We start from the raw sequence: 115,343 nt of genomic DNA, 5'->3' as shown, positions 1-115,343 counted from the left end.
AGTTGATTAATGTTGCAAATGTATTTTTCAAAGATGGGCATCTCTTGTCCATTCTTGCTTTCTTCTTTACCGATCTTGCTAAAATTACCCGGATTTTGCCTGCGAAATTCTGAAGGGCTTAGACCATAAAAGTTTTTAAATGCCCTGGTGAAAGACGAATTACTCGTAAAGCCGTACATCAACGAAAGTTCAGAAATGCTTATTTCTGGCTTATGCATTAAAACAGCTGCAGCTTTTTCTAAACGCCGTCTGTTTACATAAGAATTTAAAGTCTCATTGGTAATTGCTTTAAATATTCTGTGAAAATGGAACGGAGAAAAAAAGGCAACATTTGAGACCACTTCCAAAGATAGCGCTGTGTCAAGCCGCTCGTCAATAAATTGCAACGCCTTATTTACCCTGCCAATATAATCTGCCTTTATTTCGTTTTCTAAACCTGCCATTCGTAAGGTTATGGGTTAAATAGCGAAATTAACTCCTGCTGAAGTGAAATCAAAATTAGCAGAAGTGGTTGACCCCTATGGCGGCTCATTTGGGTTATGGGGCAAGTCATCTGATGGCTAGATTTGAACAAGAAGTAGAACTGTCAACTGGAAGAACAACACCAATGGGCGTTAAAGAATTATTGCTGGATAGAGCTAAAAATCAAGGCTGCCATGAAGAAGCTGTTGAAATTGCTCGTAAACTAAAAAAAGAAGGTTTGTCTGTTGAATTTATTGCTAAAACTGCTGGCCTTACTATAGAAGAAATAGAAGCGCTGTAGCTAAAAAAAGAAAGCAGGCACAACCCAGGAATGGATGCGCCTGCTTAAATTCCTTTTACTTCAGCAACCGATCAAACTGCGCTCTTAGTTTAGCATCAGAAGGCCTTTTTGCATCCCCATCCACAATCTTGCCTGCGGGGTCTATCAAAATAAACCGGGGAATAGAATTGATGTTGTATTTCTTGACAAAGTCGGCACTAAAATCCTTATCCGACATCAACTGTATCCCACCGAGTTTATTGTCCTTCACATAACTGACCCATTTCGCTTTATCCGACATACGGTCTACTGAAAGGCTTACAAAATGAATGTTTTTCCCTTCATAATCATGTTCAACTTTTTGCAAGAAGGGTATTTCGGCTTTGCATGGGGCACACCAGGTGGCCCATACATCAATATACACATACTTGCCCCTGAGCGACTTCAGTGAAACCAGTTTGCCATTTACATCTGCAAAATTAAATTCCGGCGACAGCGCATTTCCCTGCATCATCTTATAATTCGCAAAAATGCTTTCAATATCTTTTTTATACTCTGGGTTAGACGCTGTAGCCATAAAATTCCGATAGGTATTTTCCTTTGCAGCACTGTCCTTCACCATTTTCAGCACTTCTCCAGTCAGCTGATAGTTCAGGTAATTTTTAATAAAACCTGCAGGGACTTCCGCATTCACCACTTTCAATTTAACAAGCGGGGTACCAGCGTAGCCCAGGGTAGTGTCTGCCCTATACTTGCTGGTCCTTAAATACGTGATATAGTTGCTAATCCAGGAACGGTATGCAGCAGATCTTTTAAACAGGGCCTCATTGTCCAGCTCCGGGTTTTCGTAAACTCTACCCATCAGCCTTGTACGTTCTTCTGCAGGTAGTTTTTTTGCAAAGGCTTTGCTTTGTGCCTCCATCAGGTATTTTGTAAAATTCGGATCGCCCTTCTTTTCAACCAGAACTTTCTCCAGGCTTTTCATACCCACAGAGTCCATTCCATAAAGCGACACAAATTGTTTTAGCGCCTCACGGGCTGCAAAATCGACGTCCTTTTCCATTAGTGTTTTAAGTACCGGATCGCTTTGTTTATTCGTTTCAGATAGCATAGCCACTTTAGCAGCCTCAAGCTTTTGCTGCATTTCTTCTACCGGCATTATGTAAAACCTGTAAAAATACCCCTCTTTACCTATGGGCAGATATTTTGCCAGCGTTTTATTTTTGTCGGGAACCAGGTCATCTTTTAACATAGACGCATCCTTTTGTGCCCTGGCGGCAAAACTTAAAGTGATCAGCGTTATTAGGGTTACTATTGTTTTCATCTGTTATAAATATTTGATTTTACTTATGGTTCAGTTCCATACCAGGATTAAATGCGCTTACGCGTATTGGTATTTCAAAAGTATATTTAGGGCTATGTGGAGGCAATGACGCATCAACGGCCTGGGTAGTAGGGTTAATCCGTTTTATTTCGGGCATCCTGCCCTCACGGTCAAGACGCTTCATATCAAACCAGCGAAGACCACTGTAGGCCAGCTCTCTTCTCCGTTCAGCAAGCACCTTTACCAGGGCTTCCTCTGCTGACGTGGCCGACTGATCGGCATAACTGGCCGTTCTGATCCTGTTTTTCCGTATGGTATTCACTACAGCCATGGCCTCGTTAAATTTCCCTTCTCTGGCCAGCAGCTCTGCCCGGGTCAGGTACATTTCAGGATAAGTGATCCCGAAATTGTATACGCCCGAAAATCCGGCCCGCCCTAAACCATTGTTGTTGGTCACCGTCAAAAAACTATAGCGGATGTCTGTTGCATCAAAATAACTTTTCAGATCAGTTGAATAGAGCATAAAAGTTGGTGAACCACTAACCGCAGCACGCTGCCAGAGCACTTCCGGATTAAGGTCATACACAGGTACATTGGTATATGTAGCATAAGCATTATAGTTCAGCAAAGTATGTGGTCCCTGCAGGGCCAGGTCTGTGTATTTCTTTGTGTTCACGTAATCTCCCATGTACAGATAAATTCTCGACAGCAGTCCATATGCGGCATACTTTGTGGCCCGGTAGCGGTTTATGTTACTTACAGGCAAAGCCTCTGCTGCTAAAACCACATCGGCAATCATGGCATCAAGTGTAGCTTTTAATGACGATCTGCCTGGCACCTTGTCGTTCACATCGGTACTGCTTACCAGGGACAGCCCCGGGTCTGAACCGGCAGTAGCTGGGTCGTAAGCTTTGGCAAATACGGTAAGCAGATCCATATAACAACCCGCCCGTACCATCAGGGCTTCTGCGTATATGCTTTGTTTTTGGGCATCCGTGCCGTCTGTAGCCCCCTTTACACCGTTAATGATGACATTGGCCGAATAAATACAACGATACAATGGCCCCCAAACATCAGGATTGGCCTTTTCATTGATCGTTATCACCGGCCGCCAGTAATAGCCGTTAGCGGTTGGCGATTGTATGGTTGCCTCAAAAGTGTTGAAGTTGTCGTCCGTAAAATCAAGCAGGTTAATCGGGAAAGTTTTCGTCATGCTTGGCGCATTCAACAATCCTTCGTAATCTGCTACCTTTTCCGGCAAAATAATCCCTTTAGGTTTCACCTCTAGAAACTTCTTACAGGAAGTATTCACAACCACAATAAGGAACAGTAGGATATATGGATTTTTCATCTTGGTTGTTCTAAAAATTTGTAGAAAAAGTTAAACTGTATAGCGGCTGGATCTCCAGTCTACGCACGCCCGATACCCGGTCAATCGCATCCGGGTCAATGTCATTTCCGCTAAACGTATAGCGAAATGGATTTTGTGCCTGGAAACGCCGCTGTGTATTCCTCAGTCCCGCCCGATCCAGGAACTTTGCCTTTGCCCGGTAGGTCAGTACCACATCCCTCAGCCGGATGTAATCGGCTTTGCGTACAAACTGGGCAGCATACTGATAGCCATACAAAGCAGTGCTGGAGTAATAACCAGGAGCCAGACTGGATGCCCCCGTATATCCTGGAATGATGGTATTTTGCTCATCACCAGGTTTTCTCCAGAAATTGGCAGCACCCTGCAGTGGGAAGGCCGAAAAAGTAATATTATTTGGATTGGGTTGCTCCACCCGCATTACATGCCCACCATAATACATCAGCAAAAAGGACAGGTCAAAAGCACCCAGGCTAAACTGGTTGTTGAAACCCAGTACATATTTTGGCGTGGTAGTCCCGCTGTAAAACAGGTCGTCTTTGGTCACATCCACAATGCCCGAACCAAAACTGAACAGCGACAGTACTTTCTGGTTACCGGCTTTGTCCAGCACATAGGGTTGCCCCATTCTGTTCAGTCCGCCGTAATTATAACTGTACAATGCCCCTATCGGGAGCCCTTTTACGGGTGTAGTTGCACTTGCAATTTGCTGCGAATTGGCAAATTCTGTAGCTTTTACCGCCAATACCTTGTTGTAATTGAAAGAAGCTGTAAGCTGCGTACGCCATTCGAACTTGTTCCGCTTCAAATTGATGCTGTTTACCAACAGCTCCAGCCCCCGGTTTTCAATGGATGCCGTATTGGCATCGTACTGGTTAAAGCCAGTTGTAGGATCGGCATCAAATTTCCCGAACACGTCCTTTGTCCGCTTGATGTAATAATCAACCGACCCCGAGATCCGGTTTTTTATAAAACTGTAATCCAGACCAAAATTATAGTTCTGGGTGGTTTCCCATCTCAGTGATTGGTTTTCAGGAGTCAGTACTTCATTATAGGTTAGCGGGGTACTAAAAGTCGTATTTAATGCTGAATTCAGGATTAAAAAAGCACCATTGTTGCTGTTCGGGACATTTCCGTTAAAGCCTGTTGCAGCTCTTAATTGTAACTGGTCAATCCAGCTGTATTTTTTGATGAAGTCCTCCTCTCCCAAACGCCAATTCAATCCTGCAGACCATAATGGCTTGTTCCTGTATTTAGGATCTACACCAAACAGATTGGACTTGTCTATCCTGAAACTACCTGTAGCCACGTATTTCGATTTGTAGATATAAGTTCCCTGTCCGTAATAAGACATAAACCTCCGGTCGGTCGAAGTTTCGCCGAAATAGTTAGTGCTGCTAAACCTGGCACCCCCTGCCATCATGCCCACATTAAATGCAGGTGTAACCGTTGCATTCAGTGCCCCCATATTGATGGGCTTCACAATCAGGCTTTGTCCGTCATAACCAAAAAAAGATGTCGTGTAACCGTCGTTCATGGTCTTTTTCTGCTCCAGGCCCAGAATACCTGAAATGCTATGGTTCCCACCATCAAAATTATGGTTGAAATTCAGCTGCCCCCTCAGGGTATAATTGATCAGTTTCTGGGTATTCTTTCTCAAAATATTCCCTTTGGGCATATTGTTGAATAAGGCTTTTCCCGTTGCCAGATCTTTCAAAGCCATTGAATTGATCAGCAAACGTGCTGCAAAAGCGTCTTCTGTCTGAAGCCGGTCAGTCAGCATTTGCTGGTTCTCATAGTTTCCGCCCAGATCTGCATTCAGCCAGTCCGTAATTTTTGCATTCAGCCTTCCCTGAAGCTTTACGGCAGCGCTTTTAACAGTATTGCTGTTACTGGCCAGTTCCCGGTACGGATAATACAACAGATCATAGAGTCCGGTTGCCTTATTCGTTTCATTGGTAGCATTAAGAATGGCATTCGAAAGAAAATCGCGACCCGGCCCTAGCGTAACCGGTAATGCGTTGCCATTTTCATCTGTCAAACGCTCATAAGGAAAAAAATCGCCATAGCCCGGTGTATTTGCACTTTTATTGGTGCTGTTGGTATAGGTTCCCCTGAAATCAAAATTAAACCTTTTTGAGAATTTAATGGTGTTGGCCATGTTCAGGTTGAACTGCTTATTGTCCGATCCGCGATTCGCCAGGTTTTCCCCAATATAGTTCATCCCGATAAAATAAGTACTGATGTCATTGCCACCGCTCACATCCAGGTTGATGTTCTGCGTTTGCCTTTGCCGGTAAAACAGGCGTTCGTAGTCGGCAAGGTTATCATATGCTCCCAATGCGGTCAATTGCTGATCGACCTGCTGCTGGCTTAACACGGGATTGGCAACCCCGGTTCTTGGCCCTTTAAACAGGATTTCCTGAGCAGGGTTCATTTTATAATAACCCAGATCGTAAATAGAGGTAGATGGTTTGGAGATGTAAAAATTCTCACGCTGCAACTGTACAAATTCGTCGGCCCGGATGTATTTCAGATAACTGAAATCCGGCCTGGCCTGAAACGCAACCGAGCTGTTCAGGTTAAAAAGCGGCTTACCCGATTTTCCACGTCTGGTTTCTACAATGATTACCCCATTGGAAGCCCTTACCCCATAAATAGAAGCTGCCGCAGCATCCCGCAATACAGACACAGAAACGATATCATTAGGGTTTATTGTCCTTAAATCTATCTCCGTCGGGAAACCATCCAGAACAATCAAAGGTTGTTTAACAGCATCAAAAGTAGAAACCCCGCGGATAGTCAGTTCACCGGTCTGCCCGTTATATACCAATCCGGGCACCTTGCCTTCCAGGCTCTCCAGGAAATTTCCGGTTATGGCCTCGCGCTGCTTGTAGGTTTCTTCGTTTACTGTGGAAGCTGCTCCCGTTAACTGATCCTTCTTGATTTTTTGATAACCTGTGTTGACAACAATGCCGACCTCTTCGAGTTTACTGCTGATCCGTACCATGGTTATGGACCCCAGAACAGCACCTGCCCTAACCTCTTTTGCCTGGTATCCCAGGTAATTAATCACAAGTACTGCATTTTCATCAACTTTCGGAATATAGAATTCTCCTCTGTCGTTGGCAATGGTAAACCGCTTTGTTTCCTTTATTCTAACAATAGCACCAGCAAGGGCATCTCCTTTCTCGTCAATTACTCTTGCCCTTACGTCAATATCTTTAAAAGCAGCTATAAGTTTATCAATAAATGAAGGTGATTTTTCCCTGATCAATACAGTTTTGTTTCCAATGGTATATTCAAAGGGTTGATTTTCCAGTATTTTTTCCAGGGCTGTTTTCAATTCGGCATTTTTGATGTTAATGTTAACAGGTTTTGCATGCTTAAGCGTTTCGTCTGAAACGAAGAAATCGTAGCCGGTTTGTTTGCTGATCTGATCAAAAACGCTTACGAGCTTTGCATTTCTTTCAGATAAGGTAATACGTTGTGCATAAGAACCAGCACTTACCTGAAGAATAGCCATAAACAATATGATGGTGGTTAGCCTCATGATCAGAAATAGGTTAACAATGAAGCGCGGTGGCGCCCATAGTTTTTGTAGGTAAAAATTGTACATTTGTTTAGTTGGTTGCGGCATTTGTCTTTCTCATTTTCCAGATGGTTGAAGACGAAAGCCCTTATTTGATAGGATTAGTTTAATATTAAAAGAGCCAACTGCTAAGCAGGTACCGTCGCAATCGGTACCTGTTTTATTCTATTTGGCCGGTTATTTGTTAATTAGCTATTTTTCTCCGATAACCGTAACCCTCCTTCCCTCTATTTTAAATTTGACTGATGTGCCAAACTCCATTAATGCAAGCACCTCACTGATCTTCTTAAACCGGGAAATCCGTCCGGTAAATTTTCCCTGCGGCAAATCATGCGCGTAAACTACATCTATGTTATACCACCTCGATAATTTCCGCATAACGTCTTGTATACTTTCCTCATTGAATTTGAAATAGCCATTCTTCCAGGCCACAATCGCTTCCGTATCTGCATTGCCAATTTTTATTTTTTCACCTTTTAAAACAGCCTTCTGGTTTGGTTTGAGGATCACATTTTGCCTGCGCTCTCCTCCCCGCAGAGAACTGTTCTTTTGCGGCCCAGAGGAGCTTATTTTAACACTACCTTCCAATAAAGTAGTTTCTGTAACCGGCTCATCACTGTAGCTGTTTACATTAAAATGGGTGCCCAAAACCTCTATTTTTTGCCCTGCACTTTCTATGATGAAAGGATGCACTTTATCCTTCGCAACTTCGAAATAGGCTTCGCCATCCAATTTTACCCTGCGTTGCCCAGTTTGATACGCAACAGCAGTGTAGGTTAACTTTGATGCAGCATTAAGCCATACTTTTGTACCATCAGATAAAGTAATCTGATAGGTTCCTCCACGGGGGGTATTCAACGTCATCTCGAGGCTGCCGGGAACCGAGCCCTTCGCGAGCTCAGCGGAGTTATTCGAAATGACGGCAGTGTTATCGTTATAGCGTAAATCCTCCCCTACAACAACCCCATTTTTAGCATCGCTAAGTGTTATAGTCTTACCACCGGGGAGGGTCAATGTTGCGGTATTTTTACCCGGCGCAATGTCGTGCTTCGCCACGTTATCCTGTCCCGGACCTGATCCGGGATCTTTCAGGATCTCAGGGCCGCTATTATAAAACCAGATGCCGAAAACAATCGCTGCTACCGCAGCGGCCGCAATGGCTATCCGTGGCCAGAGTTTAACTGTTGCTCCCCCCCTATCAGGTTGTTCTGCCCAGAACTGCTTTAAGGAAGCTACTTCCATTTTTACAAGCTCTTTTTCCATACCAGGCCAACCTATTTCCTCCTTTTGAAAAGCTTCACAGGCGGCATTATAGCGGGCAAGCTCAGCCATGCTGGCTTTACCTTCTGCTACTTTGCTTGCCAATTGGCTGAGTTCCTCCTTAGTCATTTTTAGTGCTTTATAGTAGTAAGTAACTTTAGTAAGTCAATTATTTACAGGAAATGAAAAAAAATATTGTTTATATTTTTTAATGGCAGCTAGATAAAGAAACTTATCCAGAAATACATTTTACCAAGGCTGCCCCGTAATTTATCCAGAGCCCGCTTAATCTGTACAGCTACTGTTACTTCCGATATTCCCAGCTTAACTGCAATCTCCTTATTGCTCAATTGCTCTTCCCTGCTTAATCTGAAAATCTCTCCGCATTTATCGGGCAACTGTTGTATAAGGGTGTCTATTACTACCTTAAGTTCCTTTAACTCCAGGCTTTCCTCATTCAATGTGTGCGTTTCAACGCTTGCGGCAGACAGCACGTAATTTGCTCTTACCTTGCCTTTACGGATATAATTTGCCACCTGATATTTAACCGCCATGATCAGGTAACCCTTAATGCTCCGCATCTGATGCTGCTGCCTGTGTTCCCAAAACCAAACCAATACATCCTGCACCAAATCACTACAAACCTCCTTATCATCAACAATGTGGTAAGCATAGCGGATCAATTCAGTATAATACCGGTGATGTACCTCGTTAAAAGCAATATGGTCTTCTTCTTTTAACAAAGACAAAAGTTCCTGATCGGTATATGTGCTATAAGCGGCCATTGGTATCCCTCTATATATGAAATTACGAAATCTTAGCAGCAATTGTAATCAGAAAAATATATTGTCTGGCAAAGAATTTTAGAAATATTTTTCATCTTATGTAGTTTACACTTTATTGAACATCAGAAAAATACTACGTTAGCGAAGATATATAAATATAAGAGACTGCAGATAGTGTTAAAAAAAATACAGCGGCTATTATATCATGACATTACTTCTTCTAGATACCAACAGTGTAAGAAATCTTCCAGGTAATACGTGTGCATAAGATGCGGGATGGCTTCTTTTTAAGAAGTGAGAGCTTTTACAAGCTGGCATCCGAAATAGATCTAAGAGATTCAGACCCGGAAGGAGGAAGTCGCATTATCGACAACAAAAAGTGTTGGTTCATTGCTGCTCAAGTCGCATAACCGCAATTGCAGTTTCCAAATCAAAATTAAGCCGGTGGTAAACCAGCTCATCTTCGCTGTTATCAACAAATCGTTGTAGCTCATTTGCATAAATCCGGCCCAGGTAGCGGCCATTTTTACAAATGGCTACCGAACTCAGGTTGTCTGTCGACATCATTTTTAAAGCGGTAACTACCAAATAGTCGGGATGCAAACAAGGTTCATCCTTATTTAAGTCATCAACGTAAGAGCGGTCATCTGTGATAAACGACAGCATGTCCATTTTTATAAGGTTTATTATAATACTTCTCAAATCTACCTGCAAAGGGCAAGCCTTCAAATAAAGAATCGGTAGAAAGGCAGTAGCTGTCGATGAAAAGCTTTCGCGAGATTCCCTTCTATCTCTGTTTGAACAAAGTTTCACTTCAGCTACAACTGACCAGGAACTGGAGTAAATCCGAAATGGAACTGTAGCGAAACCAAAGTTGTAGACCTTACACATTAAGTATCTTAAAAAGATAGTATCTTAGTCAGCTAAATTACCCCTTTCCCTATGAACAACATTTGCCCTGTATGCAACACCAGCTACCCCGATGATGTAAAATTCTGCATCAATGATGGTACTGTACTCACAACCACACCAACCCCGCAACCAACAGAAAACCCATTGACAGTAAACAATCCTTTTGAGCCCAAACGCACAACCCATATGGGTTATGCCAAGGCTGATATGGGCAACAGGTTCCTGGCCGCTTTGTTGGATGGTTTAATTGTACTTGCCCTCGCAATTCCCGGTTGTATTTTCTTTTTCCTGGCTTTTATGGCCGCTTATGGAAGGGAAGATAGCCTTACCATATTATTTGGCCTGCTTGGCCTTTTGCTTATTCTGCTGCCCATTGCTTATCAGCTTTTAAAAGATGGATTCGGACAAGGCCAAAGCTATGGCAAAAGGGCTTTAAAACTTGTGGTGATAGACCTGGAGACCAACAAACCCATCAACAAATCAAAATCCCTGGTCAGGAACATTGTATCGTGTTTACTGGGCCTGGTACCCATAGTAGGCAACTTTATAGAACCCATTATGGTGCTGGCTACCGAAGACGGCCGGAAACTTGGCGACCGCGCCGCCAATACCATGGTAATTGACAAAATAGAGCCTTTCAACTAAAACACTACTATGAACTGCATAAAATGTAATGCTCCAAATCTACCTGAAGCAAAATTCTGCGGAAACTGCGGCGATGAGCTCGCCCCTCAAACCAAGCTGGCAGACAATTACGCCATCAAAGCACTGCTGATCATCATTGGAATAGAATACCTGAGCACCCTGGTTAGCCTGCTTATTCAAAAGGTGGCTATTCCCTACCTACTTGGCAATGACTCCATCAGCTATGTTTATAATATTTACGGATGGACATCTGACATTATCGCCATAGCAGCCCTTCTTGCCTTTATGATTACTGTTAAAAATAAGCAGGTAAAATCGGCATTGATCATATTCTTTGTGTTAAGAATTGCATTCCTGATTGGTTTCAGGTTCATCAATCTCCCGATGTAGCATTGCTGCTTAGTGCAGCATTTTAAACAGCAGCTCTTTTAGCAGTTCGCCATCGGTAGTATTGCCGGTGCTGTCTACCCCTTTGCTCTTCAGGTCATACTCCCTCAGCAAGCCAATGATCTCAAAAGTTTTCGGCAAATTGTAGCTGCGCGCTGCAGTTTCAAAATCTTTCACAAAATAAGGGTTCACGCCCAGTTCTTTGGCGGCGTCACCCTTATTTGGCAAATAGTGGTATTTCAGGATTTTGGTGAAATAAGCACTCAGGTTAGCCATTACCATCACCATTGGGTTGGCCTTAGGGTTATCGCCAAAGTAATTGATGATCTGGTTGCACTTCAATACATTTCTTACCGCCAGGGCCTTTTGCAGCTCAAATACATTGTACTCTTTGCTGATGCCGATGTTCTTCTGGACAATATCCGTATCAATGGTAGTGTCCTTACCAATGTTCAGCAATAGCTTTTCAACCTCATTCGCTATTTTAGACAGATCGGCGCCCAAATATTCGGCCATCAGGGCCGATGCCTGCGGCGCTATCTTATACCCCTTTTCTTTTACCAGTTCGTCTATCCATTGTGCCAGTTTATAGTCCCTGACCAGGTCCGACTGGAAAACCACCCCGTTCTTATCTATCGCCTTATAGATCTTTTTACGCTTGTCGAAATTGCCGTATTTATAGCCCAGCACCAAAATGGTACTTGGCAAAGGTTTTTCGAAATAACTCAATACAAACTCGGCCTGCTTACTGCTGCCTTCTGCTTCTTTGGCCCATTTTAAATCTTGCGCCTCTTTTACCACGATCAGCTGATAATCAGACATCATCGGGAAACGTTTGGCCGCATTCATGATGGTAGCCATATCGGTATCCTTCCCGTACAATACCGTCTGATTAAAACCCTTTTCCATATCGTTCAGAATATGCTCTTCCATATAATGGATGATCTGGTCTATGTAGTAAGGCTCCTCACCATGTAAAAGGTAAACAGGCTTAAACTTTCTTGCTTTGATGTCTTTTATTATGTCGGCGGCACTCATATAATGCTGTAAACTTAGATAAAAATTTTGTCTACTTTTGCACAAATGTCATTTATACCTACCCCGCTTAACCTGCCTGCTTATCCTTTTAAAATTACCTTAAAGGATGCCCGGCATTTTATTTTCGACGAAGTGCGGAAAAAGCACCTGGTACTCACACCGGAAGAATGGGTAAGGCAGCATTTTATCCAATACCTGATCCTCGAAAAAAAATTCCCAAAGTCGCTCATACAGATTGAAGGAGGGCTTAACCTCAACAAACTTCAAAAAAGAACCGACGTGGTGATCTTCAACACCCGTGGCGAAAGGATTATGGTCATCGAATGCAAGGCCCCTGCTGTAAAAATCACCCAAATGGTATTTGATCAGGCAGCAAGGTACAATTCTGTGCACAAGACCAAATGGCTGGTGGTAACAAATGGTTTGAAACATTGTTATGCCACCATAAACCACCAGGAGGGGCAGTTCGCATTTGTGCCTGAATTACCGGAATACAGTTCGCTATAGTTTTTAAAGATGTTTTTAGAAAAATAAGGCCGTTCTGCTCAGGGGCTGCATAATTCCCGGTGAAGAACCGGGAAAGACGCTATGCCCCTTCACAGAAGGCATATTTTTCTTTTGGCATGATGCTTAACACTACAGTATCACCTATTGTTCGGTCATTCAGGTAAAACGCGAACAGCTGAAAAAGACAATCCAATTTAATGGCCTGTACAATACAATTTTAATAGCCTTTATTTTATTAAATAGTCTGCATAACTAAACGTAATGTTAAGTAACATCAACGCATATAACTAAATGCATGGTTAACACATATAACGGAATGCTATTTAACACAGCATAACCGGACACCAGGCTAGTACCCCTGCTTAACAGAAAAATTACCTTCTCAGAAACGGCCTAGCGTCTTTTTAGTTTTTTCATCAAGAAAAAACTGAAATTATGCAGCCGTTGAAGAGAACGGTTATTTTTCACTACCTCCACCAAGCGAACGGTACAAAGCAATCACTGCCTGCCATTGCTGCAGCTTATCGTCAATATCTTCCATTTGCGCGGCCAGTAAGTTCTGCTCAGAAGTCAGTACATCCGTATAATTCGTTGCCGAGCTGTAACGCAATAGCTTCTTGGTAAAATCAACAGATTTTTCAAGAGCTGCCAGTTGTTTTACCCTGATCTCCTGTTGCCTTCCCGCAGTCTGGTAAGCAAACAGCGCGTTCGACACTTCTTCTCCGGCCTTCAGTAAAGACTGCTGAAAATTCAATGCTGCCTCCTGCTGCGCAGCCTGAGCTGTGGCCAGCCGGGCCTTGTTGGCACCCTTGTTAAAAATAGGCTGTGCAATTCCGGCAGCTATATTACCGAACAGTCCGTCAGGTGTCAGCCAGTCCTTAAGACTAAAACTGGTAAAACCGCCATTAGCCGTAAGCGTTATAGATGGGTAAAACAGTTTCCTGGCTACATTCGTTGCTTCAAAGGCTGCCATGAAAGCATATTCAGCCTGCTTCACATCCGGACGGTTTTGCAACAATTGTACAGGTATTCCCGTCTTCAGATCGGTCAGCAAACGCTGCTCATTTAAAGATGAACGCCTGACCGCCGATGAAGGCCTGGCCAGCAATACATTCAGCGAATTTTCCGTCTCCCGGATCTGTTTCTGCAAACGGGGGATGGCTACTTCAGCGGCATACTGGCTCGCTTCGCTCTGTACTTCGGCCGCGCCCGTTACTACATTGGCCGCTTTCAGCGCCTTCATGGTACGTACATCCGTTTTCCTGTTATTTACGGTCTGCTCCAAAACCTGCAACTGCTGGTCAAGCGCCAGTAAAGTAAAATACCGACCGGCGATATCGGCGATCAGCTGCGTTTGCACCGCCCTGCGGGCAGCTTCGCTTTGCAGCAAAGTAGCCAGTGCGCCTCGTTTGGCACTTTTCAATTTCCCCCAGATGTCCGCTTCCCAGGTTGCCCGCAGGCCCATATCGTACTGCGTAGAGGAACTGATGATGCCAAACCCTTGCGGGAAGGACAGTTTAGACTGCGTTACACTTGCCGTACCATTCAAATCGGGCAAAAAGGCAGCTTTGCTCTGACGGAAGTTAGCACCTGCAGCATTGATGCGCTGCAGGGCTATTTTCATGTCAATATTCTGGTTCAACCCTTCTGCAATTAATCCTGTAAGGATGGTATCTGCAAACAGCTTTTTCCAGTGTACGGAAGCCATACTGCTCGTATCGGTTCCCTCCGCATCCCTGTACAGCTTACTAGTATCGAACTCAGGTTGCTGGTAAGGTTTGGAGATCCTGCATGAAGCAAAACCTACCAATACCAGCATTAATCCTATATATCTTTTCATTTTTATTCAATTATCTGTTATTCAATTTCAGCAGTTTTTGGTCCGCCGCTGATCTTTTCCTGCAAAGCCTGGAACACCACAAACAATACCGGGATCACAAACACCCCGAACACTGTTCCGATCAGCATCCCACCTACAGCAGCAGTACCGATAGAACGGTTACTGATTGCTCCGGCGCCTGTTGCAATCATCAATGGAAGCAATCCGAAAATGAAAGCAAAGGAAGTCATCAGAATTGGTCTTAGCCTGGCTACGGCACCTGCTATGGCCGATTGTACCAGGTTCCTGCCGCTTAGCCTGTGCATCAGGGCAAACTCTACAATCAGGATCGCATTTTTGGCCAGCAAACCGATCAGCATGATCAGACTGATCTGCAGGAAGATATTATTGTCCAGCCCAAACAAACGGGCAAACAAAAAGGCCCCCGCCAGTCCAATAGGTAGCGACAGCAATACCGAAAAGGGCAGGATATAGCTCTTATATTGCGCGCTGAGCAGGAAATAAATGAACAGCAAGCTCAACATAAAGATCAGTAAGGTTTGGTTACCGCTCGAGATCTCTTCCAGTGTTAAGCCGGAGAACTCAAAAGTATAACCCTGCGGCAAAGTCTGCGCAGCAACTTCCTGTATTGCTTTAATTGCATCACCCGAGCTGTAACCCGGCTTTGGCGCTCCATTTACTGCCCCGGCAGTGAACAGGTTAAAACGACTGATAAACTCAGGCCCGTAAACTTTTTTCAAAGTAACAAATTCCGATATCGGCGCCATTACACCGCGCTCGTTCCTTACAAAGATCTTGTTGATGGCCTCCTTGTTGGTTCTTTGTTCTGCCTCTGCCTGGATCATCACCCGGTATTGTTTACCGAAACGGTTAAAATCAGAAGCATAAATTCCGCCCAGGTAGCCCTGTAAAGTACCCAGAACCGTATTCACGGCCACACCTGCCTCCTTGCATTTGGCTACGTTCACACTTACCTCGTACTGAGGGAAACTTGTATTGTAGGAAGTTGCCGCGTACATAATTTCCGGGCGCTGGTTCAGCGCTCCCATAAACTTACCGATCACCCCGTCAAAAGCCTTGTAGCTTCCGCCGGTCTTATCCTGCAGCTGGAACTCAAAACCATCGTTATTTCCAAAACCCTGCAAGGTCGGGGCTGCAAAAAATATAATATTTGCCCCCTTAATGCCCGAAGTTTTGGCAAAGAGCTGACCTACGATACTTTTAATATCCTGGCCCTCTTTTGTCCTTTGTTTCCAGGGTTTCAGGCGGATAAAAATAGCCGCGTAAGAACTCCCGGTCCCGCTCATCAGGTCCATACCTGCCAGTCGGGCCGACAACTCCACTTCCGGTATCGACCTTGCAATGCTGTCAATCTGGTTGGCAATTACTTCCGTACGTTCCAGCGAGGTAGCCGGCGGCAGGATCACGTTACCATAAATTGACCCGCTATCTTCATTCGGCACAAAGCCCGTTGGCGTGGTCTTTACCAAAAACCAGAACAGCACCGAAAACAAAGCAATTCCCGCAAAGGCAATCCACTTTTTGTTCACCAGGAACACAACCGATTTCTTGTACCGGTTGGTCATGGCCGTAAAGGAAGCATTAAATCCGGCATAAAAGCGCTGCATAAAGCCTTTTTTAGGCTCGTCATGCGCACTATGCGGTTTCAGCAACAAGGCACACAAGGCCGGACTCAAGGTCAGCGCGTTTACAGCCGATATAATGATGGCCACAGCCAGCGTTAAACCAAACTGCTTATAAAACACCCCGACCGATCCGGTAACAAAGGTTACCGGCACAAATACCGCAGCCATAATCAGTGTAATGGAGATAATCGCACTGCTGATCTCGCTCATGGCATGCATGGTCGCCTTCTTGGCAGATTTGGCACCATGATCCAGTTTGGCATGCACTGCCTCCACTACCACAATGGCATCATCCACTACAATACCTATGGCCAGTACCAACGCAAAAAGGGTTAGCAGGTTAATGGTAAAACCAAACAGTTTCAGAAAAAAGAATGTTCCAATAATCGCCACAGGCACCGCAATAGCAGGGATCAACGTGGAACGAAAATCCTGCAGGAAGATGAACACCACAATAAATACCAGGATAAAGGCCTCAACTATGGTATAGATCAGTTTAGAGATCGAAGCATCCAGGAACTCATTCGCGTTTGCAAACACACCAATTTTCACACCTTTAGGGAAACTCTTTTCCGCATCTTTCAGGATCTTTTCGGTCTGCTTGATGATGTCATGCGCATTTGAACCAGCAGTCTGGCTGATCGCCACATAGGGCGATTGCTGCCCCTGTGCCGTTAAGGTAGCCGAATAGGTAAACGAACCCAATTTCACATCAGCCACATCCTTCAATTTCAACACCTGGCCGTTGCCTACCGATTTCAGAATAATGTCTCCAAATTCTGAAGCTTTTTCCAGCCGGCCGGTATATTTCAATGTATACTGAAAGCTCTGGTTACTGTTTTCGCCTACTTTACCCGGTGCAGCCTCAATGTTCTGCTCTGCAAGGGCGTTTACAATATCGCTGGGCATCAGGCCATAAGCAGCCATGACATCAGGCTTTAGCCAGATCCGCATGCTGTAGTCCATACTACCATATACCATCGCGTCACCAATTCCCTGAATCCTTTTGATCTGTGGAACAATATTGATCTTCAGGTAGTTTTCCAGGAACTTCTGGTCGTATTTGCCGTCTTCGCTATACAATAAAAAGCCCATCACCTCACTGTTCAGCCTTTTGCTGGTAGTGATCCCCATTTTTATCACCTCTGCAGGCAATAAACTGGTGGCCTTGGTAATCCTGTTCTGTACGTTAATGGCGGCCATATCAGGGTCGGTGCCCTGCTTAAAGTTAACCGTAATGCTGGCACTGCCATCGTTACTGGCCTTAGAGGTCATGTAGGTCATGTTCTCTACCCCATTGATCTGTTCTTCCAGCGGGGTGATCACACTTTTCATCACCACATCGGCACTGGCACCCTGATAAGCAGTTGTTACCTCAACTGCAGGCGGCGCAATGTCGGGATATTGGGATATGGGCAGGGAGAACAGGCCCAGCAAACCCAGAATGACAATGATCACCGATATTACCGTAGATAATACCGGGTTGTCTATAAATTTCTTTAACATCGTTATTTAAATATTTTGTATCAAATCTATTTTTTGGCGGCAGTGGCGTTAACCGGGTTTACAGGCTTAATCTTTGTCCCGTCGGTTAAACCGCCCATACCTTCTGTCACTACCTGGTCGCCAGCCTTAAGGCCTTTTTTCACCACGTAGCTCTGGCCCGAAGGCAGGTCCAGTACCTCTATCTCCGTTACCTTAACCACTCCGTCTTTGCCTACCACTACGGCCATCAGCTTTTCCTGCATCTCGTAAGTGGCACTTGCCGGGATCAGCACTGCATCCTTTACCTTAACCGGAATCCGGATGGTAGCGCTTGCGCCGCTCCTGATCTGCCCCTCGGGGTTAGGAAATCCTGCCCTCAGGTTTACAGCTCCGGTTTCGCTATTGATCAGTCCGCCAACACTTTCCATACGCCCTTTCAAATCGTACTCGGCACCATTGGCCAGCAACAGGGTTACTGGCGGAAAATGCTTCAGCTTGTCATTCATGCTTTTGCCCGCAAAACTCTCGGTAAAATCAAGGAACTGCTTTTCGTTGAACGAGAAATAAGCAAATACATGCGATATATTGGATACTGTAGTTAAAGGCATGGCCGAACTGCTGCTCACCAGGCTACCTGTTTTGTAAGGGATACTGCCCACTACACCATCAGCCGGACTGCTGATACTGGTATAACCCAAATTTGTACGGGCATTTGCCAGGCTGGCTTTAGCCTGTGCCAGTGCAGCCTCTTTGGCATGCAGGTTAAAATTGGCCGATTTCAGTTCATAATCACTGACGATGCCTTCCTTAACCAGCGGCAGGGTCTTTTCTACCTGCATCTTTGCCGTATTTACTTCAGCTTCTGCATTCTTAATGGCAGCAGCGGCAGTTCTTACTTCCTGTTCGTACTGCGGGGCATTAATTTTGAACAGCAATTGCCCTTTCTTTACTGCGGCACCTTCGTCAACAAAGATCTGCGCCACAAAGCCGTCTACTTTCGGACGGATCTCTATGTTCTGTTGCCCCTGTATGGTGGCAGGATATTCGGTATTGATGGTTGCTTCCTGGCTTTCAATGGTGGTTACAGGATATTCCTGAATGGCTTCCTGCTGTGCAGCAGGCTGCTCCGGCCCGCAAGCCTGCAATAAAAAGAGCAGTGAGGCTAATAAGGGTAATTTTATTGGTTTCATATTCATTTGTTTTATTGTAAAAAATAGGCGTCACCGTCCCCTACTCCCAAAAACACGGTGGTTTCCAGACAGTCGGCCTTCATTAAAATTGGTTACTGGATACCTGCTATTGCCAGGTTAAAATAGCGGGCCTCCGGTAGGTAAAGGGATTACATCAGGATGCATGGACAAATTATAATTCCTTATATGCTTATTATGTACAGCAAAGTTAGTACTTTTGTTAATAAAACAAGTCTTTACTTGTTTTATTAGATTATGAAGACAAATCGTTTTTTAATGTTGTTGAAGACCCGGGGTCCTTTAACAGCAACGGAAATAGCTAAAGAATTGAACATCACCACTGAAGGTGCAAGATTGCAATTGCTGAAGCTGACTGAAGAAGGATTGATACAATCTGTCAACGAATCTAAAGGGGTTGGCCGCCCCACTCAATATTTCAGCTTAACCGAACTGGGCAATAAAGGTTTTCCTGATACCCATGCAGAGCTTACGGTAAAACTGATCCAGCTGATGAAAGAAACACTCGGAGAAGAAGCACTTCAATCGGTCATTTCGGCCGGAGAAGAAAGGGCCAAACAACGTTACCAGCAGCAGCTCAACCAAAACCATAGCTTAGAGGAAAGGATAAAAACACTCGCCGAAATCCGCAGCCGCGAAGGTTACATGGCCGAATACAGTAAAGACGACAAAGGATATCTTCTAGTGGAAAACCACTGCCCCATCTGTGCCGCAGCCAAAATCTGCCAGGGCTTCTGCACCTCTGAACTCAATACCTTTAAATTTATACTGGGCAATGACGTCAGCGTTACCAGGGTAAACCACATCATTGCCGGCGACAGAAGATGCGCTTACCGCATTGTTCCTGTAGGTTATTAGCTTAAAGCGGCCAGACTTTCTTCAATGATCTTTATTTTGCCTTCTGCATCAGCCTGTTTGTTCCGCTCATTCTGGATCACCTCCGGTTTCGCATTCTGAACAAAACGCTCATTGCCCAGCTTGGCATTTACCGACTTCAAAAAGCCTTGCAAATAAACCAGTTCAGCATTTAAGCGTGTTCTTTCCGCATCAACATCAACCGCTTCATTCAGGTGAATAAAGAATTCATCGTTACCGATCATAAAGCTAACGGCACCGGCAATCTTATCGTTTACCAGCTCCACTTCACTGATGTTCGCCAGTTTGAATACAATATTCAGCCACTTTTCATAGTCCAGCGCCGAATTTACTTTAATCGCCAGTGGCAATGCTTCCTTAGGCGAAATCTGCCTGCTGTTCCTTACATTTCTGATCTCGGCAACCAGCGTTTTGATGACCTCTACATCTTTCAGTAAAGCTGCATCAGCTGCACCCGCAACAGGGTAGCTGGCTACAATACAGCAGTCCATTTCTCCTCTTGCCCCAAACAATTCATCATGCCAAAGCTCTTCGGTAAGGAAAGGCATAAAAGGATGTAAAAGCGTCAGTATTTTCTCAAAGAAGGCAACCGCAGCTTTCAGTGTTCCGGCATCAACAGGATGCTGATAAGCGGGCTTCACCATTTCCAGGTACCAGGCACAGAAATCGTCCCATACCAGTTTATAGGTGGCCATTAAAGCTTCCGATAAACGGTACTGTTTAAAGTTATCTTCAATCTCGGCAAGTGCTTCATTAAAGCGGCTTTCGAACCAAAGGATGGCTTGCTGATTAGGGTTTTCCAGGTTATCGTCAACCTCCCAGCCTTTTACCAGCCGGAACGCATTCCAAACCTTATTGGCAAAATTACGGCCCTGCTCGCAATAGCTTTCGTCGAACATCAAATCGTTCCCCGCAGGCGAACAAAGCAGCATTCCTACCCTCACCCCATCGGCACCGTATTTTTCAATCAGCCCAATCGGATCCGGCGAGTTGCCCAAAGACTTCGACATCTTACGGCCCAGCTTATCCCTTACAATGCCCGTTAAATAAACATTGGTAAAAGGTTTCTGTCCCCTGAATTCATGTCCGGCCATGATCATACGGGCCACCCAGAAGAAAAGGATCTCCGGTGCAGTTACCAGGTCATTGGTCGGATAATAATAATTGATATCCTTGTTGTCCGGATTTTTAAAACCATCAAATACCGAGATCGGCCATAACCACGACGAGAACCAGGTATCCATCACATCCGGATCCTGCTTTATAAAAGCAGCGAGCTGATTTTTACAACCTGCTTTTTCTTCGGCTGTAAAAGCACCATCAGGATCTTTCAGTTTCAGGAACTCATCCAATGCTTCTTCCTTGGTTTTGGCTACTACCCAGTTGCCCTGGTTATCGTACCAGGCCGGGATTTGCTGCCCCCACCAAAGCTGCCTGCTGATGTTCCAATCGCGCACATTTTCCATCCAGTGACGGTAGGTGTTCACGAATTTCTCCGGGATCAGCTTTACATCGCCGTTCAGCACATCTTCCAGTGCCGGTTTGGCCATCTGGTCCATCTTACAGAACCATTGCATCGACAGCTTAGGCTCTATCGCCGCATCGGTACGCTCAGAAAAACCTACCTGCGATTTATAGTCTTCCACCTTGTCCAGATGACCGGCCTCATCCAGCAGTTTGGCAATTTTTTTACGCGCTATAAACCTGTCTTCACCTACCAGTATCACGGCAAGTTCGTTCAGTGTTCCATCGTCATTTAAAATATCTATTACCGGAAGCTTATGTTTAACCCCCAGTTCATAATCGTTCAGATCGTGCGCAGGTGTTACTTTCAAACAGCCGGTACCAAAATCCATCGTTACGTACTCGTCCTCAATCACCGGAATTTCACGGTTAATCAAAGGAACAAACACCTTTTTACCTTTCAGGTGAGTGTAACGCTCATCATTAGGGTTGATACAGATCGCCACATCCGCCATAATGGTTTCCGGGCGCGTAGTAGCAATGGTAATGAAATCTTCAGCACCTGAAACCGTGTATTTGATATAATACAGCTTCTGGTTTACTTCCTTGCGGATCACCTCTTCATCAGAAACTGCCGTTTTACCTGCCGGATCCCAATTCACCATACGGATGCCCCTGTAAATCCAGCCTTTCCTATACAGGTGAATGAAGCTATCAATAACCGCATCCGAAAGGTCATCCTCCATGGTAAAGCGCGTACGATCCCAGTCGCAGCTGGCGCCCAGCTTTTTCAATTGTTCAAGAATGATGCCTCCGTACTTCTCTTTCCATTCCCAGGCATATTTCAAAAATTCTTCCCTGCTGATGTCGGCCTTATTGATACCTCTTTCTTTCAGCATAGCAACCACCTTCGCCTCTGTAGCAATAGAAGCGTGATCGGTACCCGGAACCCAGCATGCGTTTTTTCCCTGCATGCGGGCCTTACGGATCAATACGTCCTGAATGGTGTTGTTCAGCATGTGTCCCATGTGCAGCACACCCGTCACGTTTGGCGGAGGGATGACAATGGTATAGGGCTCACGCTCATCTGGCTCAGAATGAAAAAATTTCTTTGAAAGCCAGTAACTGTACCACTTATCTTCTGTCGCTGCCGGATCGTATTTAGTTGAAATGCTCATTGTATTTTGAAAGTATCAGAATTTGAAAGCGCAAAATTAAAGAAAAAAATACAGATACTCCTCGCCTCCTCAAACATTTTGCGGAAGGGCAAAATGTTTGCATGTCGGCTCCGAGCACTGAATTTTTCTGGAAAAAGAAAACCTATAGAAGGAAAGCAACAAAAACGTTCAATCCTGTACGGATGGTTTTAATGGCCTTACCCAGATGCGCCTCCACAGTTTTTTCTGAAATACCAAGCTGCCCGGCAATTTCCTTCTGGCTAAAGCCCTGTTCCCTGCTCAAGCGGTAAACCAATTGACATTTTTCGGGAAGCCCCGTGATCAATTGTTCCAGCTGACCTTTAAGTTCCATAAATTCCAGCCACTCTTGTGTGGAATCGTCCAGCAACCTTTCTTTTCCAAGGCTATCGGCGTACTTTTTCTGGTTCAGCTGTTTTTCCAGCATTTTAATCACCCGGTACTTGGCCGATACAGCCAGGTAGCTGTTCAGGCTTCCGGTAATATTTAGGCTGAGGCGGCGGTTCCACAGGGAGATGAAGATATTCTGTACAACCTCTTCCGCATCCTCCAGCTGCTCCAGTTTGTGTGCTGCCACGCTGAAAAGCTTGTCCCAGTAACGCTCATAAATTTCTGCAAATGCAGATTTATCATCTTGTTTCAAGGCCGCTACCAATGCAATATCGCTAAAAGTCTTGTAAGCTGTCATATCAATACCGATGATCGTTATTTTCAAAAACGATTACACGTTTACCCTCAAGGGAAAACTTATAATCTGTAGCCACCTCTATGATGTGAAGAAACTCTTTCAGGCTCGTCCTGCGGCTAATTATGCCTGTCAAATGCATTCTTTCGCCCGGAACCTTATGGTATTCCAGTTCCACATTGTATTCCCTGGCAATTACACGCATCACCTGGTAAACATCATCATTGTCAAAATACAATGCCCCGAACCTCATCCAACCTTCATCTATTTTCACTTCCTTAGCACTGAAAATACCATTCCTGAAGCTCACCTGTTCATTTCTGGTTAAAAGGGTACTTTGGCTTCCTGAACTCAGTTTAACCACTCCTTCGAAAACGTGAGTTTTTACTTCCGGATCCTCGGGATAGGCACTCACATTGAATTTAGTACCAATAACCACAATATCCAGGGCTTTTTTGTTGTTGATCACCTTCACCTGAAAGGGCTTTTCAGGATGATGTGCTACCTCAAAATAAGCTGCTCCCGAAAGCCTGATGTTCCTGGTATTTCCAGGGAACTCGACCGCCCAACTCATGGAACTTGCCGCACCCAGCCAAACTTTTGTCCCGTCTTCCAGCAATACCTGATGGTGCGAACCCCTCGGCGTTTCAATTTTAACCAAGCTGTTTCCACTGCCCGAAGTAAAACGCTGTGCCTCTGCTTTCATATTAAAAATGGAATCTTCCAATAAAAACTGACGGCCATCCTGATCGGTCAGCACCGCCACATGTTTACCATGGCCATATTCTTTAGCCAGCTGCTCCAGGTCGAAATGCCGGGCTGGCTGTAAATAGAAATACAGTGCTACAGAAAACAGTACTGCTATAGATACCGCAACAGCAACAGATTTCCAAAGCTTTCTTCCCTCTGGCTCTCTCCTGTCTTCAATACCTGCCAGCACCTTTTCATAAATACGTTCTTTATGCATTTGACAATCAGCTGCAAATTCAGCCGGAATAACAAGTGGCTGGTCCTGGTCGCGCTGGTACCAGTCGTTAAATTCCTGACGTTCCTCCGGACTGATACTTTTGTCAACCCATTTTACGGCAAGCTCAGCATATTTTTCTTCTGATTGGCTCATAACATATCGTAGTTTACAAATAGGTCTCCTGAAAGTACAAAATCCCTTAGTCATCACAAGAAAAAAAAGATCTACTAAGTTTTTCTGAAAAAAAGGTAATAAAAAGGGGACAGTGGTTTTACTACTGTCCCCCCTTTTTATTCCACAGAAAAATTACCTTCTCAGAAACGGCCTAGCGTCTTTTTAGTTTTTTCATCAAGAAAAAACTGAAATTATGCAGCCGTTGAAGAGAACGGTTATTTTTCCTGTTATTTTTCCTTACGTAAATAAAGCTCAAAATAATCCGTTACTTTCTGGTATAAATGTGCCCTGTCTTTGCCAATCACATTGTGTTCATGACCAGGATAGATCATGTAATCGACCTGCACACCTTTATCAACGGCATGTTTCACAAAATCTACAGAGTGCTGCTGCACCACTACCGGGTCTTGCTGACCATGAATCAGCAGCAATTTACCTTTCAGCTGATCTACTTTATTGCTAAGGTAAGTTGCGGCATAACCTTCAGGATTTTCCTGCGGGGTATCCATATAACGTTCGGTATACATGATCTCATAAAAAGCCCAGTTGATTACGGGTCCGCCTGCGACAGCAGCCTTAAATATACCAGGGTGTGTCAGCATAAAATCTGTAGTAGCAAAACCGCCAAAACTCCAGCCAAAAAGTCCCATATTGGCTGCATCTACATAAGGCAGGCCTTTCAGGTAATCTACAGCACTCATCATATCTTCCATTTGTACATCACCTGCCCTGCGGAACATCGATTGTTCAAAAGCACGGCCACGGTTGTCACTGCCCCTTACATCAACAGTAAGCACCACATAACCACGCTGCGCCATGTACCTCGACCAGTAGTCGCCCGCACCCGCATTCCAGCCATTCATCACCAGCTGGGCATGCGGACCGCCATACCAGTACACCACAACCGGATATTTTTTACCAGCTTCATAACCAACAGGCTTATACAAGCTGGCATACAGATCGTCTCCTGATTTGCCCTTGATGGTAAAGATCTCGGATTTCGCTGTAGCATAGGCCGCAAGGGGGTTCGCCGCTTTGAGCAGTACTTTGGTTTTCGATGATGCGCTTTCTACCAACTGGATTACCCGTGGATCATCCGGAGTGCTGCAAACATCTATCACGGTATTGCCCGAAGTGCTCACCTGTGTGCTGTGCATCGCAAAGCCCTGGGTAATGCGTTTTGATTTGCCCGATTTCAGGTTCAGCTCATACAAATTCCTTGTAATCGGCGATTCTTCAGTAGAAACATAGAACAACCTGTCGCCCTTGGCGTCAAAACTTTTTACTTCCAGTACCTCCCAGTTGCCTTTAGTCAGCTGCTTCAGCATTTTGCCTTTTAGGTCATATAAATAAAGGTGGTTCCATCCATCCCGGTTGCTCTGCCATATAAATTTCGAAGCATCATTCTTAAGGAACAGCATCGGCACCAGGGGCTCTACATACTTGTCGTCTTTTTCTTCAAACAGTGTTTTCAGCAATTCACCCGAAGCCGCATCGTACTGGTTCAGCTTCATGTGGTTTTGTCCGCGGTTCAAAACAGCGATATATACATATTTATCGTCGGGGCTCCAGGCAATATTGGTCAGGTATTGCTCCACCGGCTCACCCGTTTTCAGGTAAACCAGGGCTTTTGTTTCGGCATTATACACACCTACAGTCACCTGGTGGCTCTTATCACCCGCCATAGGGTATTTGATGTTCACGTTATGGGCAGGTCTGGTAGTCCAGTCGATGATCGGGTAGTCCGTAACCATGCTTTGGTCCATACGGTAAAAAGCAAGCTGCTTGCCGTTGTTGCTCCAGAAAGTACCTTTGCTGATGCCAAACTCATCGCGGTGTACGGAAGAAGCGTACACAATATCTTTAGTACCATCGGTAGTTACCTGCTTCTGATCGCCACCTTTGGCCACAAACAAATTAAAATTATCCAGATAAGCTACATAGCCTGCCTTACTTTCTTCTACGTTACCCTTACTGGCAACAGCCTGATCTACAAGTACCCTTAGCGTATTTTTTGCCGGGTCCAGTGCTACTTTACTACCGTTCAGCGTAAGGATCCATTCCGGTCCCTGGTTAAACTGGATCATCGGCATCATTTTCAGTGTATCCTTTTGCGCTGCTTTTAATTTCTGGTTCAGCTGGCCCAAAGAAAGAAAAGGCTGGTCTGATGCAGACTTTGCATTGCCGCTAAACCACACCGGCGAATTGCCTATACGCTTTGCATACACATAATCTTCAGTTCCGTATATAAATTGAATCTGCGACAGGTTTTCAGGGGCCAGCGTAGTACGGGCATTGCTCATGGCATCCTGCATGGTCAGCTGTTTGTTTTGCGCAATACCGCTAAAAGCGATGGCAAACATGGGAAAAAATAAAATCAGTCTTTTCATTAGGTTAATTCCTGATGGGTTTAATGCTATCAAATAAATTAGTTCTGCCAAACTTAGATAAAATGTTGCAAATATCATCCTTTCTTGACTTACCTTTGATGTGTGAAGAACATCATTATTGGCTTACTCTTTGCAATGTTCTGGGCATCAGCTTCGGTAGCCACCAAATTTGGCATCCATTCTGCTCCTCCGCTGATCCTGGGTAACACCCGTTTTTTCATAGCCGGACTGGTGTTGCTGGGTTATTGTTACCTGATCAGCAGGGATGAGCAATACCGCCTCCCAACGTATACAGAATGGCGGCAACTCGCTATTTTCGGTTTTTTAAATACTACGGTATACCTCGGACTGTATGTATGCGCCATGAAATATACCGCAGCAGGTATAGGCAGCTTATCCACCTCTACCAATCCGCTGCTCATTGTACTGCTTTCCTCCTGGTTAATGGGACGCCGGCCTGCAAAAACAGAAATATGGAGTATCCTCATTGGCATGGCAGGCATTGCCCTGGCTACCTATCCCCTGCTCAAAAGCAGCGACACCACCATCCTTGGTGTCGTGATCCTCATGGTCAGTATGGTTGCGGTATCTTTTGCCAGCGTTTACTATGCACGTATCCAGTGGACCTTACCCAACCTGCTCATCAATGGCTGGCAGGTGAGCCTCGGCGGCCTGTTCCTGCTCCCCTTTACTTTTATCTTCAGCGATTTTTCTGCCGTACAGCTGGATGGCCGGTTCATCTATTCCGTTTTATGGCTCAGTCTTGCTGTCTCAGTAGTCGGCCTAATCTGCTGGTTCTACCTCTTAAAAATAGATACTGTAAGGGCCTCGCTATGGCTTTTTCTATGTCCGCTTTTTGGCTTCTTTTATGCCTGGTGGCTGCTCGGCGAACCCATCACCCTGTATACCGTTTTTGGCACACTGATGGTGATTGTAGGACTCTACATCGGACAGCGCAAAAAAATGGGCACTTAACATAAATTTTGCAAGCTGCACAATATTATTTGTTAAAATATGTTAAATAGATATAAAATACCAAGAGATGAAGTCTATAAATGTATTTTCTTTTACCGGTACCATCCTCAGGAAGCTTGGGCTCACCAAGATTTATTACTGGTTTAACAAGTAATAATTTCATTATACAGGATGCTTCTTTAAGCGCATTTATTACTTTTATATCAATGATGTAACCTTGCATCAACTAATATATGATCATGAAAGTAAGACCACTCAAAACCTGTTTTGCCGTTTTGGGCATCATAGCGGCTGGCTATTCGGCCAATGCACAATCCACACAAAAATTCATAGACCCCGCCAATATGGACCTTTCGGTAAAACCGGGAGATGACTTTTACCGCTATGCCAGTGGCACCTGGGTTAAAAACAACCCCGTTCCCGCAAAAGAAACCCGCTGGGGCAGCTTTAATGCCCTCAGAGATTTCAACATCAATGCTGTAAAAGGCCTGGTGGAAGAGGCGGCTGCCAACCGCTCCGCAGCTGTAGGATCAGTAAAAAAACGTGTAGGCGATTTTTACCTGGCGGCGATGGACAGCATGACCATCGAAAAACTGGGTTATACTCCAATTAAACCGGAACTGGGAAAAATCAAACAGCTCAAAAGTACAGCAGATCTATTGAACCATATCGCATATATGCGTACCACAGGTCTTGCCGCCCCCCTGTTTGGATTCGGCGTTGGGCAGGACAGGAAAAATGTAAACAAATACCTGCCGCAACTCGCACAAGGCGGAACTACCCTACCCGATCGCGACTACTACCTGAAAGACGATAGCAGGAGTGTAAAGATCCGCGAGGCTTATACCGCTTACATGATCAGCCTGTTCAAATTAACCGGAAGCACTGCCGCAGATGCAGCAAAAAAAGCTGCTGTGGTTATGGCCATAGAAAAACAATTAGCAGAGGCTCAGCTAAGCAGGGTAGAAATGCGCGATCCCTACAAAACCTATAATAAGTTCACCGTAGCAGATTTCAGCAAAACCACGCCCGGAATCAACTGGTCATCCATGTTTACTAAATTCCTGGTAAACGGACAGGATACGGTACTGGTTTCAACCCCAAAATTCTTTGTAAGTATGAACAGTATGCTTAAAACTGTTCCCTTGGGCGACTGGAAAACCTACCTGGAATGGAATGTATTAAAAAGTGCAGCACCCAACTTAAGCAGCCCTTTTGTAGATGCCACCTTTGCCTTTAACCAGGCGCAAACCGGACAAAAAATACAAACCCCGCGCTGGCAAAGGATGTCGCAACTAACAGACGGCACCATCGGCGACCTGCTGGGCCAGCTTTACGTTGCCAAATACTTTAAGCCCGATGCCAAGCTGAGGATGGACGAACTGATCGCGAACCTGCGGAAAGCCTTTGAGATCAGGATCAAAAACCTGGACTGGATGAGCGATGTAACCAAACAAAAAGCCCTAGAAAAGCTGCATGCTTTCAGGCCAAAAATAGGTTATCCATCTAAGTGGAGGACGTACGACGGGCTGGTGATCACACCACTAACCTACCTGCAGAACCTGCGCAATGCCGGGGCCTGGGGCTACAAAGAGATGGTAGACCAACTGGGTAAGCCGGTTGACCGCACGCGCTTTGGCATGACGCCACCTACAGTAAATGCCTATTACAGTCCAACCATGAACGAGATCGTATTCCCCGCAGGGATTTTACAGTTCCCCTTCTTCGACCCTAATGCCGATGATGCAGTAAACTACGGTGGCATAGGTGCGGTAATCGGACATGAGATGTCGCATGGCTTCGACGATACCGGCAGTCAGTACGACAAAGATGGCAACCTCCGCAACTGGTGGACAACAGAAGACCGGGATAAATTCAACGCAAAAACAAAATTACTGGGTGAACAGTTTGATGGGTACAAGGTGCTGGATACCATCTCCGTGAACGGCAAATTCACCATGGGTGAAAACATAGGCGACCTGGGTGGTTTAAATGCGGCCTATGAAGCATTTAAGATGACCAAACAAGGTCAGGGCAATGACAAAATAGATGGTTTTACCCCAGACCAGCGTTTCTTTTTATCCTGGGCACAGGTTTGGAGGGGAAATATCCTGCCCGAAACTGCTGCGCAAATGATAAAAACCGATCCGCACTCACCTGGCCAGTTCCGGACTATCGGCGCTCCTGTAAATATGGACGCGTGGTATAAGGCCTTTGATGTGAAGCCTGGAGATAAGTTGTACAAAAAACCAGAAGACAGGATCAGGCTCTGGTAAACCTTTCCTAAAAACAAGAAGAGGATACACATTGCGTCCTCTTCTTGTTTAAATTTTAATCGTTACCGGCTCCTCTTTTCCATTGTGACAGCTTGCGCAGGAAATATTGATCAGTTTTCCTTCTTTATCTTTTTGATGGAAATATTTCTTGTTGATCTTGGCAGTCATCCGCATCATGTCCCTGGCAATCTCTTTTTTAGGATTGTCATCGCTGGCAAAATCAAGCTTCTTAGGATTGTCTTTTCTTGGGGAATGACAGAAGCCGCATTTTACTCCTAAGGCTGCTTTAAAGCCATCCATAACCTCATCCAGGTCGTCGTGGCTGATGTTTTTGGGCAATACTTTAAGATTGGTCGGTTTTGGTTCCTGTTGCTGCTGTGGCATAAAAGCACTCAGCAGTATTGCGGTGCCCAATAATATTGAAAGAGTAATGGTTTTCTTGTATTGCATAACAATGATTGTTTGATACCATCTAATTTAACGAGATTAGATTATTATGACAAATCTATTGCTTATTGGGAATGGATCTTAATTTAAAATCAGGCGTACTTAGCCTGTATCTTTTTAGACAACTTACTCAGCACCAAAGACCTTGAAACAGCCACACGATCCTTTAACTCATTATCGGGCATCGCATCCAGGCCGGTAAGGGTTACCCACTGCCTTTTGGCCATATGACGGGCCTGCTGAATGCCTGGTCTTGCCACTAGCGCATCAAAGTCATCCGGATTACATTTGATGCTCAGGTGTCCGTCTTCCAATGATGCAATTACGAATATCTTTTCCTCAATCATAAAGCAAAGATGCTCCCATTTCATGCCCTCGGTAGTACCATTTAAGCTTAAACAAAACTCCCTGAATGTTTCAATGTCCATAACAATTGATTAGTGTTTAAAGTTAATCAGTTTTAGCTAAGTTTGTAGCAAATGAACAAAATTACCTTAACTGCCGACGGTTCAAATACCTTGTATAATGAAGCTATTGGGGAGCATTACCACTCCAAACATGGTGCCCTTCAGGAAAGTAAACATGTATTTATTGAGGCTGGGCTGAAACATACAGCTGCACTTTTCCCTGATCAGGAAATCAGTGTACTGGAAGTTGGTTTTGGCACCGGATTAAACTTCCTGCTTACGGCTGCCTGGGGCGCTGAACAGCAGGTACCTACTATGTACACCGCACTGGAAGCTTTTCCGCTGCCCATTGAAGAACTGGGATCAACGGGCTATCAGAATTATGTGCCCGCTGAAATCTGGGAAGGCCTGGTGAACAATTACGGTAAAGCCCTGCAGCAAACCGTAAACATTGCTCCACAGCAGCAACTGAGAATTATGCATACCTATTTGCACAGGTATGAAACCAATATGCAAGTTGACCTGTTGTACTACGACGCCTTTTCCGTACAGCACCAACCGGAAATGTGGACGGATGAGATCATTGCACATACCTGCAAATTCCTGAAACCGGGCGGTATTTTTGTAACCTACGCCATTACCGGCAAATTAAAAAGGGCTTTAAAAGCGGCGGGCTTTACAATAGAAAAATTGCCGGGGGCACCAGGCAAAAGAGAAATGTTAAGGGCCAGAAAAACAGAACAATGGAAAAAAGAAAATTAGGCGGTTCAGACCTGTTTGTTTACCCCATTACTTTTGGGGGCAACGTGTTTGGCTGGACCATAGACGAACAAAAATCATTTGAGATACTGGACGGCTTTACCGCTGCAGGTTTTAACTTTATAGACACAGCCGATTCCTATTCGCATTGGGTGCCGGGAAATAAGGGCGGGGAATCGGAGACGATTATCGGCAACTGGATGGAACGGCGAAAAAACCGGAAACAGGTGATTATCGCCACCAAAGTAGGTTCCATACCAGGAACAACCACAAAAAGCCTGGCTAAAGACTATATACTGAAGTGTGTTGACGCCTCTTTAAAAAGGCTGAAAACCGATTATATAGACTTATACCAATCACACTATGAGGATCTGAATACCCCGATTGAAGAAACACTGGAGGCATATGATCAGCTGGTAAAAGCCGGAAAGGTTCGCTGGATCGGCGCTTCCAACTATTCAGTGCCTGGTTTGCTGGCTGCATTGGACGCTTCCGAAAAGCTGGGGTTACCAAAATACCAGAGCTTACAACCCGAGTACAACCTGTACAAACGTGAAGGCTATGAAAAAGAACTGGAACAGGTGGTTGTTGACCAGAACCTGGGTGTAATTAACTATTATGCCCTGGCTAGCGGCTTTTTAAGTGGAAAATATAGGTCGGAGGCCGACCTCAATAAAAGTCAGCGCGGTGCCGCTACCAAAAATTACCTGAACGAACGCGGCTTTAAAATATTGAAGGCTTTAGATGAGGTTTCGGAGCAATACAATGCCAGCCTGGCCAGTATTGCCTTAGCCTGGCTCATTGCCCGCCCCTCTGTTACAGCGCCCATAGCCAGCGTGACCAGTTTGCCGCAGCTGGAAGATCTGGCCAGGGCTGCAGAACTGAAACTGAACAATGAAGATATTGCCATATTGGATGAAGCCAGCAGCTGGCAATAATTATTTTGGCAGGGCATTTGTTTTTGGTTAATTTAAATCATTATTAATCTCATCTGCCCATGAAACAGGTCTCCCTACCCTTTTACACCAAGCTGGCCATGGTGTTGTTCTCTATTATCTGTGCCGGTTACCTGGCTATTTTAGGTCAGACTATCCTTGCACCCTTGCTTACTTCCTTTTTACTGGCCCTGCTGCTATTGCCGATGGCCAATTTTATGGAACGCAAATGGCGTTTTAAAAGAAGCATAGCCTCCATTATAGCTGTAGTGCTGATGATTGGAGTCATATCCGGGATACTCTATTTCCTGGCCAACCAGCTTACCGACCTCTGGAAAGACTGGCCCTTACTGAAACACCAGGCCGAGAGCTCTTTTCACCATGTACAGGATTGGATATCAAGAACCTTTGATGTGAACACCCAAAAACAGATCGATTACCTTAAAGATAGTGCCAGCAGTGCCATTGCCACCAGCGCCTCTGTATTGGGCGCAACTTTACTTACACTTTCTTCAACCCTGCTGTTCCTTTCTTTTCTCTTGCTGTTTACTTTTTTCATCCTGAATTACCGCGGGATCCTGTTCAGGTTTCTGACCTCGGTATTTGAAGAAAAGCACACCCAAAAGGTAAGCGAAATTGTACGACAGATCCAGTACATCATTAAAAAATACATTACCGGCTTGTTTCTGCAGATGCTGATCGTTACTGTTTTGATGATCTTCACCCTGTGGGTGCTGAACGTAAAATATGCGGTACTGCTAGGACTGATCTCGGGGATTTTCAATATCGTTCCTTATATCGGCATTTTTACGGCTTTGCTGATCAGTGTACTGATCACCTTTGCAACCGCAGGGGCTGGCAAGGTTTTACTGGTACTGATTGCCTTTGTGAGTATCCATGCTTTGGATGGTAATGTACTAATGCCATTGGTTGTAGGCTCTAAAGTAAAGATCAATGCTTTGTTTGCTTTTATTGGTATTGTGGTAGGTGAAATGATCTGGGGCATATCGGGTATGTTTTTGTGTATCCCTTACCTGGCCATGCTTAAGATTATATTTGACAAAGTAGAACAGCTGAAACCCTGGGGTATTTTACTGGGCGGTGAAGAAAAGCCGCAAAAGAAACGCCGGGTATACCGCATTACCAAGAAAATAAAACTGGAAGAACAGGAGTAATTTGCTCTTTTTTAAGCGCAATGATGATTACCTTTAAGCCCATAAAATAATCAATTTTATTATGCCCAATCATGTTGCTCCTTTAACTGCTCCTGAACCTTCTGCAGCTTTCTTAAGATTGTTAAATGTACTGAACACCCTGCGTACCGAATGCCCATGGGATAAAAAACAGACCATGGAAACCTTAAGGCACCTGACCATCGAGGAGACTTATGAGCTTTCGGATGCCATTTTGGAAGGCAATCTGGAAGAGGTAAAAAAAGAGCTTGGCGATGTGATGATGCACCTGGTATTTTATGCCAGGATTGCTTCGGAAACTAATGATTTCAACATTACCGATGTCCTGAACGGGGTATGTGACAAGCTGATCAGCCGACACCCGCATATTTATGGCGATGTGGAAGTAGCAGATGAGCAGGATGTGAAACGCAACTGGGAGAAATTAAAATTAAAGGAAGGCAACAAATCTGTACTGGCCGGTGTTCCTGCGGGACTGCCTTCGCTGGTAAAAGCGAGCCGCATTCAGGAAAAGGCACGTGGGGTGGGCTTCGACTGGGAAGACAAAACCCAGGTTTGGGAAAAGGTGGAAGAGGAAATGCAGGAGTTTAAGCAGGAGTTTAACGTGCTGGACAATGAGGCTATTGATGTTGAAAAGGCGGAAAGCGAATTTGGCGATCTGATGTTCTCATTAATCAATTACGCCAGGTTTATCAACATTAACCCGGAGAATGCACTGGAAAAAACGAACAAAAAATTCATTAAGCGTTTCCAGTATCTGGAAAGCAAGGCCAAAGAGAATGGCAAGGCGCTGCAGGACATGACGCTGGCAGAAATGGATGTGTACTGGAACGAGGCGAAGCAGCTTTAGCTGTGCTTCTTTTTCATGTTCATTTTGGCCTTCTGTCCTATTCCGTAATTGTAATTTTTTGAGTTGCTTTCTTTCTTTTCGTGATAGGCACCCCCACCTTTGGGAAGGTCATCATCTTCCTTTTTTGTTTTGGCTGCAGTTTTTACGGCCTTATCGATCACAAGCTCTTCCGGAAGATCCATGACTTCGATCTTTTTGCCCATAGCCTGTTCTATCTTTTTTATTTCCCCCAGTTCCAGATCTGATGCAAAGGTGATAGCTACCAGCTCTTCTTCGTTATTTTTTACTACCCTGCTTAAAAAAAGCTCTTTTTCTTCGGGAACTTCGAAATGGAATATGAAATGAATACCTGAGAAGTCAGTTCCGGAAAAGCCTTCGTTGGCAGCGATCAACACCCTGGCTTCCGGGCTTTCTTTAAAATCGTCGATATGGTCGAACCCTTCTTCATCAAAAAACAAGGGGTTTAGAACTGAAACATCTCCCGGACGGGCAGTACGTAAACTCTTGCCCAGCTTTTGTGCGGTTAAACGTGTATTTACAAATACCAGTACTTTATCAAACACCTCTTCATCGCTAAGCAACAGGTTGAGGAGGTTGACTTTTGTTTTAAAGTTAGGCAGCTGGTACAGCAGCAGTTCATGGGTTTCTGCTTCGGCACTGCCCAATTCTTCCACTTCCACAGTTGCAAAAGGGAAATTCATGAACTGATCGGTCAGCATGTTCAGTTTGTCGTGAACCACTGTAGTAAAGATCAGGTGTTGTACTTTCCCCGCACTCCGGGCCAGCTCGGCCACAGGCAATTGCATACCTTGCTTGACAATAAGCTCAGCATCGTCAACGATGAGCATCTGCAGGCGGTTCAGGTTAAGGCCAAGCTTGAGATATACCGCGCGTGCCCGCGTTGGTGTAGCCACAACGATATCTATACCGTCTAAAAGGATATTGATGTCTTCTTCCATCCCTCCTGTACCATACAGGCCAATGATGCGAAGGTTCCTGTTCCTGCTGAGCCGCATAAATTCTGCAATAACAGCTTCAACGCGTTCTCCATCGGGCACCAGGATCAACACTTTAGGGGCTTCGTCGGTACTGTACTTTAACTTCATTAAAACGCCAAGCACATAAGCGGTGGTTTTACCGCAACCTTCAGGTCCGATGGCAATGATGTCCTGTCCGCCAATAATTCTGGACAGGGTTTTTGCCTGGATTTCCTTTGCGGAGATGTATCCGGCATCGGTCATGGCTGTGATAAGGGGCTTGCTGAGTTTTAATTTATCTAAGGACACGGTATCTTTATAATTGATGAAGCCACAAATTTACGCAAATAAATTACAAGCCGGGTGCTTTTATAAAACCAGGGCTTCTTTGTTGTATTTATTCCTGTATTCTATAGGCGATAAGCCTGTATTTTTCTTAAAGATAGTACGAAAGGCCTTGGTATCAGAATAGCCTACATCACACATTACTTCGGTGATGTTCTTGCGGCTGGTCTCAAAATCTTTCTTTGCGGCTTCGATCTTTACCCTCTGGATGTACTCGGCAACGGTATTGGTGGTTGCCTTTTTAAAGCGGCGCTCAAAGCTCCTTCGGCCTATCGCCAGCATATCCGATAGCTGGTCTACACTGATCTTGTCCTGAAAATTAAGCTCTATAAAGTCCTGGGCTTTTTTAATGGATTCGTCCTGATGGTCGCGCTGCCCCTTAAACATGATAAAAGACGACTGACTGCTCCTGTCTATCTCGATGGCAAAATACTTTGAACAAAGGATCGCCATTTCACGGTCGGTATACTTTTCCACCAGGTAGAGCAAGAGGTTCCAGAAAGAGTTTGCCCCTCCGCTGGAATAGATCCCGTTTTCATCGGTAACCACCTTATCGGACACCATTTCCACTTCGGGGAACATTTTGCTGAAATGATGGGCCGACAGCCAGTGCGTGGCACAACGTTTTCCGTTAACGAGTCCCGTTGCAGCCAGCAGGAATGCACCTACGCATAAGCTGGCCACCTCAGCCCCTGCTTTGTGCTGCACAGCAATCCAGGGCAAGAAGTCATTGTTATCTTCAATTACCTTGTCCATATCACCATTTACGGCAGGAATGATGATGAGGTCTGTTTTATAAACATCGGCAATGACCAGGTCGGGCGACACCCTGAACAGCCTGTCGTATACCTGGGCGTCCTTGCTCAGGCCCACCAGCTGTACAATGAACATGGGCGGCTTACCCATAGAGGCCAGAAAATCGTTTACCCTGTTGAATAAAATAAAAGGGCCTTCTATGCAACTTAAGGCGGTGGAACCTTTTGGAACCAGAACTGATATGTGCTTCATGTTATCAAAATTAGTGTAAAAATATGTCGCAGTCAACCCCTTATATTGGCGGATTGACACCCCCGGCTATTGGCATAGCGACACTACCTTTGTATGGTAACAAACAGAATTTAAAACAAAACTTACAGTTATGATCACGCTTAACCCTTATCTGAACTTTCCGGGAACAACCGAAGAAGCTTTTAATTTTTACAAATCTGTAATTGGTGGGGAAATTACCATGGTAATGCGCTTCAGCGACGTACCTGATGACCAAACGCCGGAACAAGACAAGCACAAAATCTGTCACATGTCGTTGCAGCTTCCAGGCGGAACGGTGCTGATGGCGACTGATACACTGGAATCCCTCGGGCAAAAACTTACTTTAGGCAATAACTTTTACCTGTCGCTTGGCGTAAAAAGCAAAACAGATGCAGACAGGATATTTGCGGCCCTATCTGAAGGCGGCAAAATAGAAATGCCAATGGCAGACATGTTCTGGGGTGATTATTTTGGTATAACGGCCGATAAATACGGTACGCAGTGGATGATCAGCTACAATGCAGGTCAGCAGGCAAAATAAAAAACCTGGCATCCCCTGGCCCTCCCGATTCACTTCATACAACACAAGAAATAAAGGATCGGGATATTTTGTGATCAAAATCACAGTAATTTTATAAAATTATTGAGTCATTAACTCTTTAATTACTATATATTTGCGCGCTAATTAAAATCATTGCCTAAATGCGGCTATTTTTTTAATTGAGGATTTTAATCATTCCTATGAGGGCCAGGGGGTATTTTTACAGCACATTGCTCTTGCTTTGCTGCTTGACAACTTATAGTTTCGCTACCAGAAATGCAGCAATTCCTGTTGCAAAAGGGGGCGTTATTGACCTGCGCGGACAAGTACTGGACGATAAAGTTGCTTTAAACGGGCAGTGGCTTTTTTACTGGAATCAGCTAATCGGACCAGAGGATGTTATTCCCGCCAATGGCGTACTGGTGAATTTTCCTTACCGGTGGACAGATAAAATTGCCGGCAAAAGCTACCCTTCGTTTGGATATGCTACTTATAAGCTTACTATATTTTTACCAAAAAAGAGCACCTCATTGCGCATCAGTATGCCCGAGGTGTATTCGGCCTACAAGTTGTTTATAAACGGGATTGAAGTTGCTTCCAATGGAAATGTGAGCAAATCTGCAAAGGATTTTGCACCTTATTTTGAACAAAAGATCATAGAGATCCCGCATGGCAGGGATACTTTACAACTGCTATTGCAGGTGGCCAATTTTGTACACAGCAAGGGCGGGGTAAAGAAAACTATTGCGATAGGCGACAAGGGGAATATCATTTTAAAACGAAAACAATCGGAGGCAATTGATCTTTTGCTTACAGGCTGTCTGATGATGGGTGGTTTTTTCTTTCTGGGGCTTTACCTGATGGGCAACAGGGATAAGGCCATACTGTTATTTGCATTTTTCTCTATTGTTTACAGTTACAGGATTATCGGTATCGATAATTATGTGCTGCATACAGTACTCCCCAACCTGAACTGGTACCTGGCTATCCGAATAGAATATTTCAGCCTGTTCTGCGGAATAGGATTATTCGCATTATACACACGTTACCTTTATCCCGCTGAAGTTAGTCCGTATGTAATCCATACGATAAGTGCATTGTGTTTTTGCTTTTCATTGCTCACTATTTTTCTTCAGCCCATTTATTTTACGCAGTTGATCAATCCTTTCCTGGTGGTCATGCTTTTTTGCCTGGTGTATGTACCTTATGTTTATATGCTGGCCTATATGCGAAAAAGGCCTGGTGCCATTTACACCTTGATGAGTTCCTTTGCTTTGATGCCTGTTTTTGCCATTTCGCTGTTGCATTACTGGTCCATAATTCCTGCCTACCAGCTGGTTAGTTTCATCTTCTACATTACTTTTTTCTTTCTCCAGTCGCTAATCCTGTCACACCGCGTTTCCTTTGAACAGAAAAAGGCAAGGGCCGAAGCTGAACAGGGGCTGAAAGCAAAAAGCGAGTTTCTGAGTACCATGAGCCATGAAATCAGAACGCCTTTAAATGCAGTGATCGGGATGAGCCATATGCTGCTCAAGAACGATCCCCGGAAAGATCAGAAAGAGCAGCTGGACGTGATGCTTTTTTCGGCTAACAATTTACTTTCCATTGTGAATGACATTCTGGACTACAATAAGATTGAAGCGGGGAAAGTGGCATTTGAGCATATTGAAATGGACATTTGCTCTATTGCCGCTAACATTGTTTCAGGTCTGCAAACCTCGGCCCATGATAAGGGCATTGAGCTGACTCTGGATGTAGACAGGGCATTAAAGCACAAACTCATGGGCGACCCTACCCGGATATCTCAGGTGATCACCAACCTTGTACATAATGCCATAAAATTTACCAACCAGGGATCGGTACAGGTGCGTGTGATGGTTGCTGCGCAAACGGAAAGCACGGTAACTTTAAATATACAGGTTAGAGATACCGGAATAGGAATTTCAAAGGATAAGCAAAAAGTAATTTTTGACAGGTTTACCCAGGCAGACTCTTCTACTTCACGTGGCTTTGGCGGCACCGGCCTGGGCCTGTCCATCTGTAAAAGGATTCTTGAGTTGCAAAATTCCTCATTAAACCTCATTAGTGATGAAGGCCGGGGCTCGACTTTCTATTTTATCCAGACTTTTGACAAAAGCACCAAAATGCTGAAGCGGCAGAACATAGAACAGCTGCCAAAAGAAAATGAGAAACCGCTTACGGATATCCCTATCTTACTTGTGGAAGACAATCTGATGAACGTTCTGGTGGCACAAAGGTACCTGGAACGCTGGGGTGCTACCATTGATGTGGCACTGAACGGACAGGAAGCACTGGAAAAACTGGATGTAAACAAACATAAGCTGGTGCTGATGGACCTGCACATGCCAGTGATGGATGGCTATGAATCATCGAGCAGGATGCGCAAAACCGGGGTTAGCATCCCTATTATTGCCCTTACGGCCAACTTGCCTGATGAGATCGCACAACGTGTAAAAGAAGCAGGGATTGACGATATGGTGATCAAACCTTTTTTACCGGACGAGCTGTACAGGAAGGTATTACACCACATATTCCGGGTGTAATTTTTTTGCGGGATAAAAGAAAACAATGTTAAATTTGGTGTAGAATTATCCTCATCTATTTAACTTATTTCTATGAAAAAGATCACCACCCTGCTCCTGCTGCTTTGCGTAGTTTCTGTGAATACATACGCTCAGTTTGGAAAATTAAAGGACGCCATCAACAGCGGCGCATCTTCGCTGCTCAATAACAAACAGCTGAAATTACTTCAGGCGCAACCGATTACAACAAATTTTGACGACTGTAATAAAAAAGAAACCCTTCCCCCAGGTTTTGGTGCCGATTCGGTAAAAAAACAGCTATGTGCATTAATGGGCAGCTATACTTCGGCCGAGGGCTTTTTGCTGAAACCGGGATTTTATACCGGAACATTTAAAAGCTTTTGTCTCCAGGCAGGAACCTACGGCCCCGACAAAGGTAACGGCTATTTATTTGCGCCACTTGCCGGACCCAAGGAAAAAATAGCCAGAACATTGATTGCAAACTGGGAGCAGCACCCTGAAATTGAGCAGCGTAAAGTTCAGCTGTTGTTGTGGGCCATTGTAGCCAAAACAAACTTCAGCAAGTTATCGCCCGATCTGCAGCTGACGGCTGCAAAACTACTGAATAAGGACGACCTGTCGGCCCTGGGCAATACGCTTGTTGACTACCTGTCTGGCGAGGCTATGGCTAAGTTAACGAGCAACCTTCCGGAGCCTGCTAAAACGGTCATAGAGATAGAGAACAAAATAAGAGGAATGATGTACCAGGCCAATGCTTCCTATGACCAGATCGAAAGTCTGGCCATGCTTGGCGGTGTTGCTCCGGTGAATGCCGACTTCCCGAGCGGGATCTGGGGCCTGCACCCGGATGGTTATTACATTAAATACCTGCCCCATTCTTATTCGCAGACCGAAGTGGTGATCTATGTACCGAAAAAGGCGGGTACCCTGCGTTACCTTCCGGTTGGTGATGTGGCTGTTCCTGCCAGCAGGGGCTGCCAGCGCTTAGGGCAATCCAATTTGCTGATCTGCAACAAATAGTTTCTGTATCAATATTTTGATATAAACCAATCGCATCTGACCCGAACATTGTGTAAGTTTAGCTTTCTAAACTTATTTTGATGAAAAGATTGCTGCTTAGCCTGTACCTGCTTACAGGCACCATTGCCCTTCAGGCACAAGATGCTGTAGATTACCAGTTACCGCCAAAGGAAATGGCCGACCTGCTGCTGGCCAAGCCCACACCCGGAATAAGCCTTGACAGTAAAGCCGAATGGATGCTGCTGAGCGGGCGCAATTCGTACCCATCGGTAGAGGAACTTGCTTTGCCGGAATACCGCATTGCAGGCTTAAGAATCAATCCTGAAAACTACTCGCCGAGCAGACAGGCATTCATCAGCAGTTTTAGTCTGAAAAACATCAAAACCAATAAAACATTTGCTATCAGGGGCTTACCACAGCCACTATATGCTGGCAATGTAAACTGGAGCCCGGATGAGAAAACGGTATCCTTTACACATACAGGTAAGAAGGGGGTTGATCTTTACCTGATCGATATTGCAACACAGAAAGCAAAAAAAATAAATAAGCAACCCCTGAACGTAGTATTGGGTGCGGGTATCATCTGGCTGGACAATAACACTTTATTATACCGGACTGCAATAAAACCAGCCAGTGCTGCACCCGTAAAACCACTGATGCCGAAAGGTCCTACGGTACAGCAGAACCTGGGCAAGGCTGCGCCAAGCCCTACTTTTCAGGACCTGATCAAATCGCCCTACGACGAGCAGCTATTTGAATTTTACGCGACTTCACAGCTTGTTAAAAACAAAAACGGACTGGAAACCCCGGTGGGTAAACCCGCCATTTATGGAAGCCTCAGTTTATCGCCCGATAAGAATTATATGCTGGTGAGGACCATCAGGAAACCTTTTTCCTACCTGGTATCGGCAGGTGGGTTCCCTTCTGTAGTTGCCATTACCGATATGAACGGAAAAGTGCTCAAAGAACTGGCAAAACTGCCTTCAACAGAAGGTACACCCTCTGGCTACGACAATACACAAAACGTACCGCGGAGATTTGACTGGCGCGATGATGAAGCAGCCACAGTAACCTGGGCACAGCCTTTGGACAGCGGACTCATCAAAAAAGATATGGAATTCCATGATGCAGTTTTTGCGCTGAGCGCCCCTTTCAACGGAACAGCAAAGGAGCTGTTCAAAACAAAGATGCGTTACAGCGGAACACAATGGGGGGATGCCAGTCTGGCACTGGTAACGGAGGGTTTGAGAAGCAAACAACGCCAGCGGGTAAGCCGTTTTAACCCGGCAAGCGGAGCACTGGAAACCTTATATGAAGGAAACAGTACCGATGCCTATAACGATCCCGGAAACCCGATAACGACAAAAAACAAGTACGGACGTTATGTGGTGCAAACAATAGACAAAGGCAGCAAGCTGCTCATGAACAACACCACAGGCTCATCGCCCAAAGGCGACCTGCCTTTTCTGGCTAAGTTTGACCTGGCAACCAAAAAGAGCGAGCTCATCTGGCGCTGTAATGAAGGGGTATTCGAATACGTAACTGATGTGATAGATCCGGACAAATTGATATTGCTGACCCGCAGGGAATCACAAAAAGAAGTTCCGAATTATTACATCAAAAACCTGATATTAAGGCTGGCCGACCGAAAGATCACCAATTTCAGTAATCCCTACCCTGCCCTGGATGGCGTGATCAGAGAGAAAATCTCGTACAAGCGCTCCGATGGTATAGACCTTACCGGAAATTTATACCTGCCTAAAGGTTACCGCACAGGCCAGGATAAGGCTTTGCCGCTGCTGATCTGGGCCTATCCCCGCGAGTTCAACTCTGCAGCGGATGCAGCACAGATCAGAGGCTCTAAAGACCGCTTTACGGCCATAAGCTGGGCTTCTCCTATTTATTGGGTAACGCAGGGTTATGCGGTGCTTGACAATGCTGAAATGCCGATTGTGGCAGCTGAAGGAAAAAAGCCAAACGATACCTTTGTTGAACAGCTTAAACTGAATGCAGAGGCCGCCATCAATAAACTTTCGAGTATGGGTGTGGCAGATAAGAACCGGGTTGCCGTTGGCGGCCATAGCTATGGTGCATTTATGACAGCCAACCTGCTGGCACATACCAATCTGTTTAAGGCAGGGATTGCACGCAGCGGGGCCTACAACCGCACACTTACCCCTTTCGGTTTTCAGAATGAGGAACGTACCTATTGGGAAGCACCACAACTCTATTATGAAATGAGCCCTTTTAGCTATGCAGATAAGATCAAAACGCCTTTGCTGCTGATCCATGGCGATTCGGATAACAATCCAGGCACTTTCCCGATCAACAGCGAACGTTTATTTAACGCCATTAAAGGCTTCGGGGGGACTACGCGTTTTGTGTTCCTGCCCTATGAATCGCACAGTTATAGCGGCAAAGAAAACATACTCCACATGTTATGGGAAATGAATGCCTGGCTTGACAAATATGTGAAGAACCCAAAGTGATGAAAAATTCCGGCCTGTGCTTATTTAAATCTGATGGCTTTTAGCGGACTGATGCGGCTGACCAGCATGGATGGCAGGATCAATACCACCAGGCAAATGACCAGGGTAACCAGGTTCAGGATCAGCACATCAGTAAAATGCAATTCTATAGGTACATAGGCCAGGTAATAAGAACTCTGGTCGAGTTTAAAAACGTGCGTATATTTTTGCAGGAGCCCCAGGCCAAGGCCCAGTATATTGCCCAGCAACAGACCAAAGCCAACGAGGTACATGGCATTGTACAGGAATACTTTCATGACACTGGCATCGGTCATACCAAAGGCTTTCATAATACCGATCATATTGGTCCGCTCCAGAATCATGATGAGCAATGCAGTGATCATATTGATGACCCCAACCAGCATCATTAAAACGAGGAGTACTTTAGTGTTGATATCGAGTAAGGACAGCCAGGTAAAGATTGCCGGAAAGTAATCGGCTACGGATTCTGATTTCAGGTTCAGTTCCATATTGTTATAGATATGCGTAGAAACATCTTTCAGTTTAGAAAAATCTTTGATCCTGATTTCTATTCCACCTATTTCATCGGGTGCCCAATTGTTTAGACGCCTGATGATATTTAAGTCGCCTATGACAAAGCCTTTATCGATTTCTTCCACACCAATATCGTAAATACCTACAATTTTAAAGGGACGCTTACGTGGTGGGTTCTGCACAAAATACATAATAAAATCGTCACCCACTTTTAATTTTAGTCTATTGGCAGTGAACTGCGAGATCATGATCTGCCTGGTTGCCCTGGCGCTATCTGTAAAGTCTATCACAGTTCCGCTGACCAGGTGCTTTTTAATGTAATCCCAGTTGAAAGATTTGTCGATCCCCTTAAAATTGATCCCTTCTACTTCGTTATTGGCCGAAATGATGGCCGGCTTGGTTGCATAAGGCTGAAAAAAGTCGATTTCCGGATCGTTCTTTAACTTTTCTAAAGTTTCTTTAGCCGGCACAAAAGGCGAAAGTTCAAAGGAATTGTTCAGGTCGAACTTAAAGACCCTCACATCACCGATATAGCCTCTTACCTTCTCTTGTATTTCCGTCTTAAATCCTTTAATGATGGCAACAGAAAGCATCATTACAGCCAGGCTTAGCATTACGCCTGCGATAGCTATGCGAACAATGAGTTTGGAAAAAGTACGTTCCGATTTTATGGCTATACGCCCTGCTATGAAATATTCTGTATTCAACCTTTTGCAATAAATTGTAACTTAGCAAAAATGCTTATTTGATTTTGATTTAAGGTATATAAATTAAAAAAGGTGAAAATGACAAGATCCCTGATATACACGCTGAACATTGTTTTAATATCTCTATTGCTGCTTGCCTGCGGCCCCTCTACCACGGTTGCCTTTAACCCTGCGGTGCCAAACCCTTATAAAGTGAAGGCAGAAGACATAGACAAGCCTAAGAAGGGGAAATTACAGACAGGTGCGGAACAGACAGAACTGTATGTACCTTATTTAAAAGGGAAGCGCGTGGGAATGGTGGTGAACCAGACCTCTGTGATAAACAAAGAAACTACAATTGACAGCCTGCTGAAACTGGGTGTTAAGATTGTTAAAATATTTGGCCCTGAACATGGCTTCAGGGGGAATGCCAGCAATGGCACCCATGTAGACGACGAGATTGATACCAAAACAGGGATCAAGGTGGTTTCACTATACGGCAAACATTCAACGCCCACCAAAGCTGAGCTGTCTGATATTGATGTGATGGTATTCGACATTCAGGATGTGGGTGTACGTTTTTACACTTATATCAATACCCTGCAGCATGTAATGGAAGCCTGCGCAGCCAATGACAAAGAAGTGCTGATACTGGACAGACCAAATCCGAATGGCTTTTACATTGATGGACCGGTGCTGGACCCACAGTTTAAATCGGGCATTGGTTTAAAACCTATTCCTGCCGTACACGGCTTAACTGTTGGCGAATATGCGCAGATGCTGAATGGTGAGAACTGGCTGGACAACAAGCTAAAATGCAAAATTAAGGTCATTAAAGTGGCCAATTATACGCACGACACCCCTTATGAGCTGCCGGTTAATCCATCGCCAAACCTGAACACCCCGCAATCTATTTTGCTGTATCCAACTACCTGTCTGTTTGAAGGTACCTATCTGAACTATGGCCGCGGTACGCAATTCCCATTTACTATTGTTGGTGCACCTGCTTTAAGAGGTAAATACAGCTTTTCATTTACACCGGTAAGCATTCCGGGCATGTCTGAAAGCCCGCTTTTTATGAACCAGGTGTGCTATGGTCTGGACCTTAGAAGTTACGATACTGAAATTTTCCGGAAAACAAAACAGATTAACCTTGGCTGGATTATTGAATTGTACAAAAACTCTCCGAATAAAGCTGACTTTTTCAATTCCAGTCTGAGTAAACAGATGGGCACGATTGAAAAACTGATTGGTGTAGCCGATTTCAGAAAACAGATCATTGCAGGTAAATCAGAAAAAGAGATCAGGGCCAGCTGGGAGCCTGGACTGAGTAAGTATAAAACAATGCGGAAAAAGTATTTGTTGTATCCATAAAGGACAATATAAATATGAACAGCGAGCGAAAAAAGAAAAATGAGCAGCCCGGTAGCAATTACCTTGAGGAAACACCAAAAGGCAAGGTACCTGCAGGTAATAAAACAGTAAAGAAAGCAGAGGATAAAGACTACAGGCGTGAAGAGGCAAACTTTAAGAACCCGGCAAAAAAAAGAGAAGAAAGCGAACAACCAGTACATCCGGTAAAAAAAGCTCCAAAAGCCTGAACCTTTGATTATTTTTTCTGAGCGGCCTTTAAAAACTGCATCAGTATTTTCTCGTCATCTTCCAATCCATTGGGTTTATCGGTATTGATCTTCCTGAGGTATTTTCCAAGTTCATCATTTTCGAAAGCCTCGAGCAGCAAGGGGTAAACATAGGAACTTTTGCAGACAGCCCTGGTGTTGCCAAGTTTGCCGGCTACACAATCCAAAACCTCTACGATTACTTTTTTCTTTGCTTTTTGTTCAGGAGCATTACTGCATACGGCCAATTGCCGCAGTGCCTCCAGGGTACCACCCCAGGTGCGAAAATCTTTGGCGGTAAAATCATTCCCTGTAATTTCTTTAATGTAATTATTGATCCTTCCGGAATCTATTGGCTTGTGCTCTGATCCATTTACATAGTACTGAAAGAGTTCCTGTCCGGGAATGTCGCGGCATTTTTTGACCATTCTGGCCAGGCTTTTATCGTTCAGACTGATCTCCTGCTTTACTCCTTTTTTGCCGGTAAAGACCAGTTTCATTCCATTGCCATTAATTTTAACGTGCTTGTCTTTAAGTGTGCTTAAACCATAACTTCCGTACAATTGTTTGTAAGATTCGTTACCTATACGGATCAATGTTTTTTGCATCAGCTGTAAACAGATGGCCAGTACTTTTCTTTCGTCAAGTTCTTTACGCCGCAAGTCGCGGGCGATCTGTTTGCGGGCCTGCGGCAATACTTTGCCAAATTCCAGTAAACGGAAGTACTTGCTATCTGAGCGCCTGGAGGTCCAGTCGGGATGATAGCGATATTGTTTTCTCCCGGCGACATCAAAGCCTGTAGCTTGCAAATGGGCACTTCTTTTAGGAGCAATCCAGACATTGGTCCAGGCCGGGGGTAATACCAGGGACTGAATCCTGTCGAGCTGGGCACCATCTTTAACCGGCTTATTGCGGGCATCTACATAATAAAATTTACCGGGTTTTCCTTTTCTGTATATCCCTGGCTGGCTATCTGTTGCAAATGTCAATCCACTTTCTACGATCTCATCTGGGGTGCCTGTCATACATTTCAGTTAAAATATGCGTTAAATTTTTAGTTATTTTGCTAGCTAAACAACAGGAAGATGAGATTAGTTTTTATGGGCACACCCGATTTTGCAGTTGCTGCTTTAGACGCTTTGGTAAAAGCCGGATTTGATATTGCTGCTGTAGTAACTGCGGCAGACAAACCTGCCGGCCGGGGACAAAAGTTACAGGAAAGTGCAGTGAAACAATATGCAGTAGCGCATGAGTTAAAAGTATTGCAACCCCTGAAACTCAAAGATCCTTTGTTCATTGAAGAATTAAGAGCCTTACAGGCCGACCTGCAGGTTGTTGTAGCTTTCCGGATGCTGCCTGAACTGGTATGGAACATGCCCGCCAAAGGAACCATCAACCTGCATGCCTCTTTACTGCCCCAGTACCGGGGCGCGGCACCGATTAACCATGCCATCATTAACGGTGAAAAAGAAAGTGGTGTGACCACCTTTTTGCTGAAACATGAAATAGATACCGGTGATGTGATTTTTTCGGAAAAAGTAAGTATTGCGGATGAGGATACCGCGGGCGACCTGCACGACAAGCTGATGAACACCGGTGCGGAACTACTGGTAAAGACGGTAAAGGCAATTGAACAGGACGATTTTAAAGAATGGCCTCAACCCCAAAGTGATGAGTTAAAGCACGCTCCTAAAATATTTAAGGAGCATTGCCAGATTGACTGGAATCAGCCGGCTAAAGTTATTTACAATATGATCCGCGGCCTGAGCCCATATCCTACTGCTTTTACCAGACTGAACGATAAAACGCTCAAAGTTTTCCGGGCGGAACTTGAAGATAAAGAAACCGGACTTGCCGCGGGTGCCTTCCTGTCGGACGGAAAATCCTATTTAAAGTTTGCCGCAAAAGACGGTTTTATTAAGTTGACCGATTTACAGTACGAGGGCAAAAAGCGGATGAAAGTTGAAGAGTTTTTGAGAGGGATCCGGTTGTAAACTATTAAAGCTGATTCAACTTTACACTCAGGATTTTTGTAATCTCATTAAAATACCGCTTACGGCCATAGCCCATCACCCAGCGAATGCCGCTGATGGCATTGGTAACAAACACTTCCTCGGCAGCTTTTAAGATCTCGGGATTAATCTGTGCTTCTATGACCTCAATACCGTTGAGTTTTGCCATATTCATTACTACATTCCGCATCACTCCTGCCACGCAGCCTTCAGAAAGGGCCGGAGTATAGACCTTCTGGTCGTACACCACAAAAATATTGGAACTGATGCTTTCGCATAAGAAGCCATGCTGATTTAGAATGAAGGCATCATCGAGCCGGTGCTGCTTTTTATATAGTCCAGCCATTACGTATAAAAGAGAGTTGCTTGTTTTATGGTTGGAAAGTTTGTTTACGGGCTTAGTCAGTTCATCATACACATCTATAATGAGCCCTTTTTTATTAAATTCGTAGTGATCGTCGGGGAGTGGAGAAGCCTCGAGCAGATAGCCCGACTTATTACTGTCTGGCGTATACAGGCCTTCGCCTGATCTGTAAATAGACAGGCGGAAACGTACATTTTCCTTTAATTTGTTCTTTTTGCAAAGTTCGGTGGTTTTTTGCTTTAGAAAATACTCATCAAGCAAAGTGCTGCCATCCATTTTCAGGGCTTTCATCCCAGCGTGTAAACGATCTGCATGCTGAGCGGCAAACTGTAACCTGCCGCCACACATACGCATGGTCTCAAAGAGCCCATCGCCATATTTAAAACCGCGGTTCCCGGCGTTAAGGATGGGCTGATTGCTGGTAACAAACTCATCATTATGTAAAATATATTGCTGCATTTTGTTGGTGAGGGGGCTTAGCTCGGTTCTACAATATAATTTCTCCATTTATTTAATGCAGCGTCAAAATCGGCAGGCAGGGGAACTTCAAACTCCATATACTTTCTGGTGGTGGGGTGAATAAAGCCCAACGTCTGGGCATGAAGCGCCTGACGTGGCAGCAATTCAAAGCAATTGTTAACAAATTGTTTGTATTTGTTAAAGGTTGTTCCTTTCAGGATTTTATCTCCGCCGTAATTGGCATCATTAAATAAAGGGTGACCAATGTGCTGCATATGTGCTCTGATTTGATGTGTACGGCCAGTTTCAAGCTGGCAGCTGATTAAAGTTACATAACCTAAACGTTCTAACACGGTATAATGTGTTACAGACCACTTACCTTTTTCTTCATCATCGTATACATCCATCACAATGCGGTTTTTAGCGCTACGTCCTATATAACCCGTTACCGTACCATCCTGTTCAATATCGCCCCATGCCAACGCCACATATTTACGGGTGATGCTATGATCAAAAAACTGTTTGGCTAATCTGGTCATGGTCATTTCGTTTTTGCTGATGATGAGCAAACCCGAGGTATCCTTATCGATGCGGTGCACAAGACCAGGACGACCTTCGTTGCCGGGCAGCTGCGGCAATTGCTCAAAATGGAAAGCCAGGGCATTTACCAGCGTGCCTGTATAGTTGTTGTAGCCCGGATGTACCACCATGCCCGCCGCTTTGTTGACCAGCAGCAGGTCGTTATCTTCATAAACAATATCCAATGGAATATCTTCAGGGTAAACTTCAGTATCGCGGGGTGGATGCGGAAATACAATGGAAATCTCATCGGCCGGTTTTACCTTATAGCTAGGCTTAACGGTTTTCTGATTGACCAGCACATTTCCTGCATCAATTGCATTCTGGATACGGTTGCGTGAAGCATTTTCCAGACGGTGCATCAAAAACTTGTCGATACGCAGCAAAGACTGTCCTTTATCAACAACAATATTAAAGTGTTCGTATAAATCCTGTTCTTCTGATTCCGGCTCTGTATAACTGTTTTCCATTAAGTTTTTGTTATGATTTACGAGGTAATGGAGCTTTCCGCAGCTTTCCAGGCCTGCAGGTTCCAGGCTACAAAACTAATCTTTAACAATTACATATTTAAAAAAGAAATTGGTCTGCTTTTTGTTCAACCTAGCCGCATACCTTAAAATTAATGTGAATGAAGCTGTTACCTGTTGATATATTAAAAAAAAATATTTGAAGATTTGCGGCTTCTGAACAAATGAAAAACGAAAACCAACGCTTATGAAAAACTTTACTCAAAACGTTAAGATTATCCTCAATTTTTTTCCCTACCTGCTTAAAAAGATTTATTTCAAACAATAATCCTGACCAGTAACCAGGGCTCTATATATTTGCAACCATGTTTACAGCTATATACAGTCCCCTACAGCAATTGAATTATTTTTCTGAATACCAGATACTGGTAAAGCGGGATGATTTGATTGATCCTTATATTTCCGGGAATAAGTGGCGTAAACTGAAATATATACTGGCCGCTGCAGAAGTGCAGCAAAGAACCCACTTGGTAACCTTCGGAGGGGCGTACTCTAACCATATTGTAGCTACCGCAGCTGCATGTGCCAGGGCGGGACTGAAAAGCACAGCCTTTGTGCGCGGAGATGCTACGGAGTGCGCAGGCAACGAAATGCTGATGTTGTGCCGTTTGTTTGGTATGGAACTGATATTTACCGACAGGCTAAGCTATAAAAACAAATCTTTGCTCTTTGACACCTACTTTGCAGATGATAAAAATGCCCTTTTTGTAGATGAGGGCGGGGCCGGCACGGAAGCCCTTAAAGGTTGTGCGGAAATTATAGCGGAACTGCCCGCCGATACCGATCATATATTTTGTGCAGCAGGAACCGGAACTACAGCGGCAGGGTTGCTAAATGGAATTTATCGGGCCGGACTGAAAACAAGGCTCCATGTTGTACCGGTTTTAAAAGGCGGGGATTTTATAGCAGATGAAATTGCGAGGTATACCGGCCATACTGATCAGCTGATACTGCATACCACCTATCATTTTGGAGGATATGCGAAAACCCGGCCTGAACTGATCGATTTTATAAAAAAATTCACCCGCAGTGAAGGCATGCTGATTGACCCTGTTTATACCGGAAAAATGTTCTACGCTATAAATGACCTCTTGAAAAACAACTATTTTGATCCTTCAGATAAGATCATAGCGCTGCATACCGGCGGACTGCTTGGCTTACTGGGCATGAAGGAAAAGTTTTAAAATCCCAAAAATAATTCTTAAATTATATAAGATTAGGAGGGTTCAAAAATTAGGGGGATGATTGTATCTTTGGCCCCTCCTGAGCTAAGAGGGATACAAATATTTTATGGACACGTTAAAAAGCGATTTTTATCAATTGATAAAAACAAATGGGCCTGCGCTTGATTTTATTATGGAATCATCATCAATGGGCCTGTGGTACTGCCATATGGAAGACCAGGGGGATATGTGGACAAATTCGTTATTCAGACAAACATTAGGTTATGGTGTCAATGCAATTTTAGATGATCCGCATGTTTTTCTTTTTAAAGATGGCATTAAGGACTTTGCAACACAGTTAAAAAGCCGGCCCGAATCGCATTTGTTTATTCAATACAGGCACCAGAACGGCACGGTAATACAGGCACGAAATACCGGTTTGCTACTAAACGACACAGCGGGAAACCCTGCTTACCTCCTGGTTGCAATTCAGCAGATAGACCTGCCTGTTAACGGCCAGCATGTTGCAAATGGAGCAGTAAGCAAAGACCACCAATTGCTGAATGATAAACTGAAAATAAGTGAAGAGCGCTTTACCCGGGCTTTTGAACATGCTGCTATCGGAATGGCCATAGTAAGTCCTTCCGGTAAATGGCTGCGTGTAAACAACAGCCTGCTGCAGATACTGGGTTATACTTCGGCGGAACTGATGAAGTTGACCTTTCAGGACATCACGTTTCCGGACGACCTGAACAAAGACCTTGAACTGCTCACTTCATTGGTAGACGGAGAGATAGAGCATTACCAGATGGAAAAAAGGTATTTCCATAAAATGGGACATATTGTTACCGTAATCCTTGCGGTGTCACTGGTAAAAAACAATAAGGGTAAGCCCCTGCATTTCATCTCCCAGATCACAGACATCAGTAAAATGAAAGCCGCGGAGACCGAAATCAAAAGCGTACTGGATGTAACGAGTGATCAAAACAGGCGTTTGCTTAATTTTGCGCATATCGTATCACATAACCTCCGTTCGCACTCGGGCAACCTGAGCATGCTGCTTAATTTTATTGAAACCGATACCGACGAAAATTCCCGGCAGGAGCTATTCAGAATGTTCCGTGACGCGGCATCAAATCTTCAGGTAACCATAGGGCACCTGAATGAAGTGGTTGCAGTAACCACTACACTTCATCAGAACCTGATCAGTGTTAACCTTAGCGATGCCATTAATGGTGCCATAGGAAATGTGGAGGCCTTACTAAAAGCAGAAGGCGTGCACTGCATCAATGAGGTCAGACCTGATGTGGTCATTAGTGCAGTACCCGCCTATCTGGATAGTATTTTACTTAATTTTTTAACCAATGCCATCAAATATCATTCGAAGGCGCGTTCACCCTTAATCAATTTATCATCAGCCATGGCCGACAACCTGGTTGAGCTTAGTATCAAAGACAATGGCCTTGGCATCGACTTAAAACTAAACCGGGATAAAATATTTGGCATGTATAAGACCTTTCATGATAATAAAGATGCAAGAGGAATAGGCTTATTCATTACCAAAAACCAGATTGAGGCCATGGGTGGAAAAGTAACGGTTGAAAGTGAGGTAGACAAAGGCACAACTTTTAAAATTTACTTTAAACAGGCACTGGAGTCCTTGTCGTCCTAGTTAGGTATGTGCTCCACATCTACCACAACACCTTGCGGGTTAGTGATCCTATAGGTGAAAAGGCTTTTATTCAGCACCAGGATATCTACTACCCTTGAGAAGGCCGCTCCTGCTGCAGTGGTACCGATCAGCATTCGTTTTTTCCCGTCGGCAGTAAGTGCCCATTGTCCGGAACTCCTCAAAGCCCCGTCAAAGCCCCTGATCTCGAAATTGCCATTTAAATCATATTTGGCCAAGCCTACGTAACCGCCATTTTCTGCTGTAACATCTTTTCCAGTCTGGTCTTTAACCACAGTTGATTTCCAGGTAACCGATGCCAGGATTTCTGAAGGTGAACCTGCAGGTTCAGGGGCTTTATCGTCATCTTTTTTGCAGGAGGAAAGTGCGAAAACCGCAACAGATAAAATGGTCAATAAAGACATCTTTGTGTTTGATAATAACAGATTTTTCATTTTAATAAGTTTTTAATATTTAGTTACAATTTAATGCAACAAAAATATTGGCCGGGTAAATAGGAATATAGGACAAATCAGCGTTCGACAGGTACTATTTATTCCTGTTTCGGAATTCAAGCGGGCTTAGTCCGCTTTGTTTCTTAAAAAATCTTGAAAAATAAGATATATCCGTAAAGCCCAGACTGAAAGCAACTTCCTTAATGTCCAGATCTGTAAGCGCAATGCTCCTTTTTGCTTCGAGCAATATTCTTTCTTTGATGAGGTTACTTGCTGTGGTTCCCCATTTTTTCCGGCATACCTGGTTCAGGTAATTTGCGGTGACATGTAATTTATCTGCATAAAAGGCCACTTCGCTGTTGGTGTGGTAATATTTTTCCAGCAAAAGGAGGTAATTTTGAACAATACGGTTATTGCCAACGTACTCCGTATCCTTGAAAGCATTCCAATAAGCACGCTTTAAGAGGGTCAGGATAACCAGCAGCCTGTTTTTTAACTGCTCTTTGTAAAACGCTTTTTTAAGTACAGATTCCTGTTGAAGACTTTGCAGCTCATTAAAGAGCTGATCGTAGTCGGATACCCCGAGCAGCAGGGCTGGTATTGCAGAAATATTAAAAAAAGGAAAATTCTGGTTAGAGGGCAGCAAAAAGCTGGAAGAAAACAATACCTGATAACCGGTAGTATCGGGTGATAGTATCCATTTGTGTGCCTGTCCGGGGGCCAGAAAGAAAGCTGTCCTTTCTTTCACTTCATAATCCTGAAAGTCTATGGTATGTACACCTGAACCCTGTTCTATAACCATGATCATATAAAAATCGTGCTTATGGGGATGCAGGATCACCGGCATATTTATAGGCTGATGGTACAGGATTTTAAACGTTTCCTGGCTAAAAGGAGTGTTAAAAATCTCCTCTATGTTGAAGGTTGGAAGCATGCGTTACAAATTGATTGTAAAAGATAAATAAAATCTAAACTATTTACATTAGCACTTGTCATCGAAAAGGATAATACCCGCAAAAAACCAATCCTATGAAACAGAAAATCAGCATTGCCCTTGTACATAGCGCCTGGGGCGATGGATCGCACTGGCGTAAAGTGATCCCCATCCTAGCTGCTGCAGGTTATACTGTAGGTGCGATTCAGAACCCGCTTACTTCACTTGCTGACGATAGTGAAAGAACACGGCGCCTGGTAGAATCTTTTAATGGTCCAACGCTGCTGGTTGGGCACTCTTTTGGGGGTGTTGTAATTACCGAAGCTGCTGGTAAAAGTGATCAGGTTGTCGGGCTTATATTGCAGCTTTTGCACCTGATGCAGATGAGAACCTGGGTATGTTATTAAGGCAGACAGATCCGCCAGCCGGGGCGGCAGCTCTACGTTCGGATAAAATGGATTCCTTTGGAAAGATAAATCCATGTTTAGGCTGGAAAACTCTGCCTACATGGTACCAGGTAGCAGAAAATGACAGAATGCCCCCCCGGTTACACAACATTTTTTCGCCGAAAGGATGAAAGCAGAAACCATTTCATTAGCGTCAAGCCATGCGTCGATGGTATCCCATCCTGAAGAAATTGCAGCGTTCATTATTAAAGCAGCCAAAAAACTGGGGGGGGATAAATCGGGGAAAATATCAAAAGAGTAAGATGAAAATTACCAACATTTGTTAGACCAAAATTCATTTTATACCAAAATCATACTTTAAACAGTTTAAACCAAGTTTTTGTCAGAAAGTCCGAAATAATGCCTGGATTTGTTAATTTGGCGGTTTTAGCTACATTTGAAGCATACCAAAAATAGAAATTATGTATCAACTGAATGTAGCTCCGGACAAGGTGAATGAAACACTAAGCAAACATATTTTAGCAGATGGTTTTGATCTGACCTATGATATGGCAAAAAGCCAGGGCGCCTATATTTACGATTCGAAATACAACCGTACCCTGCTCGATTTCTTTACCTGCTTTGCATCAGTACCCTTAGGATACAATCATCCTAAAATGATACACGACGAAGCTTTTAAAAGCAATCTTTTACAGGCAGCATTGGCAAATCCGTCAAATTCTGATGTGTATACGCAGCAGTATGCCCAGTTTGTAGCTACTTTTTCTAAGCATGGTATTCCTGACTATCTGCCGCATGCATTTTTCATTGCGGGCGGGGCCCTTGCAGTTGAAAATGCCATTAAAGTGGCTATGGACTGGAAAGTCCAGAAAAATTTTGCCAAAGGATATAAGGAAGAGAAAGGTTTTAAAGTGTTACACTTTGAAAAGGCCTTCCATGGCCGTACAGGTTACACCTTAAGCCTAACCAACACCCTGCCTGACAAAACCAAATGGTTTGCCAAATTTGACTGGCCAAGGGTATCGGTACCTACCGTTAAATTTCCGCTGGAGGCTGCAAATTTAAAACTGGCTATAGAGAGTGAAGAAATTTCGATTGCCCAGATCAAACAGGCATTTGCGGATCATAAAGACGACATCTGTGCCATAATTGTTGAACCTGTGCAATCAGAAGGGGGCGACAACCACCTTCGTGAAGAGTTTTTGATCCGGCTGAAAACACTGGCCGACGAAAATGAAGCATTCCTGATCTATGATGAAGTGCAAACGGGTGTTGGCCTGACCGGTAAATTCTGGTGCCACCAGCACTATAGCGCGCAGGCACGTCCGGATATCATCGCTTTTGGTAAAAAAATGCAGGTATGCGGCATTCTGGTTGGCCATAAGGTAGACCAGGTAGAAAACAATGTCTTCAGGATCCCTTCACGCATCAATTCTACCTGGGGCGGCAACCTGGTAGACATGGTACGTTCCTCGCAGATCCTGCAGATTGTTGCTGAGGACAATTTATGTGACAATGCTTCGGTTGTAGGCCGTTATTTACAGGACAACCTGGAACAGCTTGCTGCCAGGCATGATAAAATGAGTAATGTTCGTGGCAAAGGCCTGCTTTGTGCTTTTGACTTCGACAGCAAGGCCATGCGCGATGCTTTTCTCCAAAAAGGAATGGAAAACAATGTGATGTTTTTAGGCTGCGGCAACCAGACCATCCGTTTCAGACCAGCTTTGTGTATAGAAAAGAAACACATCGATGAAGGAATAGCGGTAATGGAACGTATATTGCCTGCCTTATAGCTTGTTATACGAAGGCAGAAAAACCTGTAATGGCCCGGCCAACAATTAGCGTATTGATCTCTTTTGTTCCTTCGTAAGAATAAATGGCTTCAGCGTCTGCTACAAACCTGGCCACATCGTACTCCAATAAAATACCATTCCCCCCCATTACTTCACGGGCCCGGCTGACTACGTCGCGGGTACGCATAGAGCAAAATACTTTGGCGAGCGATGCATGTTCGTCTGTTAACAAGCCCTGATCCTGCAGCTGAGAAAGCCGGAAGCAAAGGGTCTGCATGGCTGTAAGGTTAGAGAGCATCTCTACGAGGTGGTTCTGTATGAGCTGATAAGAAGCAATAGGTTTGCCAAATTGCTTTCTGGTCCGCGTATAGTTTAAAGCGCTTTCGTAGGCACCCCTGGCGCAGCCTACGGCCTGCCAGGCAACCCCTGCCCTGGTCATCTTTAATACTTTAGCCGTGTCTTTAAAGGAATTTGCATTTTGCAGACGATCTTCTTCATCCACCTCGCAATTGGTTAGGGTAATCAATCCGTTCTGGACAATGCGCAGGGCCATTTTATCCTGCATCTTTTCTACGGCAAAGCCCGGGCTTCCTTTCCTGACCAGAAAACCCTTTACCTGATTGTCATCCACATCCCTGGCCCAGATAACGGTAATGTCTGAAAAGGTGGCATTGCCTATCCATTTTTTCTGACCATTCAGAACCCATTTATTTCCTTTGCGTTTTGCTGTGGTAGTTAAACCACCGGCCGCACCCGAGCCTACTTCAGGTTCTGTTAAACCGAACGCCCCTATTGTTTTCATCTGCTGCATGTCGGGCAGCCATTGCTGCTTCTGCTCTTCTGAGCCCAGCAAATAAATAGACCCCATGGCCAGTCCGCTTTGAACGCCAAAAAAGGTAGACATGGAGGTATCGATCCTGGCCATTTCCATGGCCAGCATACCTTCCATCAAATTTGTTTTACCGGGACAGCCATAGCCCTGATAAGTCAGGCCGCAAATGTTCATTTCGGCGATTTTAGGGATCAGTTCAAATGGGAATTCCGCTTTCAACCAGTATTTATTAACCACGGGCTTTACTTCTTTTTCCAGAAAGGCCCTGACTTTTAGCTGCAGGGCACGGTCTTCGTCTTTGAGAGCCTCTTCTCCCAGATGGTAAAAATCGCCTTCAATCGGCGGCAGTTCCTTCTTTTTGCCTGGGTTTCCCATCATCTTCATCAAACCCTGCAGCTGGGTTTCATCAAGATTAGAAACGGACTCTACAATTTTGGTAAGGTCTACTTTTTTTGAAAGGGCTTCCAGTTTTTTGAAATCGACACTTTTAAAAAGTGTATAAGCATTTTTTAAGGATGAAAAAATATTGGCCATGGCATGCTGTTTAAAATAAAACAGCATATCTGCTATTTTGTTGGCGTAATATAGCCTTTTTACCTAGACTACCTTAGATTGAAAAGGTTATCTACCCCCAATAACTTACGTGAGGTAAAACCTTCGGCATAGGTGGCTCCAACAATTTTACCAAATTCACGGGCCCGTCCAATTACACTTTCAAAAAATTCGGGAGAGGAAATATAGGTATCCGGTTCGTCCAGATCGGGATTAAAGAACTGGGTTTTAAATGCCTTGATGGCTGCAATCTTCGTTTCAAAATACGGGGTAATGTCTACAATAATATCTGGTTTAATATAGCGGTCCTGAATGTACTGCAATATGAGCCTTGGTCGCCATGACATCTGAGCGGCTCCATCCAGTTCCGTAGTTATTTTAGCTAAACCCGATAAAAAACAGGCATCATTTGCCAGGTCGCCCGCCCGGCCATGATCAGGGTGCCTGTCGTGCAGAGCATTGGTCAGCACAATTTCAGGTTGGTACTTACGTATAATTTTAACGACCTCCAGCTGATGTGTTTCGTCGTTGGCAAAAAAGCCGTCCCGGAATTTCAGGTTTTCGCGGGCCTGCAGGCCCATGATCTTTGCGGAATCTGCCGCTTCTATGTCGCGGATTGCTGCAGTACCCCGGGTGCCCAATTCCCCTCTTGTAAAATCAATTATTCCAACTTTTTTGCCTAATGCAATGTGTTTCACAATAGTTCCTGAACATCCCAGTTCAGCATCATCGGGATGAACAGCAAGCACCAAAATATCTAACTTCATTCTGTATCTTATTAATCTATTAAAGTAAGCGTTGTATTTTCTTTTTTACTTTGGAGGAAAGCGGTTTTGTAAAAGGGAAAAAATAATCGACCACCTCGCCCTCCTTATTGATGAGGTATTTATGAAAATTCCAGCGCGGTGTGGATGTTTGTGTTAAAAATTTAAACAAGGGGTGTGCCTGTTCGCCCCGGACCATGATCTTTTCAAAAACCGGGAACTGCACGCCGTAGTTGGCTTCGCAGAAACTATTAATGGCTATTCCTTCCAATGGCTCCTGTCGGCCAAAATCATTTGAAGGGAAGCCCAGTATCTCAAAATCTGATGTACCCAGTTGTTCCCGGAGCTCCTGCAGTTCCTTTAGCTGCGGGGCAAAACCACAGGCTGAAGCAATATTGACAATCAGCAGTACTTTATTTTTATATGCAGAAAGGCTCTTTTCGGTACCATTGATGAGTTTCACCTTAAACTGGTACACGCTTTTGGATTGGTCATACATAATTTATTATTGATAAAAGCCTGAAGAAGTAATAATGGATTCAATATCCCTGTCTTCCTGCGGACTGTATGTACTTTTCAGGTTGTGGCCTACCACCCTGGCAACCGACTGGTACAAAAACGCTGTAACACCACCTTTTGTTTCCTTAATGATGTCATAGGTGGTCCTGCCCAGTTCCCGATCTATCAATTTGGTTAAAATTTGTCCCTGCGTAATGGTGAGTTCTTTAATTTCCCGGTTAAACATTTCTTTGATCTCTTTATCACATTGTTTAACCAGCTTTTTCTGTTCTTTTTTCTCAGCAGTAACAGCAAGTTCCCTTTCCAGCTGTTCGTACCTTCTTTTGGCATACAAGGCATAAGGCATCACTTTCATTACGTTATACCGTAACCTGTTGAATGCAGCACGCTCGGCCGGCGACTTGAAGATACGAAATCCATAGATTACCACCTCATCCAGGGGTATCCATGGGATCATCTCCCCGTTTTCATTTGTAGAGGCTACCCTGATCGTATCATTTTTTCCCATTACCGGCATTTTGACAGGCACAGAACTGACCTGCCCTTTTGCAGAAGCGCCTGAAATAATGACAATTGAAAGAATAAATAGCCTGTAAAAATTCATAAATTTATCCCTCCGCAAAGTTAAGGCTAATTTTATATTTTTGTTCCATTCGTAATCTAATATACCCATTTAACGACAAACAGGTATAATTTTTACGTAAATAATACAAAATGACAATAGCCTTACGGCAATGATTCTGTAACCAGCATGACAAAATTTATTTGGTAAAATAATTGATCTGCAAACTTTCAGATCAATATAAAAAGAATTATATTAAGGGGACACAAAATACAAAAACGAAAAAACAAGGGGACATCAATGAAGAACGCATTAGTTATTGATTTAGAAGCGGAAAAGCAGGAAATATTAAAAAGATATCGTGCGCTTTTACGTGCTTGTAAGCCAACAATGCAGCGCGGGGATAAAAAGGAGATCAGAAAGGCTTTTGATATGGCATTGGAAAGCCATAAAAACATGCGGAGAAAATCCGGAGAGCCTTATATTTACCATCCTATTGCTGTGGCCCAGATTGCGGCCGAGGAAATTGGATTGGGCACCACTTCTATTGTATGTGCATTACTGCACGATGTAGTAGAAGATACAGACATTACGCTGGAAGACATTGAACGTGAGTTTGGTAAAAAGACCGCCAAAATTATTGATGGGCTGACCAAGATATCGGGGGTCTTTGATTACAACAGCTCGTTGCAGGCAGAAAATTTCAGAAAAATGCTGCTTACCCTGGCAGATGATGTAAGGGTGATTTTAATTAAACTGGCTGACCGGCTGCATAACATGCGTACCATGGATTTCATGCCCAGGCAAAAACAGCTTAAAATTGCTTCTGAGACGATTTACCTGTACGCCCCCCTTGCCCATCGTTTAGGTTTATATGCTATAAAATCTGAGTTGGAAGATCTTTCCATGAAATACCTGGAACCAGACACCTATAAATACATTGCTACTCAACTGAACGAAAAAAAGGCAGAACGGACTTTATTCATTAAAAGGTTTGTAGAGCCGATCAACGAGATTCTGGCGGAACAAGGTTTAACTGCCGACATTTACGGCCGGCCAAAATCTATCCATTCCATCTGGAACAAAATGAAAAGCAAAAACATCCCTTTTGAAGAGGTATATGACCTTTTCGCCATCAGGATTATTCTTGATAGCCCGCCTGAAAATGAAAAAGCTGACTGCTGGAAAGCTTATTCCATTGTAACCGACCTTTACCGCCCCAACCCCGACCGTTTGCGCGATTGGGTATCCTCTCCTAAAGGAAATGGATACGAATCCTTGCATACCACGGTAATGGGCCCTAAGGGACAATGGGTGGAGGTCCAGATCCGCACTCAGCGGATGAATGAAATTGCAGAAAAAGGTTTTGCAGCACATTGGAAGTATAAAGAATCGAGCAACGACAACGGTCTGGATCAGTGGATCATGAAAGTTAGAGAGATGCTGAACAACCCGGAAGCCAATGCACTGGATTTTCTGGATGATTTTAAGATGAACCTCTTTTCGGACGAGATCTTTATTTTTACCCCGAAAGGGGCTTTACTGCAGCTCCCGCTTGGCGCTACAGCGCTCGATTTTGCCTTTGAGATCCATACGGATGTAGGGGCGAAATGCATAGGAGCTAAAGTGAACCATAAACTCGTACCGCTATCCTATAAACTGCAGAATGGCGATCAGGTAGAGATCATCACCTCTGGCAAGCAGGCACCCAAAGAAGACTGGCTGAACATTGTTGTTACCGCCAAAGCAAAATCCAAGATCAAATCTTCCTTAAAAGAAGAAAAGCGGAAAATTGCCGAAATGGGTAAGGAAACGCTGGAGCGTAAACTGAAGTCACTTAAAATCACTTACAACACCGATAATTTAAACAAGCTTAGTTATTTCTTTAAATTACCCTCGACACAAGAACTTTTTATTGCAGTTGCCAAGGGAAAAATTGAGTTAAAAGACCTGAAGGATTACCTGGCCAGTGAAAAAGAAATAGAAAACCGTGGTGCAGAGAAGACCGAACACCAGCAGATAGATGCATTGCTGAGTAAAGTAAAAGGCCCTGAGTCGGATATTTTACTGATTGGAGAAGACCTGCAAAAGATAGATTATACACTTGCAGCCTGCTGTAACCCGATTCCTGGCGATGATGTTTTTGGCTTTGTTACGGTGAACGAAGGAATAAAAATACACCGCACCAATTGTCCGAATGCAGCGCAGCTCATGGCCAATTATGGGTACCGGGTAGTTAAGGCGAAATGGAACAGACAAAAAGAACTGACCTTCCTTACGGGACTGCACATTATAGGCATTGATGATGTTGGATTGATCAATAACATTACCAAGGTGATCTCGAACGATTTTAAGGTAAATATGCGTTCAATAACTGTAGATACAGATAATGGTATTTTTGATGGCTCCATTATGATCTTTGTAAATGACAAGGAACACCTGGACAACCTGATTAAAAATCTGTTAGAAGTTAAAGGCGTAACCGGGGTTACACGTTTTGACGCCTAAAAATAACAATAAATCATAGCGTTTATATAAAAAATTGATACCTTTGAAAGGAGTTTAAAAACTATGTCGACAAACCACAACAGCGAGTTGGTTAGAAAAATATTCGAAGCCTACCTCGAAAATAAAAGTCTGAGAAAAACACCGGAGCGTTTTGCCATCTTAGAAGAAATTTACTCAAGAGATGATCATTTCGATGTGGAGACCCTTTATATCCACATGAAAAACCAGAAATATCGCGTGAGCAGGGCTACAGTATACAATACTTTAGAGTTACTGGTATCCTGCGACCTGGTTACCAAACATCAGTTTGGTAAGAATATGGCACAGTTTGAAAAGTCTTATGGCTACCACCAGCACGATCATGTGATCTGTATTGATTGCGGAAAAGTTGTAGAATTCTGCGACCCACGTATACAACAGATACAAAGCATGGTAGGTGAACTGTTAAAATTTGACATCAAACACCATTCTTTAAATCTTTATGGCGTTTGCTTTGATTGCTCAGCAAAGGCATCAATGAATAATCAGAATGCCACCGGCATTAAGCATGCAAGTTAACCAATTATAATATTTCCATTTTTAAATTTAAATAATGACGCAAGTAGACGTGCTTCTGGGCCTGCAATGGGGCGATGAAGGCAAGGGAAAAATTGTTGATGTTCTAAGTCCGCAATATGATTTGATAGCTCGTTTTCAAGGCGGTCCGAATGCCGGCCATACTTTAGAATTTGATGGCAAAAAATTTGTTTTAAACACCATTCCATCTGGTATCTTTAATGAAAAGACCATGAACCTGATTGGAAACGGGGTGGTTATAGATCCCATTATTCTTAAAAGGGAATTGGATAACCTGAAAAAAGCAGGGCATGACCCGGTTGCCGCAGGTAAACTGGTAATTGCACGCAAAGCGCACCTCATCCTTCCAACCCATCAGTTGCTGGATGCAGCAAATGAACAGAAAATGGGCAAAGATAAGATCGGTTCTACACTGAAAGGAATTGGCCCAACTTATATGGATAAAACCGGTCGTAATGGCCTAAGAGTAGGTGACACTACCCTGCCTGATTTTAGAGAACGTTATAACCGGCTGGTTGAAAAACACAAAGAAATACTTTCGCATTACGAGTTTGAATATGACCTTACAGAAAAAGAAGCTGCTTTTTTTGAAGCAGTTGATTTCATTAAGAGCATCCCTCATGTAGATAGTGAGCATTTTGTAAATGGCTACCTGAAACAAGGCAAAACCGTTTTGGCTGAAGGCGCACAGGGTACTTTGCTGGATGTGGATTTTGGTTCTTATCCCTTCGTGACCTCATCAAATACCACTACCGCCGGTGCCTGTACTGGTCTGGGCATTGCTCCAAACAAGGTAGGCAGTGTTTACGGTATCTTCAAAGCTTATTGCACACGTGTAGGCGGTGGTCCTTTCCCTACCGAACTGGACAATGAGGTAGGAGAAACTTTACGCCAGGTTGGCCACGAGTTTGGCGCAACTACGGGGCGTGCCCGTCGCTGCGGATGGATTGATCTGCCTGCCCTAAAATACGCAATCATGCTGAACGGTGTAACGGAACTCATCATGATGAAAGCTGATGTACTGGATGGATTTGATACGATTTATGCATGTACACACTATGAACATAATGGTGAAACAATTGACTACATGCCATATGATATCATATCAGTGAAACCGAAACCGATATTGAAAGCAATTGAAGGATGGAAAACCGATGTGACCAAAGTAAGTAAAGTGGAAGAAATCCCTGCCAGGCTGAGCGATTATATCGCATTCCTGGAGAAAGAGCTGGAAGTTCCGGTTAAGTACCTTTCTGTAGGACCAGACCGGGTACAAACGTTAATTTTGAATTAGTTTATCTAAAATATAGATAAAAAGGCGGCCAATGGCCGCCTTTTTAATTTTACATTTGCGCAATTAAAATGAGCATTCGGGATTTACATTCTTTTAAACAAAAAGCCTTGGTTTGGGCAGCGGCCTTTGATGTTTGCTGTATACTTGATTCCAATGGCTATGCGGATCCTTATGGGAATTTTGACCTCATTATAGCTGCCGGAGATCAAAAAGTGTTGAACGCCCGTTCTGAGCATAAATTTAATGAGCTTAAAGCTTTTTATGAGCAGCAGCCTGGCTGGATGTTTGGCTTGCTCAGCTACGACCTTAAAAATGAAATTGAGCAGCTGGGCTCAACGGGAGCAGACCAGCACAATTTTCCTGAGCTGTTTTTTTTCATTCCTCAGTACCTCATTGCTGTTAAAAAAAATGCAATAACCGTGTTGAAGGGGCCAGCCGATATTCTGGATACCATTAATCATATGGAACCGACGGTTGCAAAAGCAAACACGGCGATCGAAATTCAAAGTCGCCTATCAAAGGCATTGTATATCAAAACTGTAGAGGCCCTGCAACAGCATATTGTACGGGGTGATATTTATGAAATTAATTTTTGCCAGGAGTTTTTCGCGGAACATGCTGTTATAGATCCGGTAAACATTTATCATAAATTAAGTGAGGTATCTCCTACCCCTTTTTCGGGTTTCTTTAAAATCAAAGACCAGTACATTCTTTCTGCCAGTCCGGAAAGGTTTCTTTGCAAAAGAGGAAACAGGCTGATCTCGCAACCCATCAAAGGTACTGCCAGGCGAAGTAAGGATGCAAAAGAAGATGCATTGATTAAACAGGCTTTGCGGGAAAACGCCAAAGAGCAGGCTGAGAATGTGATGATTGTAGACCTGGTACGCAATGACCTTACAAAAAGTGCAGTAAAAGGTACTGTACAGGTAGATGAACTTTTTGGCATCTACGGTTTTCCGCAGGTTTACCAGATGATATCAACCATAAGCTGCGAATTAGATGCAGAGGTGCATTTTATAGACGCCATAAAACAAGCTTTCCCTATGGGTTCTATGACAGGGGCGCCAAAGGTTAAAGCTATGGAGCTGATAGAAACATATGAATGTACCAAACGCGGGGCTTATTCAGGAGCGATGGGTTATATTAGTCCTGATGGGGGTTTTGATTTTAACGTGATCATCAGGAGCCTGCTCTATCAGGCAGAAACAGGGTATTTGTCGTTCCAGGTAGGGGGTGCCATTACTTACGCCTCGCAGGCTGCGGCAGAATATGAAGAATGTCTGTTAAAAGCTTCTGCGCTGGTGCAGACGCTTATTCCATAAAAAAGGCTGCCAAATGTGGCAGCCTGTATGCTAATTCACCCTTCCAGCAGGTTTGTAATACTTCTGTGCCTCTGGCAATAGCCTTTGTATCTGCGCGATCCTGGTTGCATCACTAGGGTGCGTACTTAAAAATTCAGGTGGTTTCTGACTGCCTTGTGAGGCGGCCGACATCCTTTGCCAGAAAGCAGTTGCACTTTGCGGATTGTACCCGGCCATTGCCATAAAGATGAGACCTAACCTGTCGGCCTCCAGCTCCTGATTACGTCCGTAACTTAGCATCGCCAGCGGTGTACCTACACCATATAAAGTATTAAATACAGATTGGGTTTTTGAGTTTTTTGACAGGGCTACATTTCCAGCAACACCAATTCCCTGGGCAACCATTTGCTGAGACATGCGTTCTGCAGAGTGTCCGGCAATGGCGTGGGCAATTTCATGTCCCATAACAGTTGCTAATCCAGCGTCATCTTTGGTAACGGGCAATAAACCTGTGTAAACCACTATCTTGCCGCCAGGCATACACCAGGCATTCAGTTCTTTGCTCTGCACTACGTTTACTTCCCATTTATAGTCTTTGATCAGGTCGCCATAATTGTTACTGTTCATATAGCTTTTTACGGACGCAATCAGGTTGTTACCGATCCGCTTAACCCTTTGCGCATCTGCATTTGAAGCAGAAAGCACTGCGCCTTTATTCTCCGTTAAAAACTCGTTATAGGCCTGAAAAGCCATTGGCAATACCTGAGCATCACTTACCAGGTTCAATCTGCTCCTGCCTGTCAGTGGCACGGTAGAACAGGAAGAAAATGCAAGTCCTATAGTGGTTATGCCTACAATTAATGCTCTTTTCATAAGTTTTTTGTTTAATTCGTTTTCCTTTTAAACAGGTATACTTTGGATTCTTTTCCCTTTAACAGTCGCTCCAGATTTTTCTGGTGGGTTACCAGTATCAGCACACAAACACACATGCCATAGAGCACTTCAGATTTTATGGACGATTGTAATACGAATACTATACTCAGCGGAAAAGTAAATCCGGCACAAATTGAGCTTAGAGAAACGTATTTGGTAATCAGTAAGACTGTAATAAATACAAGAACACAAAGCATTGCTGCAGGAAAGTTAACTGCTAAAATCATTCCAAAAAGGGTAGCTACCCCTTTTCCGCCCCTAAATCCCGCAAATATCGGGAACAAATGCCCCATAACTGCGGTAACACCAAGTGCGAGCTCATAATTTACGAATTGGGCGGAATGCTGGGGGCCGGTTACGGAAAGACCTATAAAGTAGGCAAGTTTAGTTGCGGTGTAGCCTTTTGCAATATCTATAGTCATTACCGCGATTCCTGCCTTTTTACCCAAAACCCTGAAAGTATTGGTTGCACCTGCGTTTCCACTCCCATATTCCCTTACATCAACACCGTAGAATGCCTGTCCCAGCCAAACCGCAGTGGGGATAGAACCAAATAAATAGGCCAATAGAACTGCCGAAATAGAATAGATAGAAATCATAACCTAAAAGGCTTTTAAACTCATGTCTAAACTTTTAACAGAATGGGTTATTGCCCCCATTGAAATATAATCTACTCCACAGGCTGCATAATCGGCTACATTTTCTTCTGTAATGCCACCCGAAGCCTCAGTAATGTATTTTTTGTCAATGAGACGAACGGCCTCCGTCAGATCAGGAAAACTAAAATTATCCAGCAGGATCCTGTCCACTCCGCCTGTATGTAAAACTTCGTTCAATTCAGAAATATTCCTTACTTCAATCTCAATCTGTAATTTCTTGCCTTTATCGGCCAGGTATTGATTGGCCGCTTTAATGGCATTGGAAATGCCACCTGCATAATCGATATGATTGTCTTTGATCAGGATCATGTCGTATAAACCAATGCGGTGGTTTACTCCCCCACCTATACGCACCGCCCATTTCTCAAGGTAACGCAGACCAGGTGTTGTTTTACGTGTATCCAGTAAGCGTGTATTGTATCCTGCTAAAAGCTTCACAATACGGTTTGTTTTGGTAGCAATGCCGCTCATGCGCTGCATACAGTTCAGTACCAGGCGCTCAGCAAGAAGAATAGATTGGGAATTTCCGGAGACAGTAAGCGCTATATCTCCATACTGAACTTCGGCACCGTCATGAATGAGTACTTCTGTAACCAGGCGGGCATCAACCTGCTTAAATATTTCCAATGCCAGCTCTACTCCGGCTAAAATGCCTTGATCTTTAATCAGCAGTTTTGCTTTGCCCTGCGTATTGGCAGGAATGGTTGAAAGAGAGGTATGATCACCATCGCCCAAATCTTCGGCAATAGCATTTTTTATGAATTGATCTATGATTAGCTTATCCAAAATTATTATTTAAACCCAAAAATAGTATTTTTTACTATTATTTATCAGGCTCTATTCTCAATTCTGTAATAAAAAAAGCTGTCCCCGATTTTTTCATCGTTATTGAAACGCGGAATTTCCCGTTCTTTGTTTGCAGGGAAAGTATACCGAAACGGAAATTCGGATTGGTATTAATGAGGTGTACAACGGTTGATTTTACAGGTGGATATTTTGTGAAAAAATTTCGTAAAATCTGCTCCGCCTGAGCTTTAGAATATACATCTTCGTCGTCAATGATGATTAATTCTACAGACGAAGAGAAATTTGTAGCAATCTCTTTTGCATTTCCAGACTTAAATTGTGCAGACAAATTATCTATAATATCGCCTTGAAGCGTATAAGAGTAAGGGATTTCTATAAAAAATAAAAATAAAAAAAGTAAGGGCTTTATCATCTCTGTATAGCTAATGTTTTGAACTCACATAAACTATGCCATTAATAGATCATAAAACTCAAATTGATTCAAAAAAAAGAAGCAATAGGCTTATATTTGCTATGTCGGTTGACACTATAAATAAAGCAAACACGAATGAACAATAAAAAGCTTGTACTACTTATTCTTGATGGCTGGGGATACGGGAAAAAAGACAATTCAGATGCAGCATATGCAGCCAACACTCCTTTTTTTGATTCCTTATTGCAAAAATGGCCCAATTCTAAACTGGAAGCTTCAGGAGAAGCAGTTGGTTTGCCTGCCGGACAAATGGGCAATTCTGAAGTTGGGCATATGAACCTCGGTGCCGGGAGAATTGTATACCAGGAGCTCGGAAGGATCAACAAGGCGATCAGCGACAGGACATTATTTAAAAACAAGGTATTGCTTGATGCATTTGCTTATGCAAAAAATAACAACAAAGCTGTTCATTTTATAGGCCTCACTTCTGACGGTGGCGTTCATGCCCATATCAATCATTTGAAAGCTTTATGTGATGCAGCAACGGAGCAGGGGCTTAGCGAGGTATTTGTTCATGCCTTTATGGATGGAAGGGATACCGATCCGAATTCGGGGCTGAACTTCATTAAAGATCTTGAACATCATCTGCAAAATACTTCAGCTAAAATTGCCAGCCTGATAGGCCGCTATTATGCCATGGACAGGGATAGCCGCTGGGAAAGGGTTAAACTAGCATACGACTTGCTTACCCAGGGCATTGGACAACCGACAAGCGACCCTGCCACCGCAATTGAGCAATCTTACAAAGATGGAATTACCGATGAGTTTATTAAGCCAATTGTAGTTACGCAAACTAATGGGGAACCTGTTGCCTCCATACAACCAGGAGATGTAGTCATTTGCTTTAACTACAGGACAGATCGCGGACGTGAAATTACCGCAGCCCTTACACAAAATGACTATCCTGATTTTGGGATGCATAAACTACCGTTGTATTATGTAACCATGACCACCTATGACGAAAACTTTGAAAATGTAAAAGTGATCTTCACCAAAGACGATCTTACGGAAACATTGGGAGAGGTTTTGGAAAAATACCACAAAAATCAGATCCGGATTGCTGAAACTGAAAAATATCCGCATGTAACCTTTTTCTTTTCCGGCGGCCGTGAACAGGTATTTGAAAATGAAAAAAGGATCATGATCCCTTCACCTAAGGTAGCTACTTATGATTTACAACCGGAAATGAGTGCTGCCGGTATTACCGAAGCAATTTGCAGAGAGCTGGAAACCGGCTGGGCAGATTTTGTTTGTTTGAACTTCGCCAACCCCGATATGGTAGGCCATACAGGTGTTTTTGAAGCGGTAGTTAAGGCGGTTGAAACTGCCGATAGTTGTACTGAAATTGTGGTAAACAAAGGGCTTGAGCATGGATACTCCTTTATTATCCTTGCCGATCACGGCAACTCAGAGTTCATGGTCAATGAGGATGGTTCTGTAAACACTGCCCATACTACAAACCTGGTTCCCTGCATTTTGGTAGACCCGGACTACAACAATATAGCCGATGGTAAACTTGGCGACATCGCCCCTACCATCCTGAGCATCATGGGAATTCCTAAACCGGCTATCATGACCGGCAACAGCCTGGTGTAATGAGAAAAATATTGTTTTTCTTTGCTGTACCCTTGTTCTTCTACAGCTGTAAACCAGCTAAACAGGAACAAGGGCACAACTTAAATTATTTTGACCTGAAAGGCTATTTCGAAAAAGAAGCCTTAAGGCTTAAAACAAGCAACCCGATTATCACCAAAACGGTAATGGTAAACGGCAACAGTGAGACCAAACAGATGAGACTTGCCGACTGGCAAAAAGAGTTTGCTGTATTTAATGATGTGGATATCAACCGCAGCGGCTGGGCCGGACTTTTTAGTGTACAAAAAAACAATGAACGGGAGTTATACACTTCTACAGAGGAAAAAGTACCTGTAAAAGAGGTATTGATCCTTAAAAAGGAAAATAAACCCTATGGCATTCAGATTTTGGTAAAGAACACAAACATATTGTATAGTTCATCGGATACACTTTCTTATTACCCGGATAGCCTGTACCAGATTAAGAAAAAACAGCATATCAAACTGCTTTCTGAAAAAAACTACAGTATTACCGGAAGATTTAAGTAAGCTTATTTAAGGCTGCTGATCTGTGCTTTTACGTAGTCGATCAGGGAAAGAATATCTTTTCGTTGAGGCTGCAGCAACAGCACCTTTTGAAAGTCGGCAATTGAATTGTTAAAAGTCGATATACAGGCGGTTTTTTCAGCCTTGGTTTTAATTTTATAGGATTTGTAAATGGCGTAATCCTTGTAAGCCAATGCCCTGTTCTGAAGCAGCTGAGGGTCTTCTTCCCCATTGATCTCAATGGCCTTGGTAAAATCCTTAATTGCTGCCAGATAGAAATTCTCCCTTAAATTATTCAATGACTCCTTAGGATCGTTAGCAATGTTCTGACGAGCTTTGCCCCTGTAATAGTATGCAGAATAATCGGAAGGCTTTAAGGTAATCAAGTTACTGTATGTTTTGATGGAGTTTTCAAAATCTCCACACTGGAAATAAGAATATCCAAGCATTTTAAGCACGCTGGCATTATTCGGATTTTTGGCATCGGCTTTTTCCAGCTGGTTTACAGCCCCTTTATAATCGCCCTTCATCCAGGCCTGCATACCCAGCTTATCATAGCCCCCGTTTTGTGCAAAAGTGGTACTTACAGAAAAAACAAATAACAATAAAATCGATTGCCTGAAATAGTTCATTAATTTCTATTTAAAAAATAAATATATTTAAAAGGTTGGATATAGACAACTATCGTACCATTTACAAATATCTAACTAAAACGCCAAATAATTCAAATTATGATGTATTAATTAATTATTATTGCCGGGCATGACTTTTTTACATGCAAATACCTTAATTATCGTTTTGGCACAGGAGTTGAAAATACCTCTGTACAATACAATTAATATTTTTTAAACGACATGCTGTCAGATTGTCGTTTTTATTTTTTAGAAAGACTTATTTAATGAGCAAACAAGATCCGTTCGATTTTAGCAATGCATTACCTATCATAAATGAAGACACCGAATTTTTCCCATTGATGTCTCAGCAGGATGAAGATGAAATGAATAATGAGGACACACCAGAAGTTTTACCAATTCTTCCGTTAAGGAATACGGTTCTTTTTCCAGGTGTGGTAATTCCAATAACGGTAGGTCGTGATAAATCTATAAAATTAATAAAGGAAGCGTATAAGGGTGACAGGATCATTGGCGTGGTTTCGCAGCGGGATGTATCTATTGAAGACCCCACATTTGAGCAATTGAATAGTGTGGGCACAGTAGCCCAGATCATTAAAATGCTGCAAATGCCTGATGGAAATACCACAGTAATTATCCAGGGCAAACAGCGCTTCCGTTTGCTGGAAGAAGTTCAATCTGAACCTTACATTAAAGTTACCATCAGCAAATTTGCTGAGACCAAACATAAAGCAGACAAAGAATTTAAGGCACTGGTAGCCTCTATAAAGGAAATGTCTACCCAAATCATCCAGCTTTCTCCAAATATTCCAAGCGAAGCGGGTATTGCACTTAAAAACATAGAAAGTACATCTTTCCTGATCAACTTCATTTCTTCAAATATGAATGCGGATGTGGCTGATAAGCAAAAGATGCTGGAAATGACCAATCTGCGTGAACGTGCCATGATGGTCATGGAATTGCTTACCCTGGAGCTGCAGATGCTGGAACTAAAAAACCAGATCCAGTCTAAAGTACGCACCGATCTGGATAAGCAGCAGCGGGATTATTTCTTAAACCAGCAATTAAAGACCATTCAGGAGGAACTGGGCGGAAACTCTTCGGACCTTGAATACGAAGCGCTGGAAGTCCGTGCTAAAAAGAAAAAATGGGAGGCCCAGGTAGCCACTCATTTTAACAAGGAGCTGGAGAAACTGGGCCGCATGAACCCTGCAGCGCCAGATTATTCGGTGCAGATCAATTACCTCGAACTGTTACTGGATCTGCCATGGAATGATTTTACCAAGGATAATTTTGACCTGAAACGTGCGCAGCGTGTTTTAGATAAGGATCATTTTGGACTGGAAAAGGTTAAGCAACGTATCATAGAATACTTAGCGGTATTAAAGCTGAAACGTGACATGAAAGCCCCGATCCTTTGCCTTGTAGGGCCCCCGGGAGTAGGTAAAACCTCGCTGGGCAAATCTATTGCCAAAGCATTGAACCGTAAATATGTACGTATGGCATTGGGTGGGATCAGGGACGAAGCCGAAATTCGTGGTCATAGGAAAACCTATATCGGGGCCATGCCAGGCCGGATTATCCAATCTATTAAAAAAGCAGGCGCGTCAAACCCTGTATTTGTACTGGATGAAATAGATAAAGTTGGTTCAGATTTCAGGGGCGATCCCTCATCGGCATTACTGGAGGTATTGGATCCCGAACAAAACAGCGCGTTTAATGACCATTATGTTGAAGCGGATTACGACCTGTCGAACATCCTGTTCATCGCAACCGCCAACTCGCTGAGTTCCATCCACCCGGCATTACTGGACCGTATGGAGATCATTGAAGTGAATGGCTATACCATCGAAGAAAAGATAGAAATTGCAAAAAAATACCTGCTGCCTAAACAAAAAGAACAGCATGGCATAAAAACAAAGGACATTAATTTAAAAAGCGCCTTAATTGAAAAGGTAATTGAAGACTATACCCGGGAATCAGGTGTTCGTGGCCTGGAGAAAAAAATAGGCTCGCTTGTACGCGGTGTGGCTACTAAAATAGCGATGGAAGAAAGCTATGACCCTACCCTGGACCAGGAAGATGTAGAACGCATTTTAGGCGCCCCTTTGTACGATAAAGACCTGTACGAAGGCAATGAAGTAGCTGGTGTGGTAACCGGCCTGGCCTGGACACAGGTAGGGGGCGATATCCTTTTCATAGAGGCCAGCTTAAGCCCCGGAAAAGGAAAACTTACACTTACCGGTAACCTTGGTGAGGTGATGAAAGAATCGGCCATTATTGCCCTGGCCTATTTGCGTGCCCATGCGGATTTATTTGAGATAGATTATGCGTTATTTGACAACTGGGATGTACACGTACACGTTCCTGCAGGCGCAACACCTAAAGACGGCCCTTCGGCAGGTATCACTATGCTTACTGCATTAACCTCTGCCTTTACACAGCGTAAAGTGAAGTCGAACCTGGCCATGACCGGCGAAATTACCCTTCGTGGTAAGGTTTTACCGGTTGGTGGCATCAAGGAAAAGATACTGGCTGCGAAACGCGCAAATATCAAAGACATCATTTTATGCAAATCCAACCGCAAGGACATTCTGGAGATCAAAGAAAGTTATATCAAAGACCTGAGCTTCCATTATGTTACTGAAATGAAAGAGGTCATTGAACTGGCCCTGACCAAAGAAAAAGTAAAGAACCCACAAGATCTTACCCCTAAAAAAACTCAGATCTGATGAAACAGCTATTTACTGTCCTGGTCCTCATTTCAATGTTTAGCACTTTTGCTTACGCCCAGGCTTATAAAAATGAGTTTGGGTTTAAAAGTGACAACGATTCTTACCTGGCGCAAGGTTCTGACCGCTATTATACCAATGGCCTGTTCATTTATTTTCGTCATGCGATGGACCAGGAGAAGCTAAATCCGAAGCTCGAGAAAAAGACTTATGAGATTTCCGTAGGTCAGGAAATGTATAACCCTATATCGGGTTATGCACCAGACCCAACCAGGCAGGACCGCCCTTTTGCGGGTTACTTATATGGCGGTGCTGCATTGAACTGGTTTTATAGCAACGAGAGCATTTTAAAGGTTAGTGCAAAGCTGGGTACCACCGGGCCAAATTCTTTGGCAGAAGATGGGCAGGAGTTGCTGCATGATGTAGTAGGGTTTTATGCGCTTGACGGCTGGCAATACCAGATCAAAAATGCGCTGACCATTAATTTCTCCGGACAATACACCCGTTTGCTGCACCGTGCGGAAAACAATGCAACTGACTTCAGCTTTGAAGGCTATGCGAACGTGGGAACCATTTTTAACGGGGCCGGGGCCGGCATTTTATTCAGGGCCGGTGGGCTGAACCAATTGTTTAACTCGGCCTATACCAACGCTGTAATTGGCAATAAATCAAAAACCAAGGCCCTGGTAAAACGTGAGGTATTTTTTTATGCCAAACCCCAGTTGAATGTTATAGCTTATGATGCGACCATTCAGGGAAGCATGTTTAACGATAACGACCCGATTACATTTGGAGTAAAACCAATTGTGTTTGCGCAGCAGTTGGGTGTAAACTACAGTTCACAACGTTTTACTTTTGATTTTGGGATGATCTTTAAGACCAAAGAAGTAAAAAGCACTGCAAAGGCGCATCAATATGGTTCTATCAGTATGTTTTATCGCTTTAATTAGGGAGCCGCGTTTGCACTTAGTCTACCTGTGGTTTTCTTCTTGATTCCTTTTTTTGTGCTACAGATTGTTTGTCAGCCAGTCTCTTCCTGATTATAGCTTTTGGCACCTTAGTAGGTTTTCTTTTCTTCTGAACATGCAATGCCGATTTTAACAGGGCAATCAGCTTGGCGATGGTTTTTTCCTTGTTCAGCAGCTGGCTCCGGTCTTCCTGCGAAACGACATGCAGGTTTCCCTCCTGGTCTAAACGTCCGGCCAGTCTTTCCCGCAGCAATGTCTTTTGCTGCTCATCAAAAAAATCAGCATTTGCAAGGTGAAATATCAGTTCTACCTTACTTGAAACCTTATTTACATTTTGACCACCTTTGCCTCCACTGCGCGATGTTTTAAAGCTTACTGCTTTCAGGATATCTTCCTTAACGGGTACCATGCAGCAAAAGTAACAATTTATCATTTCTTTACCTGCAACAATTTGCTCCAGATAAACCATAGTACTTAGCGCATTGCCTTGCACATTTACAGGAAACCTATCGTAAGGAAAAACTGATCAAGCAACAGGAAATCCATCATGTAAGTACTATAGCCTAATGTACGGGTCCTGATTCCTATCTTTTTGGCAAGATTCGGGTTTGCTGAGTTCGAAGCTAAACCTAAATTGCAGTTATAAATCAAATAAGGCTATGGAAATTAAAAAATGCTTATTGAATGATGTTGGAGAAATTCTATCGCTCTACGAAGCAGCAAGAAATTTACAAATTCAAAGAAAGATGGTTGTCTGGCCATTTTTTCAGGACGCGTTCATTATAAATGAAATAAAAGAAGGACGGCTATGGAAAATAGTTTCCAACGATTTAATAGCCTGCAATTGGGCGGTTACTTTTGAAGACAAGGAAATTTGGGGAGAAAAAGATAAAAATGATGCAATCTACATCCATCGCATCTGCACAAATCCCACATTACGTGGAAACAGATACATTGACGAAATTGTAAAATGGGCAAAACAATACGCAATACAAATGGGAAAACGATTTGTGCGATTAGACACGCTTGGTAACAATACCAAACTGATAACACATTATACATCATCAGGATTTGATTTTTTAGGGATAGTTAAACTGACAGATACCGCAAATTTACCAAGCCATTATCAAAAGGAACCAAGCTGTTGTCTTTTTGAAATCGACTTAAGAAATGAAGGGGGCTAAGTACAGAAACACAAATGCTCCTAAAAAGCTCCCGTTCCATGTTGAAGCGAGAGCTTTTTCATCTAATATCCCGCTATTGCGTTACTGTGGACAATGAAAAAGGGTAGTCTGTACTGTCTACCCCCCTGTTTTTATTTGGTGTTGCCGACATTTCAAATGTCAGTTCCCCACCCTGCTGCAAACCTGAATGACTTAGCCAGTTCCTGGTATACAACTTTCCGTTGTATTTTAAGCTTTGTACGTACCTGTTATTTTTGCTGTTTTTGGCAGCATTTATGGTTAACAATTTGCCATTTTCGAAGCTCAATGTTACCTTCCTAAACAAAGGTGCCCCGATCACATATTGTTCTACTGCTGGTGTAACTGGGTAAAACCCAAGGGCAGAAAACACGTACCAGGCAGAGGTCTGACCATTATCTTCGTCTCCACAATAACCGTCGGGAGTGGGTTTATACATCCTGTCCATCGTTTCGCGAACCCAATGCTGTGTTTTCCAAGGTGCCCCGGCATAATTATACAGATAGATCATATGCTGTATCGGCTGGTTTCCATGTGCATACTGTCCCATATTGGCGATCTGCATTTCACGGATCTCGTGAATTACACCACCGTAATAACTGTCGTCAAATACAGGCGGGAGGGTAAATACGGAATCCAGCTTCTGTACAAACTTCTCTTTGCCTCCCATTAATTTAGCCAATCCATCAATATCCTGGAACACTGACCAGGAATAATGCCAGCTATTGCCTTCGGTAAAAGCATCCCCCCATTTAAACGGGTTAAACGGGGACTGGAATTTGCCATCCTGATTTTTACCACGCATTAAACCGCTTGAAGGGTCGAACAGTTTTTTGTAGTTCATACTGCGTTCCTTATAGATGTCTATTTCGGATGCCGGCTTACCCAAAGCTTTGCCCAATTGATAGATCGCAAAATCATCATAAGCGTACTCTAAAGTTCTTGCCGCATTTTCATTGATCTTTACATCGTAAGGTACATAGCCAAGCTTGTTGTAATATTCAACACCGCGACGGCCGGTTGCCTGTGGTCCTTCATTGTTTGCTCCATGTTTAAGGGCTTCCCATAAAGTATTAATGTCATATCCACGCAAACCTTTAATGTAAGCTTCTGCAACAACAGAAGCGGAGTTATTGCCTATCATACAATCTGCATAAGCAGGGCTCGACCATTCCGGCAGCCACCCACCCTCCTTATAGTCATTAATCAGGCCTTCCTGCATTTCTTTATTTATCGATGGAAACATTAGGTTCAGGAAGGGATATAAAGCCCTGAAAGTATCCCAGAAACCAGTACCACCAAACCTGTAGCCTGGTAAGGTCTTACCATTATATGGACTATAGTGAACAATTTTATTGGTCTTGTCTACCTCATACATTTTATGCGGAAAGAAGAGCATACGGTACAGACTGGAATAAAAAGTACGTGTCTGATCCACAGTACCACCCTCTACAGAAATTCTGCTTAAGGTTTTATTCCAGATTGTTTTTCCCTTTTGTTTGGTGGTTTCAAAACTATCATTGGATAGCTCTCTGCTCAAATTAAGTTCGGCCTGTTCGAAACTGATGAAGGATGAGGCCACTTTCATATTTAGCTGCTCGCCCTTTGCTGTTTTAAATCCGACAACTGCACCAGCATGATCAGCGCTAACCTCAAGCTCCCCTTTTAACAGTTCATTGCCTTTCCATCCATTTGCAGAAGTAAAGGCTTTATCGAAATAAATGACAAAATAATTTTTGAAGTTTTCCAGTTTACCGCTGCTGTAACGGGTGCTGTAACCTATTATTTTACGCTCTGCAGGAATGATTTTAACATAGGAGCCTTTATCAAAAGCATCGATAACCACATACGAGGCATCTGATTCCGGAAAAGTGAAGCGGAATTGGGCCGCTCTTTCTGTAGGCGTAATTTCTGTGGTGACATCTGCATCCGCAAGATATACACTATAATAATAGGGTTTTACCATTTCAGACTTATGGGAGAACCAGCTGGCCCGGTCATCCTGATTAAATTTCATCTTGCCGGTTACAGGCATGATCGAAAATTGTCCGTAATCGTTCATCCAGGGTGAAGGTTGATGGGTTTGCTTAAAGCCCCTGATCTTGTCGGCATCGTAAGTATAAGCCCATCCGTCTCCCATTTTTCCGGTCTGAGGCGTCCAGAAATTCATTCCCCAGGGCAAGGCAATTGCAGGATAAGTGTTCCCGTTAGAAAGGCTGGGTTTGCTGGCAGTTCCCATTAAAGGGTTCACCCAAGCGACAGGATCCGTGACCTTCCCAACGGTTTGTGCAGACAAAGCCGCAGATATCATTAGTAAAGAAGTAGTCAAAAATTCTCTAATCATATTTTAATTTTTAAACAACTAAAACGTTTTAAATTAAACCAGTAAATGAGGTTTTTCCTTATAAGTCTTCCATAAAAACTCACCGAAGATGGTATTGGCCCAGGCAAACCAGGATCTGCTGAATTTAGAAGGATCGTCCATATCGAACGATTCATGCATAAATCCGGTACCCGCATGGCTTTTTTGCAGCATTTGAATGCAGGACCTGATCTCGGCATCATTGGTGCTGGTAAGTCCCTGCATCACCAGGGCAATAGGCCAGATCTTATGAATGCCGGTATGTGGACTGCCTATACCTTTCGCAACTTTGCCTTGAAAATAAAAAGGGTTCTCAGCCGATAATGCAAGCTTGCGGGTATTCAGATAAACAGGATCATTAGCTTGTACAGCACCCAAATAGGGCAAAGCCAGCAGGCTTGGTACATTGGCATCATCCATCAGGTTAAAACTGCCATAGCCATTCACCTCAAAAGCATATACTTTCCCAAATTGAGGGTGGGTTACCACTGTATATTTTTGAAGCGAAGCTGCTACCTCTGCGGCCAGTGTACGGCATTCTGCTGCCAATACACTGTTCTTTTGTACAGACTGTAAAATTTCCGCCGCCTGCTTCAGGCTAACAACAGCAAAGAAATTTGACGGGACCAGAAAATTATAGATTGTAGCATCGTCACTTGGTCTGAATGCCGAACAGATTAACCCAACGGGTTTCACCGGATAACCGTATCCGCTTAAGGGTGTGGTATCTGTGGCAAACATAGTTTCACGTTGAAAGCGATATGGTCCCTGCCCATCTTTTCTCTGTTGTTCTTTGAAGGTCTTTACGATTAATGCAATGGCTTCCTTCCATTTAGCGTCAAAAGGCGCAGTATCACCGCTGAGCTTCCAATATTGGTAACTCAAACGAATGGGATAACACAGTGAATCTATCTCCCATTTGCGTTCATGAATCCCAGGTTTCATATCTGTATGATCTGTTTTCCACTCCCCAACCTTATTGGGGTCTCCATAAAAGGCATTTGCGTAAGGATCTTTAAGGATACATTTTACCTGGTGATTGATTACACCGGCAATAAGATCACGCAGCTTTTTATCTGTTTTCACCAGCGACAGGTATGGGCTTACCTGGGCAGTACTGTCGCGAAGCCACATGGCATCAATGTCGCCAGTGATCACATAGGTGTCGGGCTTGCCACTGTTCTCGGTATAGGTTACCGTAGTATCTAAGGTATTGGGAAAGCAGTTTTCAAACAGCCACCCCAACTCTTTGTTCTTTACATTCTTTTTAAATTCTGCTATCGCATTTTCAACAGCCTTACTTTGAAAGTTCCTCTTGGACTGGGCAACCCTGACCACCGGAAATTCAGGTGAAGCAGCAAATGAGACCTTATCGGCCATCAGTGCCCCGGCTAGAAGTCCGGCCTGCTGCAAAAAAATTCTTCTTTTCATATCATGCTATATTTTGGTTTCTAAAAGCGGGCGATTTCAAAGATAAAAGAAAAAATTACTATTGCTAAATCATTTTAGTATAACTATGTTTGAATATACTTTTTCAGAGTAAAATCTTAGCTAACCAAATAAAACACTAACCATGCAACAAAAAGCCGCCTTTACCGACAGGAAATTCCTGGTTACCCTTGTATTTGTCACTTCACTTTTTATGTTCTGGGGCATTGCCATTACGATGGCCGATGTATTGAACAAACATTTCCAACATACCATGAGCCTTTCCAAATCGCAATCGGCATTTGTGCAGTTTGCTGTTTTTGGTGCTTATGCCGTAATGGGAATACCTGCCGGTCTGTTTATGAAACGTTTCGGCTATAAAAAAGGGGTATTGTTAGGTCTGTCCTTATTTGCCATTGGGGCTTTTTTGTTTATACCTGCAGCCAATATCTCTTCGTTCGCATTTTTTGGGATCGCCCTCTTTATTGTTGGCTGTGGTTTATCTACGTTGGAAACCGTAGCCCATCCTTTTGTTGCTTCATTAGGCGATCAACGGACCAGCGATCAACGCATCAATTTTGCCCAATCGTTCAACGCGGTGGGTGCTATGCTTGGCCCCGCGATCGGGAGTTACTTTTTATTGCGCAACAATGTAGAAGGCAGTACAGACCTGACCTCTGTTAAAATTCTATATGCTGTGATTGGTCTGGTTATATTGCTGGTGGCCATCTCCTTTTCTTTTGTAAAGGTGCCCCCTACAACAGACCCACATGCGGTCACAGCTGCAGATGCTGCAGCTGTGAACATAGATGTGGCCCCCGATAGAAAGCTTTTTGACCATAAACATTTTGTATGGGCAGTGACTGCACAATTATTTAATGTAGCAGCACAAGCTGGTACCTGGGCATTTTTTATCAATTATGGCCACGAAAAAATGGGTTTTAGTGATGCTGAGGCAGGGAACTACATGGTGTTGTTTATGGGGATGATGCTTGCCGGACGTTTTATCGGCACATTTTTAATGCGGGTTATTGCACCCAACAAATTACTGGCTGCATTTGCACTAGGCAATATCATCATGTGTTTCATCGTAGCACAGAGTTTTGGTCTGGCGTCATTTATTGCTTTGCTGATGATCAACTTCTTTTTTAGCATCATGTTCCCTACCATATTTAGTCTTGGGCTCAAAAACCTCGGTGCACGCACACAACAGGCCGCCTCTTTTTTATCCATGGGTGTTGTAGGCGGAGCATTTTTTCCTTTCATAATGGGCGCAGTGGCCGACAAAGCCGGGATTGCAAATGCCTATTATACCCCAATTATATGCTATATTGTGATTTTTCTGTTCGCTTACAAATTTTATAAAGTAAAACACTAGTACATCACATGGCTAAACTTTCTATCAGAGATATTGCTCAACGATGCAACACGTCAATCACAACGGTTTCCTTTGTGCTCAATGGCAAGGCTGATGAAAAACGGATCAGCGCTGAACTCAAAGAAAAAATACTCAAAACAATTCAAGATACAGGTTACAAACAAAACCTGTTTGCCAGGGGCATGAGAACCGGAAAAACAAACATGATTGGTCTGATTGTGGAAGACATTTCGAACGCTTTTTTTTCTGCTGTAGCCCGGATTATTGAAGAAGATGCCTATAAAAGGGGATATAAAATAATTTATTGCAGTACTGACGACAATACAGAAAAATCAAAAGAACTAATCAAACTTTTTATTGGACGCAATCTGGACGGCTACATCATCACCCCACCAAAGGGACTTGAGCAGGAAATCCAATCCCTGATTGACAATAAAATACCCGTGGTCCTTTTTGACCGGTATTTTCCGGAGCTGGAAACAGATTATGTTGTGGTTGATAATTTTAATGCCTCGAAAAAAGCAGTGCAGCATTTATTTGAGACCGGATATGAAAACATTGCCATGGTAACCACCTCCTCAGAACAAACGCAAATGCTGGAAAGATACCATGGCTACGAAAAAACCATTACTGAAAATGGGAAAAAATCAAAAATATTAAAACTACCTTTTGATCATACAGCGGCACAAAACATCAAATCTATAAGTAGCTACTTAAAAAAAAACAAGGAACTGGATGCCATTTTCTTCTCAACCAACTATCTTGCATTTCAAGGCCTTGAAGCCATTAATCAACTCCAGTTGAAGATTCCTGACGATATTGCCGTTGTAGCTTTTGATGACCAGGATTTTTTCCGGATCTATAACCCATCAATTACGGCGATTGCCCAGCCCGTGAAGGACATTTCCCTTAAACTTATTGATATCCTGCTGCAAAAAATGGAATCTAATAAAAAGCCTGTAGAGAAAGTTATACTTTCGACCGACCTCATCGTACGCAATTCATCTGTATCGACCAAAAAAAAATAAGCTTACTCTAACATTTGATTTCTTTTGGTATGAAAATACTAACTTTGCCTACCTATGAGAAAAAACCTCGTTATAGCCATTGATGGCTATTCATCCTGTGGAAAAAGTACTCTTGCCAAGGCTTTAGCAAAGAAACTGGGATTTATATACATCGATAGTGGCGCCATGTACCGCGCAGTTACACTTTATTTTATCCGTAACAACGTTGACGTCAATAACCAGGAAGCAGTGGCCAATGCGCTTGAGCACATTGAACTGAATTTCCACTCGAGGGATTACCAGTCGCACATCACCTTAAATGGCGAAGAGGTATCAGAAGAGATCAGACAAATGCCGGTATCAGAATATGTAAGCGAGGTTTCTGCAAATAAACTTGTACGCAAGGATATGGTAAAACAGCAGCAACGGATGGGTAAATCTAAAAATATAGTGATGGACGGCCGTGACATAGGCACTACTGTATTTGAGGATGCTGCAGTTAAATTTTTCATGACAGCCGATCCAAAGATCAGGGCCGAGCGCAGGTTTAAAGAATTACAAAGCAAGGGAGATACCACAACCACCCTGGAAGAGGTATTTGAAAATCTTGCCCATAGGGATTATGCCGATACTACCAGGGCCGAGAGCCCCCTTACACGTGCAGAAGATGCCATTATTCTGGACAATACCGAACTTACCGAGACCGAGCAATTGGATTTTGCACTGGATATGGTACACCAGCACCTGCCATAGACCGGCAATTTTCTGCAAATATTTGGTTACAATTAATCCCTTAACCTAAACATTACATTCTGATGTTTTAACTAAAATCTCTGTTCAATACTTTTGTTTAACAATTTTGTCAAACTCAGGAAATGACCAGCAGAGATACCGGTACAGAGCAATTAATTAAGGATACAGCCAAGCAATTATTTTTTGCGGAGGGCAAGCTTCATGCTACTACTCAGGAGATTGCGGATGCCGCCGGGGTAAACCGCACCCTGGTAAATTATTACTTCCGATCGAGAGATGCGCTGTTTGACCAGGTATTCAATGAAGCCCAGGAAGCCCTGGTAAGCATGATTGATGAGGTTATGGAATCGGATATGCCTTTCCGGCAAAAAATTGAAAACCTGATCTCGGTATTTCTTAAAGAAGCCATGCGCTACCCCTATCGCGAGATATTTGTTATCACGGAAATGAACAGAAACGATGTGATCAACGCCAAGAAAGCAAGGGCCGAAAAAGTGAATACTTTTCTGGAGGAAGTGCAGCGGGAAATGGACAAAGGAAATATAAAACGCATGAACCCAAGGCATTTCACCATAAACCTGTTTTCTTTAATGGCCTATCCACTGGTTACAGCCCCTTTAAACAAGATCCTTTTTGGCATGAATGATGAGGAATATAACGCACTTCTTGAAGAAAGAAAACAGCTCATTTTTGAAATAATTTTCCCCTAATAAAGATTATATATACCCCTTAAAATGAAACATAACATCCAATCACTTTACTTATTATTACCGGCATTACTGTTTATCGGTTCATGCAGCAGCGGCGATCAGAAAAAGGCTGGTCCGCCCCCTGCACAGGTACAATCTTATCCGGTATTTGCGGTAGCACCACAGTCGACCGACCTGGAAACAGACTACCCGGCCACACTGGAAGGGATCCAGAATGTAGATATCAGGCCAAAAGTAGATGGCTTTATTGAAAAAATATATGTTGATGAAGGTGCAACAGTAAAAAAAGGACAATTGCTTTTCAGCATCAATGCGCCGCAATATGAACAGCAGGTAAGAACGGCAAGCGCAGCCATCAGCAGTGCAGAGGCAGATGTGAATGCTGCCCAGCTGCAGGTAAACAAGACCAAGCCATTGGTTGAAAAAGACATCATCAGCAAGTACGATCTGGATGCGGCCCAGCTAACCCTGCAAAGCAGAAAAGCAGCATTGGCACAAGCCAGGGCCGAATTGGTAAACGCTAAAGTAAACCTGGGTTATACCCGCATTACCAGTCCGGTTGATGGGGTAATTGGCAGCATTCCTTTTAAAACCGGTAGCCTGGTGAGTGGAACCAGTGCTCAGCCATTAACAACGGTTTCTAATATATCGAGGATTTACGCTTATTTCTCTATGAATGAGAAACAGCTATTGGAATTCTCGCGCAGCTATAAAGGTAGCAGCCTTGCGGCCAAGCTAAAAAATATCCCTGCCGTTGCCCTTGTGCTGGCAGACGGGACCACCTATGCAGAAAACGGGAAAATAGAATCGATAAATGGCCTGATCAATACCGGAACCGGATCGGCAAGCCTGAGGGCCACATTCTCCAATCCGGTAAGCCTGCTCAGAAGTGGCGCCAGTGCCTCGGTACGTATCCCGCAACACCTCGAAAATGTCATCCTTATCCCGCAAAAATCGACGACAGATTTGCAGGGCAAGAAATTCGTATACATAGCAGATGACAAGGGAATTGCAAAAAGTACCGAGATTGAGGTTATGGAGCTGACCAAAGGCAATTTTTATGTAGTTACCAAAGGACTTAAAGCGGGCGATCAGGTGGTACTGGAAGGCTTCCAGTCTTTAAAAGACGGTGCCGAGATTAAATCTGAAAAGAAAAGTGCTGATTCCGTATACGCTGAGCTTACCCAAAAATAGAACAATATGTTTAAGAAATTTATAGAAAGGCCTGTATTATCCACAGTAATATCCATTATTATTGTTATTCTGGGGATACTGGGCCTGATTACGCTTCCTGTATCCCAATATCCGGAAATTGCCCCACCAACGGTACAGGTTTCTGCCTCCTATCAGGGGGCCAATGCCGATGTGGTGATGAATAGTGTTGTTGTACCGCTGGAAGAGCAGATCAATGGTGTGGAAGACATGACCTATATGACTTCTTCGGCTGGTAACGATGGTACGGCAACCATTACGGTTAACTTTAAACTGGGCACCAACCCCGACCTTGCTGCCGTAAACGTACAGAACCGTGTGGCCAGGGCTACCAGCTTACTACCCGCCGAGGTTACCCGATCGGGTGTGATCACCGCAAAAAGGCAGGCCAGTAACGTGCTGATTTTTGGTATATATAGCGATAGTGCTTCCTATGACCAGACCTTTTTGCAGAACTATGCCAACATTAACCTGATCCCTCAGATCAAACGGATCAATGGGGTTGGTGATGCCACAGCATTTGGTTTGATGGACTATACCATGCGCATCTGGCTTAAACCAGAAGTAATGGCCACCTACGGACTGGTGCCTAACGACATCAGTGTGGCACTTGCCGAACAGAATATTGAGGCGGCACCAGGGCAATTCGGAGAGCGGGGCGAACAGTCTTTCCAATATACTTTAAAATACTCGGGCCGTTTAAAAAACGAAACAGAGTTCAGCAATATCATTATCAGAACGGCCGAAAATGGACAGGTACTGAGGTTAAAGGACATTGCCCGTATAGAACTGGGGGCACAAAGTTATGCCAGTTCGGTACGCTTTAATGGTAAACCTGCGTTAGGTATTGCCATTAATCAAACTGCCGGTTCTAATGCCAAGGAAGTAATTGAAGGTGCCATTAAAGTTTTGGACGAGTCATCCGTCAACTTCCCTAAGGGCGTACATTATACCACACTGGTAAATGTAAACGACTTTCTGGATGCTTCTATTGAGAAAGTAATCCATACACTTATAGAAGCTTTTATCCTGGTTTTCCTGGTGGTTTTTCTTTTCCTACAGGACTTCCGCTCCACATTAATCCCAGCCATCAGTGTTCCTGTGGCAATTATCGGAACCTTCTTCTTCCTGAGTTTGTTTGGCTTTACCATAAACCTGTTGACACTGTTTGCGCTGGTATTGGCTATCGGTATTGTGGTAGATGACGCCATTGTGGTTGTGGAGGCGGTCCACGCGAAGCTTGACCATGGCTACACTTCTGCAAAAAAAGCTACTGTAGATGCCATGGAGGACATTACAGGGGCCATCATTTCCATTACACTGGTTATGGCGGCGGTGTTTGTGCCGGTAAGTTTTATCCAGGGTTCATCGGGTGTATTTTATAAGCAATTTGGCTTAACACTGGCTATTGCCATTATCCTTTCGGCCATCAACGCATTAACTCTGAGCCCGGCACTTTGTGCCTTGTTCCTGAAACCGCATGCTGAAGATCATGGCAAGCCTAAAAATTTTATGCAGCGCTTTTATGCAGCATTTAATGCTTCTTTTGATGCCATGACTGGCAGGTACAAAAGGTCTGTAGGCTTTTTGGCACGCAGAAAATGGATAGCCGGATTGGGCATTGTACTGTTTACAGTGACGCTGATATGGGCGATGAATACCACACCTAAAGGCTTTGTACCTAACGAAGATTTGGGCACCATTATGTCAGATATATCCCTGCCGCCGGCTACCTCACAGGAGCAAACTGCGATTGTAATTAAGCAAATTGACAGTATTGCACGCAGTATTCCGGAAATTAAGTTTTCACTTACCGTAGTAGGCCGAAGCATGATCAGTGGTTCGGGTAGTTCTTACGGGATGGTAATTGGAAAATTAAAACCATGGAATGAGCGGCAAAGGGATGTAAAAGCCATCATTGGCGAACTGTTTGCCAAAACGGCCAGTATTAAAGGTGCGAGGGTTATTTTCTTTGCCCCTCCTACCATCCAGGGATTTGGTACCAGCGGAGGTTTTGAGTTCCAGCTGCAGGACAAAACCGGTGGCGACATCAATAAATTCAATAATATAAGTAATGAGTTCCTGGCTGCTTTAAGCAAAAGGAAGGAAATACAATATGCCTCTACTTCATTTAACCCGAATTTTCCACAATACCAGATTGATGTGAACGTGGCCACCGTAAAACAGGCCGGCTTAAGTGTAAGTGATGTATTGGGTGTATTGCAGGGCTATTATGGTGGTGTATATGCATCCAACTTTAATAAATTTGGGAAACAGTACCGTGTAATGTACCAGGCGGATGCCCCTTACCGGGCGAACCAGCAAACGCTGAACAGTATATATGTAAGAAACGCCAGTGGCAAAATGGCACCGATCAGCAATTTTATTACCCTGAAAAAGGTATACGGACCACAGGCGATATCCCGTTTTAACCTGTTTACCTCTATTGCAGTAACTGGAAGTCCAAACCAGGGCTTTAGTTCGGGTGATGCCTTGAAAGCGGTACAGGAAGAGGCTGCAATACACCTGCCTACGGGTTATGGTTATGAGTTCTCGGGCTTATCGCGCGAAGAGATGTCGAGTGGCAGCCAGACCATATTTATCTTTTTGCTTTGCGTAATCTTTGTTTACTTCCTGCTTTGTGCCCAATACGAAAGTTATATCCTGCCGCTGGCGGTATTGATTTCCCTCCCTATTGGTTTGGCAGGCGTTTTCATCTTCGATAAGATCTTCAAGGTAGATAACAACATCTATACCCAGATTACCCTGATTATGCTGGTGGGCCTGCTGGCCAAAAATGCCATTCTGATTGTAGAGTTTGCAGTAGAAAGGCGAAGAAAAGGGATGAGCATTGTAAGTGCGGCCATTAGTGGCGCAACAGCACGTTTACGTCCTATCTTAATGACATCCTTTGCCTTTATACTGGGTTTATTGCCGCTAATGCTTTCGACCGGTGTTGGAGCTGCAGGTAACAAATCGATAGGTACAGGAGCTGTTGGCGGGATGCTTATCGGAACCATATTTGGCGTATTCGTTATCCCTGCCCTGTTTATTGTTTTCCAGAGCTTACAGGAAAAAGTGAGCAGCAAATCACCATTCGACGAAGGGTATGGACCTCAGGCAGCGATAGATTTTCCAGAAGTTGACGTCCGTGAACACTAATTTAAAGAACATGAACACCAGATATCATAAATATTATTTCATCATCGGATTCTCGGCATTGAGCTTAACAGCCTGCGTAACCAAAAAATATGAACGCCCGGCGTTAAACAGCAACGATTTATATCGTGACAATACCACTGCAGATACCAGTACTATGGCCAATCTGCCCTGGAAAAACCTGTTTACCGATGCCCCTTTACAGGTTCTGATCCAGCAGGGAATCAATGAGAACCTTGACCTGAAACAGGCTATCGAAAGGATAAAAGTTGCTGAAGCTACCTTGCTGCAAAACAAGGCGGCACTGCTGCCAAGTTTAACCGCCGATGTTTCGGTAACAGATGCCAAACAATCAAGAGCTGCGCTAAACTTTCCTCCGGGAATCAATATCAATACTGAAACACAAACCTACAGGGCGCAGCTTAGCACCAGCTGGGAAGCCGATATCTGGGGAAAACTGAGCAGTGCAAAAAGATCTGCCTATGCCTCATTGCTGCAAACGGATGCAGCAAAAAGAGCGGTACAGACCCAGCTGATTGCAAACATTGCCAATAGCTATTACAACCTGCTGGCATTGGACAAACAGTTGTCGATTACGGAACAAACGATCCGGATCAGACAGGCAGATGTGGAGACCATGAAGTCCTTAAAAGAGGGCGCTGTGGTAAACGGTGCGGCTGTTGTACAAAGCGAAGCCAATTTATATGCAGCCCAGGTTACGCTCCCGGATTTGAAGAGAAGCATCAGGGAAACGGAAAATGCATTGAGCATCCTGTTAGGAAAAGGCGCCGGAAAGATTGACCGCGGGACACTTGACCAGCAGACGGTTTACAGCAACCTGCAGACCGGCGTATCGGCTCAATTGCTACAAAATAGGCCCGACGTACAAGCTGCTGAATTTGCTCTCAGGGCAGCATTTGAAAACAAAAATGTAGCTAAAGCCTATTTTTACCCGGCTTTAACCCTAACTGCAAACGGAGGGCTTTCCAGTCTGAGCCTTAAAAACTTTTTCGACAATTCTGTTTTTTACAATTTAATTGGCGGCATTACCCAGCCCATTTTCAATAAAGGACAAAATAAGGCCCGGTTAAAAACTGCAGAAGCACAACAACAAATGGCATTTTATGGTTTCCAGCAAACCTTGCTGACAAGTGGTCAGGAAGTGTCAAATGCTTTATATGCTTATCAGGCAGCTTCAGAAAAAGAAACAACCAGGGCAAAACAGATCGCCTCTTTAACCAAGGCGGTCGACTATACAAAAGAGTTATTACGCTACAGCTCTGCTACAAATTATACGGATGTGCTGACTTCGGAGCAAAGCCTGCTTGCGGCACAACTAAGCAGTATAAATGACCGGTTACAAAAGCTTCAATCTGTAGTAAACCTTTACCGTGCATTAGGCGGCGGCTGGAAAGAATAATATAGCGCTTAGCCCGTCATCTCTTAAATCCATTTGAGATGACGGGAAATTGCGTAAGTTTGGTATAAAAATGTCTCATGAACATCCTGATTGTTGAAGACGAAAAGACACTTGGCCTGGAAATGGGCGAATTCCTGAGCAAGGAGGGTTATACTATTGAGCATGCCTGGAAAAAATCTTCGGCTGAAGAGAAAATTTTTGTTAACACTTACGATTTTATACTGCTTGACCTTGGCTTACCTGGCGGGGACGGTTTTGAATTGCTGCACCAGCTGAAAAAAATACCCGGGCGGGAAGACGCCGTCATTATACTTACAGCCCGGGGCGATGTAGACGACCGCATTAAAGGTCTGGAGGCCGGAGCAGATGATTATCTGCCCAAACCTTTTTCACTGACAGAGCTGCTGGCCCGAATGCATGCGATCATCCGCCGGAAACACAAACTGGAAATGAATGAAGTCAACATTCACAATTTCCTGCTCGACATCAGGAACCACCAGGTAACTTTTGAAGGGCAAAGGATTAATCTGACAAACAAAGAGTTTGAAATATTCAACTACCTGGTACTAAACAAAAACCGTGTAATTTCAAGGGTAAATCTTACTGAACATGTGTGGGGAGATATACTCGAAGTAAATTCTGACTCTAATTTTGTGGATGTACATGTAAAAAATCTCCGTAAAAAACTGGCTGCCCACCGTCCTATTGATTGGTTTGAAACCGTAAGAAGTATTGGCTACAGGGTTAACTTTTGATGGCTATCTGAAAAATAAAGTAACATGAAACTACAGTTCAAACTTGCTTTATATAACACCCTTACAAAGGTAGCCATCATTACCATGCTGGGCATCCTCATTCTTGTATCTATCAACCGAATCTCTATAAACCACATACAGCAACGGCTGATACAGAAAAAGAGAAGATTGGTAGCTAATCTTTCCGGTGTAGAGGTAAATGACCTGCTTATGCAAAAAACTTATACCGATTACAACCTGCTGCGCGAGGAATACATCATCCTCAAGGAAATCAGAAATGACGAGAAGCCAATCAAACAACAGTTTACAAGAGAGTTACGCAGCATTGAAAGTAGTCAGGAAGAATTCCAGATCCTGACCACAGACTTTAACTACGAGGGGCGAAATTACAGACTGGAACTTGGTGAAACCATGTCGACCCTTGCCCAGCTGGAACGTACCATATCCATGTTTACCTTTGGCATATTGATAGCGGCTGTAATACTGACATTGATTACCGACCTTGCCTTTACCCGCTTTTTACTTACCCCTTTTTACAGGATCATCGATCAGAAGCTCAATAAGGTAAATGAACCTACCAATTTCAATTACAAGCCGGTTCAAACCAGCACCGAAGATTTCAGGATCCTGGACCGTAGTATCAGTGCATTGATGCGAAAGATCACCGGCCTTTTTCTGACCGAAAAAGAATTCATTGCCAATGTTTCTCACGAACTGCTTACGCCCATTTCAGTGCTGAACACCAGATTGGAAAATCTGCTTAATGATGAAAAGCTAACGCCGGAAGGTGAAAACAAGATATTTGCCAGTTTAAAGACATTGGGCCGTTTAAAGGCAATCATCAACAGTTTACTGCTCATTTCAAAAGTAGAAAACAACCAATACAGCAAGCCAGACACCATATCGGTACGGCATACCGTTGAAGAGGTTTATGAAGAACTGGAGCACAGGTTATTGATGATGAAGCTGAAATTCAACATCCAGCTGCAGGAAGACCATACCTTTACCGGGAACAGGTCCCTGTTCCACACGCTGATAACGAACCTGATCAGCAATGCCATTAAATACAACATACCTTCAGGCAGCGTAAACATCTCGGATATGCCAGCGGCGGAAACTTATACACTTGTGATTGCAGACACGGGCATAGGAATGAATACTGAACTGCTGGAGCATGCATTTGTCCGCTTTGAAAAACTGGAATCAGAGCGGGAAGACAGTCATGGTTTGGGCCTGGCTATTGTACGGAGCATTGCCACCTTCCACGAGCTTAAGATCGATATCAAATCGAAAAAAGGCAAAGGCACAGAAATCCGGATTAACTTTCCGCAGTAACCTGCTTTTCTGCCTGCGCTCTTCTTCATCAAATCTTCATATTGTGTTTGCAAATTTGGTATAACAAAAAACACTAAATAATTATAAACATGAAAAGAACAATTTTAGCGTTAGCATTAGTTGCAGCAACTTTTGGCGCATTTGCACAAAACACAACGCCGGCAGCAAAACCAGCTACCGAAACTGCAAAGCCTAAACATCATCACAAAAAAGCAGCTAAGAAAGCAGCTAAAGCAGAAGCAAAACCAGCAGAGGCCAAAAAATCTGGCAAATAATAATTTAAAGTATATTGTTTAAGGTCGCCTGATCCATAGCAGGCGGCCTTTTTTATTTGTAGCCAATCTTCAGGATTATTTTCATAATTTGCAGTCTGTTTAATCCTGAAAGTAATGACACAAGTAGCTTTGTTATTGACCAATAAATATCGCTTGCTTAGTGTAGCGGCTATACTTGACGTTTTTGATACTGTTAACAGCTACTACGAAGCCAATGGACAGGAAGCACTATTTAACGTAAGCATATTGTATGCCGCCAACAGCAGTAACGAGGTCCCTGTTTTTAATCAGTATGTACCGCAACCGCTGAATGCAAGCGGCAAACAGGATCTGGTGCTGATTCCCGCTTTTGCGACCCAGGATGTTCATACCGCTGTTCAGGAAAACCTGGAGTTTATACCATGGCTTCGTCAGCAGCACCAAAAAGGTGTTGAGCTGGCCAGCTTTTGTACAGGTGCATTTTTGCTGGGTGCCAGCGGCCTGCTGAACGGAAAAAATGCAACTACCCATATCCATGCCTGTACATCATTTGCGGCTAATTACCCGGACGTTTACCTTAGACCGAGTGAAGTAGTGACCTACGACCATGGAATATATACCAGCGGCGGGGCCACAAGTACCTTTCACCTTTTGCTCAGACTGATCCACAACTATGCAAACAGGGAAACAGCAATTCGTGTGGCAAAAGTATTTGCTATAGACATGAATCGCGGACAGCAAAGCTATTTTGGCACTTTTGTACCACCAAGGGACCATGGTGATGAACTGGTTGCCCAAACTCAGTTGTGCATAGAAAATTCTTACAATAAGGCCGCAACCGTTGAGGATATTTTACAGCAGATCCCTGCCAGCAGAAGGAATATTGAACGCCGTTTCAAAATGGCTACAGGAAATACGCTAATCGAGTACCTGCAGAAAACCAGGATAGAAGTAGCTAAAAAGCTACTTGAGCAAACCAATCAGAGCATCCTGGAGATTATGCTGAACTCGGGATATAATGACCTGAAAGCATTCAGGCAGCTCTTTAAAAAAAACTCTGGCATGACCCCAAAAGATTACCGGGATAAATTTAAGGCACGCGTTGCATAGGTTTGTCGCGTTTGCCCCCTGTTAATGTCGCCATAACACGCTGTTAGTGATCAACATACTCAGTACATTTGAGTATAACAAAAAACAGACTGGCTAAAATAAAACGATATCATGAACAACTCCATTTATCCTTGCCTCACACTCAGGGGCAAAATTGCGGAAGCTTCGGATTTTTACATGCAGACTTTTGGTGAAGGCAGAATTGCCCAGACTTCTCCGTATGTTATTCAGATTGAATTGAGCGGACAAAAATTTATGTTGCTCAATGATGGACCGACAGCTTTACCTAATCCATCTATTTCTTTTATGGTCATGTGCCGCACACCAGAGGAAACGGAACGATACTGGAACAGCTTAATCGAAGGAGGCAATGTACTTATGCCGCTTAACAATTACGACTGGAGCCCGAAATATGGATGGATTGAAGATAAATATGGTGTTTCCTGGCAGTTGTATACCGGCACAAATGAGGATAACTTCCAAAAATTTTGTCCGACACTTATGTTTACAGGTACCCGGGCCGGTAAAGCGACAGAAGCAGTTAATTTCTATGCCGGTGTATTTCCTCAATCGCATATCGACGGGATTATGAAATACAGTGAGGCTGATGGTGAACCGGTAAATTTTGTAAAACATGCCCAATTTAAACTCAATGATTTTATGGTGATGGCAATGGACAGTTCCTCAGATCAGGGATCTGGTTTTAACGACGCTATATCAATAGTTGCAGAATGTGATACGCAAGCTGAGATTGACCAATACTGGGAACAACTTACAGCCAACGGAGGCCGTGAGGTTGCTTGCGGATGGCTGACAGATAAATATGGCATCAGCTGGCAGATCATCCCGAAAATATTGGGCAGGCTGATGTCGGACCGGGAACGGGGCCAACGCGTTATGACCGCATTAATGCAAATGAAAAAACTCATCATTGCCGATCTTGAAAATGCATAGTATATATAATAGGGATTAGCACAAAGATTTTTTCGATACAATATGTTCTAAATCAACAACATTTATCAAAAAAACCTTTGTGCTAAAAATATTAATTTCTATCTTTGCCGTCCCTAACGGGAAAAAGGAGATTTAATTTTAATGGCTAAGAAACAAGTAGCAGAAAAAGAACTAGAGGCTAAAACAGCCGAACTTCAAGGTGCGGACGCTCGTCTGGCTGAGAAAGAGACTATTGAATCAGAAGCTGATTCAGTATCGATCGAACAGATCAAATCATCATTGGCAACTCCAGATCAGGATTTTGACTGGGATGCAGATGATAAAGCATTCGGTAATTACAGTGATGCAGACCGTAAAAAGTTTGAAGACATGTATACCGATACTTTCAATCAAATCACTCAAGGTGAAATCATCAGCGGTACTGTTGTTTCAATCAACAACAAAGATGTGGTATTGAACGTAGGATTTAAATCAGACGGTTTGGTATCTACTTCTGAGTTCCGTGATACACCTGATTTGAAAGTTGGCGATAAAGTTGACGTTTTCGTGGAAGCCCCTGAAGATGCTAACGGCCAGTTAATTCTGTCTCGTAAAAGAGCCAAAACCCAAAGATCATGGGAATCTATCAATGAAGCCCTTGACAATGACAGAATCATCAACGGATTTGTTAAAAGCCGTACCAAAGGTGGTCTTATCGTTGACATCATGGGTGTTGAAGCTTTCTTACCTGGTTCTCAGATTGACATCAAACCTATCCGCGATTATGATGTATACGTGGGTAAAACAATGGAATTCAAAGTTGTTAAAATCAACCACGAGTTTAAAAACGTAGTTGTATCTCATAAAATCTTAATTGAGGACGATTTAGAAAGCCAAAAAGTTGAAATCGTATCTAAACTTGAAAAAGGTCAGGTATTGGAAGGTACTGTTAAAAACATCACTGACTTCGGTGTATTCATCGATTTGGGTGGCGTTGACGGATTACTTCACATTACTGACATTTCATGGGGCCGCATAGAGCATCCAAAAGAAGTATTGAGCTTAGACGAGAAAATCAACGTTGTAGTGCTTGACTTTGATGATGAGAAAAAACGTATTGCATTAGGCTTAAAACAATTGACTCCTCATCCTTGGGAATCTTTAAGTACTGACTTAGCTGTTGGTTCTAAAGTTAAAGGTAAAATTGTTACTGTTGCTGATTACGGTGCTTTCCTTGAAATCATTCCTGGTGTTGAAGGTTTAATCCACGTATCAGAAATGTCGTGGTCACAAAACCTGCGCAGCCCTCAGGAATTCCTGAAAGTTGGCGATGAGATCGAAGCTGAAGTTTTAACTTTAGACAGAGACGATCGCAAAATGAGCTTAGGTATCAAACAACTTACCCAGGATCCTTGGCAAAATGTTGCTGAAAGATATCCTATCGGAAGCAAACATACTGCAGTAGTTAAAAACATGACCAACTTTGGTGTATTCGTAGAAATTGAAGAAGGCATCGATGGTCTGATCCATATCTCTGACCTTTCATGGTCTAAAAAAGTTAACCACCCTAACGAATTCACTAAAGTTGGTGATACATTAGACGTAGTTGTACTTGAACTAGATGTTGATAACCGCAAGCTGAGCTTAGGCCACAAACAACTGGAAGAAAACCCATGGGATACTTTTGAAACTATCTTCACTTTAGATTCAATTCACCAGGGAACTGTTGTTAAAGTAACTGATAAAGGTGCTGTTATTGCTTTACCATATGGCGTAGAAGGTTTCGTGCCAACTAAACACATGGCTAAAGAAGATGGCTCTGTAATCAAAGCTGAAGAAACCAATGACTTCAAAATCATTGAGTTCAACAAAGATGCTAAACGTATCGTTGTTTCTCATGCCCGTATCTGGGAAGAGGCTAAAGCTGAAGCTGTTGCTGAAGAAAGAAATGCTAAGAAAAAAGAAGCTAAAGCTTCAAGCAGTGCAGTTAAAAAAGTTAAAGATTCAGTTGAAAAATCTACATTGGGTGATTTAGGTGTGCTTGCACAGTTAAAACAACAAATGGAAGGTGAAGAAAACAAAGCTAAAAAAGGCTAGTTTCTTTTAACTATCATACAAAAGCCCCTCAAGTTTTGAGGGGCTTTTTTTGTTTCCATACTGTCCTTTCTTCCTATAGCCAGATTTAGTATTTTTGAAATGTAACACACTTTGACCTTTATGAAAAAAACATGTTTTTTACTTTTTCTGGTGATCGCCACCGCACAAGCCCCTGCTCAGGATGTTCACCTGATCCCTCAACCAGCTTATTTAGATATCAAAAAGGAGTCGAAACCTTTTGTTATAAACAGCAGTACAAAGATTTTCGTCAAAGACAGTACATTGTTAAAATCAGCCAACAATCTGAACGAATATCTAGGCAAATATTTCCTGGTAAAACTAGACATAACGAATAAAGAACTACCAGGGAACAGCATTAATTTAATTCTGAATACTACGGTCAGTGAGTTTGATGACGCTTATGTACTGACTTCATCAGAAAAAAACATCTCCATTGTGGGCACATCCGGTGCCGGGGTTTTTTATGGTATACAGAGCTTAATTCAGTTGCTTCCTTATCACAGCACAACATTCTCCATGCCGGTTCCTGCTATAGCCATTACCGATCATCCCCGCTTTGCGTACCGCGGTATGCATCTTGATGTAAGCCGTCATTTTTTTGATGTTGCTTTTATAAAAAAGTACATCGATTACCTTGCCCTGCACAAGCTGAATAATTTCCACTGGCACTTAACCGACGATCATGGCTGGAGAATTGAAATCAAAAAGCATCCCAGATTAACAGCAATCGGTGCCTGGAGGAATGGGACAATCATCGGCCTATATCCCGGAACAGGTAATGACGGATTGCGCTATGGCGGTTACTACACACAGGAAGAAATTAAAGAAGTGATAAAATATGCGGCCGACCGTTACATCAATGTGATTCCTGAAATTGAAATGCCGGCACACAGCATGTCGGTCCTGGCAGCGTATCCGGAACTGGGCACAGAACCTTCAAAAAAATATGAAGTGGCACAAACCTGGGGAATCTTTAACAAGTTTAACAATGTGTTCCAACCCACAGAGCAGACCTTCAAATTTCTTGAAGAAGTGTTAACAGAGGTAATGGAATTGTTCCCTTCCCAGTACATCCACATCGGCGGAGATGAGGCATCAAAGATCTGGTGGAAACAATCAGCCCTATCACAGCAGATCATGAAACGTAACGGGATAAAAGATGAAAGCGGTTTGCAGAGTTACTTTATACACCGTATCGAAAAATTTGTGAACAGTAAAGGCAAAACCATCATAGGATGGGATGAAATACTGGATGGAGGCCTTGCTCCTAATGCAATTGTAATGAGCTGGCGTGGTGAAAAAGGCGGAATTGCGGCGGCAAAACAAAAGCACAAAGTGATCATGACACCTGAAAACATGATGTATTTTAACCACAGTCAGTTTGTAAAAGATGATTCACTTACAGCGGCAAAGTTCTTGCCTTTAAAAACCGTTTATGATTATGAACCTGTACCTGCTGTACTAAGTGCCGAAGAAGCCAGCTATGTATGGGGCGGACAAGCAAATTTATGGTCTGAATACATCGCCAGCCCGGCAAAAGCTGAATACATGATTTTTCCAAGACTGGATGCCCTGAGTGAAATACTATGGAGCCCTAAAGAAAAGCGCAATTATCCTGACTTTCTGAAAAGGTTAAAAACGCAACTGAAGCGGTACGACCTGATGAAAGTAAACTACAGTAAAAAGTATTTAAATAATTAAAGCATTTAAGCCCAATAACCTACAAATGTATTTTCCCGTTTTACAATTTAAACCTGTTTTATACATTTGGGGTTACAACTTTTTGGCTATATTTGCATAATCTTTAAGTCAATGCAAAAAAGAACCCTGCTAGACGGTCAAAAATTCCAGATCACAATTAAGCGACTTTGTCATCAATTAATTGAGAACCACAACGATTTTTCAAATACTGTTTTAATTGGCATACAGCCACGCGGCAGTTACTTTGCCGATAGAGTAAAACATGAACTTTTACAGGTACTTAAAAAGAGCACCATCCAGAAAGGTAATCTTGACATTACTTTTTTTCGTGATGATTTCAGAAGAAAAGACGGATTGGTATCGGCAAGCAGCAATACGATCGACTTCATTATAGAAGGAAAAAATGTGGTCTTAATAGACGACGTATTGTGGACCGGGCGTACCATCAGAGCTGCTATGGATGCCTTACTGGCTTATGGCCGGCCTGCAAAAGTAGAACTTATGGTATTAATTGACCGGAGATTTTCGAGGCAATTACCAATAGAGCCGAATTATATAGGCCACCAGGTAGACAGTCTGAACTCACAAATGGTAAGGGTGAGCTGGAAAGAGACCGAAGGAGAGGACAAAGTTATCTTAATATCAGAAAGCAATAAATAATATGGCAGTAGAAAAATTATCAACCCGACATCTCTTAGGTATCAAAGACATTAACCGGAATGATATCGAACTGATCTTCGAAACTGCAGATAATTTTAAAGATGTAATTAACAGGCCCATAAAAAGGGTACCATCATTAAGAGACATCACGATTGCTAATATATTTTTCGAAAACTCGACACGTACCAAACTTTCTTTTGAACTTGCAGAGAAAAGGCTTTCGGCCGATGTGGTCAATTTTGCTGCATCTTCATCCTCTGTGAGTAAAGGTGAAACACTGATTGACACGGTAAACAACATCCTGGCCATGAAAGTGGATATGGTGGTGATGCGCCATCCTTACGCAGGTGCCGGTCAGTTCTTAAGCAAACACATCAAAGCTCAGATCGTAAATGCCGGCGATGGCGCACATGAACACCCTACCCAAGCCCTGCTGGATGCTTTTTCTATCCGTCAGAAACTTGGTGATGTTTCAGGCAAGAAAGTTGTAATTGTAGGTGATATTCTTCATTCGAGGGTTGCCATATCCAATATCCTGTGTCTGCAAAAGCTAGGTGCCGAAGTAATGGTTTGCGGGCCTACCACACTAATACCCAAACATATTGCAAGCCTGGGCGTAAAAGTTGAGCACGACCTGATCAAAGCCCTGAACTGGTGCGATGTAGCCAATATGCTGCGCATACAGCTGGAACGCCAGGACATCAAGTATTTCCCTTCATTAAGAGAATATGCCATGATGTACGGTTTGAACAAACAAATACTGGACAATCTTGATAAAGAGATTATCATTATGCATCCGGGGCCGATAAACCGTGGTGTTGAGATCACCAGTGACGTGGCCGATAGCAAACAATCCATTATCCTTGAACAGGTAGAAAATGGGGTAGCCGTGCGCATGGCTGTACTCTACCTTCTGGCTGCTCAGAACGACTAAACATCGGGAGCAGCAACTCAAAATAAAATATATCCGGGATATTTTATCAGCAGCAATACGAACTTTCTTTTATAATCGTTAAACCTGTGTTATCAACACATGTTAATTTCTTATGTTAATAAGACCCAATACTATATCTATATTAGTACCAACCATATTTGAAATCAGATGTCAAAAAAATACTTTTTTATTCCGCTACTGCTAGCAGGTGGCTTTACGGCTGGCTATGCACAAACAAGCGTACTGGTTAACCTGAACAAGAATTACCAAAGTGGTCTGGAGCTACTGGATAACGAGAAATATGTTGCAGCTGCACAACAATTCAAGCTTGTTGAACAAATCAGGCACAAGCCGGGCACCCAGCAGGAGAGCAATGCAGAACTTTCTATGCTGAAAGAAAACGCAAAGTTCTATGCTGCTGTTTGTGCGCTTGAACTGGGTAATAATGATGCCGAAAGTCTCTTTCAGAACTTTATTAAAGATTACCCGCTTAACCCAAATACAAAGCTTGCTTATTTCCATGTAGGCAAATCATACTTCGCACAAAAAAAATACGAAAAAGCTTTGGAGTGGTTTGAGAAAACCGATCCTTCTACTCTTTCCGGTAAACAGCGACTGGAATATCAGTTTAAGCAGGGCTATTCCTATTTTGACCTGAAAAACATAGAAAAAGCTGAACCATTATTTGAGACAGTAAAAAAAGAAAATTCACCTTTTCAGGAAAGCGCAACCTATTATTTTGCCTATATCAATTACCTGAACAAAGAATATAAAACTGCCTTAAGCAATTTCGAAAAACTGAAAGGCTCACCAACATATGAAGCCAGTTACCCCTATTACATTACCTCGATGTACTATCTGGATGAGCGTTATGACGATGTGATCAGCTATGCAATTCCCATCTTAAAAAGTTCCAAACAACTTTATGAAGCTGAAATGCTGAGCCTCATTGCGGCTTCTTACTTTGCTAAATCTGATTTTGTAAATGCAGAAAAATACTTCAGGGAATTCTATGCTAAAGATAAATCCAATAACAAAAATAACCTGTTCACCTACCAATATGGTTATTCCCTGTTTGAACTGAAAAAATACAGTGAATCTGTTACTGTACTGGAAAAACTAGACAGCGATGACGTGTACCTGCAAAGTGGAATGTACACGCTCGGGCGCTCCTTTCTGCAGCTAAAAAACAAAGAAAAAGCACGGAGTGCGTTTTTCAGGGCATCAAGGCTGGACTTCGATAAAATAGTACAGGAAGAAGCATGGATTAACTATGCCAGGTTGAGTTACGAGCTTGAATTTAACCAACAGGCATTGGAGGCCACACAAAACTTTCTTAAACAATTCCCTTCTTCACGTAAAATCAATGAAGCCAAGACCTTACTTGGCGAAATCCTGCTGACCAGCAAGAATTACCAGGCAGCGATAGACATTTTAGAACCCATTCAAAGTAAATCGCCTGAAGCAAGGGAAGCCTATCAAAAAGTAACTTATTTCCGCGGTCTGGAGTTTTACAACGAAAGGGCATTTCCGAATGCCTTATCTATGTTTCTTCGTTCAGAAAAATTTCCTGAAGATGAGGAAATACTTGCCTTGAGTACATACTGGAAAGCTGAGGCCAGTTACGAATTAAGAAAATTTGGCGAAGCAGTAAAACATTTTGAAACCTTTTTGGACATGCCAGGGGCCAGCAAAACCGGAGTTTACAATTTTGCCAATTATGCCCTGGCCTATTCTGCATTTGAAGATGAGAAATATGGAAAAGCTGCCGCTTATTTTGAACGCTTTTTAAAAGGTAACGATAAAGATCAAAAGACCATAAACGATGCTACCATTAGACTTGCCGATTCCTATTTTGTAAACAAAAGTTATGGAAATGCCCTGGTAAACTACAACAGGATCATCGACAGCAAAGCTACCGGAGAGGATTACGCTTTGTTTCAGCGGGGCATGATCCAAGGACTGGAAAATCAGAATGATGCCAAGATCAACACCATGCAGAACCTGTTGAAACAGTTCCCGAATTCTAACTATGCAGACGATGCAGGTTTTGAAATGGCCTATACCTATTTCAATAAAGGTGAACTGGACAAATCAAAATCTGATCTGATTAGCCTGGTAAGTAAGTACCCGAACAGCAGTTATGTTCCACGCGCCCTGGTAACCATCGGTCTGGTGCAATACAACCAGGACCAGGACGATGCTGCCCTGGAATCCTTTAAAAAAGTGATCAGGGATTATCCAAGTACCGAAGAAGCCAAACAGGCACTGGAATCTATCAAGAATATTTACGTAGACAAAGGTGATTCCCAGGGTTTTATTAATTACGCAGGAACTACCCCTCTGGGTAACTATTCTAATGCAGAGCAGGACAATATTTTGTTCCAGGGTGCCAACAATCTGTACCTGAAAGGTGATGCAAAAGGTGCTTTTGAAGCTATAAATGCTTATTTCGACAAATTCCCTAAAGCGATTCATGATAAAGAAGCCAAATTTATCAGGGCAGAATCACTGGTGAAACTGGGACGTCCTAATGAGGCCATTGCCGACTATGAGTACATCCTGAACGACTGGACAAGCGACTATACAGAACGTTCATTGGTGAGCATCTCCAAGCTTTTCCTGGATCAGAAAAAATACAATGAGGCCATCGTGTACCTTAAACGACTGGAAACTACGGCCGACTATAAAGTACACTATACTTATGCGCTGAATAACCTGTTAAAGTCTTACAGTGAGCTAAATATGCCCGATGACGTATTGAAATACGTGCAACTGGTTAAAGAATCGGATAAAGCTTCTGAAGAAGAAAAGAATAGTGTAGACCTCTATGCAGGTAAAGCTTATTTAATAAAAGCTGATACCACCCAGGCCGTTAAATCGTTTAACACAGTGGTGAGTAAAACCAAAACCCTTGCAGCTGCCGAAGCCAAATATAACCTGGCCGCGGTACAGTATGCAAAAAGAGATTATAAGACATCAACAAAGACCTGTTTTGACCTGATCAATAACATGCCATCTTATGATTATTGGGTAGCAAAAGCATTTATATTACTTGCTGATAATTATGTAGCCCTGAAAGATAACCTACAGGCAAAAAGTACTCTCTTAAGTATCATTGACAATTATGAAGGTAAGGACGATATCGTACCTACCGCCAAAGCCAAATTAGAAAAAATTAAATAAGATTAAGAGACATGAGATTGACCAGATATATATTTTCCACCCTGCTGTTTGTTACCGCAGGTGTCTTAAATACACAGGCCCAGGATCCGAAGACCACAGAGAAGAAAGCAGAAGAAAAAGCCGTAACAGAAGAAATTGAAGTGGTACGCCCATATAAGCCGGTTCTTGCAGAAGCAGTAAAACTGAGGAGAAGTCCGGATTTAAATGACATCAAAACCTATAAAGCAAAATTTAATTACAACCTGACCGATAGGAAACTGGAGTTAAACTCCGATATCAATAAGCTTCAGGCGCAACAGCTTGCCGCCGAAAAAGAAGCCGTGCTGATCAACAATTATGTAAAAGGTGGATTTGGTTCTGCCGGTACTATTCTGGCCGAAGCTTATATCAACACCGGCCGTGATGAAGCTTTACAAGCCGGTGCGTTCTTCAGGCACTTTGGCCAGTCTGGCCCATTGAACAAACAAATTGCCAACCAGCAGCAACTGAGTGTTTTTGGGCGGAGTATGGGCGACCAGGTAACGCTGAGCGGACGCTTAAATTACCAAAGGAACGGACTTTACTTTTACGGAATTGACAAGGACAATCCAAGCTTAAATCCTAATCCGGAACAGCAGGCTTTTAATTTCATTGAAGCAGAGGGCGAACTGGTGAATAAATTCACAGAGGATCCTGATGCTTTCAGCTATGCAGCTAAACTGAACGGCTACCTATGGAACAACAGATTTGATGCCAAAGAAAGTTCAATTGTATTGAATGGTTATGTGAATAAGAGGATCAGCAGCTTTAACCTGGGCCTGGCCGCTGCTGTTGAATTTGGCAGTACCAAAGATAAGCTGGTAGATGTTGGCAACAATTTACTGAGGTTAAACCCTTACATCAGACTACAGGCCAGTGGTGTTAAAATTACGGCAGGAATTAATTTTGTTCAGCAATTTGGAACCGAATCATCGGGCAGGATATTCCCGGCGGTAACGGCCGACTTTACCCTGATCCCTGATTATCTGCAGATCTTTGGAGAAGTCAAAGGAGATGTAAACCGCAGTTCACTGAAACAGTTTACAGACGATAACCCCTTCCTGAATAACAATATAGCCATCAAAAACTCCATCGAAAAGCTGAGCATCAGCGGAGGTATTAAAGGAACAGGGGGACCTGGTTTTGGCTATAAGGCAAGATTCTACCACAAACGTATTGAGGACATGCCGCTATTTGTCAATAGCTTCGATAGCTTTAATAAGTTTGATGTGATCTATGACTTCGGGACTATGAAATTGCTTGGCCTTGAAGGCGAAATATCGGTACAGGTAAGTGACGCCCTAAAATGGACCGGGAAACTCAACCTGGAAGATTACAAACCTGCAGCTGAAAGCCAAAGCTGGTTCAAACCGCAAATGCGGGTAAGTTCTGATCTGATGTATGCCATCAACAAACAGCTGACTTTAAATGCAGCTGTTGCAATTCAGGGTGAGAGCAAAGCAAAAATTTACCTGGCTGCCCCTGCAAATCCTTACCTTGCACCAGACATGGCCAATGAAAGAATTGTAACCATGAAAGGTTTCGTAGACCTGGGCGCCGGTGCCAGCTATAAGATCAACAACAAATTCTCCGTATTTGCCAAAGCTAATAACCTGCTGAACACCAAATACAGCAGATATCTGCATTATGAGACAATTGGGGTGAATATATTTGGAGGCCTGACCTATTCGTTCTAGGCCCTTATTTAATTAATAATTGGTTGATACGGAATTAAAATTTTATTTTTACCAGAATGGATATCTTATCATACCTTTCTACACTTATAAAAAACCATACAGAAGTGGGAATTCCCGGTTTGGGAACTATTTATAAAAGGAAATCTCCAGGGAGGTATGATACAGAAACGCATTCGTTTCTGCCACCAAGTTATACACTGAATTTTACATCTGACTTAAAGGAACAGGAATTACTTACCGACCTGATCAGTAAAAAGAGAAATATCTCTAAAGATGCGGCGACCTATTTTGTAGAGCAGTTTTCAGAGCATATCCTGGACGAACTTTCCGATCAGCAGGAATCAGACTTTGGCGATCTGGGTACATTCTCTACTGCAACTGGCAGCATAATTTTCAAGCCTAAACAGGAGCAGAATTTTGGCTTCGACTTTTACGGTTTACCGCCTTTAAAGGAAGATCTGGTTTCAAAAATTGAAACAAAAACTGAAGAAGAACCTTTAGTAGTTTTAGATGCATCAACTGAAAATGAGCAGGCAGCTGAAGAAAACCCTATTATTGAGGATGAACCACAAATAAGCAGGGAACAGCTTGAACTGGAGAATAATAACGCAGATTTGCGGGATGGCGCGAAAGAAATTGAAGACATAACTGAAATCACAGATCAGCCTGCAACTGACGACCTGCTTATCGCTCACCTGGATAGCACAGAAGAACCCGACACAAATGAACCGGTAAAACACGATGAGCAAGAGGTACATGAAGAAATAGCTGAAGTAAGCGGTCCTGTACAGGAACCAGTAGTGCAGCAGGTCCCTGTAATAGAAACACCAGAAGGTTTAACTGAAGAAGAACCTGCTCCTGCAGCTACGCCCTCTTCTTTTACCCTTGATTATACCGAAGAGAACAAAACAGGCATGCCTGCTTATTTAAAGGTAATCATAGCCTTGCTCATCGTAGCCGCTATTGCGGGAATTACCTATGCACTGAAGCCAGAATTGTTCACCGGTGCCACGGTGGTAAAAGAGGATACTCCGGATCAGGACATCGTTCAAACCATTAAGCAGAATGACCAGCATAAAATTGATTCTATAGCACAGGCAGACAGCATCAGGAAAAGCAATGAAAAAGCCATACTTGCGGCCGACTCTGCCAAAGATTCTATAACTGCAGCCAAACCTGTAGAAAGACCTTCCGGCAACATTATTTCTTACGACATTATTGCAGCTTCACTGCTCAATAAAAAAGAGGCAGACCGCTTTCTTGCCGACATGAAACAGCGGGGCATTCCGGCAACTATTGCTAAAATGCCTGGCAGAAGGGTCAAAATCAGCATAGGTTCATTTGCTGATATAGAAACTGCAAATAAACAACTCGAAATCCTCAAGAAGACTACAAAAATTCCTGGGATTTACGTTACCCCAATTAGACACACAAACAATCCTAAATAATTATGATGATCGCATTAATTCAAAGTGCCACTGATACCATTACTCAACTTACTGATACCGCAAATGCGCTGAACCCGGCAGTTACTCCTGCCCCACCTGAATTACACTTTATAGATCTTTTGTTTAAAGGCGGGTGGGTTATGCTTCCGCTTGCTTTCCTGGCCTTCCTTGGCCTGGTTATTTTTGTGGAAAGATACCTGACCATTCGTAAAGCATCCAAAACTGAATCTAACCTGATGCTGCAAATTAAGCAGTACATACATGATGGAAGACTGGAAAATGCAATTGCCCTGTGCAGAAATAACAACTCTCCCCTGGCCAGAATGCTGGAAAAAGGCTTAAAGCGTATAGGCCGGCCAATTAAGGACATCGAAGCAGCTATTGAAAACAATGGCAAGCTGGAGGTTTCTAAACTTGAAAAGAACATCGGTATCCTAGGTATCATTGCGGGTATAGCACCAATGCTGGGTTTCGTAGGAACAATCATTGGAGTAATTACCATTTTTCACGATGTTTCCATCAAAGGAGCTATTGAGATCGGAACCATATCCGGTGGTTTGTATACAAAGATGATCACTTCTGCAACAGGACTGATTATTGGTATCATTGCCTATGTTTTATATCACATCTTAAACATGATGGTTGAACGCATCATATTAAGAATGGAAACTGATGCGATTGAATTTATTGATCTATTAGAGGAGCCAGGGAAATAATGAATTTACGCAAAAGAAATAAAGGTACAGTAGAAGTCCATACTTCTGCGCTGAACGACATCATGTTCTTCCTGCTGCTGTTTTTTCTGCTGGCTTCGGCCGTGGTTAACCCGCAGGTCGTAAAGCTGTTACTGCCCCGATCTGAATCCGGACAACAATCTTCGGCGCAAAAAACCGTTACAGTATCTATAGATGAGAAGCTCAATTATTTTGTAGACAAACAAAAAGTTTCTTTAGAACAACTACAAACTACGATAGAAACTTATCAAAAAGCCTCACCCGATATGACCATTGTTTTGTATGTGGCCAGAGGGGTATCCATAGAAAATACCATGCTGGTTTTTGATGTCGCAAACAAATTGAAGCTGAAAGTTGTACTTGCTGTAGAACCTAAGAAATGATGACCTATCCTAAAGAAGAAAATAACTATCCAAAGGCACTGGCTATTTCAACCGGAATAATGGCAGTACTCATTGGTTTGAGCTTTTTTATTGTCATAGGCACTTTTCAACCTGAAGTAGAAGCCGGTATGGGTGGCATAGTCGTTAACTACGGTACATCCGTTGAAGGAATGGGTACGGATTATACCAGTATAGAAGAACCTTCTGCAGATCCAAATGCCAACAAGCAGGCGCCCGACAAAGTAGTACCTACCGAAACTACACCGGAAAAATCTACGGCACAAACCAGTGATAAGGAAATTGTAACCCAGAGTACTGAAGATGCAGTAAGTGTAAAAACGAAAAGCACCAAGAGTACCTCTACCCCTGTTGCAACAACGACAGAAAGTAAACCTGCAAAACCTACCATTAATCAGAATGCCCTGTATAAAGGCAAAACAAATAAAGGTACTGGCGGTGGCGATGGCACAGGAGCTACTCCTGGCAACCAGGGCAGTGTAAATGGTGATCCTTTGTCCAACAATTATGGTGAAGGCGGTTCCGGATTTGGAGAAACACCTATTGCCCTGAGAAAATTCACCAACCTTGTTGTGCCTCAAGATGACGGCCAAAAGACAGGAAAAATTGCCGTACGGATAAAAATCAACAAAAGTGGCGTAGTGATTGATGCCACTCCTGGCGTAAAAGGCACAACACTGACCGACAGGGAATTATGGCAAAAATGTAAAGATGCAGTAATGGGCGCACGTTTAACACAATCGGAGTCTGCTCCGGAAGTCCAGATCGGCGTCGTTGTTTTCAACTTTAAAGTAAAATAATCCGGCAGCTTTGGTAATTTTGTCTTATCAGGCATTTACGAATGAACTATAAGCAAACGATAGACTATTTATACAGCAAGCTCCCCATGTTTACACGTGTGGGAGCTGTTGCTTTTAAGAAGGACCTGCACAACATCAAAGTCATGTGCAATAAGCTGGATGATCCTCAAAACAAATTTAAAAGTGTGCATGTAGGCGGCACAAACGGAAAGGGATCAACCTCGCATATGCTGGCCGCTATCTTTCAGCAGGCAGGATATAAAACCGGACTGTATACCTCTCCACATCTCAAAGATTTCAGGGAGCGCATCCGCATCAATGGCGAAATGGTATCCCAAACCTTTGTTACCGACTTTGTAGCACAGCAGCAAAACCTGATCGAAGAGATCAGTCCTTCTTTTTTTGAAGTTACTGTAGCTATGGCATTTACCTATTTTGCTGCAGAAAAAGTAGATATTGCCATCGTAGAAGTAGGTTTAGGGGGCCGGCTGGATTCCACAAATATCATTACACCAGATCTGTCTGTCATCACCAACATCAGCCTGGACCATACCAATATCCTTGGCAATACCCTGCCAGAAATTGCAGTAGAAAAAGCCGGTATCATTAAACCCGGCATACCTGTAGTTATTGGAGAAAAGCAGGCCGAAACCGAAAACGTATTTCTTGAAAAAGCAGTTGAAACCGGTAGTCAGATTGTTTTCGCTGATCAGGAATTGAATGCCATAGATCCTGAAAGAAAAAACGAATTTCTAACCATCACTATTGGCGACGCTCAAACCATCCTTTACCCGCATCTGGAGCTGGACCTCAATGGTTTTTACCAATTAAAAAATGTCCTTACAGTATTGCAATCGGTTTCTCTTCTAAGAAACAAAGGATACCACTTAACAGACGGGGCGATATATACCGCTTTAAAAAATGTAAAAAACCTGACAGGCCTGCAAGGACGCTGGCAAAAATTGGCAGAACACCCCCTGGTGATTTGTGATACCGGACATAACCTTGCTGGCATAAATGAAGTGATGCAGAACATCCGCAACACGCCATTTGAAAAGCTGCATATGGTTATAGGAATGGTAAAAGACAAAGATATAAATGGTGTGCTGGCCCTGCTTCCTATATCGGCATCTTATTATTTCTGCCAACCTGAGCTGGAAAGGGCGCTCCCTTCTTCAGAACTTGCCGCCCAGGCCAAAGCCCATGGCTTAATCGGACAGACTTTCGAAACTGTGGCAGATGCGTTACAGGCTGCAAAAAATAAAGCAGGCACAAAGGACCTGATATTCATCGGCGGCAGTACTTTTGTTGTGGCCGAAGTGCTATAAAATCTTTACATTGTAATAAAGAATACTTATCATGTAGTTTCTATATTTACCCCTGTTTAATTATTTAACTTTTCTTTCGTAAGCTTTTAAAATATTAAATTGTCTTACGTATTTTTCACACCTTAACCACAAAATGAAAAGAATTTACTTGTTATTTGCTGCACTCCTCCTGATCAGTTCGGGTGCATCGGCTCAAAAAAAGAGCAACAAATTACCTTCGGCCAATCCGTCTTCGTCTAGTGTAAACAGGCCTAAGCTTATTGTAGGTATGGTAATAGATCAAATGAGATGGGATTATTTATACCGATACGCCAACAGGTATTCAAATGGAGGTTTTAAAAGACTTGTAAACGAAGGCTTTTCGGCTGAAAACACATTTATTCCCTATACGCCTACTTACACTGCCTGTGGTCATGCCAGCATCTATACTGGTTCTGTGCCTGCTATCAACGGAATTATTGGGAACGACTGGTACGATCCACAGCTTAAAAGAAATGTATATTGTGCAGAAGACACCAGTGTCACCAGCGTTGGCAGTACTACCGTAGCAGGAAAAATGTCACCAAAAAACATGCTGGTTACAACAATTACTGATGAACTTCGTCTGGCAACAAACTTCAAAAGCAAAGTCATCGGCATTTCACTTAAAGACCGTGGCTCAATTTTACCTGCAGGGCATTCTGCCAATGCGGCTTATTGGTTTGATGCACAAACCGGCGACTGGATCAGCAGTACCTATTACATGACGCAATTACCAGCCTGGGTACAGGATTACAACAAACAAAAACATGCAGATCAATTCTACGCCAACAACTGGAATACGCTTTACCCGATAGATAGTTATGGCCAAAGTACGGCAGACAATAAAATTTACGAACGCAGAACCAGAGGTGAGCAAACCCCAACCTTTCCTCACCCTTTAAAACTTTATATGGGTAAAAACTATGAGATCATAAAAAGTACACCTTACGGCAACACCATGACGCTTGATCTGGCCAGGCATGCAGTAGCTGCAGAAAAACTCGGACAAAACAATACCACCGATTTCCTTGCGGTAAGCTGCTCCGCTACAGATTATGTAGGTCACCAATACGGCCCTAACTCAATCGAAGCAGAAGATACTTACCTGAGGCTGGATAAAGATCTTGAAGCCTTTTTTAATTACCTGGACCAAACCCTGGGTAAAGGAAATTACCTGTTTTTCCTTTCCGCAGATCATGGCGCAGCTCATGTACCTGGTTTTATGAAAGAGAACAAACTGCCAGGCGGATTATTTGACGATGCACCGGTGGTTAAAGATCTGAACCAAATATTTAATGAAAAATATAAAATCAAAAAGGCGATCATTACCGCAATGAACAACCAGATCCTTTTTGACCATGATGAGATCAGCAAATCAAAAGCCGATTTTGAAGAGATGAAGGCTTTCACGATCGACTATCTGAAAAAACAACCAGGTATAATGAATGCAGTAGATCTGAACAAATTATCAGGTACCACCCTTCCGGAACAGATCAAGAAAGCCATTACCAATGGCTACAACGCCCGCAGAAGTGGCGATATTTATTACATCCTGCTTTCGAACTATTTTGATGGCACCAGTACCGGAACTACACACGGTTCCTGGAACCCCTACGATTCGCATATTCCATGTGTATTTATGGGCTGGAAAGTGAAACCTGGCAAAACAAATAAAACACACTACATGACCGATATTTCGGCTACCCTGGCGGCTATGCTGCACATACAAATGCCTAGTGGTTGTGTTGGAGAGCCCATTACCGAATTAACCCACCAATAATCATAGCGGTTTAAATAATAACAAAAGGCTGTTCTGGAACAAAAACCAGAACAGCCTTTTGTTATTATAACCTTTATCGCCCTGCGCCCGCTTTTTGTTACCTTTGCATACCGATTATAAAATCTGATATGGAGCAAATTGAAATCTATAAACCCAAGCATAAAATCCGTTTTGTTACCGCCGCTGCCCTTTTTGATGGTCACGATGCAACGATAAATATCATGCGCCGTATCCTTCAGTCCTCAGGAGCAGAAGTCATACACCTTGGCCATAACCGCTCTGTAGAGGAAGTGGTAAACTGTGCCATTCAGGAGGATGTACAGGGTATAGCGATGACCTCCTATCAGGGGGGCCATATAGAGTATTTCAAATATATGTACGACCTGCTTCAGGAACGCGGAGCCACCCACATTAAAATATTTGGCGGGGGTGGCGGAGTGATCCTGCCTTCAGAGATTGCCGAACTTCATGAATATGGCATAACCAGAATTTACTCTCCTGATGATGGTCGTAAAATGGGACTGCAGGGCATGATCAATAACATGCTGGAGCAGACAGACTACGTCACTACCAAAACTTTGAACGGGGAGCTTAAAACCATCCCGGAAAAGAAAATTAAGAGTATTGCAGCTGCAATTACTGTAGCCGAAAATGATCTGGAAGCAGCTCAGAAATTTGTAGATGAACTAAAAAAACTGACTTTAAGCAATCAGGCTCCCGTGTTGGGTATTACCGGAACCGGGGGTTCAGGTAAGTCCTCGCTTGTAGATGAATTGGTAAGACGCTTCCTGATTGAGGTAAAAGATAAAACCCTGGCCATCATATCTGTTGACCCTTCCAAACGAAAAACTGGGGGCGCTTTACTAGGCGACAGGATCAGGATGAACGCCATCAATAACCCAAGGGTATACATGCGTTCACTGGCCACCAGACAAGCCAATCTTGCGCTTTCAAAAAACGTTCAGGAAAGCATCGACATCTGTAAGGCTGCCGGATACGACCTCATCATTGTCGAAACATCAGGAATAGGCCAGTCCGATACTGAAATCACCGAACATTGCGATGTTTCCCTGTATGTAATGACCCCTGAATTCGGGGCAGCCACACAATTGGAAAAAATAGATATGCTTGATTTTGCCGACCTGGTAGCCATCAACAAATTCGATAAAAGGGGCGCCCTTGATGCACTCAGGGATGTGCGCAAACAATACAAACGTAACCATAACCTGTTTGATGCCAGTAACGAGACCATACCAGTGTTTGGTACTATGGCTTCCCAGTTCAATGATCCGGGCATGAACAACCTGTTTAGTGCACTTATGACTAAAATCGGAGAAAAAACAGGGGTTAAGTTTGATGTACAAATGGAACTCACATCTGAACAATCAGAAAAGATCTATATTATTCCGCCCGACCGCACCCGCTACCTGGCCGAAATTGCGGAAGCCAGTCAGATTTATAATGAATGGGTAGACAAGCAAAGTACAATTGCACGCAAGCTATACCAGTTACAGGGAGTAATTCAGCTTGCAGGAGAAGAAAAGACCACAAAGGATATTCCTGCCAGCAAAAAACTTATTGAGCCACTACAGGAAGTATATGGGCATCTGGAAGAACAGTTAGATGGCGAATGCAGGCGTTTATTACGTCAATGGCCTGAAACCAGGATAAAATACAAACAAAAAGACTTCATCTATAAAGTAAGGGACAAAGAAATTAAACAACCGCTGTTTTATGAATCACTTTCTAAACTTCAAATTCCTAAAGTATCCCTGCCAAGATATGAGGACTGGGGCGATATCCTGCGTTGGCTGCTCACCGAAAATGTTCCGGGAGAATTCCCTTACGCAGCCGGGGTATTTCCTTTAAAGCGTGATGGAGAAGACCCTACAAGGATGTTTGCGGGTGAAGGCGGTCCTGAACGTACCAATAAAAGGTTCCACTATGTATCCCTGGGGCAGCCTGCCCACCGTTTGTCTACTGCTTTTGATTCCGTAACCCTGTATGGTGAAGACCCGCACATCAGACCGGATATTTATGGAAAGATAGGGAATTCTGGGGTCAGTATTGCTACGATTGACGATGCCAAAAAGCTGTATTCGGGTTTTGATCTCTGTGCCCCTTCAACCTCCGTTTCTATGACTATCAATGGTCCTGCCCCCATGCTTCTGGGCTTTTTCATGAATGCCGCTATAGATCAGCAATGTGAAAAATACATTATCGAACAAGGACTACAGAAAGAAGTAGAACACAAAATAAACAGCATTTATAAAGCAAAAGGACAGGAAAGGCCTGTTTATAATGGTGCCCTGCCGGAAGGCAACAACGGACTTGGACTGATGCTATTGGGTGTCACCGGCGATCAGGTTTTACCTGCCGACATATATGAAAAAATTAAAGCCCATGCCATCAGTACGGTTCGTGGAACAGTACAGGCAGATATTCTAAAAGAAGATCAGGCACAAAACACCTGCATCTTTTCTACAGAATTTGCGCTAAGAATGATGGGTGACATACAAAGCCATTTCATTACTGAAAAGGTTCGTAATTTCTATTCCGTATCCATTTCCGGCTACCACATTGCGGAGGCTGGGGCCAACCCCATTTCGCAACTGGCGTTCACCCTAAGCAATGGCTTCACCTTTGTGGAGTACTACCTGAGCAGAGGAATGAGCATCGATGATTTTGCGCCCAATCTCTCCTTTTTCTTTTCCAATGGTATTGATCCGGAGTATGCGGTAATCGGACGTGTGGCACGGCGTATCTGGGCTAAAGCAATCAAGAACAAATACAAAGGAAACGACAGATCACAAAAACTAAAATATCATATCCAGACCTCCGGGCGGTCTTTGCATGCGCAGGAAATCGACTTCAATGATATACGCACTACATTGCAGGCCCTGTATGCCATATACGACAACTGCAACTCTCTGCATACCAATGCATACGATGAAGCGATAACTACCCCTACAGAGGAATCTGTACGCAGGGCAATGGCCATACAGCTCATCATTAACCGTGAACTTGGTCTGGCTAAAAATGAGAACCCGCTGCAGGGAGCGTTTATTATTGAGGAACTGACCGATCTGGTAGAAGAGGCCGTATTGCAGGAATTTAAGCGCATCAACGACAGAGGAGGCGTGTTGGGTGCTATGGAAACGATGTACCAGCGAGGCAGGATTCAGGAAGAGAGCCTGTACTATGAAACGCTCAAACATACCGGTGAATATCCAATTGTAGGTGTAAACACTTTCCTCAATAAAAACGGTTCCCCAACCATTGTACCTGGCGAGGTTATCAGGGCCACTGAGGAAGAGAAACAATATCAGATAAAGGCATTAAAGGCATTTCAGGATAGAAATGCGGATAAGGCCTACACCGCATTAAGAAACCTTCAGAAGTCGGCTGTAAATGGCGAGAATATTTTTGAACAGCTGATGGAAGTTTGCAAGAGCTGTTCTCTTGGCCAGATATCCAATGCACTTTATGAAGTTGGCGGACAATACAGAAGAAATATGTAAAACAATAAGGCCTGAATAATAATTATTCAGGCCTTATTGTTTAAAGTACTTTAAACGTTAAGCATGTATCCAGCTAAATTTATAATCCATAGTAGGGTTTTTCATCCGTTCTGCCACACGTAATAACCTCGCCGGTAAAGCCATAATATAATCACGGGCTTTCTCACCCGCTTCATTTAAGTCGCGCATGCTTTCCAGTTTCCATTCCTCGATCAGCTGCTGCATGATCTCAACATAGTCAATTGCGGTGTATACCCCCAATCGTTGTGCAGCATCGGTAAAATGACCGAAAGTCTGTCCGATCTTCAGTCCCATTTCACGGAGGAAGTGTGCAGGCATTACGATTTTTTTACGCATCATATCTTCAAAAGCAATCATTGCTTCATTGCGGTCAACCTCAAAAATTTTGGCCATAAAATCCTTATAGGCCTTCGCATGCCTTGCTTCGTCAGAAGCAATTACTCCGCACATCTTAGACAACAGGTTATCGCCATCCTTTTTCGCCAGCGAAGCGACACGTCTGTGCGAGATATTTGTAGCCAGTTCCTGAAAACTGGTATAAATAAAGTTACGGTAGGGGTCATGACCAGTACCAATGTCAAAACCATCGGCAATCAGGTACTGGGTAGAAATCTCCATCTGGCGCATGTCTACGCGTCCTGAAAGATAGAGGTATTTGTTCAGCAGATCACCATGTCTGTTTTCTTCAGCAGTCCAGTGCCTGGTCCATTTCATCCATCCACCTTGTTCATCCCTTGAAATACCGTCCACCATACTCAGCCACGACTCATACGTTGGCAATGCCTCCTCGGTAATGGTATCACCAATTAAAACGGCAACCAGATCGTAAGACAGGTCGTTCGCTTTTTCCCGGAGTGCTTTTATATCCTGGTAAAATGTTTCGCTTGTAGAATCAGGCAAAAAATCAGATGGCTGCCAATTCGTATCAATCGGTTTCAAGTAAGTGTCCATCATTTCAAGCATATAAGCTTCTATATGTAACATTACTTCCCTTCTCTTTTCTGCGAAAAAACTCATTCGTTTATATTTTAAATTTTGTATCAAAGATAACCAAAAAATGCACAATAAGTTGCATTGGCCTTATTTTATTCGCAATTAAGTGGCGAATGCCGGGTAGACTGAGCATTGTAATAAACAAGAAAAGCCTGTAGTTTATGGCTACAGGCTTTCTTTAAGATTTGGCACCGACCTACTCTCCCACGTGTTACCGCAGTACCATCGGCTCT

General features: G+C 43.4%; 95 protein-coding genes (1 of these 95 running past the window's edge). 57 read left to right on the top strand and 38 right to left on the bottom strand.

Annotated elements, in window-relative coordinates; genetic code table 11:
* A protein-coding gene (locus ABIE26_RS00475) for an AraC family transcriptional regulator (RefSeq protein WP_310141283.1) crosses the window boundary here: on the bottom strand, positions 1-443 show its start. Its footprint begins 481 nt before the window's first position; only the first 443 of its 924 coding nucleotides appear in the window; it begins with the start codon at positions 441-443; its stop codon lies beyond the left edge, outside the window.
* A 113-nt stretch (positions 444-556) separates the two neighbouring features.
* Between ABIE26_RS00475 and ABIE26_RS00470 the strand changes: the two genes are divergently transcribed.
* Entirely contained in the window at positions 557-763 is a 207-nt protein-coding gene (locus tag ABIE26_RS00470) for a hypothetical protein (protein ID WP_310141286.1), read from the top strand.
* 55 nt (positions 764-818) lie between these two features.
* On the opposite strand, the gene ABIE26_RS00465 is transcribed toward ABIE26_RS00470, so the two are convergent.
* The 6 genes from ABIE26_RS00465 to ABIE26_RS00440 all read right to left on the bottom strand — a co-directional run bounded on the left by ABIE26_RS00465 (position 819) and on the right by ABIE26_RS00440 (position 9,744).
* Positions 819-2,066 (bottom strand): TlpA family protein disulfide reductase, encoded by a 1,248-nt coding sequence (locus ABIE26_RS00465; RefSeq protein ID WP_310141288.1) that lies wholly within the window; start codon positions 2,064-2,066, stop codon positions 819-821.
* A 19-nt stretch (positions 2,067-2,085) separates the two neighbouring features.
* On the bottom strand, positions 2,086-3,417 hold the full coding sequence (locus ABIE26_RS00460) for a RagB/SusD family nutrient uptake outer membrane protein (RefSeq protein WP_310141290.1): 1,332 nt from the start codon (positions 3,415-3,417) through the stop codon (positions 2,086-2,088).
* A gap of 10 nt (positions 3,418-3,427) precedes the next feature.
* The gene (locus ABIE26_RS00455; protein ID WP_310141291.1) at positions 3,428-6,988 is read right to left on the bottom strand and encodes a SusC/RagA family TonB-linked outer membrane protein; all 3,561 of its coding nucleotides are present in this window, start codon (positions 6,986-6,988) and stop codon (positions 3,428-3,430) included.
* Positions 6,989-7,219: 231 nt separating this feature from the next.
* A complete protein-coding gene (locus tag ABIE26_RS00450; protein ID WP_310141292.1) occupies positions 7,220-8,416 on the bottom strand; it encodes a FecR family protein in 1,197 nt (398 codons plus the stop codon).
* Positions 8,417-8,505: 89 nt separating this feature from the next.
* Complete coding sequence (locus ABIE26_RS00445) at positions 8,506-9,072, bottom strand: RNA polymerase sigma-70 factor (RefSeq protein ID WP_310141294.1); 567 nt, start codon at positions 9,070-9,072, stop codon at positions 8,506-8,508.
* 387 nt (positions 9,073-9,459) lie between these two features.
* Complete coding sequence (locus ABIE26_RS00440) at positions 9,460-9,744, bottom strand: hypothetical protein (protein ID WP_310141296.1); 285 nt, start codon at positions 9,742-9,744, stop codon at positions 9,460-9,462.
* Between the two features lie 270 nt (positions 9,745-10,014).
* Here ABIE26_RS00440 and ABIE26_RS00435 point away from each other — a divergent pair, with 270 nt between their 5' ends.
* Positions 10,015-10,629, top strand: a complete 615-nt coding sequence (locus ABIE26_RS00435) for an RDD family protein (RefSeq protein ID WP_310141298.1) — start codon at positions 10,015-10,017, stop codon at positions 10,627-10,629.
* A 9-nt stretch (positions 10,630-10,638) separates the two neighbouring features.
* On the top strand, positions 10,639-11,019 hold the full coding sequence (locus ABIE26_RS00430) for a zinc ribbon domain-containing protein (protein WP_310141299.1): 381 nt from the start codon (positions 10,639-10,641) through the stop codon (positions 11,017-11,019).
* 9 nt (positions 11,020-11,028) lie between these two features.
* Here the strand turns inward: ABIE26_RS00430 and holA are convergent, their stop codons facing one another.
* On the bottom strand, positions 11,029-12,054 hold the full coding sequence (holA, locus tag ABIE26_RS00425; RefSeq protein ID WP_310141301.1) for a DNA polymerase III subunit delta: 1,026 nt from the start codon (positions 12,052-12,054) through the stop codon (positions 11,029-11,031).
* Positions 12,055-12,099: 45 nt separating this feature from the next.
* Here holA and ABIE26_RS00420 point away from each other — a divergent pair, with 45 nt between their 5' ends.
* Complete coding sequence (locus ABIE26_RS00420; protein ID WP_310141304.1) at positions 12,100-12,561, top strand: type I restriction enzyme HsdR N-terminal domain-containing protein; 462 nt, start codon at positions 12,100-12,102, stop codon at positions 12,559-12,561.
* A 457-nt stretch (positions 12,562-13,018) separates the two neighbouring features.
* Here ABIE26_RS00420 and ABIE26_RS00415 read toward each other — a convergent pair whose 3' ends face one another.
* Genes ABIE26_RS00415 through ABIE26_RS00405 form a run of 3 tightly spaced genes read right to left on the bottom strand, consistent with a single transcriptional unit; the run spans position 13,019 to position 18,722 of the window.
* The gene (locus ABIE26_RS00415) at positions 13,019-14,401 is read right to left on the bottom strand and encodes an efflux transporter outer membrane subunit (protein ID WP_310141305.1); all 1,383 of its coding nucleotides are present in this window, start codon (positions 14,399-14,401) and stop codon (positions 13,019-13,021) included.
* A gap of 17 nt (positions 14,402-14,418) precedes the next feature.
* Complete coding sequence (locus tag ABIE26_RS00410; RefSeq protein WP_310141306.1) at positions 14,419-17,553, bottom strand: efflux RND transporter permease subunit; 3,135 nt, start codon at positions 17,551-17,553, stop codon at positions 14,419-14,421.
* Positions 17,554-17,579: 26 nt separating this feature from the next.
* Positions 17,580-18,722 (bottom strand): efflux RND transporter periplasmic adaptor subunit, encoded by a 1,143-nt coding sequence (locus tag ABIE26_RS00405; RefSeq protein ID WP_310141308.1) that lies wholly within the window; start codon positions 18,720-18,722, stop codon positions 17,580-17,582.
* Between the two features lie 255 nt (positions 18,723-18,977).
* Here ABIE26_RS00405 and ABIE26_RS00400 point away from each other — a divergent pair, with 255 nt between their 5' ends.
* Positions 18,978-19,598 carry a helix-turn-helix transcriptional regulator gene (locus tag ABIE26_RS00400; protein ID WP_310141310.1) on the top strand — a complete coding sequence of 207 codons (621 nt, stop codon included), beginning with the start codon at positions 18,978-18,980 and terminating at the stop codon, positions 19,596-19,598.
* Here ABIE26_RS00400 and ABIE26_RS00395 read toward each other — a convergent pair.
* From ABIE26_RS00395 to ABIE26_RS00380, 4 genes are all read right to left on the bottom strand, one after another.
* Complete coding sequence (locus tag ABIE26_RS00395; protein WP_310141312.1) at positions 19,595-22,258, bottom strand: valine--tRNA ligase; 2,664 nt, start codon at positions 22,256-22,258, stop codon at positions 19,595-19,597. The genes ABIE26_RS00400 and ABIE26_RS00395 overlap by 4 nt on opposite strands.
* Positions 22,259-22,400: 142 nt before the next feature.
* Positions 22,401-22,991, bottom strand: coding sequence for an RNA polymerase sigma-70 factor (locus ABIE26_RS00390; protein WP_310141314.1), 591 nt, complete (start codon positions 22,989-22,991; stop codon positions 22,401-22,403).
* Positions 22,966-24,081, bottom strand: coding sequence for a FecR family protein (locus ABIE26_RS00385; protein WP_310141316.1), 1,116 nt, complete (start codon positions 24,079-24,081; stop codon positions 22,966-22,968). The genes ABIE26_RS00390 and ABIE26_RS00385 overlap by 26 nt, the downstream gene beginning before the upstream one ends.
* 248 nt (positions 24,082-24,329) lie before the next feature.
* Complete coding sequence (locus ABIE26_RS00380) at positions 24,330-26,492, bottom strand: S9 family peptidase (protein WP_310141318.1); 2,163 nt, start codon at positions 26,490-26,492, stop codon at positions 24,330-24,332.
* A 102-nt stretch (positions 26,493-26,594) separates the two neighbouring features.
* On the opposite strand from ABIE26_RS00380, the gene ABIE26_RS00375 reads away from it, so the two are divergent.
* Both ABIE26_RS00375 and ABIE26_RS00370 read left to right on the top strand, forming a co-directional pair.
* On the top strand, positions 26,595-27,467 hold the full coding sequence (locus ABIE26_RS00375; RefSeq protein ID WP_310141321.1) for a DMT family transporter: 873 nt from the start codon (positions 26,595-26,597) through the stop codon (positions 27,465-27,467).
* A gap of 239 nt (positions 27,468-27,706) precedes the next feature.
* Positions 27,707-29,743, top strand: a complete 2,037-nt coding sequence (locus tag ABIE26_RS00370; RefSeq protein WP_310141322.1) for a M13 family metallopeptidase — start codon at positions 27,707-27,709, stop codon at positions 29,741-29,743.
* Positions 29,744-29,791: 48 nt separating this feature from the next.
* On the opposite strand, the gene ABIE26_RS00365 is transcribed toward ABIE26_RS00370, so the two are convergent.
* Both ABIE26_RS00365 and ABIE26_RS00360 read right to left on the bottom strand, forming a co-directional pair.
* Complete coding sequence (locus ABIE26_RS00365) at positions 29,792-30,193, bottom strand: c-type cytochrome (protein ID WP_310141323.1); 402 nt, start codon at positions 30,191-30,193, stop codon at positions 29,792-29,794.
* Positions 30,194-30,282: 89 nt separating this feature from the next.
* On the bottom strand, positions 30,283-30,618 hold the full coding sequence (locus ABIE26_RS00360) for an MmcQ/YjbR family DNA-binding protein (protein WP_310141326.1): 336 nt from the start codon (positions 30,616-30,618) through the stop codon (positions 30,283-30,285).
* Positions 30,619-30,669: 51 nt separating this feature from the next.
* Between ABIE26_RS00360 and mnmD the strand changes: the two genes are divergently transcribed.
* From mnmD to mazG, 4 genes are all read left to right on the top strand, one after another.
* Entirely contained in the window at positions 30,670-31,359 is a 690-nt protein-coding gene (gene mnmD, locus ABIE26_RS00355; protein WP_310141328.1) for a tRNA (5-methylaminomethyl-2-thiouridine)(34)-methyltransferase MnmD, read from the top strand.
* On the top strand, positions 31,341-32,294 hold the full coding sequence (locus ABIE26_RS00350; RefSeq protein WP_310141329.1) for an aldo/keto reductase: 954 nt from the start codon (positions 31,341-31,343) through the stop codon (positions 32,292-32,294). The genes mnmD and ABIE26_RS00350 overlap by 19 nt, the downstream gene beginning before the upstream one ends.
* 59 nt (positions 32,295-32,353) lie before the next feature.
* Positions 32,354-33,466, top strand: a complete 1,113-nt coding sequence (locus ABIE26_RS00345) for an AI-2E family transporter (RefSeq protein ID WP_310141332.1) — start codon at positions 32,354-32,356, stop codon at positions 33,464-33,466.
* A gap of 61 nt (positions 33,467-33,527) precedes the next feature.
* Complete coding sequence (mazG, locus tag ABIE26_RS00340; RefSeq protein ID WP_310141334.1) at positions 33,528-34,334, top strand: nucleoside triphosphate pyrophosphohydrolase; 807 nt, start codon at positions 33,528-33,530, stop codon at positions 34,332-34,334.
* On the opposite strand, the gene ABIE26_RS00335 is transcribed toward mazG, so the two are convergent.
* Entirely contained in the window at positions 34,331-35,620 is a 1,290-nt protein-coding gene (locus tag ABIE26_RS00335) for a DEAD/DEAH box helicase (protein ID WP_310141336.1), read from the bottom strand. The genes mazG and ABIE26_RS00335 overlap by 4 nt on opposite strands.
* A 60-nt stretch (positions 35,621-35,680) precedes the next feature.
* The gene (locus ABIE26_RS00330) at positions 35,681-36,664 is read right to left on the bottom strand and encodes a GlxA family transcriptional regulator (RefSeq protein ID WP_310141337.1); all 984 of its coding nucleotides are present in this window, start codon (positions 36,662-36,664) and stop codon (positions 35,681-35,683) included.
* Between the two features lie 130 nt (positions 36,665-36,794).
* Between ABIE26_RS00330 and ABIE26_RS00325 the strand changes: the two genes are divergently transcribed.
* The 4 genes from ABIE26_RS00325 (at position 36,795) to ABIE26_RS00310 (ending at position 43,299) form a co-directional block, all read left to right on the top strand.
* Positions 36,795-37,226, top strand: coding sequence for a VOC family protein (locus ABIE26_RS00325; protein WP_310141340.1), 432 nt, complete (start codon positions 36,795-36,797; stop codon positions 37,224-37,226).
* Between the two features lie 200 nt (positions 37,227-37,426).
* Positions 37,427-39,790, top strand: coding sequence for an ATP-binding protein (locus tag ABIE26_RS00320; RefSeq protein ID WP_310141342.1), 2,364 nt, complete (start codon positions 37,427-37,429; stop codon positions 39,788-39,790).
* A 72-nt stretch (positions 39,791-39,862) separates the two neighbouring features.
* Positions 39,863-40,810, top strand: a complete 948-nt coding sequence (locus ABIE26_RS00315) for a hypothetical protein (RefSeq protein ID WP_310141347.1) — start codon at positions 39,863-39,865, stop codon at positions 40,808-40,810.
* Positions 40,811-40,890: 80 nt separating this feature from the next.
* A complete protein-coding gene (locus tag ABIE26_RS00310; RefSeq protein ID WP_310141348.1) occupies positions 40,891-43,299 on the top strand; it encodes an alpha/beta hydrolase family protein in 2,409 nt (802 codons plus the stop codon).
* A gap of 20 nt (positions 43,300-43,319) precedes the next feature.
* Here the strand turns inward: ABIE26_RS00310 and ABIE26_RS00305 are convergent, their stop codons facing one another.
* Positions 43,320-44,540: an ABC transporter permease gene (locus ABIE26_RS00305; RefSeq protein WP_310141351.1), complete on the bottom strand. Its 1,221-nt coding sequence runs from the start codon at positions 44,538-44,540 to the stop codon at positions 43,320-43,322.
* 78 nt (positions 44,541-44,618) lie between these two features.
* On the opposite strand from ABIE26_RS00305, the gene ABIE26_RS00300 reads away from it, so the two are divergent.
* Together ABIE26_RS00300 and ABIE26_RS00295 are read left to right on the top strand one after the other, a co-directional pair.
* Positions 44,619-45,893: an exo-beta-N-acetylmuramidase NamZ family protein gene (locus tag ABIE26_RS00300; RefSeq protein WP_310141354.1), complete on the top strand. Its 1,275-nt coding sequence runs from the start codon at positions 44,619-44,621 to the stop codon at positions 45,891-45,893.
* Positions 45,894-45,907: 14 nt separating this feature from the next.
* Positions 45,908-46,120, top strand: coding sequence for a hypothetical protein (locus ABIE26_RS00295; RefSeq protein WP_310141356.1), 213 nt, complete (start codon positions 45,908-45,910; stop codon positions 46,118-46,120).
* A gap of 8 nt (positions 46,121-46,128) precedes the next feature.
* Here the strand turns inward: ABIE26_RS00295 and ABIE26_RS00290 are convergent, their stop codons facing one another.
* The gene (locus ABIE26_RS00290; protein ID WP_310141358.1) at positions 46,129-47,163 is read right to left on the bottom strand and encodes a DNA topoisomerase IB; all 1,035 of its coding nucleotides are present in this window, start codon (positions 47,161-47,163) and stop codon (positions 46,129-46,131) included.
* A 60-nt stretch (positions 47,164-47,223) separates the two neighbouring features.
* On the opposite strand from ABIE26_RS00290, the gene fmt reads away from it, so the two are divergent.
* The gene (gene fmt / locus ABIE26_RS00285; RefSeq protein ID WP_310141361.1) at positions 47,224-48,132 is read left to right on the top strand and encodes a methionyl-tRNA formyltransferase; all 909 of its coding nucleotides are present in this window, start codon (positions 47,224-47,226) and stop codon (positions 48,130-48,132) included.
* Between the two features lie 4 nt (positions 48,133-48,136).
* Here fmt and ABIE26_RS00280 read toward each other — a convergent pair whose 3' ends face one another.
* Together ABIE26_RS00280 and ABIE26_RS00275 are read right to left on the bottom strand one after the other, a co-directional pair.
* Complete coding sequence (locus tag ABIE26_RS00280) at positions 48,137-49,021, bottom strand: aminotransferase class IV (RefSeq protein WP_310141365.1); 885 nt, start codon at positions 49,019-49,021, stop codon at positions 48,137-48,139.
* Positions 48,991-50,022 carry an RluA family pseudouridine synthase gene (locus ABIE26_RS00275; RefSeq protein ID WP_310141366.1) on the bottom strand — a complete coding sequence of 344 codons (1,032 nt, stop codon included), beginning with the start codon at positions 50,020-50,022 and terminating at the stop codon, positions 48,991-48,993. The genes ABIE26_RS00280 and ABIE26_RS00275 overlap by 31 nt, the downstream gene beginning before the upstream one ends.
* A 362-nt stretch (positions 50,023-50,384) precedes the next feature.
* On the opposite strand from ABIE26_RS00275, the gene ABIE26_RS00270 reads away from it, so the two are divergent.
* Both ABIE26_RS00270 and ABIE26_RS00265 read left to right on the top strand, forming a co-directional pair.
* Positions 50,385-51,263, top strand: coding sequence for a 1-aminocyclopropane-1-carboxylate deaminase/D-cysteine desulfhydrase (locus ABIE26_RS00270; RefSeq protein ID WP_310141368.1), 879 nt, complete (start codon positions 50,385-50,387; stop codon positions 51,261-51,263).
* A gap of 172 nt (positions 51,264-51,435) precedes the next feature.
* Positions 51,436-52,914, top strand: coding sequence for a sensor histidine kinase (locus tag ABIE26_RS00265; RefSeq protein WP_354374804.1), 1,479 nt, complete (start codon positions 51,436-51,438; stop codon positions 52,912-52,914).
* Here the strand turns inward: ABIE26_RS00265 and ABIE26_RS00260 are convergent.
* Entirely contained in the window at positions 52,911-53,366 is a 456-nt protein-coding gene (locus ABIE26_RS00260) for a DUF4822 domain-containing protein (protein WP_310141372.1), read from the bottom strand. The two genes, ABIE26_RS00265 and ABIE26_RS00260, sit on opposite strands and share 4 nt — an antisense overlap.
* Positions 53,367-53,460: 94 nt before the next feature.
* Positions 53,461-54,300, bottom strand: coding sequence for a helix-turn-helix domain-containing protein (locus tag ABIE26_RS00255; protein WP_310141374.1), 840 nt, complete (start codon positions 54,298-54,300; stop codon positions 53,461-53,463).
* A gap of 95 nt (positions 54,301-54,395) precedes the next feature.
* On the opposite strand from ABIE26_RS00255, the gene ABIE26_RS00250 reads away from it, so the two are divergent.
* The 3 genes from ABIE26_RS00250 (at position 54,396) to lat (ending at position 56,500) form a co-directional block, all read left to right on the top strand.
* The gene (locus ABIE26_RS00250; RefSeq protein ID WP_310141375.1) at positions 54,396-54,707 is read left to right on the top strand and encodes an alpha/beta fold hydrolase; all 312 of its coding nucleotides are present in this window, start codon (positions 54,396-54,398) and stop codon (positions 54,705-54,707) included.
* Between the two features lie 166 nt (positions 54,708-54,873).
* Entirely contained in the window at positions 54,874-55,008 is a 135-nt protein-coding gene (locus tag ABIE26_RS00245; protein ID WP_310141378.1) for a hypothetical protein, read from the top strand.
* A gap of 160 nt (positions 55,009-55,168) precedes the next feature.
* On the top strand, positions 55,169-56,500 hold the full coding sequence (gene lat / locus ABIE26_RS00240; RefSeq protein ID WP_310141380.1) for an L-lysine 6-transaminase: 1,332 nt from the start codon (positions 55,169-55,171) through the stop codon (positions 56,498-56,500).
* A 4-nt stretch (positions 56,501-56,504) separates the two neighbouring features.
* Here lat and ABIE26_RS00235 read toward each other — a convergent pair whose 3' ends face one another.
* The 4 genes from ABIE26_RS00235 to ABIE26_RS00220 form a co-directional block, all read right to left on the bottom strand.
* Positions 56,505-57,866 (bottom strand): acyl-CoA dehydrogenase family protein, encoded by a 1,362-nt coding sequence (locus ABIE26_RS00235; protein WP_310141493.1) that lies wholly within the window; start codon positions 57,864-57,866, stop codon positions 56,505-56,507.
* 68 nt (positions 57,867-57,934) lie between these two features.
* Positions 57,935-58,651 carry a bacillithiol biosynthesis deacetylase BshB1 gene (bshB1, locus tag ABIE26_RS00230; protein ID WP_310141383.1) on the bottom strand — a complete coding sequence of 239 codons (717 nt, stop codon included), beginning with the start codon at positions 58,649-58,651 and terminating at the stop codon, positions 57,935-57,937.
* A gap of 19 nt (positions 58,652-58,670) precedes the next feature.
* The gene (locus ABIE26_RS00225; RefSeq protein WP_310141385.1) at positions 58,671-59,147 is read right to left on the bottom strand and encodes a glutathione peroxidase; all 477 of its coding nucleotides are present in this window, start codon (positions 59,145-59,147) and stop codon (positions 58,671-58,673) included.
* 6 nt (positions 59,148-59,153) lie between these two features.
* Positions 59,154-59,771, bottom strand: a complete 618-nt coding sequence (locus ABIE26_RS00220) for a DUF4294 domain-containing protein (protein WP_310141388.1) — start codon at positions 59,769-59,771, stop codon at positions 59,154-59,156.
* A 258-nt stretch (positions 59,772-60,029) separates the two neighbouring features.
* Between ABIE26_RS00220 and ABIE26_RS00215 the strand changes: the two genes are divergently transcribed.
* From ABIE26_RS00215 to ABIE26_RS00200, 4 genes are all read left to right on the top strand, one after another.
* Complete coding sequence (locus ABIE26_RS00215; protein ID WP_310141391.1) at positions 60,030-62,237, top strand: RelA/SpoT family protein; 2,208 nt, start codon at positions 60,030-60,032, stop codon at positions 62,235-62,237.
* Between the two features lie 63 nt (positions 62,238-62,300).
* Positions 62,301-62,795 (top strand): Fur family transcriptional regulator, encoded by a 495-nt coding sequence (locus ABIE26_RS00210; RefSeq protein ID WP_084240831.1) that lies wholly within the window; start codon positions 62,301-62,303, stop codon positions 62,793-62,795.
* Between the two features lie 34 nt (positions 62,796-62,829).
* Positions 62,830-64,107, top strand: coding sequence for an adenylosuccinate synthase (locus tag ABIE26_RS00205; RefSeq protein WP_310141396.1), 1,278 nt, complete (start codon positions 62,830-62,832; stop codon positions 64,105-64,107).
* A 68-nt stretch (positions 64,108-64,175) separates the two neighbouring features.
* Positions 64,176-65,429: an anthranilate synthase component I family protein gene (locus ABIE26_RS00200; RefSeq protein WP_310141398.1), complete on the top strand. Its 1,254-nt coding sequence runs from the start codon at positions 64,176-64,178 to the stop codon at positions 65,427-65,429.
* A gap of 30 nt (positions 65,430-65,459) precedes the next feature.
* Here the strand turns inward: ABIE26_RS00200 and ABIE26_RS00195 are convergent, their stop codons facing one another.
* The 4 genes from ABIE26_RS00195 to ABIE26_RS00180 are packed head-to-tail and all read right to left on the bottom strand — an operon-like array spanning position 65,460 to position 68,219.
* Positions 65,460-66,281 carry a M48 family metallopeptidase gene (locus ABIE26_RS00195; RefSeq protein ID WP_310141401.1) on the bottom strand — a complete coding sequence of 274 codons (822 nt, stop codon included), beginning with the start codon at positions 66,279-66,281 and terminating at the stop codon, positions 65,460-65,462.
* 11 nt (positions 66,282-66,292) lie between these two features.
* Positions 66,293-66,940 carry a glycerol-3-phosphate 1-O-acyltransferase PlsY gene (gene plsY / locus ABIE26_RS00190; protein ID WP_310141404.1) on the bottom strand — a complete coding sequence of 216 codons (648 nt, stop codon included), beginning with the start codon at positions 66,938-66,940 and terminating at the stop codon, positions 66,293-66,295.
* A gap of 3 nt (positions 66,941-66,943) precedes the next feature.
* Positions 66,944-67,786 (bottom strand): carboxylating nicotinate-nucleotide diphosphorylase, encoded by an 843-nt coding sequence (gene nadC / locus ABIE26_RS00185; RefSeq protein WP_310141406.1) that lies wholly within the window; start codon positions 67,784-67,786, stop codon positions 66,944-66,946.
* 37 nt (positions 67,787-67,823) lie between these two features.
* Complete coding sequence (locus tag ABIE26_RS00180) at positions 67,824-68,219, bottom strand: DUF4783 domain-containing protein (RefSeq protein WP_310141408.1); 396 nt, start codon at positions 68,217-68,219, stop codon at positions 67,824-67,826.
* A 135-nt stretch (positions 68,220-68,354) separates the two neighbouring features.
* On the opposite strand from ABIE26_RS00180, the gene gpmI reads away from it, so the two are divergent.
* Positions 68,355-69,875: a 2,3-bisphosphoglycerate-independent phosphoglycerate mutase gene (gpmI, locus tag ABIE26_RS00175; protein WP_310141410.1), complete on the top strand. Its 1,521-nt coding sequence runs from the start codon at positions 68,355-68,357 to the stop codon at positions 69,873-69,875.
* Entirely contained in the window at positions 69,875-70,402 is a 528-nt protein-coding gene (locus ABIE26_RS00170; protein ID WP_310141411.1) for a hypothetical protein, read from the top strand. Before gpmI ends, ABIE26_RS00170 begins: the two co-directional genes overlap by 1 nt.
* A gap of 2 nt (positions 70,403-70,404) precedes the next feature.
* On the opposite strand, the gene ABIE26_RS00165 is transcribed toward ABIE26_RS00170, so the two are convergent.
* Positions 70,405-71,031, bottom strand: coding sequence for a tetratricopeptide repeat protein (locus tag ABIE26_RS00165; RefSeq protein WP_310141413.1), 627 nt, complete (start codon positions 71,029-71,031; stop codon positions 70,405-70,407).
* A gap of 266 nt (positions 71,032-71,297) precedes the next feature.
* Between ABIE26_RS00165 and lon the strand changes: the two genes are divergently transcribed.
* On the top strand, positions 71,298-73,763 hold the full coding sequence (gene lon / locus ABIE26_RS00160) for an endopeptidase La (RefSeq protein WP_310141415.1): 2,466 nt from the start codon (positions 71,298-71,300) through the stop codon (positions 73,761-73,763).
* Positions 73,763-74,713 (top strand): lipid A deacylase LpxR family protein, encoded by a 951-nt coding sequence (locus ABIE26_RS00155; protein ID WP_310141418.1) that lies wholly within the window; start codon positions 73,763-73,765, stop codon positions 74,711-74,713. The genes lon and ABIE26_RS00155 overlap by 1 nt, the downstream gene beginning before the upstream one ends.
* Before the next feature lie 16 nt (positions 74,714-74,729).
* Here the strand turns inward: ABIE26_RS00155 and arfB are convergent, their stop codons facing one another.
* Positions 74,730-75,140: an alternative ribosome rescue aminoacyl-tRNA hydrolase ArfB gene (arfB, locus tag ABIE26_RS00150; RefSeq protein ID WP_310141420.1), complete on the bottom strand. Its 411-nt coding sequence runs from the start codon at positions 75,138-75,140 to the stop codon at positions 74,730-74,732.
* Between the two features lie 250 nt (positions 75,141-75,390).
* Here arfB and ABIE26_RS00145 point away from each other — a divergent pair, with 250 nt between their 5' ends.
* Positions 75,391-75,915 (top strand): GNAT family N-acetyltransferase, encoded by a 525-nt coding sequence (locus ABIE26_RS00145; RefSeq protein WP_310141422.1) that lies wholly within the window; start codon positions 75,391-75,393, stop codon positions 75,913-75,915.
* A gap of 73 nt (positions 75,916-75,988) precedes the next feature.
* On the opposite strand, the gene ABIE26_RS00140 is transcribed toward ABIE26_RS00145, so the two are convergent.
* Positions 75,989-78,277, bottom strand: coding sequence for a GH92 family glycosyl hydrolase (locus ABIE26_RS00140; protein ID WP_310141424.1), 2,289 nt, complete (start codon positions 78,275-78,277; stop codon positions 75,989-75,991).
* 33 nt (positions 78,278-78,310) lie between these two features.
* Positions 78,311-79,726: a glycoside hydrolase family 125 protein gene (locus ABIE26_RS00135; RefSeq protein ID WP_310141425.1), complete on the bottom strand. Its 1,416-nt coding sequence runs from the start codon at positions 79,724-79,726 to the stop codon at positions 78,311-78,313.
* Between the two features lie 142 nt (positions 79,727-79,868).
* Here ABIE26_RS00135 and fucP point away from each other — a divergent pair, with 142 nt between their 5' ends.
* From fucP to ABIE26_RS00010, 25 genes are all read left to right on the top strand, one after another.
* Positions 79,869-81,101 carry an L-fucose:H+ symporter permease gene (gene fucP / locus ABIE26_RS00130; RefSeq protein WP_310141427.1) on the top strand — a complete coding sequence of 411 codons (1,233 nt, stop codon included), beginning with the start codon at positions 79,869-79,871 and terminating at the stop codon, positions 81,099-81,101.
* 8 nt (positions 81,102-81,109) lie between these two features.
* On the top strand, positions 81,110-82,129 hold the full coding sequence (locus ABIE26_RS00125; protein ID WP_310141428.1) for a LacI family DNA-binding transcriptional regulator: 1,020 nt from the start codon (positions 81,110-81,112) through the stop codon (positions 82,127-82,129).
* A gap of 54 nt (positions 82,130-82,183) precedes the next feature.
* A complete protein-coding gene (gene cmk / locus ABIE26_RS00120; protein WP_310141430.1) occupies positions 82,184-82,861 on the top strand; it encodes a (d)CMP kinase in 678 nt (225 codons plus the stop codon).
* A 122-nt stretch (positions 82,862-82,983) separates the two neighbouring features.
* On the top strand, positions 82,984-83,571 hold the full coding sequence (locus tag ABIE26_RS00115) for a TetR/AcrR family transcriptional regulator (RefSeq protein WP_310141431.1): 588 nt from the start codon (positions 82,984-82,986) through the stop codon (positions 83,569-83,571).
* A 24-nt stretch (positions 83,572-83,595) separates the two neighbouring features.
* Positions 83,596-84,765: an efflux RND transporter periplasmic adaptor subunit gene (locus ABIE26_RS00110; protein ID WP_310141433.1), complete on the top strand. Its 1,170-nt coding sequence runs from the start codon at positions 83,596-83,598 to the stop codon at positions 84,763-84,765.
* A gap of 6 nt (positions 84,766-84,771) precedes the next feature.
* Positions 84,772-87,945 carry an efflux RND transporter permease subunit gene (locus ABIE26_RS00105; RefSeq protein WP_310141434.1) on the top strand — a complete coding sequence of 1,058 codons (3,174 nt, stop codon included), beginning with the start codon at positions 84,772-84,774 and terminating at the stop codon, positions 87,943-87,945.
* 10 nt (positions 87,946-87,955) lie between these two features.
* The gene (locus ABIE26_RS00100; RefSeq protein ID WP_310141436.1) at positions 87,956-89,362 is read left to right on the top strand and encodes an efflux transporter outer membrane subunit; all 1,407 of its coding nucleotides are present in this window, start codon (positions 87,956-87,958) and stop codon (positions 89,360-89,362) included.
* Between the two features lie 77 nt (positions 89,363-89,439).
* Positions 89,440-90,117, top strand: coding sequence for a response regulator transcription factor (locus tag ABIE26_RS00095; RefSeq protein ID WP_310141439.1), 678 nt, complete (start codon positions 89,440-89,442; stop codon positions 90,115-90,117).
* A gap of 24 nt (positions 90,118-90,141) precedes the next feature.
* Positions 90,142-91,452: a sensor histidine kinase gene (locus ABIE26_RS00090; RefSeq protein WP_310141442.1), complete on the top strand. Its 1,311-nt coding sequence runs from the start codon at positions 90,142-90,144 to the stop codon at positions 91,450-91,452.
* Between the two features lie 89 nt (positions 91,453-91,541).
* Positions 91,542-91,727, top strand: a complete 186-nt coding sequence (locus ABIE26_RS00085; protein ID WP_310141444.1) for a hypothetical protein — start codon at positions 91,542-91,544, stop codon at positions 91,725-91,727.
* A gap of 114 nt (positions 91,728-91,841) precedes the next feature.
* Complete coding sequence (locus ABIE26_RS00080) at positions 91,842-92,816, top strand: GlxA family transcriptional regulator (RefSeq protein ID WP_310141446.1); 975 nt, start codon at positions 91,842-91,844, stop codon at positions 92,814-92,816.
* A 111-nt stretch (positions 92,817-92,927) separates the two neighbouring features.
* Positions 92,928-93,770: a VOC family protein gene (locus ABIE26_RS00075; protein ID WP_310141447.1), complete on the top strand. Its 843-nt coding sequence runs from the start codon at positions 92,928-92,930 to the stop codon at positions 93,768-93,770.
* Positions 93,771-93,911: 141 nt separating this feature from the next.
* Entirely contained in the window at positions 93,912-95,846 is a 1,935-nt protein-coding gene (gene rpsA / locus ABIE26_RS00070) for a 30S ribosomal protein S1 (RefSeq protein WP_084240802.1), read from the top strand.
* Positions 95,847-95,966: 120 nt separating this feature from the next.
* Positions 95,967-97,568 carry a beta-N-acetylhexosaminidase gene (locus ABIE26_RS00065; RefSeq protein WP_310141448.1) on the top strand — a complete coding sequence of 534 codons (1,602 nt, stop codon included), beginning with the start codon at positions 95,967-95,969 and terminating at the stop codon, positions 97,566-97,568.
* A 111-nt stretch (positions 97,569-97,679) separates the two neighbouring features.
* A complete protein-coding gene (gene pyrR / locus ABIE26_RS00060; protein ID WP_310141450.1) occupies positions 97,680-98,228 on the top strand; it encodes a bifunctional pyr operon transcriptional regulator/uracil phosphoribosyltransferase PyrR in 549 nt (182 codons plus the stop codon).
* 1 nt (position 98,229) lies between these two features.
* Entirely contained in the window at positions 98,230-99,162 is a 933-nt protein-coding gene (locus ABIE26_RS00055) for an aspartate carbamoyltransferase catalytic subunit (protein WP_310141452.1), read from the top strand.
* Between the two features lie 168 nt (positions 99,163-99,330).
* Positions 99,331-102,348 carry a tetratricopeptide repeat protein gene (locus tag ABIE26_RS00050; RefSeq protein WP_310141454.1) on the top strand — a complete coding sequence of 1,006 codons (3,018 nt, stop codon included), beginning with the start codon at positions 99,331-99,333 and terminating at the stop codon, positions 102,346-102,348.
* Positions 102,349-102,359: 11 nt separating this feature from the next.
* Positions 102,360-104,063 (top strand): TonB-dependent receptor, encoded by a 1,704-nt coding sequence (locus ABIE26_RS00045; RefSeq protein WP_310141457.1) that lies wholly within the window; start codon positions 102,360-102,362, stop codon positions 104,061-104,063.
* A 56-nt stretch (positions 104,064-104,119) separates the two neighbouring features.
* Positions 104,120-105,511 carry an SPOR domain-containing protein gene (locus ABIE26_RS00040; protein ID WP_310141460.1) on the top strand — a complete coding sequence of 464 codons (1,392 nt, stop codon included), beginning with the start codon at positions 104,120-104,122 and terminating at the stop codon, positions 105,509-105,511.
* Between the two features lie 5 nt (positions 105,512-105,516).
* Positions 105,517-106,227 carry a MotA/TolQ/ExbB proton channel family protein gene (locus ABIE26_RS00035; protein WP_310141495.1) on the top strand — a complete coding sequence of 237 codons (711 nt, stop codon included), beginning with the start codon at positions 105,517-105,519 and terminating at the stop codon, positions 106,225-106,227.
* Positions 106,227-106,628 (top strand): ExbD/TolR family protein, encoded by a 402-nt coding sequence (locus ABIE26_RS00030; RefSeq protein WP_310141464.1) that lies wholly within the window; start codon positions 106,227-106,229, stop codon positions 106,626-106,628. The genes ABIE26_RS00035 and ABIE26_RS00030 overlap by 1 nt, the downstream gene beginning before the upstream one ends.
* Complete coding sequence (locus tag ABIE26_RS00025; protein WP_310141465.1) at positions 106,625-107,446, top strand: energy transducer TonB; 822 nt, start codon at positions 106,625-106,627, stop codon at positions 107,444-107,446. Before ABIE26_RS00030 ends, ABIE26_RS00025 begins: the two co-directional genes overlap by 4 nt.
* A gap of 41 nt (positions 107,447-107,487) precedes the next feature.
* Entirely contained in the window at positions 107,488-108,774 is a 1,287-nt protein-coding gene (locus tag ABIE26_RS00020; RefSeq protein WP_310141466.1) for a bifunctional folylpolyglutamate synthase/dihydrofolate synthase, read from the top strand.
* Positions 108,775-108,907: 133 nt separating this feature from the next.
* Positions 108,908-110,575 (top strand): alkaline phosphatase PafA, encoded by a 1,668-nt coding sequence (pafA, locus tag ABIE26_RS00015; RefSeq protein WP_310141468.1) that lies wholly within the window; start codon positions 108,908-108,910, stop codon positions 110,573-110,575.
* A 128-nt stretch (positions 110,576-110,703) separates the two neighbouring features.
* Entirely contained in the window at positions 110,704-114,096 is a 3,393-nt protein-coding gene (locus tag ABIE26_RS00010) for a methylmalonyl-CoA mutase family protein (protein WP_310141470.1), read from the top strand.
* 57 nt (positions 114,097-114,153) lie between these two features.
* On the opposite strand, the gene ABIE26_RS00005 is transcribed toward ABIE26_RS00010, so the two are convergent.
* Entirely contained in the window at positions 114,154-115,134 is a 981-nt protein-coding gene (locus tag ABIE26_RS00005) for an acyl-ACP desaturase (protein WP_084240790.1), read from the bottom strand.
* Between the last annotated feature and the right edge of the window lie 209 nt (positions 115,135-115,343).

The organism is Pedobacter africanus, assembly GCF_040548825.1.
GTDB lineage: Bacteria > Bacteroidota > Bacteroidia > Sphingobacteriales > Sphingobacteriaceae > Pedobacter > Pedobacter africanus_A.
This window is presented reverse-complemented; position numbering and strand designations above follow the sequence as displayed.

Excerpts from the sequence above, each read along its gene's own strand:
- ABIE26_RS00470 (WP_310141286.1), top strand. The coding sequence starts at position 557 with ATGGCTAGATTTGAACAAGAAGTAGAACTGTCAACTGGAAGAACAACA.
- ABIE26_RS00465 (WP_310141288.1), bottom strand. The coding sequence starts at position 2,066 with ATGAAAACAATAGTAACCCTAATAACGCTGATCACTTTAAGTTTTGCC.
- ABIE26_RS00460 (WP_310141290.1), bottom strand. The coding sequence starts at position 3,417 with ATGAAAAATCCATATATCCTACTGTTCCTTATTGTGGTTGTGAATACT.
- ABIE26_RS00455 (WP_310141291.1), bottom strand. The coding sequence starts at position 6,988 with ATGAGGCTAACCACCATCATATTGTTTATGGCTATTCTTCAGGTAAGT.
- ABIE26_RS00450 (WP_310141292.1), bottom strand. The coding sequence starts at position 8,416 with ATGACTAAGGAGGAACTCAGCCAATTGGCAAGCAAAGTAGCAGAAGGT.
- ABIE26_RS00445 (WP_310141294.1), bottom strand. The coding sequence starts at position 9,072 with ATGGCCGCTTATAGCACATATACCGATCAGGAACTTTTGTCTTTGTTA.
- ABIE26_RS00440 (WP_310141296.1), bottom strand. The coding sequence starts at position 9,744 with ATGGACATGCTGTCGTTTATCACAGATGACCGCTCTTACGTTGATGAC.
- ABIE26_RS00435 (WP_310141298.1), top strand. The coding sequence starts at position 10,015 with ATGAACAACATTTGCCCTGTATGCAACACCAGCTACCCCGATGATGTA.
- ABIE26_RS00430 (WP_310141299.1), top strand. The coding sequence starts at position 10,639 with ATGAACTGCATAAAATGTAATGCTCCAAATCTACCTGAAGCAAAATTC.
- holA (WP_310141301.1), bottom strand. The coding sequence starts at position 12,054 with ATGAGTGCCGCCGACATAATAAAAGACATCAAAGCAAGAAAGTTTAAG.
- ABIE26_RS00420 (WP_310141304.1), top strand. The coding sequence starts at position 12,100 with ATGTCATTTATACCTACCCCGCTTAACCTGCCTGCTTATCCTTTTAAA.
- ABIE26_RS00415 (WP_310141305.1), bottom strand. The coding sequence starts at position 14,401 with ATGAAAAGATATATAGGATTAATGCTGGTATTGGTAGGTTTTGCTTCA.
- ABIE26_RS00410 (WP_310141306.1), bottom strand. The coding sequence starts at position 17,553 with ATGTTAAAGAAATTTATAGACAACCCGGTATTATCTACGGTAATATCG.
- ABIE26_RS00405 (WP_310141308.1), bottom strand. The coding sequence starts at position 18,722 with ATGAAACCAATAAAATTACCCTTATTAGCCTCACTGCTCTTTTTATTG.
- ABIE26_RS00400 (WP_310141310.1), top strand. The coding sequence starts at position 18,978 with ATGAAGACAAATCGTTTTTTAATGTTGTTGAAGACCCGGGGTCCTTTA.
- ABIE26_RS00395 (WP_310141312.1), bottom strand. The coding sequence starts at position 22,258 with ATGAGCATTTCAACTAAATACGATCCGGCAGCGACAGAAGATAAGTGG.
- ABIE26_RS00385 (WP_310141316.1), bottom strand. The coding sequence starts at position 24,081 with ATGAGCCAATCAGAAGAAAAATATGCTGAGCTTGCCGTAAAATGGGTT.
- ABIE26_RS00380 (WP_310141318.1), bottom strand. The coding sequence starts at position 26,492 with ATGAAAAGACTGATTTTATTTTTTCCCATGTTTGCCATCGCTTTTAGC.
- ABIE26_RS00370 (WP_310141322.1), top strand. The coding sequence starts at position 27,707 with ATGAAAGTAAGACCACTCAAAACCTGTTTTGCCGTTTTGGGCATCATA.
- ABIE26_RS00365 (WP_310141323.1), bottom strand. The coding sequence starts at position 30,193 with ATGCAATACAAGAAAACCATTACTCTTTCAATATTATTGGGCACCGCA.
- ABIE26_RS00360 (WP_310141326.1), bottom strand. The coding sequence starts at position 30,618 with ATGGACATTGAAACATTCAGGGAGTTTTGTTTAAGCTTAAATGGTACT.
- mnmD (WP_310141328.1), top strand. The coding sequence starts at position 30,670 with ATGAACAAAATTACCTTAACTGCCGACGGTTCAAATACCTTGTATAAT.
- ABIE26_RS00350 (WP_310141329.1), top strand. The coding sequence starts at position 31,341 with ATGGAAAAAAGAAAATTAGGCGGTTCAGACCTGTTTGTTTACCCCATT.
- ABIE26_RS00345 (WP_310141332.1), top strand. The coding sequence starts at position 32,354 with ATGAAACAGGTCTCCCTACCCTTTTACACCAAGCTGGCCATGGTGTTG.
- mazG (WP_310141334.1), top strand. The coding sequence starts at position 33,528 with ATGCCCAATCATGTTGCTCCTTTAACTGCTCCTGAACCTTCTGCAGCT.
- ABIE26_RS00330 (WP_310141337.1), bottom strand. The coding sequence starts at position 36,664 with ATGAAGCACATATCAGTTCTGGTTCCAAAAGGTTCCACCGCCTTAAGT.
- ABIE26_RS00325 (WP_310141340.1), top strand. The coding sequence starts at position 36,795 with ATGATCACGCTTAACCCTTATCTGAACTTTCCGGGAACAACCGAAGAA.
- ABIE26_RS00320 (WP_310141342.1), top strand. The coding sequence starts at position 37,427 with ATGAGGGCCAGGGGGTATTTTTACAGCACATTGCTCTTGCTTTGCTGC.
- ABIE26_RS00315 (WP_310141347.1), top strand. The coding sequence starts at position 39,863 with ATGAAAAAGATCACCACCCTGCTCCTGCTGCTTTGCGTAGTTTCTGTG.
- ABIE26_RS00310 (WP_310141348.1), top strand. The coding sequence starts at position 40,891 with ATGAAAAGATTGCTGCTTAGCCTGTACCTGCTTACAGGCACCATTGCC.
- ABIE26_RS00300 (WP_310141354.1), top strand. The coding sequence starts at position 44,619 with ATGACAAGATCCCTGATATACACGCTGAACATTGTTTTAATATCTCTA.
- ABIE26_RS00295 (WP_310141356.1), top strand. The coding sequence starts at position 45,908 with ATGAACAGCGAGCGAAAAAAGAAAAATGAGCAGCCCGGTAGCAATTAC.
- ABIE26_RS00290 (WP_310141358.1), bottom strand. The coding sequence starts at position 47,163 with ATGACAGGCACCCCAGATGAGATCGTAGAAAGTGGATTGACATTTGCA.
- fmt (WP_310141361.1), top strand. The coding sequence starts at position 47,224 with ATGAGATTAGTTTTTATGGGCACACCCGATTTTGCAGTTGCTGCTTTA.
- ABIE26_RS00280 (WP_310141365.1), bottom strand. The coding sequence starts at position 49,021 with ATGGAGAAATTATATTGTAGAACCGAGCTAAGCCCCCTCACCAACAAA.
- ABIE26_RS00275 (WP_310141366.1), bottom strand. The coding sequence starts at position 50,022 with ATGGAAAACAGTTATACAGAGCCGGAATCAGAAGAACAGGATTTATAC.
- ABIE26_RS00270 (WP_310141368.1), top strand. The coding sequence starts at position 50,385 with ATGTTTACAGCTATATACAGTCCCCTACAGCAATTGAATTATTTTTCT.
- ABIE26_RS00265 (WP_354374804.1), top strand. The coding sequence starts at position 51,436 with ATGGAATCATCATCAATGGGCCTGTGGTACTGCCATATGGAAGACCAG.
- ABIE26_RS00260 (WP_310141372.1), bottom strand. The coding sequence starts at position 53,366 with ATGAAAAATCTGTTATTATCAAACACAAAGATGTCTTTATTGACCATT.
- ABIE26_RS00255 (WP_310141374.1), bottom strand. The coding sequence starts at position 54,300 with ATGCTTCCAACCTTCAACATAGAGGAGATTTTTAACACTCCTTTTAGC.
- ABIE26_RS00250 (WP_310141375.1), top strand. The coding sequence starts at position 54,396 with ATGAAACAGAAAATCAGCATTGCCCTTGTACATAGCGCCTGGGGCGAT.
- ABIE26_RS00245 (WP_310141378.1), top strand. The coding sequence starts at position 54,874 with ATGAAAGCAGAAACCATTTCATTAGCGTCAAGCCATGCGTCGATGGTA.
- lat (WP_310141380.1), top strand. The coding sequence starts at position 55,169 with ATGTATCAACTGAATGTAGCTCCGGACAAGGTGAATGAAACACTAAGC.
- ABIE26_RS00235 (WP_310141493.1), bottom strand. The coding sequence starts at position 57,866 with ATGGCCAATATTTTTTCATCCTTAAAAAATGCTTATACACTTTTTAAA.
- bshB1 (WP_310141383.1), bottom strand. The coding sequence starts at position 58,651 with ATGAAGTTAGATATTTTGGTGCTTGCTGTTCATCCCGATGATGCTGAA.
- ABIE26_RS00225 (WP_310141385.1), bottom strand. The coding sequence starts at position 59,147 with ATGTATGACCAATCCAAAAGCGTGTACCAGTTTAAGGTGAAACTCATC.
- ABIE26_RS00220 (WP_310141388.1), bottom strand. The coding sequence starts at position 59,771 with ATGAATTTTTACAGGCTATTTATTCTTTCAATTGTCATTATTTCAGGC.
- ABIE26_RS00215 (WP_310141391.1), top strand. The coding sequence starts at position 60,030 with ATGAAGAACGCATTAGTTATTGATTTAGAAGCGGAAAAGCAGGAAATA.
- ABIE26_RS00210 (WP_084240831.1), top strand. The coding sequence starts at position 62,301 with ATGTCGACAAACCACAACAGCGAGTTGGTTAGAAAAATATTCGAAGCC.
- ABIE26_RS00205 (WP_310141396.1), top strand. The coding sequence starts at position 62,830 with ATGACGCAAGTAGACGTGCTTCTGGGCCTGCAATGGGGCGATGAAGGC.
- ABIE26_RS00200 (WP_310141398.1), top strand. The coding sequence starts at position 64,176 with ATGAGCATTCGGGATTTACATTCTTTTAAACAAAAAGCCTTGGTTTGG.
- ABIE26_RS00195 (WP_310141401.1), bottom strand. The coding sequence starts at position 66,281 with ATGAAAAGAGCATTAATTGTAGGCATAACCACTATAGGACTTGCATTT.
- plsY (WP_310141404.1), bottom strand. The coding sequence starts at position 66,940 with ATGATTTCTATCTATTCTATTTCGGCAGTTCTATTGGCCTATTTATTT.
- ABIE26_RS00180 (WP_310141408.1), bottom strand. The coding sequence starts at position 68,219 with ATGATAAAGCCCTTACTTTTTTTATTTTTATTTTTTATAGAAATCCCT.
- gpmI (WP_310141410.1), top strand. The coding sequence starts at position 68,355 with ATGAACAATAAAAAGCTTGTACTACTTATTCTTGATGGCTGGGGATAC.
- ABIE26_RS00170 (WP_310141411.1), top strand. The coding sequence starts at position 69,875 with ATGAGAAAAATATTGTTTTTCTTTGCTGTACCCTTGTTCTTCTACAGC.
- ABIE26_RS00165 (WP_310141413.1), bottom strand. The coding sequence starts at position 71,031 with ATGAACTATTTCAGGCAATCGATTTTATTGTTATTTGTTTTTTCTGTA.
- lon (WP_310141415.1), top strand. The coding sequence starts at position 71,298 with ATGAGCAAACAAGATCCGTTCGATTTTAGCAATGCATTACCTATCATA.
- ABIE26_RS00155 (WP_310141418.1), top strand. The coding sequence starts at position 73,763 with ATGAAACAGCTATTTACTGTCCTGGTCCTCATTTCAATGTTTAGCACT.
- arfB (WP_310141420.1), bottom strand. The coding sequence starts at position 75,140 with ATGGTACCCGTTAAGGAAGATATCCTGAAAGCAGTAAGCTTTAAAACA.
- ABIE26_RS00145 (WP_310141422.1), top strand. The coding sequence starts at position 75,391 with ATGGAAATTAAAAAATGCTTATTGAATGATGTTGGAGAAATTCTATCG.
- ABIE26_RS00140 (WP_310141424.1), bottom strand. The coding sequence starts at position 78,277 with ATGATTAGAGAATTTTTGACTACTTCTTTACTAATGATATCTGCGGCT.
- ABIE26_RS00135 (WP_310141425.1), bottom strand. The coding sequence starts at position 79,726 with ATGAAAAGAAGAATTTTTTTGCAGCAGGCCGGACTTCTAGCCGGGGCA.
- fucP (WP_310141427.1), top strand. The coding sequence starts at position 79,869 with ATGCAACAAAAAGCCGCCTTTACCGACAGGAAATTCCTGGTTACCCTT.
- ABIE26_RS00125 (WP_310141428.1), top strand. The coding sequence starts at position 81,110 with ATGGCTAAACTTTCTATCAGAGATATTGCTCAACGATGCAACACGTCA.
- cmk (WP_310141430.1), top strand. The coding sequence starts at position 82,184 with ATGAGAAAAAACCTCGTTATAGCCATTGATGGCTATTCATCCTGTGGA.
- ABIE26_RS00115 (WP_310141431.1), top strand. The coding sequence starts at position 82,984 with ATGACCAGCAGAGATACCGGTACAGAGCAATTAATTAAGGATACAGCC.
- ABIE26_RS00110 (WP_310141433.1), top strand. The coding sequence starts at position 83,596 with ATGAAACATAACATCCAATCACTTTACTTATTATTACCGGCATTACTG.
- ABIE26_RS00105 (WP_310141434.1), top strand. The coding sequence starts at position 84,772 with ATGTTTAAGAAATTTATAGAAAGGCCTGTATTATCCACAGTAATATCC.
- ABIE26_RS00100 (WP_310141436.1), top strand. The coding sequence starts at position 87,956 with ATGAACACCAGATATCATAAATATTATTTCATCATCGGATTCTCGGCA.
- ABIE26_RS00095 (WP_310141439.1), top strand. The coding sequence starts at position 89,440 with ATGAACATCCTGATTGTTGAAGACGAAAAGACACTTGGCCTGGAAATG.
- ABIE26_RS00090 (WP_310141442.1), top strand. The coding sequence starts at position 90,142 with ATGAAACTACAGTTCAAACTTGCTTTATATAACACCCTTACAAAGGTA.
- ABIE26_RS00085 (WP_310141444.1), top strand. The coding sequence starts at position 91,542 with ATGAAAAGAACAATTTTAGCGTTAGCATTAGTTGCAGCAACTTTTGGC.
- ABIE26_RS00080 (WP_310141446.1), top strand. The coding sequence starts at position 91,842 with ATGACACAAGTAGCTTTGTTATTGACCAATAAATATCGCTTGCTTAGT.
- ABIE26_RS00075 (WP_310141447.1), top strand. The coding sequence starts at position 92,928 with ATGAACAACTCCATTTATCCTTGCCTCACACTCAGGGGCAAAATTGCG.
- rpsA (WP_084240802.1), top strand. The coding sequence starts at position 93,912 with ATGGCTAAGAAACAAGTAGCAGAAAAAGAACTAGAGGCTAAAACAGCC.
- ABIE26_RS00065 (WP_310141448.1), top strand. The coding sequence starts at position 95,967 with ATGAAAAAAACATGTTTTTTACTTTTTCTGGTGATCGCCACCGCACAA.
- pyrR (WP_310141450.1), top strand. The coding sequence starts at position 97,680 with ATGCAAAAAAGAACCCTGCTAGACGGTCAAAAATTCCAGATCACAATT.
- ABIE26_RS00055 (WP_310141452.1), top strand. The coding sequence starts at position 98,230 with ATGGCAGTAGAAAAATTATCAACCCGACATCTCTTAGGTATCAAAGAC.
- ABIE26_RS00050 (WP_310141454.1), top strand. The coding sequence starts at position 99,331 with ATGTCAAAAAAATACTTTTTTATTCCGCTACTGCTAGCAGGTGGCTTT.
- ABIE26_RS00045 (WP_310141457.1), top strand. The coding sequence starts at position 102,360 with ATGAGATTGACCAGATATATATTTTCCACCCTGCTGTTTGTTACCGCA.
- ABIE26_RS00040 (WP_310141460.1), top strand. The coding sequence starts at position 104,120 with ATGGATATCTTATCATACCTTTCTACACTTATAAAAAACCATACAGAA.
- ABIE26_RS00035 (WP_310141495.1), top strand. The coding sequence starts at position 105,517 with ATGATCGCATTAATTCAAAGTGCCACTGATACCATTACTCAACTTACT.
- ABIE26_RS00030 (WP_310141464.1), top strand. The coding sequence starts at position 106,227 with ATGAATTTACGCAAAAGAAATAAAGGTACAGTAGAAGTCCATACTTCT.
- ABIE26_RS00025 (WP_310141465.1), top strand. The coding sequence starts at position 106,625 with ATGATGACCTATCCTAAAGAAGAAAATAACTATCCAAAGGCACTGGCT.
- ABIE26_RS00020 (WP_310141466.1), top strand. The coding sequence starts at position 107,488 with ATGAACTATAAGCAAACGATAGACTATTTATACAGCAAGCTCCCCATG.
- pafA (WP_310141468.1), top strand. The coding sequence starts at position 108,908 with ATGAAAAGAATTTACTTGTTATTTGCTGCACTCCTCCTGATCAGTTCG.
- ABIE26_RS00010 (WP_310141470.1), top strand. The coding sequence starts at position 110,704 with ATGGAGCAAATTGAAATCTATAAACCCAAGCATAAAATCCGTTTTGTT.
- ABIE26_RS00005 (WP_084240790.1), bottom strand. The coding sequence starts at position 115,134 with ATGAGTTTTTTCGCAGAAAAGAGAAGGGAAGTAATGTTACATATAGAA.